This is a genomic window from Kribbella sp. NBC_01505, from assembly GCF_045040285.1.
Taxonomy (GTDB): Bacteria; Actinomycetota; Actinomycetes; order Propionibacteriales; family Kribbellaceae; genus Kribbella.
In genome coordinates this window covers 7,052,018-7,165,170 of the sequence record NZ_CP109425.1, presented here as the reverse complement: position 1 = coordinate 7,165,170, position 113,153 = coordinate 7,052,018, and the positions used below count along the sequence as shown (strand labels likewise).

The 113,153-nt window shown below is 67.9% G+C and carries 110 protein-coding genes and 1 other RNA gene (2 of these 111 running past the window's edge); 54 read left to right on the top strand and 57 right to left on the bottom strand.

Annotation, left to right across the window (positions count from 1 at the left end):
- From OG474_RS33800 to gcvT, 3 genes are all read right to left on the bottom strand, one after another.
- A protein-coding gene (locus tag OG474_RS33800; RefSeq protein WP_405057668.1) for an ABC transporter permease crosses the window boundary here: on the bottom strand, positions 1 to 151 show its 5' end (the start). 857 nt of this gene lie to the left of the window's left edge; only the first 151 of its 1,008 coding nucleotides appear in the window; the start codon lies at positions 149 to 151; its stop codon lies beyond the left edge, outside the window.
- A gap of 362 nt (positions 152 to 513) precedes the next feature.
- Positions 514 to 3,360, bottom strand: coding sequence for a BTAD domain-containing putative transcriptional regulator (locus tag OG474_RS33795; protein WP_405057667.1), 2,847 nt, complete (start codon positions 3,358 to 3,360; stop codon positions 514 to 516).
- A 97-nt stretch (positions 3,361 to 3,457) separates the two neighbouring features.
- On the bottom strand, positions 3,458 to 4,564 hold the full coding sequence (gene gcvT / locus OG474_RS33790; RefSeq protein ID WP_405057666.1) for a glycine cleavage system aminomethyltransferase GcvT: 1,107 nt from the start codon (positions 4,562 to 4,564) through the stop codon (positions 3,458 to 3,460).
- A gap of 97 nt (positions 4,565 to 4,661) precedes the next feature.
- On the opposite strand from gcvT, the gene OG474_RS33785 reads away from it, so the two are divergent.
- Positions 4,662 to 6,155, top strand: coding sequence for a leucyl aminopeptidase (locus OG474_RS33785; protein ID WP_405057665.1), 1,494 nt, complete (start codon positions 4,662 to 4,664; stop codon positions 6,153 to 6,155).
- Here the strand turns inward: OG474_RS33785 and OG474_RS33780 are convergent.
- Both OG474_RS33780 and OG474_RS33775 read right to left on the bottom strand, forming a co-directional pair.
- On the bottom strand, positions 6,144 to 6,470 hold the full coding sequence (locus OG474_RS33780; protein ID WP_405057664.1) for a cupin domain-containing protein: 327 nt from the start codon (positions 6,468 to 6,470) through the stop codon (positions 6,144 to 6,146). The two genes, OG474_RS33785 and OG474_RS33780, sit on opposite strands and share 12 nt — an antisense overlap.
- The gene (locus OG474_RS33775; protein ID WP_405057663.1) at positions 6,467 to 7,150 is read right to left on the bottom strand and encodes a DUF2848 domain-containing protein; all 684 of its coding nucleotides are present in this window, start codon (positions 7,148 to 7,150) and stop codon (positions 6,467 to 6,469) included. Before OG474_RS33775 ends, OG474_RS33780 begins: the two co-directional genes overlap by 4 nt.
- Positions 7,151 to 7,243: 93 nt before the next feature.
- On the opposite strand from OG474_RS33775, the gene OG474_RS33770 reads away from it, so the two are divergent.
- A complete protein-coding gene (locus OG474_RS33770; RefSeq protein WP_405057662.1) occupies positions 7,244 to 8,545 on the top strand; it encodes an MFS transporter in 1,302 nt (433 codons plus the stop codon).
- On the opposite strand, the gene OG474_RS33765 is transcribed toward OG474_RS33770, so the two are convergent.
- Positions 8,532 to 9,170 carry a GntR family transcriptional regulator gene (locus OG474_RS33765; protein ID WP_405057661.1) on the bottom strand — a complete coding sequence of 213 codons (639 nt, stop codon included), beginning with the start codon at positions 9,168 to 9,170 and terminating at the stop codon, positions 8,532 to 8,534. The two genes, OG474_RS33770 and OG474_RS33765, sit on opposite strands and share 14 nt — an antisense overlap.
- Positions 9,171 to 9,199: 29 nt before the next feature.
- Here OG474_RS33765 and OG474_RS33760 point away from each other — a divergent pair, with 29 nt between their 5' ends.
- Complete coding sequence (locus OG474_RS33760) at positions 9,200 to 9,970, top strand: carbon-nitrogen hydrolase family protein (RefSeq protein ID WP_405057660.1); 771 nt, start codon at positions 9,200 to 9,202, stop codon at positions 9,968 to 9,970.
- Here the strand turns inward: OG474_RS33760 and OG474_RS33755 are convergent.
- Entirely contained in the window at positions 9,967 to 10,284 is a 318-nt protein-coding gene (locus OG474_RS33755) for a hypothetical protein (protein WP_405057659.1), read from the bottom strand. The two genes, OG474_RS33760 and OG474_RS33755, sit on opposite strands and share 4 nt — an antisense overlap.
- A 151-nt stretch (positions 10,285 to 10,435) precedes the next feature.
- Here OG474_RS33755 and lpdA point away from each other — a divergent pair, with 151 nt between their 5' ends.
- The 5 genes from lpdA (at position 10,436) to OG474_RS33730 (ending at position 16,566) form a co-directional block, all read left to right on the top strand.
- The gene (gene lpdA / locus OG474_RS33750; RefSeq protein ID WP_405057658.1) at positions 10,436 to 11,824 is read left to right on the top strand and encodes a dihydrolipoyl dehydrogenase; all 1,389 of its coding nucleotides are present in this window, start codon (positions 10,436 to 10,438) and stop codon (positions 11,822 to 11,824) included.
- Positions 11,825 to 11,962: 138 nt separating this feature from the next.
- The gene (gene sucB, locus OG474_RS33745) at positions 11,963 to 13,804 is read left to right on the top strand and encodes a 2-oxoglutarate dehydrogenase, E2 component, dihydrolipoamide succinyltransferase (RefSeq protein WP_405057657.1); all 1,842 of its coding nucleotides are present in this window, start codon (positions 11,963 to 11,965) and stop codon (positions 13,802 to 13,804) included.
- A 102-nt stretch (positions 13,805 to 13,906) separates the two neighbouring features.
- A complete protein-coding gene (locus tag OG474_RS33740) occupies positions 13,907 to 14,797 on the top strand; it encodes a TIGR01777 family oxidoreductase (protein ID WP_405057656.1) in 891 nt (296 codons plus the stop codon).
- A 116-nt stretch (positions 14,798 to 14,913) separates the two neighbouring features.
- Entirely contained in the window at positions 14,914 to 16,077 is a 1,164-nt protein-coding gene (locus OG474_RS33735; protein WP_405057655.1) for a serine hydrolase domain-containing protein, read from the top strand.
- 78 nt (positions 16,078 to 16,155) lie between these two features.
- The gene (locus OG474_RS33730) at positions 16,156 to 16,566 is read left to right on the top strand and encodes a hypothetical protein (RefSeq protein WP_405057654.1); all 411 of its coding nucleotides are present in this window, start codon (positions 16,156 to 16,158) and stop codon (positions 16,564 to 16,566) included.
- A 722-nt stretch (positions 16,567 to 17,288) separates the two neighbouring features.
- Here the strand turns inward: OG474_RS33730 and OG474_RS33725 are convergent.
- Positions 17,289 to 18,944: a DUF222 domain-containing protein gene (locus OG474_RS33725; RefSeq protein WP_405057653.1), complete on the bottom strand. Its 1,656-nt coding sequence runs from the start codon at positions 18,942 to 18,944 to the stop codon at positions 17,289 to 17,291.
- Positions 18,945 to 20,062: 1,118 nt separating this feature from the next.
- On the bottom strand, positions 20,063 to 22,015 hold the full coding sequence (locus OG474_RS33720; RefSeq protein ID WP_405057652.1) for a protein kinase domain-containing protein: 1,953 nt from the start codon (positions 22,013 to 22,015) through the stop codon (positions 20,063 to 20,065).
- Between the two features lie 9 nt (positions 22,016 to 22,024).
- On the opposite strand from OG474_RS33720, the gene lipB reads away from it, so the two are divergent.
- Positions 22,025 to 22,804, top strand: coding sequence for a lipoyl(octanoyl) transferase LipB (gene lipB / locus OG474_RS33715; protein WP_405057651.1), 780 nt, complete (start codon positions 22,025 to 22,027; stop codon positions 22,802 to 22,804).
- Between the two features lie 24 nt (positions 22,805 to 22,828).
- Here lipB and OG474_RS33710 read toward each other — a convergent pair whose 3' ends face one another.
- Together OG474_RS33710 and OG474_RS33705 are read right to left on the bottom strand one after the other, a co-directional pair.
- Positions 22,829 to 23,044 carry a helix-turn-helix domain-containing protein gene (locus OG474_RS33710; RefSeq protein WP_405057650.1) on the bottom strand — a complete coding sequence of 72 codons (216 nt, stop codon included), beginning with the start codon at positions 23,042 to 23,044 and terminating at the stop codon, positions 22,829 to 22,831.
- Positions 23,044 to 23,523, bottom strand: coding sequence for a DUF2975 domain-containing protein (locus OG474_RS33705; RefSeq protein WP_405057649.1), 480 nt, complete (start codon positions 23,521 to 23,523; stop codon positions 23,044 to 23,046). The genes OG474_RS33710 and OG474_RS33705 overlap by 1 nt, the downstream gene beginning before the upstream one ends.
- A 142-nt stretch (positions 23,524 to 23,665) precedes the next feature.
- Between OG474_RS33705 and OG474_RS33700 the strand changes: the two genes are divergently transcribed.
- Entirely contained in the window at positions 23,666 to 25,042 is a 1,377-nt protein-coding gene (locus tag OG474_RS33700; protein WP_405057648.1) for a hypothetical protein, read from the top strand.
- A 30-nt stretch (positions 25,043 to 25,072) separates the two neighbouring features.
- On the opposite strand, the gene OG474_RS33695 is transcribed toward OG474_RS33700, so the two are convergent.
- The 3 genes from OG474_RS33695 to OG474_RS33685 all read right to left on the bottom strand — a co-directional run bounded on the left by OG474_RS33695 (position 25,073) and on the right by OG474_RS33685 (position 28,194).
- Positions 25,073 to 26,035 carry a LysR family transcriptional regulator gene (locus OG474_RS33695; RefSeq protein ID WP_405057647.1) on the bottom strand — a complete coding sequence of 321 codons (963 nt, stop codon included), beginning with the start codon at positions 26,033 to 26,035 and terminating at the stop codon, positions 25,073 to 25,075.
- A gap of 108 nt (positions 26,036 to 26,143) precedes the next feature.
- Positions 26,144 to 27,316 (bottom strand): ABC transporter permease, encoded by a 1,173-nt coding sequence (locus OG474_RS33690; RefSeq protein WP_405057646.1) that lies wholly within the window; start codon positions 27,314 to 27,316, stop codon positions 26,144 to 26,146.
- Positions 27,313 to 28,194: an ABC transporter ATP-binding protein gene (locus OG474_RS33685; protein WP_405057645.1), complete on the bottom strand. Its 882-nt coding sequence runs from the start codon at positions 28,192 to 28,194 to the stop codon at positions 27,313 to 27,315. Before OG474_RS33685 ends, OG474_RS33690 begins: the two co-directional genes overlap by 4 nt.
- A gap of 234 nt (positions 28,195 to 28,428) precedes the next feature.
- Between OG474_RS33685 and OG474_RS33680 the strand changes: the two genes are divergently transcribed.
- Positions 28,429 to 29,301, top strand: coding sequence for an RNA polymerase sigma-70 factor (locus OG474_RS33680; RefSeq protein WP_405057644.1), 873 nt, complete (start codon positions 28,429 to 28,431; stop codon positions 29,299 to 29,301).
- 47 nt (positions 29,302 to 29,348) lie between these two features.
- Here OG474_RS33680 and OG474_RS33675 read toward each other — a convergent pair whose 3' ends face one another.
- From OG474_RS33675 to OG474_RS33660, 4 genes are all read right to left on the bottom strand, one after another.
- Entirely contained in the window at positions 29,349 to 29,543 is a 195-nt protein-coding gene (locus OG474_RS33675; RefSeq protein ID WP_405057643.1) for a hypothetical protein, read from the bottom strand.
- Complete coding sequence (locus tag OG474_RS33670; RefSeq protein ID WP_405057642.1) at positions 29,540 to 30,280, bottom strand: SDR family oxidoreductase; 741 nt, start codon at positions 30,278 to 30,280, stop codon at positions 29,540 to 29,542. Before OG474_RS33670 ends, OG474_RS33675 begins: the two co-directional genes overlap by 4 nt.
- Before the next feature lie 96 nt (positions 30,281 to 30,376).
- A complete protein-coding gene (locus OG474_RS33665) occupies positions 30,377 to 31,039 on the bottom strand; it encodes a response regulator (RefSeq protein WP_405057641.1) in 663 nt (220 codons plus the stop codon).
- Entirely contained in the window at positions 31,036 to 32,367 is a 1,332-nt protein-coding gene (locus tag OG474_RS33660) for a sensor histidine kinase (RefSeq protein WP_405057640.1), read from the bottom strand. Before OG474_RS33660 ends, OG474_RS33665 begins: the two co-directional genes overlap by 4 nt.
- A gap of 56 nt (positions 32,368 to 32,423) precedes the next feature.
- Here OG474_RS33660 and lipA point away from each other — a divergent pair, with 56 nt between their 5' ends.
- Positions 32,424 to 33,362 (top strand): lipoyl synthase, encoded by a 939-nt coding sequence (gene lipA / locus OG474_RS33655; RefSeq protein WP_405057639.1) that lies wholly within the window; start codon positions 32,424 to 32,426, stop codon positions 33,360 to 33,362.
- Between the two features lie 17 nt (positions 33,363 to 33,379).
- The gene (locus OG474_RS33650; protein WP_405057638.1) at positions 33,380 to 34,075 is read left to right on the top strand and encodes a DUF4191 domain-containing protein; all 696 of its coding nucleotides are present in this window, start codon (positions 33,380 to 33,382) and stop codon (positions 34,073 to 34,075) included.
- Positions 34,076 to 34,128: 53 nt separating this feature from the next.
- Here OG474_RS33650 and OG474_RS33645 read toward each other — a convergent pair whose 3' ends face one another.
- Positions 34,129 to 34,347: a hypothetical protein gene (locus OG474_RS33645; RefSeq protein WP_405057637.1), complete on the bottom strand. Its 219-nt coding sequence runs from the start codon at positions 34,345 to 34,347 to the stop codon at positions 34,129 to 34,131.
- 208 nt (positions 34,348 to 34,555) lie between these two features.
- Between OG474_RS33645 and OG474_RS33640 the strand changes: the two genes are divergently transcribed.
- Complete coding sequence (locus OG474_RS33640) at positions 34,556 to 35,836, top strand: class I SAM-dependent methyltransferase (protein WP_405057636.1); 1,281 nt, start codon at positions 34,556 to 34,558, stop codon at positions 35,834 to 35,836.
- Between the two features lie 110 nt (positions 35,837 to 35,946).
- Positions 35,947 to 36,672: a hypothetical protein gene (locus tag OG474_RS33635; protein ID WP_405057635.1), complete on the top strand. Its 726-nt coding sequence runs from the start codon at positions 35,947 to 35,949 to the stop codon at positions 36,670 to 36,672.
- Between the two features lie 4 nt (positions 36,673 to 36,676).
- Here the strand turns inward: OG474_RS33635 and OG474_RS33630 are convergent, their stop codons facing one another.
- Entirely contained in the window at positions 36,677 to 37,144 is a 468-nt protein-coding gene (locus tag OG474_RS33630) for an RDD family protein (protein ID WP_405057634.1), read from the bottom strand.
- 191 nt (positions 37,145 to 37,335) lie between these two features.
- Between OG474_RS33630 and glnA the strand changes: the two genes are divergently transcribed.
- Together glnA and OG474_RS33620 are read left to right on the top strand one after the other, a co-directional pair.
- A complete protein-coding gene (gene glnA, locus OG474_RS33625) occupies positions 37,336 to 38,760 on the top strand; it encodes a type I glutamate--ammonia ligase (RefSeq protein ID WP_405057633.1) in 1,425 nt (474 codons plus the stop codon).
- A 171-nt stretch (positions 38,761 to 38,931) separates the two neighbouring features.
- Positions 38,932 to 39,714 (top strand): phosphotransferase, encoded by a 783-nt coding sequence (locus tag OG474_RS33620; protein ID WP_405057632.1) that lies wholly within the window; start codon positions 38,932 to 38,934, stop codon positions 39,712 to 39,714.
- A gap of 115 nt (positions 39,715 to 39,829) precedes the next feature.
- On the opposite strand, the gene OG474_RS33615 is transcribed toward OG474_RS33620, so the two are convergent.
- Complete coding sequence (locus tag OG474_RS33615) at positions 39,830 to 40,384, bottom strand: hypothetical protein (RefSeq protein WP_405057631.1); 555 nt, start codon at positions 40,382 to 40,384, stop codon at positions 39,830 to 39,832.
- Between the two features lie 219 nt (positions 40,385 to 40,603).
- On the opposite strand from OG474_RS33615, the gene OG474_RS33610 reads away from it, so the two are divergent.
- The 3 genes from OG474_RS33610 (at position 40,604) to OG474_RS33600 (ending at position 42,797) form a co-directional block, all read left to right on the top strand.
- On the top strand, positions 40,604 to 41,389 hold the full coding sequence (locus OG474_RS33610; RefSeq protein WP_405057630.1) for a maleylpyruvate isomerase family mycothiol-dependent enzyme: 786 nt from the start codon (positions 40,604 to 40,606) through the stop codon (positions 41,387 to 41,389).
- Between the two features lie 17 nt (positions 41,390 to 41,406).
- Positions 41,407 to 41,823 carry an NUDIX domain-containing protein gene (locus OG474_RS33605; protein ID WP_405057629.1) on the top strand — a complete coding sequence of 139 codons (417 nt, stop codon included), beginning with the start codon at positions 41,407 to 41,409 and terminating at the stop codon, positions 41,821 to 41,823.
- A 536-nt stretch (positions 41,824 to 42,359) separates the two neighbouring features.
- Entirely contained in the window at positions 42,360 to 42,797 is a 438-nt protein-coding gene (locus tag OG474_RS33600; protein WP_405057628.1) for a hypothetical protein, read from the top strand.
- On the opposite strand, the gene OG474_RS33595 is transcribed toward OG474_RS33600, so the two are convergent.
- Positions 42,781 to 43,644: an aldo/keto reductase gene (locus tag OG474_RS33595; protein WP_405057627.1), complete on the bottom strand. Its 864-nt coding sequence runs from the start codon at positions 43,642 to 43,644 to the stop codon at positions 42,781 to 42,783. The two genes, OG474_RS33600 and OG474_RS33595, sit on opposite strands and share 17 nt — an antisense overlap.
- 75 nt (positions 43,645 to 43,719) lie before the next feature.
- Here OG474_RS33595 and OG474_RS33590 point away from each other — a divergent pair, with 75 nt between their 5' ends.
- On the top strand, positions 43,720 to 44,283 hold the full coding sequence (locus tag OG474_RS33590; protein ID WP_405057626.1) for a TetR/AcrR family transcriptional regulator: 564 nt from the start codon (positions 43,720 to 43,722) through the stop codon (positions 44,281 to 44,283).
- 28 nt (positions 44,284 to 44,311) lie between these two features.
- A complete protein-coding gene (locus OG474_RS33585) occupies positions 44,312 to 45,358 on the top strand; it encodes an LLM class flavin-dependent oxidoreductase (protein ID WP_405057625.1) in 1,047 nt (348 codons plus the stop codon).
- Between the two features lie 80 nt (positions 45,359 to 45,438).
- Here the strand turns inward: OG474_RS33585 and OG474_RS33580 are convergent, their stop codons facing one another.
- From OG474_RS33580 to OG474_RS33565, 4 genes are read right to left on the bottom strand one after another with little or no spacing between them, the layout of a single operon-like run.
- Positions 45,439 to 45,789, bottom strand: a complete 351-nt coding sequence (locus tag OG474_RS33580) for a PadR family transcriptional regulator (RefSeq protein ID WP_405057624.1) — start codon at positions 45,787 to 45,789, stop codon at positions 45,439 to 45,441.
- Between the two features lie 52 nt (positions 45,790 to 45,841).
- The gene (locus OG474_RS33575; protein ID WP_405057623.1) at positions 45,842 to 47,428 is read right to left on the bottom strand and encodes a DUF6297 family protein; all 1,587 of its coding nucleotides are present in this window, start codon (positions 47,426 to 47,428) and stop codon (positions 45,842 to 45,844) included.
- A complete protein-coding gene (locus OG474_RS33570; protein ID WP_405057622.1) occupies positions 47,425 to 48,066 on the bottom strand; it encodes an ATP-binding cassette domain-containing protein in 642 nt (213 codons plus the stop codon). Before OG474_RS33570 ends, OG474_RS33575 begins: the two co-directional genes overlap by 4 nt.
- Complete coding sequence (locus tag OG474_RS33565; RefSeq protein WP_405057621.1) at positions 48,063 to 48,698, bottom strand: O-methyltransferase; 636 nt, start codon at positions 48,696 to 48,698, stop codon at positions 48,063 to 48,065. Before OG474_RS33565 ends, OG474_RS33570 begins: the two co-directional genes overlap by 4 nt.
- A gap of 96 nt (positions 48,699 to 48,794) precedes the next feature.
- Here OG474_RS33565 and OG474_RS33560 point away from each other — a divergent pair, with 96 nt between their 5' ends.
- Positions 48,795 to 49,775 carry a carbohydrate kinase family protein gene (locus OG474_RS33560; RefSeq protein ID WP_405057620.1) on the top strand — a complete coding sequence of 327 codons (981 nt, stop codon included), beginning with the start codon at positions 48,795 to 48,797 and terminating at the stop codon, positions 49,773 to 49,775.
- A 64-nt stretch (positions 49,776 to 49,839) separates the two neighbouring features.
- Here OG474_RS33560 and OG474_RS33555 read toward each other — a convergent pair whose 3' ends face one another.
- Entirely contained in the window at positions 49,840 to 50,292 is a 453-nt protein-coding gene (locus OG474_RS33555) for an ester cyclase (protein ID WP_405057619.1), read from the bottom strand.
- 82 nt (positions 50,293 to 50,374) lie between these two features.
- Here OG474_RS33555 and OG474_RS33550 point away from each other — a divergent pair, with 82 nt between their 5' ends.
- A complete protein-coding gene (locus tag OG474_RS33550; protein ID WP_405057618.1) occupies positions 50,375 to 50,968 on the top strand; it encodes a TetR/AcrR family transcriptional regulator in 594 nt (197 codons plus the stop codon).
- 1 nt (position 50,969) lies between these two features.
- Here the strand turns inward: OG474_RS33550 and OG474_RS33545 are convergent, their stop codons facing one another.
- Both OG474_RS33545 and OG474_RS33540 read right to left on the bottom strand, forming a co-directional pair.
- The gene (locus OG474_RS33545) at positions 50,970 to 53,492 is read right to left on the bottom strand and encodes a polynucleotide kinase-phosphatase (protein WP_405057617.1); all 2,523 of its coding nucleotides are present in this window, start codon (positions 53,490 to 53,492) and stop codon (positions 50,970 to 50,972) included.
- Entirely contained in the window at positions 53,489 to 54,895 is a 1,407-nt protein-coding gene (locus OG474_RS33540) for a 3' terminal RNA ribose 2'-O-methyltransferase Hen1 (RefSeq protein WP_405057616.1), read from the bottom strand. The genes OG474_RS33545 and OG474_RS33540 overlap by 4 nt, the downstream gene beginning before the upstream one ends.
- A gap of 247 nt (positions 54,896 to 55,142) precedes the next feature.
- On the opposite strand from OG474_RS33540, the gene OG474_RS33535 reads away from it, so the two are divergent.
- On the top strand, positions 55,143 to 55,457 hold the full coding sequence (locus OG474_RS33535; protein WP_405057615.1) for a hypothetical protein: 315 nt from the start codon (positions 55,143 to 55,145) through the stop codon (positions 55,455 to 55,457).
- Between the two features lie 26 nt (positions 55,458 to 55,483).
- Here OG474_RS33535 and folE read toward each other — a convergent pair whose 3' ends face one another.
- Complete coding sequence (folE, locus tag OG474_RS33530) at positions 55,484 to 56,095, bottom strand: GTP cyclohydrolase I FolE (protein ID WP_405057614.1); 612 nt, start codon at positions 56,093 to 56,095, stop codon at positions 55,484 to 55,486.
- A 75-nt stretch (positions 56,096 to 56,170) separates the two neighbouring features.
- Here folE and OG474_RS33525 point away from each other — a divergent pair, with 75 nt between their 5' ends.
- Positions 56,171 to 56,821, top strand: a complete 651-nt coding sequence (locus tag OG474_RS33525) for a helix-turn-helix transcriptional regulator (RefSeq protein ID WP_405057613.1) — start codon at positions 56,171 to 56,173, stop codon at positions 56,819 to 56,821.
- Between the two features lie 117 nt (positions 56,822 to 56,938).
- Entirely contained in the window at positions 56,939 to 57,427 is a 489-nt protein-coding gene (ybaK, locus tag OG474_RS33520; RefSeq protein WP_405057612.1) for a Cys-tRNA(Pro) deacylase, read from the top strand.
- Here ybaK and OG474_RS33515 read toward each other — a convergent pair.
- The 4 genes from OG474_RS33515 to OG474_RS33500 are packed head-to-tail and all read right to left on the bottom strand — an operon-like array spanning position 57,414 to position 62,034.
- Entirely contained in the window at positions 57,414 to 59,252 is a 1,839-nt protein-coding gene (locus OG474_RS33515; RefSeq protein WP_405057611.1) for a glycoside hydrolase family 32 protein, read from the bottom strand. The genes ybaK and OG474_RS33515 overlap by 14 nt on opposite strands.
- Positions 59,249 to 60,043 (bottom strand): ATP-binding cassette domain-containing protein, encoded by a 795-nt coding sequence (locus OG474_RS33510; protein WP_405057610.1) that lies wholly within the window; start codon positions 60,041 to 60,043, stop codon positions 59,249 to 59,251. The genes OG474_RS33515 and OG474_RS33510 overlap by 4 nt, the downstream gene beginning before the upstream one ends.
- The gene (locus OG474_RS33505; protein ID WP_405057609.1) at positions 60,040 to 61,032 is read right to left on the bottom strand and encodes an ABC transporter permease; all 993 of its coding nucleotides are present in this window, start codon (positions 61,030 to 61,032) and stop codon (positions 60,040 to 60,042) included. Before OG474_RS33505 ends, OG474_RS33510 begins: the two co-directional genes overlap by 4 nt.
- A 3-nt stretch (positions 61,033 to 61,035) precedes the next feature.
- Entirely contained in the window at positions 61,036 to 62,034 is a 999-nt protein-coding gene (locus tag OG474_RS33500) for a substrate-binding domain-containing protein (RefSeq protein WP_405057608.1), read from the bottom strand.
- 147 nt (positions 62,035 to 62,181) lie between these two features.
- On the opposite strand from OG474_RS33500, the gene OG474_RS33495 reads away from it, so the two are divergent.
- Positions 62,182 to 63,189, top strand: coding sequence for a LacI family DNA-binding transcriptional regulator (locus OG474_RS33495; RefSeq protein WP_405057607.1), 1,008 nt, complete (start codon positions 62,182 to 62,184; stop codon positions 63,187 to 63,189).
- On the opposite strand, the gene OG474_RS33490 is transcribed toward OG474_RS33495, so the two are convergent.
- Both OG474_RS33490 and OG474_RS33485 read right to left on the bottom strand, forming a co-directional pair.
- On the bottom strand, positions 63,179 to 65,254 hold the full coding sequence (locus OG474_RS33490; protein ID WP_405057606.1) for a phosphocholine-specific phospholipase C: 2,076 nt from the start codon (positions 65,252 to 65,254) through the stop codon (positions 63,179 to 63,181). The genes OG474_RS33495 and OG474_RS33490 overlap by 11 nt on opposite strands.
- Positions 65,255 to 65,327: 73 nt before the next feature.
- A complete protein-coding gene (locus OG474_RS33485; RefSeq protein ID WP_405057605.1) occupies positions 65,328 to 66,407 on the bottom strand; it encodes a 3-deoxy-7-phosphoheptulonate synthase in 1,080 nt (359 codons plus the stop codon).
- Between the two features lie 431 nt (positions 66,408 to 66,838).
- On the opposite strand from OG474_RS33485, the gene OG474_RS33480 reads away from it, so the two are divergent.
- The 6 genes from OG474_RS33480 (at position 66,839) to OG474_RS33455 (ending at position 69,471) form a co-directional block, all read left to right on the top strand.
- Positions 66,839 to 67,267 (top strand): GNAT family N-acetyltransferase, encoded by a 429-nt coding sequence (locus OG474_RS33480; RefSeq protein WP_405057604.1) that lies wholly within the window; start codon positions 66,839 to 66,841, stop codon positions 67,265 to 67,267.
- A 64-nt stretch (positions 67,268 to 67,331) separates the two neighbouring features.
- Positions 67,332 to 67,664, top strand: a complete 333-nt coding sequence (locus OG474_RS33475) for a hypothetical protein (protein WP_405057603.1) — start codon at positions 67,332 to 67,334, stop codon at positions 67,662 to 67,664.
- Between the two features lie 4 nt (positions 67,665 to 67,668).
- Complete coding sequence (locus tag OG474_RS33470; protein ID WP_405057602.1) at positions 67,669 to 68,232, top strand: histidine phosphatase family protein; 564 nt, start codon at positions 67,669 to 67,671, stop codon at positions 68,230 to 68,232.
- Positions 68,229 to 68,630 carry a fluoride efflux transporter FluC gene (locus tag OG474_RS33465; RefSeq protein ID WP_405057601.1) on the top strand — a complete coding sequence of 134 codons (402 nt, stop codon included), beginning with the start codon at positions 68,229 to 68,231 and terminating at the stop codon, positions 68,628 to 68,630. Before OG474_RS33470 ends, OG474_RS33465 begins: the two co-directional genes overlap by 4 nt.
- Entirely contained in the window at positions 68,627 to 68,992 is a 366-nt protein-coding gene (gene crcB / locus OG474_RS33460) for a fluoride efflux transporter CrcB (RefSeq protein WP_405057600.1), read from the top strand. The genes OG474_RS33465 and crcB overlap by 4 nt, the downstream gene beginning before the upstream one ends.
- Before the next feature lie 224 nt (positions 68,993 to 69,216).
- Entirely contained in the window at positions 69,217 to 69,471 is a 255-nt protein-coding gene (locus tag OG474_RS33455) for a WhiB family transcriptional regulator (protein ID WP_272949701.1), read from the top strand.
- A gap of 51 nt (positions 69,472 to 69,522) precedes the next feature.
- Here OG474_RS33455 and OG474_RS33450 read toward each other — a convergent pair whose 3' ends face one another.
- From OG474_RS33450 to OG474_RS33430, 5 genes are all read right to left on the bottom strand, one after another.
- Positions 69,523 to 69,954, bottom strand: a complete 432-nt coding sequence (locus tag OG474_RS33450; RefSeq protein WP_405057599.1) for a PLD nuclease N-terminal domain-containing protein — start codon at positions 69,952 to 69,954, stop codon at positions 69,523 to 69,525.
- A 78-nt stretch (positions 69,955 to 70,032) separates the two neighbouring features.
- The gene (locus OG474_RS33445) at positions 70,033 to 70,908 is read right to left on the bottom strand and encodes an ABC transporter permease (protein ID WP_405057598.1); all 876 of its coding nucleotides are present in this window, start codon (positions 70,906 to 70,908) and stop codon (positions 70,033 to 70,035) included.
- Entirely contained in the window at positions 70,895 to 71,701 is an 807-nt protein-coding gene (locus OG474_RS33440) for an ABC transporter ATP-binding protein (RefSeq protein ID WP_405057597.1), read from the bottom strand. Before OG474_RS33440 ends, OG474_RS33445 begins: the two co-directional genes overlap by 14 nt.
- A gap of 24 nt (positions 71,702 to 71,725) precedes the next feature.
- Positions 71,726 to 72,808, bottom strand: a complete 1,083-nt coding sequence (locus tag OG474_RS33435; RefSeq protein WP_405057596.1) for an ABC transporter substrate-binding protein — start codon at positions 72,806 to 72,808, stop codon at positions 71,726 to 71,728.
- A 92-nt stretch (positions 72,809 to 72,900) separates the two neighbouring features.
- Positions 72,901 to 72,987 carry a putative leader peptide gene (locus OG474_RS33430; protein ID WP_363818422.1) on the bottom strand — a complete coding sequence of 29 codons (87 nt, stop codon included), beginning with the start codon at positions 72,985 to 72,987 and terminating at the stop codon, positions 72,901 to 72,903.
- A 205-nt stretch (positions 72,988 to 73,192) separates the two neighbouring features.
- On the opposite strand from OG474_RS33430, the gene OG474_RS33425 reads away from it, so the two are divergent.
- Positions 73,193 to 75,766 (top strand): family 78 glycoside hydrolase catalytic domain, encoded by a 2,574-nt coding sequence (locus OG474_RS33425; protein WP_405057595.1) that lies wholly within the window; start codon positions 73,193 to 73,195, stop codon positions 75,764 to 75,766.
- Here OG474_RS33425 and trmB read toward each other — a convergent pair.
- The 4 genes from trmB to OG474_RS33405 all read right to left on the bottom strand — a co-directional run bounded on the left by trmB (position 75,747) and on the right by OG474_RS33405 (position 80,456).
- Entirely contained in the window at positions 75,747 to 76,451 is a 705-nt protein-coding gene (trmB, locus tag OG474_RS33420; protein ID WP_405057594.1) for a tRNA (guanosine(46)-N7)-methyltransferase TrmB, read from the bottom strand. The genes OG474_RS33425 and trmB overlap by 20 nt on opposite strands.
- A gap of 10 nt (positions 76,452 to 76,461) precedes the next feature.
- Positions 76,462 to 76,908 carry an SRPBCC family protein gene (locus OG474_RS33415; RefSeq protein WP_405057593.1) on the bottom strand — a complete coding sequence of 149 codons (447 nt, stop codon included), beginning with the start codon at positions 76,906 to 76,908 and terminating at the stop codon, positions 76,462 to 76,464.
- 23 nt (positions 76,909 to 76,931) lie between these two features.
- Positions 76,932 to 77,255 (bottom strand): ArsR/SmtB family transcription factor, encoded by a 324-nt coding sequence (locus tag OG474_RS33410; RefSeq protein ID WP_405057592.1) that lies wholly within the window; start codon positions 77,253 to 77,255, stop codon positions 76,932 to 76,934.
- Positions 77,256 to 77,474: 219 nt separating this feature from the next.
- Positions 77,475 to 80,456: a bifunctional [glutamine synthetase] adenylyltransferase/[glutamine synthetase]-adenylyl-L-tyrosine phosphorylase gene (locus OG474_RS33405; protein ID WP_405057591.1), complete on the bottom strand. Its 2,982-nt coding sequence runs from the start codon at positions 80,454 to 80,456 to the stop codon at positions 77,475 to 77,477.
- 158 nt (positions 80,457 to 80,614) lie between these two features.
- Between OG474_RS33405 and OG474_RS33400 the strand changes: the two genes are divergently transcribed.
- Positions 80,615 to 81,169 carry a hypothetical protein gene (locus OG474_RS33400; RefSeq protein ID WP_405057590.1) on the top strand — a complete coding sequence of 185 codons (555 nt, stop codon included), beginning with the start codon at positions 80,615 to 80,617 and terminating at the stop codon, positions 81,167 to 81,169.
- Between the two features lie 45 nt (positions 81,170 to 81,214).
- Entirely contained in the window at positions 81,215 to 81,799 is a 585-nt protein-coding gene (locus OG474_RS33395) for a peptidylprolyl isomerase (protein WP_405057589.1), read from the top strand.
- A 78-nt stretch (positions 81,800 to 81,877) separates the two neighbouring features.
- Here the strand turns inward: OG474_RS33395 and OG474_RS33390 are convergent, their stop codons facing one another.
- Positions 81,878 to 83,218 carry a glutamine synthetase family protein gene (locus OG474_RS33390; RefSeq protein ID WP_132415057.1) on the bottom strand — a complete coding sequence of 447 codons (1,341 nt, stop codon included), beginning with the start codon at positions 83,216 to 83,218 and terminating at the stop codon, positions 81,878 to 81,880.
- 199 nt (positions 83,219 to 83,417) lie between these two features.
- Between OG474_RS33390 and OG474_RS33385 the strand changes: the two genes are divergently transcribed.
- Complete coding sequence (locus OG474_RS33385; protein ID WP_405064642.1) at positions 83,418 to 83,819, top strand: hypothetical protein; 402 nt, start codon at positions 83,418 to 83,420, stop codon at positions 83,817 to 83,819.
- Here OG474_RS33385 and OG474_RS33380 read toward each other — a convergent pair.
- From OG474_RS33380 to OG474_RS33370, 3 genes are read right to left on the bottom strand one after another with little or no spacing between them, the layout of a single operon-like run.
- Entirely contained in the window at positions 83,745 to 84,683 is a 939-nt protein-coding gene (locus OG474_RS33380; protein WP_405057588.1) for a hypothetical protein, read from the bottom strand. The genes OG474_RS33385 and OG474_RS33380 overlap by 75 nt on opposite strands.
- Entirely contained in the window at positions 84,680 to 85,138 is a 459-nt protein-coding gene (locus OG474_RS33375) for a hypothetical protein (protein ID WP_405057587.1), read from the bottom strand. Before OG474_RS33375 ends, OG474_RS33380 begins: the two co-directional genes overlap by 4 nt.
- A gap of 22 nt (positions 85,139 to 85,160) precedes the next feature.
- Positions 85,161 to 86,321: a DUF418 domain-containing protein gene (locus OG474_RS33370; protein WP_405057586.1), complete on the bottom strand. Its 1,161-nt coding sequence runs from the start codon at positions 86,319 to 86,321 to the stop codon at positions 85,161 to 85,163.
- An 86-nt stretch (positions 86,322 to 86,407) separates the two neighbouring features.
- Here OG474_RS33370 and OG474_RS33365 point away from each other — a divergent pair, with 86 nt between their 5' ends.
- The 5 genes from OG474_RS33365 to OG474_RS33345 all read left to right on the top strand — a co-directional run bounded on the left by OG474_RS33365 (position 86,408) and on the right by OG474_RS33345 (position 92,176).
- The gene (locus OG474_RS33365) at positions 86,408 to 87,031 is read left to right on the top strand and encodes a GNAT family N-acetyltransferase (protein ID WP_405057585.1); all 624 of its coding nucleotides are present in this window, start codon (positions 86,408 to 86,410) and stop codon (positions 87,029 to 87,031) included.
- Between the two features lie 13 nt (positions 87,032 to 87,044).
- Positions 87,045 to 87,584, top strand: a complete 540-nt coding sequence (locus OG474_RS33360; RefSeq protein WP_405057584.1) for an AAA family ATPase — start codon at positions 87,045 to 87,047, stop codon at positions 87,582 to 87,584.
- Between the two features lie 9 nt (positions 87,585 to 87,593).
- A complete protein-coding gene (locus OG474_RS33355) occupies positions 87,594 to 89,366 on the top strand; it encodes an NAD+ synthase (protein ID WP_405057583.1) in 1,773 nt (590 codons plus the stop codon).
- A gap of 152 nt (positions 89,367 to 89,518) precedes the next feature.
- Positions 89,519 to 91,591, top strand: coding sequence for a 3-methyl-2-oxobutanoate hydroxymethyltransferase (gene panB, locus OG474_RS33350; RefSeq protein ID WP_405057582.1), 2,073 nt, complete (start codon positions 89,519 to 89,521; stop codon positions 91,589 to 91,591).
- A 72-nt stretch (positions 91,592 to 91,663) separates the two neighbouring features.
- Positions 91,664 to 92,176 carry a hypothetical protein gene (locus OG474_RS33345; protein ID WP_405057581.1) on the top strand — a complete coding sequence of 171 codons (513 nt, stop codon included), beginning with the start codon at positions 91,664 to 91,666 and terminating at the stop codon, positions 92,174 to 92,176.
- A gap of 21 nt (positions 92,177 to 92,197) precedes the next feature.
- Here the strand turns inward: OG474_RS33345 and rnpB are convergent.
- Positions 92,198 to 92,596, bottom strand: an RNA gene (gene rnpB / locus OG474_RS33340) — RNase P RNA component class A.
- An 8-nt stretch (positions 92,597 to 92,604) separates the two neighbouring features.
- Complete coding sequence (locus OG474_RS33335; RefSeq protein WP_405057580.1) at positions 92,605 to 92,973, bottom strand: DUF952 domain-containing protein; 369 nt, start codon at positions 92,971 to 92,973, stop codon at positions 92,605 to 92,607.
- 914 nt (positions 92,974 to 93,887) lie between these two features.
- Here OG474_RS33335 and OG474_RS33330 point away from each other — a divergent pair.
- From OG474_RS33330 to OG474_RS33305, 6 genes are all read left to right on the top strand, one after another.
- Complete coding sequence (locus OG474_RS33330; RefSeq protein WP_405057579.1) at positions 93,888 to 95,222, top strand: IS4 family transposase; 1,335 nt, start codon at positions 93,888 to 93,890, stop codon at positions 95,220 to 95,222.
- A gap of 310 nt (positions 95,223 to 95,532) precedes the next feature.
- Positions 95,533 to 98,319 carry a fascin domain-containing protein gene (locus tag OG474_RS33325; RefSeq protein ID WP_405057578.1) on the top strand — a complete coding sequence of 929 codons (2,787 nt, stop codon included), beginning with the start codon at positions 95,533 to 95,535 and terminating at the stop codon, positions 98,317 to 98,319.
- An 11-nt stretch (positions 98,320 to 98,330) separates the two neighbouring features.
- Positions 98,331 to 101,147 (top strand): carbohydrate-binding protein, encoded by a 2,817-nt coding sequence (locus tag OG474_RS33320; RefSeq protein WP_405057577.1) that lies wholly within the window; start codon positions 98,331 to 98,333, stop codon positions 101,145 to 101,147.
- Positions 101,148 to 101,170: 23 nt separating this feature from the next.
- Positions 101,171 to 102,292 carry a ThuA domain-containing protein gene (locus OG474_RS33315; RefSeq protein WP_405057576.1) on the top strand — a complete coding sequence of 374 codons (1,122 nt, stop codon included), beginning with the start codon at positions 101,171 to 101,173 and terminating at the stop codon, positions 102,290 to 102,292.
- 1,042 nt (positions 102,293 to 103,334) lie between these two features.
- Positions 103,335 to 104,831, top strand: a complete 1,497-nt coding sequence (locus OG474_RS33310; RefSeq protein WP_405057575.1) for a S10 family peptidase — start codon at positions 103,335 to 103,337, stop codon at positions 104,829 to 104,831.
- On the top strand, positions 104,828 to 105,001 hold the full coding sequence (locus tag OG474_RS33305; protein ID WP_405057574.1) for a hypothetical protein: 174 nt from the start codon (positions 104,828 to 104,830) through the stop codon (positions 104,999 to 105,001). The genes OG474_RS33310 and OG474_RS33305 overlap by 4 nt, the downstream gene beginning before the upstream one ends.
- A 564-nt stretch (positions 105,002 to 105,565) precedes the next feature.
- Here the strand turns inward: OG474_RS33305 and OG474_RS33300 are convergent.
- From OG474_RS33300 to map, 3 genes are all read right to left on the bottom strand, one after another.
- Positions 105,566 to 107,014: a DUF222 domain-containing protein gene (locus OG474_RS33300; RefSeq protein ID WP_405057572.1), complete on the bottom strand. Its 1,449-nt coding sequence runs from the start codon at positions 107,012 to 107,014 to the stop codon at positions 105,566 to 105,568.
- Positions 107,015 to 107,523: 509 nt separating this feature from the next.
- On the bottom strand, positions 107,524 to 107,907 hold the full coding sequence (locus OG474_RS33295; RefSeq protein ID WP_405057571.1) for a GNAT family N-acetyltransferase: 384 nt from the start codon (positions 107,905 to 107,907) through the stop codon (positions 107,524 to 107,526).
- A complete protein-coding gene (gene map, locus OG474_RS33290) occupies positions 107,904 to 108,752 on the bottom strand; it encodes a type I methionyl aminopeptidase (RefSeq protein ID WP_405057570.1) in 849 nt (282 codons plus the stop codon). The genes OG474_RS33295 and map overlap by 4 nt, the downstream gene beginning before the upstream one ends.
- 49 nt (positions 108,753 to 108,801) lie before the next feature.
- On the opposite strand from map, the gene OG474_RS33285 reads away from it, so the two are divergent.
- Complete coding sequence (locus OG474_RS33285) at positions 108,802 to 108,999, top strand: hypothetical protein (RefSeq protein ID WP_405057569.1); 198 nt, start codon at positions 108,802 to 108,804, stop codon at positions 108,997 to 108,999.
- A gap of 81 nt (positions 109,000 to 109,080) precedes the next feature.
- Here the strand turns inward: OG474_RS33285 and OG474_RS33280 are convergent, their stop codons facing one another.
- Positions 109,081 to 109,707 carry a histone H1-like repetitive region-containing protein gene (locus tag OG474_RS33280; protein WP_405057568.1) on the bottom strand — a complete coding sequence of 209 codons (627 nt, stop codon included), beginning with the start codon at positions 109,705 to 109,707 and terminating at the stop codon, positions 109,081 to 109,083.
- A gap of 304 nt (positions 109,708 to 110,011) precedes the next feature.
- Here OG474_RS33280 and OG474_RS33275 point away from each other — a divergent pair, with 304 nt between their 5' ends.
- Together OG474_RS33275 and OG474_RS33270 are read left to right on the top strand one after the other, a co-directional pair.
- The gene (locus OG474_RS33275; protein WP_405064641.1) at positions 110,012 to 110,704 is read left to right on the top strand and encodes a helical backbone metal receptor; all 693 of its coding nucleotides are present in this window, start codon (positions 110,012 to 110,014) and stop codon (positions 110,702 to 110,704) included.
- A 63-nt stretch (positions 110,705 to 110,767) separates the two neighbouring features.
- Positions 110,768 to 110,944 carry a hypothetical protein gene (locus tag OG474_RS33270; RefSeq protein WP_165952739.1) on the top strand — a complete coding sequence of 59 codons (177 nt, stop codon included), beginning with the start codon at positions 110,768 to 110,770 and terminating at the stop codon, positions 110,942 to 110,944.
- Positions 110,945 to 110,971: 27 nt separating this feature from the next.
- Here OG474_RS33270 and OG474_RS33265 read toward each other — a convergent pair whose 3' ends face one another.
- Positions 110,972 to 111,469 (bottom strand): NUDIX hydrolase, encoded by a 498-nt coding sequence (locus tag OG474_RS33265; protein ID WP_405057567.1) that lies wholly within the window; start codon positions 111,467 to 111,469, stop codon positions 110,972 to 110,974.
- 90 nt (positions 111,470 to 111,559) lie between these two features.
- Here OG474_RS33265 and OG474_RS33260 point away from each other — a divergent pair, with 90 nt between their 5' ends.
- On the top strand, positions 111,560 to 112,462 hold the full coding sequence (locus OG474_RS33260) for an aldo/keto reductase (RefSeq protein WP_405057566.1): 903 nt from the start codon (positions 111,560 to 111,562) through the stop codon (positions 112,460 to 112,462).
- Here OG474_RS33260 and OG474_RS33255 read toward each other — a convergent pair.
- Positions 112,459 to 112,947, bottom strand: coding sequence for a VOC family protein (locus OG474_RS33255; RefSeq protein ID WP_405057565.1), 489 nt, complete (start codon positions 112,945 to 112,947; stop codon positions 112,459 to 112,461). The genes OG474_RS33260 and OG474_RS33255 overlap by 4 nt on opposite strands.
- Before the next feature lie 59 nt (positions 112,948 to 113,006).
- Here OG474_RS33255 and OG474_RS33250 point away from each other — a divergent pair, with 59 nt between their 5' ends.
- Positions 113,007 to 113,153, top strand: the start of a protein-coding gene (locus OG474_RS33250; protein ID WP_405057564.1) for an alpha/beta hydrolase family protein. It continues 1,011 nt past the right edge of the window; only the first 147 of its 1,158 coding nucleotides appear in the window; the start codon lies at positions 113,007 to 113,009; its stop codon lies off the right edge, out of view.

Below are 113,153 nucleotides of genomic sequence, written 5' to 3'. Positions count from 1 at the left end.
CGCAGATGATCGCGACCTTGTCCTTGCGGAGCCGGTCCATCGCGATCCGGGTCGGCGACTTGCCGTGCGCGACACCTTTGGCCCGCTCCGGCTCCGCAGACGCCGGGTGGTCCTCGATCCCAACGGTCGAGTCGGGTGACCCAATGCTCATTCGCGCTCCGTCAGCTCTGTCAGCCGGATGATTGGTGGTCCGTAGGTCCGGCGCGGTCTGTAGATCGTGCCGAACATTTGCTCGCTGGAAGGGCCTGCGTCAAATCCCCTTGACACCGGTGAACCCCCCAGCCGCGCGCTAGCCTGCCTGACACTGTGACACCAAACCAGCGGTGCCCGGCAGCAGTGCACAAATCGTTACCGGAACGGGTACTGGACCGGAACATTTGCCCCCAACGGTCACTATCCGCAATCAATCCTTCGCGAAACGCGTCGGCACAGCACCGACAGTGGCCAATTTGTGCCACAAAATAACAGAATGTAACAATCCGGCCCGTTCCGGCGAAACGTCCCCAGCCGGTCTCAAGGGGCCAGACCGAGCAGCTTCCGCTGGCGCTCGACCTCATGGACGGCGAGGTCGGTCGACGCGATCTTCAGCGCCCGGCCGAGCTCCCGCCGGGCCCGGTCCGGCTGGCCGTCGGCCATCGCCAGTCGCGCCCATCCGACCGCGTTGGCGATCTCCCCCGATTCGTCACGATGCCGGGTGAAGAGCTCCGCGGCGGCGCCGAGCACCCGCTCGGCGTCCGCCGGCCGACCGGCCGCGACCATGACCGTCCCCGCGCAGCTCTCCACGTAGGCGAGACCGAGGTTGTCGCCCAGCCGCTCGACGATCTGGCGAGCCTGGTCCACGACGTCGGCCAACTCATCGAGGTGCTCGGCACCCAGCCCCGGGCTGTCGAGCAGGCACCTCGCGAGATGCACCAGCCGGATGGCATGCAACCGGTTGCCGGGGGTGTCCAGAGCCAGCACCTCCCGAAGGTCCGCCTGCGCCTCGAGGTTCCGGCCGAGGCACTGCAGGGTGACGCCGCGCGTACTGAGTGCGCGGGCCCTCGAGGACACGGCCTCCGGCATGGCATCCGCCAGCTCCAGCATCTCGTCGACCACCTCCAGCGTGCGACCGAAGTCCGTCCGTAGCTGTGCGCCCCACGCGACCTGTTCCAGCGCCCGGTTCCGTAGCTCGACGCTGCCGGAGCGGACCGCCGAGTCGAGCGACCGCTCGGACAACCGCGCGAGCTCGTCCGACGACGCGCCGCTCTGGGCGTGGACCACCCACAGGCTGCGGTCCAGATCGGCCTCGAGGTCGACGTCACCGGAATGGGCCGTCGCGTCGCGGGCGACCTCCAGGACCGAGATCCAGATCTCGCGGAGGTCGCGGACCGCGAGGAAGCCCTTGAACCGCAGAGCGAGCAGACCGGCGGTCCGGGGCACGGTCCGCGCGGCCAGCAGGACGGCGGCATGCACCACGGGTGCCTCGACGTCGAGCCACCCCGAACCCGCGGCGGCGGCAGCCATGGTCCCGCGCAGCAGGCGTTCCTCCCCCGCCTCGTCGGCGACGCTGGTCGCCATCGCGTGATCGATACTCGCGTCGGCCGTCGCGACCAGGCGAAGGACCGTCTCCACGTACCGCAGCTCGACCTCGGACCGGGCCTCCACGTCGAGGGCCTGGAGCAGCTCGACGGCGAAGGCACGGACCAGCCCGTGCAGTCCGTAGCGGACCGGCGTCAAGCGGCGCGGCTGGACGAGCCCCAGGGCGACGAGGTTCTCGAGTACGGCGGCGGCTGCGTCCTCCTCGAGGTCGAGGAGCGGCGCTGCGACCCAGGGCGCGAACTCGTCGGCGCCGACGAGGGCCAGACGGGCGAACAAGTGGCGGGCTTCGGCGGTGGCGACGCTGAGGGTCAGGTCGAGGCTGGCTCGGACGGCTCGGTCGCCGGCGACCAGGTAGTCGAGGCGTTGGGACTCGTCGGCGAGGGTCTGGACCACTTCGGCCACGTCCTCACGGATGAGCGCGAGGCGGGCGCCGACGATGCGGAGGGCCAGTGGCAGGCCGGCGCAATGCTGGACAACCTCGGCGACGCGAGCCGCGCCAAGACCGGACACGGCGCCCAGGAGCTCGGCACTGGTCTCATCGGACAAGGGCAGGAGCTCTCGGTGCGTGGCATCCTCCAGGCCGAGCAAGGGACGCCGGGACGTGACGATCACCGCCCCGCCGGCTGGGAGCAGCGGACGGAGCTGGCCTGCATCGATGGCGTCGTCGAAGACGAGTAGAACGGACTTCTCGGCCAAGCGGCTGCGGAGGAGGGCAGAGCGCTCTTCCAATGACTCCGGAAGCTCCGAGCCGTCCACACCGAGCGATCGGAGCAGCCGTCCGAGGACCATCCGGGCCGGCAGACTCTGCCCGTCCACGTCCTGGAGCCGCGCGAACAGCTGCCCGTCCGGGAACGAATCCGCCAGCCGGTGCGCCAGCCGAACCGCAGCCGCGGACTTCCCAGTTCCCGCTGCCCCATACAGACAGACAACAGCCGGTACGCCGGGACGCGGCGAACCGAGCAGCACGGCCGACAGATCGTCCAGTACGTCGTCGCGGCCGATCAGCAGGCCTACGTCTGCCGGGAGCTCCCGCGGTACTGCCGGCGGGACGGTGAGATCCAGCGCCGGGTCCTGGCGCAGGATCGCGACGTGGAGGTCGCGCACGTCGGCTCCCGGCTCCAGACCGAGCTCTTCGTCGAGGCGCCGTACAAGAGAGGTATAGAGAGTGAGGGCGTCGGTCTGGCGACCGGACCGGTAGAGCGCCAGCATCGACGCGGCCGCGAAGGCTTCTCTGGTCGGCTGGGTGGCGCTCAGGTCGGCTAGTCGTGGGAGCAGCTCCTGGTGGTGGCCGAGAGCGAGCTCGGTGGACAGGAGGAGCTCCTCTACTGCCCAGCGCTCCTCCTCCAGCCCTCTGCAGAGCCGCTGGCGGACATCCTCTGTCGTGACGTCCGCCAGCGCAGGTCCACGCCAGAGCCCCAGCGCATCAGTGAGCAGCTTGCTGCGCTGCTCCAGGTCGTCCTGATGCCGGGCCTGCGCCACGAGCGCTCTGTACTGCTCTATGTCGGTGCTTCCGAGACGCGCCTGGATGGCGTACCCCTCCCGCCCGCTCGTGAGCTCGACGTCGAGCACAGTGCGCAGCCGGGAGACGTAGACCTGCAGCGCCCGCCGTGGATTGGTGGGCAGCTCCTCCGGCCAGAGCAGTCCGATCAGCCGCTCCGCGGACACTGCCTTGCCGGGCTCCAGTAAGAGGACAGCGAGCAGCAACCGCTCCTGGCGGCGCTTCAGGCGGACCTGATCGCCGCCCGACCAGATCTGGACCGGACCGAGCAGGCGGTATTCCACGGCTCATGGTAAGCGCGTGGTAACAGGCCTGCCCAAAGATCTGCCCTACCGCCCCTTCCGGAAAGGCATGGTCATGACAGAAGCGTGGGACTAGAGCTCAGCTCTCCCGGACGTTCACGGTGACGAACGGTGGCTTGACGACAGCGAAGGCCTCCTGACGGCCGCGGATGTCGACAGTCACCTCGTCGCCCTCCTTCACCCCTGCGTCCAGCAGCGCCAGCGCGATGCCCTTCTTCAGCGACGGCGAGAAGGTGCCCGACGTCACCTCGCCCAGTGCGCTGCCGGACGCGTCCAGAACCGACATGTGCGGCCGCGGGATCCCCCGGCCGACGGCCAGCAGGCCGCGAAGGATGCGTGCGGGGCCTGCCTCCTTCTCGGCCCGCAGTGCGGCGTCGCCCCAGAAGTGCTCCTTCTTCCAGCCCACGGCCCACCCGGACCGGGCCTGCACCGGGCTGATGTCCGGCGAGATGTCCTGGCCGTGCAGCGGGTACCCCATCTCGGTCCGCAGCGTGTCCCGTGCACCCAGACCGGCCGGGACGATGCCGTACGGCGCACCGGCCGCCAGCAGTGCGTCGAACACCGCGACCGCGGCGGCATTCGGTACGACGAGCTCGTAGCCACGCTCGCCCGTATAGCCCGTGCGGCACACCACTACCGGCGTACCGGCGAAGTCGGCGACCGCGAAGGACATGTAGTCGTGGCCGGTCGGTAGACCGATCGCTGCGACCACGTCGTCGCTGTTGGTGCCCTGCACGGCGAGGATGGCGTAGTCGTCGTGCGTGTTCTTCACCACAACCCCCTCCGGTGCGTCGGCCTGCAACAGGCGGACCACCTCGGCGGTGTTGGCGGCATTCGGGATCAGGAAGACGTCGTCGTCGGCGTGCAGGTAGGCGATCAGGTCGTCGACCACTCCCCCGCGCTCGTTGCAGCACAGCGTGTACTGCGCCTGGCCCGGCGTGATCTTGCCGAGGTCGTTGCTCAGGCACGCGTTCACGTATTCCGCGGCGCCCGGGCCGGTGACGGTCGCCTTGCCCAGGTGACTCACGTCGAAGACACCCACCGATGTCCGGACCGCGGTGTGCTCCGCGACCACGCCGGAGTACTCCAGTGGCATCTCCCAGCCGCCGAACTCGGCGAACTTGGCGCCGAGCGCGACATGGCGCTCGTGCAGCGGCGACTTCTTCAATTCAGGCGATCCGGTCATGGAGGGCAAGCTACCTGACGCGTAGCATGCGGAGGCAGTATTCACGTACCGTCACGACCGGCAATCCGCTCGCTGGTCAAGGAGGACTGAGAATTTCGTGAGCACCATCACCCTGAGCAAGTCCGATGCGGCCGGTGTCAGAACCGACGCGGTCGTCATCGGCGTCGTCAAACTCGGCGGCGCGGTGACCCTGCCGGCCGGCACCGAGTCGCTCAACGCCGCGTACGGCGGGCAACTGGTGGAGGTGCTGTCCGGACTGGGCGCCACCGGCAAGACCGGTGAGGTGACCAAGGTGCCGGGCCCGAAGCCGGGCAAGTCGGCGACGCTGATCGCCGTCGGTCTGGGCGAGGCCCCGGACGGCGCGCTGAAGACCGAGGACCTGCGGATCGCCGCGGGCACCGGTGTCCGCGCCGCCAAGCTGAGCCAGTCGGTGGCGTTCGCGCTGCCGACGCCGGATGCCGAGTGCGTCCGTGCGGTGGCTGAGGGCGCGCTACTCGGTCGCTACGCCTTCACGACGTACAAGTCGGAGAGCTCGTCCGACCAGGCCGGCGCACTGACCGTGCTGACCGACCTGGCCCGGACCAAGGAGGCCAAGGCCGCGCTGGAGCGCGCCGAGGTCACCGCCGAGGCGATCCGCCTGACCCGGGACTGGGTGAACACCCCGCCGTCGGACCTGCACCCGGTCGAGTTCGCCGCGCACGCGGTGAAGCTGGGCAAGGACTACGGCGTCAAGGTCGAGGTGCTCGACGAGAAGGCCCTGATCAAGGGCGGGTACGGCGGCATCCTCGGCGTCGGCCAGGGCTCCACCAACCCGCCGCGGCTGGTCCGGATCACCTACACGCCGAAGAAGCCGGTGACGCACCTGTCGTTCGTCGGCAAGGGCATCACCTTCGACTCGGGCGGCCTGTCGCTGAAGACCGCGAGCGGCATGATCAGCATGAAGTCCGACATGGCCGGCGCCGCCGCCGTGATCGGTGCCACGCTGGCGATCGCCAAGCTCGGGCTGCCGGTCCAGATCACGACATACGCCGCGATGGCCGAGAACATGCCGTCCGGATCGGCCGCGCGCCCCTCCGACGTCCTGACCATGTACGGCGGTAAGACCGTCGAGGTGCTGAACACCGACGCCGAGGGCAGGCTCGTGCTCGGGGACGCCCTGGTGCGCGCGTCCGAGGACCAGCCCGACCTGATCGTCGACGTGGCCACCCTGACCGGCGCCTGTGTCGTTGCCCTGGGCACCAAGGTGGCCGGCGCGTTCGCGAACACCGACACCGCCCGGGACCGGGTGGTCGACGCCGCGGTGGCGGCCGGCGAGCCGATGTGGCCGCTGCCGATCCCGAGCGAGATGCTGGACAAGCTGAAGTCGCACTCGAAGGTCGCCGACCTGGCCAACATCACCGGTGAGCCCTGGGGCGGCGCGCTCGCGGCCGCCGCGTTCCTCGGCGACTTCGTTGCCGAGGGCATCGACTGGGTGCACCTCGACGTGGCCGGCCCGGCCTTCAACGACGGCTCGGCCTCCGGCTACACGCCGAACGGCGGCACCGGCTACGCCGTACGGACACTGATCGAGCTGGCTGCTTCAGCGAGCTGAGTACCTGATCTCGAGCATCACGCAGCCGTCAACCGTCGTGTACGGGCCGTGCGGCATCCCCGGCGGCCGGCAGGCGTAGTCGCCGGGGTGGAAGGTCTGCTCGAGGGTGAGATCGGTCAGCGATCCCTCGAGCAGATAGACCTCTTCGACGTACTCGTGCCTGATCACGTCGGCGCCCGACGTCGTACCGGCCGGCCAGCGCGCCAGCCTGGTCAGCGCGCCGTCGGATGCTTCGCTCAGCACCCGTTGCTCGATCGCGTCGACCGGCGTCCAGGCGAGGTCGCCGGTCGGGAAGAACTCGCGCTCGGTCTTCATTCCCAGGCCTCGGCGAGCTGCTCGACGCTGTAGACGATCCGGCTGGTCACGCCGCGCGGATCGGTCAGCTCGACCCGCCACGCGTCGGCGAACTGGTCGACGCCGGCGATCATCGGAATCGTCCCGCTGAGCAGAACCGTGCCCGGCACCAGCCGGTCGCCGAGCTCCTTGACCCAGTACGACGGGGGCAGCAACTGGGCGAGCGTTCCGTCCTGGATGAGCTGCTCGGTGTCACCGTGGCGGACCCACGCCTTGAGCGTGAACTGGTCGAGCTCGCTCTCGATGTCCTTGAGCGGCCAGGCGACATCACCGAGCACGTCCGGCGCCGACTGCTTGCTCCAGGCAACACCGTGCACCTCGAGCGCGCGATCGGTGTGGTCACAGGCGACGGTCAGCAGCAGGTCGTCCGGCGTCTCGCCGACGACCAGCGCCCACTCGGCCTCCCCCGACGTCTTGCCGTGCGCGACCTGAACGACCTCCGGCCGGCCCACCAGGGACGCCGACAGCGGGTAGAGGGTCGGGATCCGGGTCGGCGCGGGGACGCCGAGCTCGGCCAGCTCGTCCACATGGTGCTGAACCTGCTCGGTGTCACGACCGGCATATCCGGCGTTCAGTGCGTAGCGGACGGTAATCTCCCGCTCACCGCCGGTGGATAGGACGAACCGCAGCGTCTGACTCATGGCCGGAAATCCTCCGATTTTCTGCTTCTAGAGCTTGCGTGAACACGTCGTATACAACGAGTATGGAGCAATTCCCCAAGGAGGTCCACCTCGATGTCCAGCCCCAGTACTGACACCACGGAGCGCCGCGGCCTCTACAAGGCGTTCGCCGCGAGCCTGTCCGGCACCTCACTGGAGTGGTACGACTTCGCCGTCTACAGCTCCGCCGCCGCACTCGTCTTCGGCGACCTCTTCTTCCCCGGCAGCGACCCGCTGACCGGCACGCTGCAGGCCTTCGGGACGTATGCCGTCGGCTACATCGCACGGCCGCTCGGTGGCATCTTCTTCGGCCGACTGGGTGACGTGATCGGCCGCAAGCGGGTGCTGGTCGCCACGCTGCTGCTGATCGGCGTAGCCACCTTCTGTATCGGTCTACTGCCGACCCACGCCCAGGCCGGCGCACTGGCCCCGACCCTGCTGGTGGTGCTGCGTTTTGCGCAGGGCGTCGGTGTGGGTGGTGAGTGGGGCGGTGCGGTGCTTCTGAGCAGTGAGTTCAGTCAGGCCGGGCAGCGTGGCTTCTGGGCATCTGCTGCGCAAGTCGGACCGCCATTGGGCACCCTGCTGGCGAACGGCGTACTGGCTGTGCTTGCTGGAGCCCTGACGGAGGCTCAGTTCCTCAGCTGGGGTTGGCGGGTCGCGTTCTTGCTGTCTGCTGTGCTGGTCGCGTTCGGTCTGCTCATCCGGTCCAAGCTGGAAGAGACGCCGGTGTTCAAGGAGCTGGAGGCCCGTGGGGACCGGCCGACCGCTCCGGTGACCGAGGTGCTGCGGACACAGCGTCGGCCGCTGATTGCGGCCATCCTGGCGCGGGTCGGGCCGGATGTGCTCTATGCGATGTTCGCCGTCTTCGTGCTCACCTATGCGACCAAAGAGCTGGACATGAGCCGCGGCCAGGCAGTGACCGCCGTACTGATCGGCTCCGCCTGTCAGGTCGGACTCATCCCGTTCTCCGGTTACCTGTCCGACCGCTACGGGCGTCGGCTGATCTATGGCATCGGTGCGATCGGTGGAGCGGTGTGGAGTGTGGTGTTCTTCGCTATCGCGTCGTCACTGGGGACTCTGATTCTCGGAGTGGTCGTTGGGCTGGTGTTCCACTCGCTGATGTACGGACCGCAGGCAGCGTTCGTGTCTGAGCAGTTCACTGCTCGGCTGCGCTACACCGGTAGCTCGCTGGCCTACACGTTCGCTGGAGTGATCGGTGGCGCCCTGGCTCCACTGGCCTTCACGTACTTCTTGGCCAAGGCCGGGACCGGCTATGTGATCGCGCTGTACATCGTGATCGCGTGCGTGGTCACTCTGGTCGGGCTGCGGCTCGGGCGGGCCGTGGTGGATGACGACCTAGCCGTCAGCCATGCATAAGGATCGAACCCGTGGTGTCCAGGTGGCCGAGGATCGCCTTCTCGGCCGCTTCGGCCACACCGGTTGCGAGACCGTCGACAATGGCCTGGTGCTCCACCAGGACGTCCTGCCGCCGCGTCTCACTGCGCTGCAACGCGACGATGCCGAGCAGCACGTGCTTCGCGCGCAGGTTGTCGTAGAGCCGGCCGAGCACGGAGTTGCCGGCCGCTGCGACCAGCAACGCATGGAACTGGCTGTCCAGCTCGATGAACTCCTTCGCGTCGCCCTGCTCGACGATGGCCCGCTGCTGCTCCAGTACGGCGGCCATCGCCGCCACCGGGGCCCGGCCGGCCGCGAGCGAGGTGGTCGCGGCCCAGGTCTCGATCACGCCGCGGGCCTGCATCATCTCGGCGATCTCCCGGCCCGGGACCGGCGCGACGAACGCCCCGCGATGCGGGACGAGCTGCACCAGGTCCTCGGCGGCGAGCATCAGCAACGCCTCGCGCACCGGGGTCCGCGAGATACCGACCTCGGTCGCGACGCCCTGCTCGTTGATGAACGTCCCCGACACGGCCGGATCGCTGAGCACAGTGCCCCGCAGGTACTGGTAGGCGCGGTCACGGCCGGAATCCCCACTCAATTGCATACTCAATGTATACAGGCACGGAGGTCCTGATGACAGATCTGCGCGTGGCTGCGGCCCAGCTCACCACCGGCCCCGACCCGGTGTCCAACCTGGCGGCCGCGACGGACGCCGTACGGCGGGCTGCCGACGGCGGAGCCGAACTCGTCGTACTGCCGGAGGCGACCCTCGCCTGCTTCGGCACCGACCTGCGGAGCGTCGCCGAGCCGCTGGACGGGCCGTTCGCGACCGGCCTGCGCAAGGTGGCCGCCGACCTCGGGATCGTCGTGGTGGCCGGGTTGTTCGAGCCGTCGGACGACGGCCGCGTCCACAACACGCTGCTCGCCACCGGTCCGGGCGTGGAGGCGTCGTACCGGAAGATCCACCTGTACGACGCGTTCGGGTCCCGGGAGTCGGACACGGTTGCTCCAGGCAACGAGCTGGTGGCCTTCGAGTACCGGGACGTGACGGTCGGGCTGGCCACTTGCTACGACCTGCGGTTCGCCGACCAGTTCACCGCGCTCGGGCGACTGGGTGCGGAGCTGATCGCCGTACCGGCGTCCTGGGGTGCCGGACCGGGCAAGGAAGAGCAGTGGGACCTGCTGACCCGGGCTCGGGCCGCTGATGCGCAGGCGTGGGTGCTGGCGTGCGACCAGGCGTACACGACACCGCAGGGCACCGACCCGCTCGGCATCGGCCGTAGCAGTCTGACCACTCCGCTGGGTCACACCGCGGCGCGGCTCGACCACACCGTGGGGATCCTGCAGGCGACGATCGACACCGAGGACGTCGCAGGGGTGCGTGCGCGGGTGCCCCTGCTTTAGCGGAGGCCTTGCTTCTTCATGCGGGCGTTGTACTCGCGCATCCGCGGTGGGACGCCGACCACGGCCGCGTCGTACGACGGGATGCCCAGCTTGTTCGCGAAGGTGTGGGCCCATTGCACCGACGGGACGCGGCGCCGGGTCCACTCGCCGTCGATCGCGACCAGGAGCAGTGTGTAGTCCGTCACCGCGGTGCGTGGCTCGACGAAACCCTCGACCCCCTGACGGCTGAGGGCGAACTCACGCAGGTGCGCCTGGTCGGGGTTGTCCGACTTGCGCATCGTGCCGGCCTTCTGCCGGCGACCGAACCACTTCATAGGGAAAGTGTCCCCCATGACCGCAACTCAGCGGCAGAAAGCCGCGATAACGGTTTCTGCCAAAAGCGGCAACTGGCGCATGGCAAGATGACGGCGGGCCGGAGCCGCGATCCGGAGCCGTCCCGCCGACCACACGCCCACGGAGGAACCTGTGACGAACCCGGCAGACAGCCCTACGACGTACGACCTGGTGATCCTCGGCGGCGGCAGCGGTGGGTACGCCGCCGGCCTGCGCGCCGCGACCCTCGGGATGTCCGTCGTCCTGGTCGAGAAGGACAAGGTCGGCGGCACCTGCCTGCACCGCGGTTGTATCCCCACCAAGGCGCTGCTGCACGCCGCCGAGGTGGCCGACTCCGCCCGTGACGGTGAGCAGTTCGGCGTCCGGACGACGCTCGAGGGCGTCGACATGGGCGGCGTGAACAAGTACAAGGACGGCGTCGTCGACCGGCTGTTCAAGGGTCTGCAGGGCCAGCTGAAGGCCCGCGGGATCACCGTGGTCGAGGGCGAGGGACGACTCACCTCCCCGACCACGGTCGCGGTCAACGGCACGACGTACACCGGCAAGAACGTCATCATCGCGTCCGGCTCCTACTCGCGATCGCTGCCCGGGCTGACGATCGACGGCAACCGCGTGATCGCGAGCGAGCACGCGCTGACCATGGACCGGGTGCCCGAGTCCGCGGTGATCCTCGGCGGCGGCGTGATCGGTGTCGAGTTCGCCAGCGCCTGGACGTCGTTCGGCACCAAGGTGACGATCCTCGAGGCACTCCCCCGGCTCGTCCCGTCCGAGGACGCCGACTGCAGCAAGACGCTGGAGCGAGCCTTCCGCAAGCGCAAGATCACCTTCAGGACCGGGACGCCGTTCGAGTCGGTCGACACGCACGACAACGGCGTCCGCGTCACCGTCGCCGGTGGCGAGGTGATCGAGGCCGAGATCCTGCTGGTCGCCGTCGGGCGCGGGCCGAACACCTCCGGCATCGGCTACGAGGAGGTCGGGATCGCGCTCGACCGCGGCTTCGTCACCGTGGACGAGCACCTGCAGACCAGCGTCCCGGGCGTGTATGCCGTCGGTGACATCGTGCCGGGGCTCCAGCTCGCGCACCGCGGGTTCCAGCAGGGCGTCTTCGTCGCCGAGCACCTGGCGGGCCTCGCGCCGACGCCGATCGACGAGGCCGGCATCCCGCGGGTCACCTACTCCGAGCCCGAGGTCGCCTCGGTCGGTCTGACCGAGGAGCAGGCCCGGGAGAAGTACGGCGAGGTCGAGATCCTCAACTACAACCTCGGCGGCAACGGCAAGAGCCAGATCCTCAAGACCGCCGGCTTCGTGAAGCTGGTCCGGGCCAAGGACGGCGCCGTGGTCGGCCTGCACATGGTCGGCTCCCGGGTCGGCGAGCTCATCGGCGAGGCCCAGCTGATCTACAACTGGGAGGCGTTCCCGGCCGACGTCGCGCCGCTCGTGCACGCGCACCCCACCCAGAACGAAGCCCTCGGCGAGGCCCACATGGCGCTCGCCGGTAAACCGCTGCATTTCCACGACTGAGGTTCAGCCGGGCCGCTGGCGTTGCCTAGTAAGTTTGTGACTGGTGGGTAGCCCGGGTTGTCGTGACCCGCGTCCCGCCCGCGCCAGCGGCACCGTAGGCTGACACTCGACCGATCAGACGAAGGAGCAACGACCGTCATGCCGACCTCTGTATCCCTGCCGGCCCTCGGGGAGAGCGTCACCGAAGGAACCGTCACCCGCTGGCTCAAGCAGGTCGGTGACACGGTTGCCGTCGACGAGCCCCTGCTGGAGGTCTCGACCGACAAGGTCGACACCGAGATCCCGTCGCCCGTCGCGGGCACCCTCCTCGAGATCAAGGCCGCCGAGGACGAGACCGTCGAGGTCGGCGCCGAACTGGCCGTCATCGGCGACGCCGGCGAATCCACCGGTGGCGACGCCGCTCCGGCGGAGCAGCCTGCCGCAGCTCCGGCCGAGGAGCCTGCCGAGCAGGCTCGCGCTGCCGAGGCGCCCGCCGAACCGGCTCCCGCGCAGGAGGCCCCGGCCGCCGCCGCGCCCGCCGAAACCCCAGCCCCGGCTGCTCAGGCTGAGCCTTCCTCCAACTCGGGCACGTCCGTCACCCTCCCCGCACTGGGCGAGAGCGTGACCGAAGGCACCGTCACCCGCTGGCTGAAGCAGGTCGGCGACGACGTAGCCGTCGACGAGCCGCTGCTCGAGGTCTCGACCGACAAGGTCGACACCGAGATCCCGTCGCCCGTCGCCGGCAAGCTCCTCGAGATCAAGGTCGCCGAGGACGAGACCGTAGAGGTCGGCGCCGAGCTCGCCATCGTCGGCTCCGGCGACGCAGCCCCCGCTCCGGCACCGAAGGCTGAGGCTCCGGCCCCCGCCGCGGCACCGGCTCCCGCGGCTGCTCCGGCACCCGCCGCTGCTCCGGCACCGGCTCCGGCTGCTGCTCCCCCGGCTCAGGCATCGGCCCCGCAGGCTCAGGCGCCCGCCCCGCAGGCGGCTCCGCCCGCGCAGGCACCGGCCCCGCAGGCTCCCGCCGTACAGGCTCCGGCTCCGGCCGCTGCCCCGGCCGCCTCGTCGAACGGGACCTCCACCGAGGGCCCGAACTACGTCACCCCGCTCGTCCGCAAGCTCGCGGCCGAGCACCAGGTCGACCTCAACGCCGTCCAGGGCACCGGCGTCGGTGGCCGGATCCGCAAGCAGGACGTGATCTCCGCCGCTGAGGCCCAGAAGGCCGCCGCCGCGGCACCGGCCGCCGCGCCGGCAGCAGCCGCCCCGGCCGTCAAGGCCGCGTCGATCAGCCCGCTGCGCGGCACGACCGAGAAGATGAGCCGGATCCGCAAGGCGATCGCGGCCCACATGGTCAACAGCCTGAAGGTCTCGGCCCAGCTGACCACGGTCGTCGAGGTCGACGTCACCGAGATCGCCAAGCTCCGGAACGCGAAGAAGGCCGAGTTCGAGGCCCGCGAGGGTACGAAGCTCTCCTTCCTGCCGTTCTTCGCCCTCGCCGCCGTCGACGCGCTCAAGCAGTACCCGAAGCTGAACGCGTCGATCGACGAGGAGAAGGGCGAGATCACCTACCACGCCGCCGAGCACCTGGGCATCGCGGTAGACGTCGAGCGCGGCCTGATGGTCCCGGTCGTCCACAACGCCGGCGACCTGAACATCGCCGGCCTGGCGAAGAAGATCGCCGACCTCGCCGACCGCACCCGCAACAACAAGGTGACGCCGGACGAGATGGCGGGCGGCACCTTCACCATCACCAACACCGGCAGCCGCGGCGCCCTGTTCGACACCCCGATCCTGAACCAGCCGCAGGTCGGCATGCTCGGGACCGGCGCCGTCGTCAAGCGCCCGGTCGTCATCACCCACCCCGAGCTCGGCGAGACCATCGCCATCCGTCAGATGGTCTTCCTCGCGCTCACCTACGACCACCGCCTGGTCGACGGCGCCGACGCGGCCCGCTACCTGACGGCAGTCAAGCAGCGGCTCGAAGAGGCCCAGTTCGACGTCTGATCGACCCGCAGTACTGCGCGACCCGGCGCCGGTTCCGTTCCGACGGACCGGCGCCGGTCCGTTTTTCGACACCGAGCGAACTGTCTGCAAGGAGCGAACTGGATGAAGTACGTGCTGGCCGGTGCCTCCGGCTTCCTCGGCCAGGCCCTGGCCCGTGACCTCAGTGCCGACGACCACGACGTCATCCGCCTGGTACGCCGGACGCCATCCGGCCCCGGCGAACTGCGCTGGGACCCGGCCCGCGGCGAACTGGACCTCGCGGCGATCGCCGACGCCGACGTCCTGATCAACCTGGCCGGTGCGAACATCGGCCGGCCGTGGACCCCGACGTACCGCAAGACCCTCCGCGAAAGCCGCGTCACCACGACCGCCACCCTCGCGAACGCCGCCGCCCAGCTCGAGCGCCGCCCCACCCTGATCACCCAGAGCGGCGTCGGCGGCTACGGCCTCGACTGCGGCAACGAGATCCTCACCGAGGACTCACCCCTCGGCGACGGCTTCCTCGCCGACGTCGTCCGCGTCTGGGAAGGCGCCCTCGAACCAGCCCGCGCCGCCGGCTGCCGCGTCGCCTCCCTCCGCACCGGCGTCGTCCTCGCCCGCAAGGCGCCCGCCTTCCAGCTCCTCACCCTCCCGTTCCGCTTCGGCCTCGGCGGCCGCTTCGGCTCCGGTCAGCAGTACTTCCCGGTCATCGCCCTGGCCGACTGGCTCCGCGCCGCCCGCTTCGTCGCCGACCACGAATCCCTCAGCGGCCCGGTCAACGTCACCATCCCGACCCCGGCCACCAACGCCGAGGTAGCCCAGGCCATCGGCTCCGCACTCCACCGGCCCGCGGTCGTCCCCGTCCCCGGCATCCTCATGCGCCTGGCCCTCGGCGAGTTCGCCTGGGAACTCCTCGGCAGCAACCGCACCCTTCCCACCCGCCTCGAATCCCAGGGCTTCACCTTCAAGTACCCCACCGCCCCCGACGCCGTCACCGCAGCCTTCGCGACCTGATCTTCGCGACCTGGCACTTGCACCGCTCCTCTATTGTACTAGTACTCTAGTTATATAGAGTCGAGGAGCGGGGACCACCCGCGCCCGCCCGGGTTGTCCGACCGAGGGAAGGTCACATGATCAGCCGTCGAAACACGCTCAAAACCAGCGCCGCCGGAATTCTCGCTTTCAGCGCCGGCGGGTTGCTCCCCGCGACCGCCCAGCCGGCCGATGCCAGTCAGCTGACATCCGGTCCGGGGCCCGATGCGGCCGGCTTGCAGAGGATCCTCGACGAGTTCGCCGGCTCGGCCGCATCCGCCGTACTGGCCGAGGTCCACGACGCCGGCCACGTCTGGCGCGGTACCAGTGGTGTCTCCGAGCTGGGATCAGCGAAGCCCGTCGCCCCCAGTGGGCGGTTCCGGGCCGGCAGCATCACCAAGTCGTTCATAGCCACCGTCGTCCTCCAGCTGGCCGGCGAGCGGCGACTGCACCTCGACGACACCATCGAGCGCTGGCTGCCAGGCACCGTTGCCGAAGGCAACCGCATCACTCTGCGCCACCTGCTGCAGCACACCAGCGGCATCGTCAACTACACGAACACCCGCCCGTTCCGCATGCTCTACGGCACCGCCGACCAGGTGGTCGAGCTCCGCGACCGGACCTGGACCCCGTTCGAACTCCTGAACTTCACCGCAGCCGAGCCCCTGCTCTTCGAGCCCGGAACCTCCTGGATGTACTCCAACACCAACTACATCCTCCTCGGCCTGGTGATCCAACGCGCGACCGGCAACCACTACGCCCAAGAGGCCGGGCGCCGCATCCTGCGTCGACTACACCTGCCCGGAACCGAATTCCCCGGCCGCCGCTCGACCATCGCGGGCCCTCACGCTCACGGCTACCTGCCACGCGAGGTAGGCGACCAGATCGAGCCAGTCGACATCACCAGCTTCAACCCGTCAGTCACCGGCGCGTCAGGCGAACTCATCTCCACCACAGCCGACCTCAACCACTTCTACCGCGCCCTACTCACCGGCCGTCTCCTCCGCCCCGCCCAGCAAACCGAACTCCAGCAAATCCGCACCACCGGCCGCCTCTACGACTACGCCCTCGGCCTACAAACCCGACTCGTCAACGGCACCCGCCTCTGGGGCCACGACGGCGACATCTTCGGCTACCAAGCCGCCACCTGGACAACCCAAACCGGCCAAACCCAACTAACCGTCGCCTACACCCCCTGGGGCCAAGCCGACCCCAAGCCCTTCACCGAAGCACTACTAACCACAACCTTCCGCACCCCCTAGAGCACCACCAGGCGCCATCGCCCCCGAGCCCTGCCTCGACAGCTTGGAGCAATCCGGCGAGATGGGACGATTGCCGCGATGAGCTTCGACGAGGCCGAGGTCGGCGAACTTCTGCACCAACGCGGCTGGCGAAAAGTGTTCTCGGTCACCGAGATGGCCGGCGCATGGGACCAGCTTGTGACGACGGTCGAGCATGGCTACGAAGACACGGTCGAGGAGTACTCCAACGACCTCTACTGCCGCAACTGGCTGCACCTGGCCTGGCCGCTGCTCAACGAGCACACAGTCCTGATCTGGACGGCCAGGATCAAGGAGCTGGACGGCCGATTCGTGGCCGCCCCAGTCGATGACGACGGCCACGCCCTAGGACAGTTCCACCGCATTCCGGATCCAGCCATGTGGTGGTGGAGGCGTCATCCCCGCGTACTGGCCGGAGACCTCGGACGCTCCCTCCGAGGAGCCGGCGCAACCGGAATCAATCACCCCTAGGAAGCCGTACCGAGCCCAACCACTACCCCGCTCGGGCCACTGGCACACCCAGAGCCCCAGTAGAACAACGTAAGAGCACACGCCAGAACCGAACCAAACCGTCACGCCCGGGCCACCCGCACCGGCATCGCGCACCTCGCCACCCAGGAACAAGAAGTTCTTCAACCCGACCCCGGATGCCGCATCCCGCAGGCGCAGGTTCCCGTTCACACCGTGCACCGCCAACCAACCCCGCCGGGCGGACGTTCCCGATCACCCTATGAGCGACCACCCGACGCCACCACAGGCCGACCTTCCCCACCACACCACGCGCGACCAACCAACGCCACCACAGGCGGACCTTCCCCACCACACCATGCCCGACCAACCAACGCCGCGGTGGTTGCGGGGCCCGGTCATTGCGCGCGACGAACCGGGCAATGCGGTTACCTGCCGACAATCATCCGGCGCACGGCCAGCCCCGAGACTGTGGCCGCTACCCCAGGATCGGGTGGGCGCAGCTGATCCGGCACAAGGCCAGCCCGCGACCATCACCGCCGTCCCCAGATCATGCAGGCGCGCAACTGATCCAGCACAACACCAGCCCGCGACCATCACCGCTCTCCCCGGAGCATGTGGGCGCATGGCTGATCCGGCGCTGTGGTTGGTGATCCACGAGCGCCGGCTGCCGTTTCGACCCGGGTGGCGGCGGTCGGTGCCGCGAGCCACCAGCAGTCGTCGGCCTACGGTCCGGCTGCTGGGGCGTCGTCGGTGCCCCAGGGGTCGGTGTAGCCGGGTGTCGAGATGAGATAGGCGCGGAAGGCTTCGCGCTCCGCGACGAGCGCGGCGTTGGGCTGCTTACTGGCTGCGGGGAGCCGGGTCGGCTGTCCGTACATCGGGCTGCTCTCGGCCTCGGCCCAACTGAAACGAGTCCCGCTAACCTCGCCCGCGTCGGCACGAGCCCAGCTGACCTCGCCCGCACGAGCCGTAGTGGCATCGCCCTCATCGGCGCGAGCCGTGCTGGCGCGGGCCGTGCTGGCGCTCGCCCAGTCGGCATCAACCCCGCTGTCACAGCCCATGCCCGGACCTGCTCTGCTAGCCCCGGACCCACCGGAACCAGCCCGGTTGGCACTGGCCATTTCGGTGTCGCGGGCAGGGGTGACCCACGCAGCCATGGCAGCAAGGTCCGCAGGGGTGGGTGGTGGTGGGTCTGCCCAGCTCGGCCGACCGACGTGGACGACACCGCCGGTGATGGTGATGGTCCATTGGTTCTTATGGACCGCCCGGTGATGGGCAGAACACACCAAGGCGAGGTTGTGCAGACTGGTGGGTCCTCCGTCGACCCAGTGGATGACGTGGTGGGCATGACACATCCACGGCGGCGCCTTACACACCACGCAACCCTTGTCTCGCTTGTTCAACGCCCGCCGGATGTACCGGTTCACGAACCGTTGTTCGGTGCCGACATCCAGCGGCTGCGAATCCCCACCCAGCACGATCGGAAGGATCGCAGCATCACAGGCGAGCAGCCGGACGGCACCGGCGGACAGGTTCCCGCCGAACACCAACTCACCCGATCCACCGGCCGCACCGTTGAAGGCTTCCGGGACGTTCGCGAGGGCGTTCTTGAGGTCGTCGAAGTCGATCGTGACGGTCAGATGCGGAACGCCGGGGTAGTCGGGGTTGCCTGCCGCAGCATCCGAGATCCCGATCAACGCATCAGCTTGGCGCTGTTCCAGGGTCCGCGGGTCACGTTCACCGTCGACCGTCTTGTGGGGCTTGGCAAGGCTGTGGATCTGGGTCTTGACTTGTTCGCCCATGGCGCCGGGCAGGAACCCGGTGATCTTCACCCCGCCGTCGACGTCTCGTAGCCGTAGTGAGCGTTGCTTGTGGGCTTCGTCTTCGGCGGGTTCGGGGCCGTCGGTGTCGAGGCGGGCGAGGACGTCGCGGCCGAACTTGATGAGTTCGCGGGTGTTGGTGTGCTCGGCTGCCCGGATCATTTGGCGTTCGGCGACGTCCAGGACCTCGACCGGGACCGTGGCGGGTGCTTTCTCCAGCGTGGACACGATGACCTTCGCCTGGTCCGGGTTCAGGGTCGCTGGTTCTGTGGGGTCCTGAGGGTCGGGTAGTGCGTCGGCTACGGCGGAGTATTTGGGGAGGTTCTTGGCGAAGGTGAGGTCTTTGCGGACGTCGGCGGGGACGAGCCGGTAGCGCTGCGAGACGAGTTCGGTGGTGTCGCGGGCGCCGAGTTCTTGGGCGGTGCCCATGTCGTCGAGGCGGCCCATGGTTTGCAGTTTCAGGGTTTCGACCAGGGCGGCGGTGGCCATCAGGGTGTCGAGAGTCGACAGCAGTTCGCTGCCGCTCTGCGTGTACACCGGTGGCATCGCCAAGATCTCCATACCCATAAGCATAGACATGGCCACCGACAGTTTTCGAGCCCAGAACCCCTTATATACAAAGGAAGTGTGGGCTGTTGGTGTGGGCTGGTTGCCTGCTCAACTTGCCCACACCTGGCCGCGGCTAAATCAGGCGGCGCTGGTCGTGTTGGTCGGAAACTTTCGTCAGATGGCGCCGAAGAGTTTCCGACCAGCCGACCACGTCACGTACCTAAGCCGTAGCCCGTCAGCCTCAGGCAACGGGGAGCGCGGTCGCCGGGCTCCCCGTTCGGCTCAGCCATGCGCTCTGCTCGCTGTGCGTTTCCATTGGCTGGTCTTGGTGGTCGGGCGGGGTGCAGACCGAAAGGACTCGGCCGGTGTCGTGGGTTTGTGGTTGCTCGCCGCGTCCGGCCGATCTGAAAGACAGCATCGCTGGTCGCCGCGGTGGCTGGGCCGGATGGCGAGGCCGCGACGGAGGTTCCGGTTGCTTGCGGCTGATGGGCTTTGGTCGCGGTCCGGCAAGGCAGGCCGGTGACCAACTTCCCGTCGCCTGGGCTTCGGGCTGTGGTTACGGTCCTGGAGGGAGGGCCGGTGACCGTGTCCTCCGTTGCCTGGGGTCGACGGGCTTTGGGTGCTGTTCGGGAAAAGAGGCTCGGCAGCTGGACTCACGTTCACCCGCTAGGCATGGGCCGGCGTGGTGCGTTGGTCGGTGATTTTTTCTTCTATAGCGACCAAAAGTTACCGGCTACCGCACATCACACACCTCAGCCGTAGCCCGTCAGCCCCAGGCAACGGGAGCGCGGTCACCGAGCTCGCCATCCCCCTCAGCCATCCGCTCAGCTCGCCGTGCGCTTCAGTCGACCGCCTCCGGCGGCCGGGACGGGGTACAGACCGAAATGGCCTCGGCCGGGGACGTGCGCTGTGGTTGCTCGCCGCGACCGGCCGACCTGAAAGACAACACGGCTGGGCACCGCGGCGGTTGAGCCAGATGGCGAGGCCGGCGGCCAGAGGTGAACGTTGCCTGGGACTGGCTGGCTTTGGTGGCGGTCCGGCAGGAAGGCCAGTGAGCGCGTTTCCGTTGCCGGGATCGACGGGCTTTGGTTGCGGTCCGGCGGGGAGGGCCGGTGACCGGGCTGCGGGTCTCAGGCGGGGGTGATCGTGGCTATGCGCCAGGTGGGGTTGGCGGTCGAGGGGGCCGGGGAGTTGGTGAGGGTGATGAGGCGGGTGGCGGGGGTGCCGGGTGGGAGGGGTGTTCGGGTGCCGGATTTGTCGATTGCTTGGCCGGCGGTGAGGTGGTCTGTGGTGCGGAGGGTGACGGTGGTTGGGGTTTGGCGAAAGATGGTGGTTTTGTCGATCTGGATCTGTAGGCCGTGGATGCGGACGCCTTGGCGGCGGTAGTTGGCGATGAGGGCGCGATCGGACTGCCAGGGTTTGGTGCCGGGGACGTAGATCTTGTCGAGCAAGGTGCCATCGAGAGTCCGGAATGCTTGTGCACGTTGGATATCTAGCCCGTGCAAGGTGCGGACCCATTCGGCCACGCTCCGCTGGGAGCCAGTACCACGAGGCGTCGGCGGACTCACGGGGTCAGTAGGCAGATCCTCGGGACCGGTACGTCTAGGTGTCGGCGGAGCTGTGGCGTCCGCCTGATGCGGGGTTGCTGGGTTAACGGGGCTTGTCCGGCCTGCGGGCGTATCTGCAGGGGTTGGGCCGGACGGGCTTGCTGCACTTGTGGAATGCGGAGTGGTTGGTGGGGCGGGCGTCTGATCGGATGCGGTGACAGCGGGGTCGGAAGGAGCAAGCACAAGGCGAGCTGCGAGCGTCAGTCCTACTAGGACTAAGAGCCCAAGGCCCACTGCTCCCGCCACCCCGTAGCCAGGCCGGCCGACGACCTCGCGCATCCTGCCTGCCAGCGATCCAGCACCTCCGAGGTCTGCCATCCGCAAGCTCGTCAGGAAACGTCCGCGCAAGGTGTGATGTCGGCGCCACGGCCGAGCCGCGCGAAGGCGAACCGGCGCCGACTCCGTCGGCAGCCAGGGATTGGCCGATGCCTCGGGCGGCGTCGTACCTGACCAAGAGGCGTCGACCAGCTCATCCTCAGGCGTAGCAGCCTGATCTCCGGCAGCTGCGGTGGACCAGCTGATGGCGGGCTCTATGTGGGTGGTGCCGATTACGTGGGTGCTGGCGGGGAGGACCACGTGGGTTTTGGTGAGGGGTGTGGGGGCTAGGCGGGATAGGGGGTTGGGGGTGGGAGCGGCGTCGGGGGTTTGGCGGGTGAGTTTGGAGAGCAGGGGGCGTCGGGCGGACTTGGGGCCGTTTGGGAGCGCCTTGGGGGTCACTGGGTCGGACGGTGAGTCGGGGGCGGGTTGGGACAGCGGCGTACGGGTGTCGTCGGGGGGCGGGGCAGTGGTGGAGTGGAGGTCTGGGGGCGGGTCGTCGGGGTCGCCGACGAGGATCGGTTCTGGGGTGGTGAGGGTCAGGAGGCGGGCGGCCAGGTGGTGGAACGGGGTTTCGGTGAAGAGGGCGGGCGTGAAGAGGGTGGCGGGGCCGCCGGCGTGGAGGGCTAGGGCGGCTAGGGCTCGGCGGTCATTGGTGGTTGACGGGGGCTCGGGCGGGGCGCTGTCGACGGGGGTGATGTTCAGGGAGTGCATGGCAGTGTCGGTCAGGATCGGGCGGCCCTCGACGTCGATCAGGACGTTGCCGGCCGTCAGGTGACCGTGGATCAGGCCGCAGCGGTGCAGGTAGTTGATGGCTTCGGCGAGTGGGCTGAGGAGGGTGACGATCTCACCCGGCGGCATACTCCCCCTGCGGCTCAACACCTTGGTCAGGCTGAGAGCGACGACGTACTGACTGAAGACGAGCCATTCGGACGGTGTCTCCCGGACCTCCAGGACGCGGGCGACGTGCGGGTGGTGAATACGTTGCAGAACCATCAGCTCGTCATGGAACTGCTCTTTTCGCTGGATCGCGGTGACAGGGATGCGTTTGAGCACGGCGTTGCGGCCGGTGGCGAGGTCGCGGACCTGCCAGAGCGTGCCGGCCGATCCGGACCCGAGCCTCCGGCGCAGGCTGTAGCCGGCGAGGTCTTCGAGTGCCATGCCAAGAGGATGCACCGATCGCCGCCAGCCCCGCAGAAGTTATCCACAGGCACCCGGCCTACACTCGATGATGTGAGGGCTATCAAGTACGTGGAGGCCGGATTCGGCGCCGAGGCAGTCGACTACCAGACTGCGTGGGCCGAGCAGCGCCGCCTGCACGCGGAGGTTGCCGAGGGCACCGGTTCGGACACCGTCATCCTGCTCGAACACACGCCTGTCTACACCGCCGGCAAGCGGACCGAGCCGCACGAGCGCCCGCTGGACGGGACGCCGGTGGTGGACGTCGACCGCGGCGGCAAGATCACCTGGCACGGCCCGGGGCAGCTCGTCGGCTACCCGATCGTCAAGCTGGCCTCACATGTGTACGTCGTCGACTATGTCCGGCGGCTCGAGGAGGCCCTGATCGCGGTCTGCGCCGAGTTCGGCGTCACGACCGGCCGGGTCAAGGGCCGTAGCGGGGTCTGGGTCGCGGCCGATGAACGCGGTCGCGAGCGGAAGATCGCCGCGATCGGCATCCGCGTCTCGCAGAGCGTCGCGATGCACGGGTTCGCGCTGAACTGTGACAACGACCTCGCCTGGTTCGACCGGATCGTCCCGTGCGGGATCTCCGACGCCGACGTGACCACGCTGTCGAAGGAGCTGGGCCGCGACGTCCCGGTCACCGAGGTGCTCGAGGCGGTCCGACGCCACCTCGATCACTTCCTCGCGTGGGAGCCCTACGAGCGCACCCCGGACATCGCCCACCCCGAGGCACCCACCACCGGCATCACCTACGGCCTCACCGTCTGACCACTCCCCCGGTTCGGGTTGGAGTTAGGCGGGGTCTTCTTCGATCCATTCGAGGAGGTCGCCCGGTTGGCATTCCAGGACGCGGCACATGGCTTCCAGGGTGCTGAAGCGCACTGCTTTGGCGCGGCCGTTCTTCAGTACGGCGATGTTGGCGGGAGTCAGGCCGACTCGTTCGGCGAACTCGCCGACGCTGAGTTTGCGGCGGGCCAGTTCGACGTCGATGCGGACGACGATCGGCATCAGATCACCGCTTCCATGTCGGTGCGCAGAGTGGTGGCGCGCTGCAGGAGCGCGCGCATCACCACCATCAGCAGGCCGAGCACGGTGATCACGACCTCCAGCAGGAGCAGCACCATCGGCAGGCCCGGGTCGTCGGCGTTGATGACGACGTACAGGGCGATGGCGCCGACGACGAGCCAGACGCCGGCGATCGCGCCGATGATGAGGTTGACCCAGAAGGTGGCGGCGGGCGTGAAGATGCGGTCCTTCTTGACCATCGTCAGGAGTTGCCAGGTCGCGACCACGACGACCTGAATGCACAGCACGACGAAGCCGGCCACGAAGGTGGCGGGCCAGCGCAGCGCGGCGTCCGGCGGATTGACCTCGGCCTGGTGCCGGAACTGGCCGGGCAGCGACAGCGTCTGGAACACGACCAGGATCGCGAACAGCACCACCAGGAAGACCCGGAGCGCGGCGACCGCTCGATTCTCACTCAGCATGTATCGAGAATCGCTGGCAATCTATCGATTGTCAATCGGAGCGGGCGAGTGTGCCGTGAAGTGTGCACTGAAAGTAGCCGCCCTCGCGGTGGTTGCGAAGTGTCTGCCGGGCGTGACGCTCAAACGTCGCTACGGTGGAGGTGTGTCCAAATTTCTTGGCTTCTTGCTTGGGGTTGCGGTCGCACTGGCCGGGCCGGCGGTGTTCGGAGTGCTCGGTGCGCCGGGCGGTATTCAGCTGAACACCAAGGAGATGGCGCTCGCCTACGGTGTGGGCGCGCTCGTCTTCTGGGCTGTCGTGTCGTACTTCTCCGGCGCGGGCGCGATCGGCGCGTTCCTTGCCTTCGGCACCCTGGTCTACTGCTGGCTGTGGATCCCGAACCGCACCACGAACTTCCTGAACGACGTGCCCGGGGTGACCACCGGCATGGTCGAGGGGACGAAGCAGTACACGCTGAACGGCGTCGTACCGATCCTGACGGTGATCTCGCTGGTCTACTCGATCCAGCTGATCGTCCGTGGCGTGCAGCGCCGTCGGCGGGCGCGGGTCGACGCGGAGCGTCTGCAGCACGAGCAGGAAGCCGCGCAGGCACAGCAGGAGGCGGCCGCCGCGGCGGTCTACCCGGTTGCCGCAAGCACCTATCCGGCGGAGTCCTACGGCGGTACGGCGTATGCCGCGCCTGCGTACGAGCCGTCGAGCCGGTACGACGACCTGTTCGACGAGGAGCCGGAGCGCCCGCGCAACCAGGCGGATGAGCAGACCGCGCAGTTCCCGGTCGCCGAGCCGGCCCCTGAGCAAACTGCCGCCTTCTCGCCGTTCGCCGACGATGTTGCCCAGGGCAACGACGAGACCGTCCTCGTACCGTCCGACCGCGACGAGACCACGGTCGTAGCCGCAGAGCACGAAGAGCCAACCCCCGATCACTACGCAGCCGAGGAGACCGCCGTAGCTGACGAGGAGACTCGCATGAGCGCGGAGGACGCACCGACAGTAAGCACTCCGGTGGCTACAACTCCGGAGGCAGGCACACCCGTGGTTGCTGCACCAGAGGCTGCCGCGCCGGCGGCTCCAGTACCTGCGGCTGCCACTCCGGTGGCGAGCACGCCTTCACCGGTGGCTGCTGCGCCTGTGGCTCCGGAGCCTGCGGGTGGGGCGACCGAGTCGGCGGATGTCGCGGGTGCTGACGATTCTGATGATGACTGGCCGGAGGCTCCTGCGGGTGGCGGGCCGGTTGGCGGCGGGCAGGCTGCTGCGCCTGCCGCCCAGCCTGCACCTACTGCGCCTGCGCCGCCTGCGCCGCCTGCGCCTTCTAAGGATGAGCCTGGGGCGGGGGCTCAGCGGGGGACGGATGTTGGGTGGCAGGCGGCTGAGGGTTTTGGACAGGGGCCGGTGGGTGGGCCTGAGCGGGTCGGTCAGCAGTATCGGGAGCGGATGGAAGACCCCGAGGACACGGGTGAGTTCCACGTGAGCGCGTTCGAGGGGCCGTTCAACACTCCGGGGATTCGGCCCGCGGGAGCCTGAAGGATCGCGGTGGCGTGAGGCCGGTTCGGCTCACGCCACGTGCATGTGGTGATGCGGCTGGTCGCGGCGCGCGTGTTCGGCCAGGGCCTCGTCGTACGCGGAGGTTGCCATCTGCAGAACGTCCGAGGCCATCTGCGCGCGCGGCGAGTCACTGCTCCACGCCAGCAACAACCGCCGGTGAATCGGGTCCCCGATCAACGGCCGCGTGATCACGTCGCTGGACAGCATCCGGTACGACGTGGGCGAGACCAGCGCGACACCCTGGCCGCTCGTCACGAAGCCCATCAGCACTGAGGTGTCGACCGAGTGGTGCTCGACCTTCGGCTGGAAGCCGGCCTGCTCACAAGCGGCACGGAACAACACGTGGAAGCCGCTGTCGTCCGGCGGCTCACCGATCCACTCTTCCCCGGCCAGCGCCCCCAGGTCGACCTCGTCGCAACCGACCCGAGCCAACGGATGCTCAGCCGACAGTACGACGTACGCCGACTCCGACTCGACCACCGTGCACGCCTCGACCCCGGTCGGGAGCCGCAGCTCGAAGCCCGGGAACTCGCGCAGCAAGGCGAAATCGAGCCGCCCACTCTCCAACTGCTGTAGCAGCACACTCGTCGACCACTCGACCTCGATGCTGACCTGCTCGATCTGACCGTGGTCCCGCAGCCGATGAGCGATCCCCGACATCGGTGCGGTCGGAAAGCCACCGAGCCGTACGGCGCTGGACTCGACCGCCGTCATCGCGGACACCGTGGCCGCGAGGTGGTCGACGTCGACGAGGATCGCGCGCGCCCGGTCCACGGCGTACCGGCCTAGTGAGGTTGGCGTGACGCCGGTGCGGGAGCGCTCGAAGAGCTCACCGCCGAAGGCGGCCTCGATCCGTTTGAGCTGCGCGGTGAGGCTGGGCTGGCTGACCTTGAGCCAACGAGCCGCCCGGCCGACAGACCCTGCCTCGGCAACCAGGACGACCACACGGAGATGGCGCAGCTCCACGTTCATGCGTTGAGACCGTAGTCCAAGTCGATACACAGGACACAGGTACCCAAGATTGCGGTTTCATCACAGCCCGGGCGAAAGTTGTAACGCCCGCCCGGGCCGTGACGATAGTCATCCCGCTTTGAGTGCCAGTGCCTCTCGGTAACCGAGCCGATGGCCGGTCTTGAGCAGCGTCCGTTCGTACAGCCGGGCCCCGAGCCGGATGATCAGCACGGTCGCCACCAGCAGGATCGCGATCGCCACCAGCGGCTCCCAGAGCGGGACGTCCTCGGTCAGCATCCGTCCCGGCATCGACATCGAGGACGCGATCGGTACGAACGACGCGATCGCCCGCGCGTCCGGTCCGGCGAAGACCGCGAAGAAGAACGGGATCATCAGGATCATCTGCCCGGGCAGCGTGGTCGACCCGAGATCCTCCTGGCGGGTGGCCAGCGACCCGGCGACCGCCCACAGCCCGGCGAGCGCCACGAAGCCGAGGACGAAGAACACCACGAACCACCCGGCCACCGGCGCCACGACCGACAGGATGTCCAGCTGATCCGTCGCCGTCAGCCCGATCAGCGAGGCGACCGCGATCACCAGGATCTGACTGAGCGCGAGCACCGTGTTGCCCAGCACCTTGCCCCACAGCAGCGACCGGATCGGCACCGTGGCGGCGAGAATCTCGACGACCCGGCTCTCCTTCTCCTGGACGACGCTCTGCGCGATCATCATGCCGAAGCCGAGCGCGGTCATGTAGAACACCAGCGCCAGCCCGAGGTTCACGAAGTCGGACACGTACCCCGGCAGCGGCCCGGGCTCCAGGACCTTCTCGGTCACCTGGGTACCGGCCCGCAGCTCCTCCGGCGTCAGCTTCACCGTGGCCGCGTTCTTCTCCATCCCGACCTCGGCCACGGCCGCCCGCAGCGCGCCACCGACCCCGGAATCAACCTTCTCCTTGCCGATGACGACGTACCCGCCAGGCCCCGGCAGCAATGCGGCGGTGGCGTCAGTCTTGGTCACCGCCGCCTCCGCGGCGGCCTGATCGGCAACTCGCAGAGGCTCGTACTTGTCGCCGCCCTGCGTCTGCGAAGCCCGCTGTACGACGGCCGCGCCGCCGTCGTCGATCACCGCGATCTTGTCCGAGTCGCCACCGCCCGCGAAGACGGCCGGCAGGATCACGGCAGCCAGCACGATCAGCAGCATCACGGCGGTCGAGCCGAGGAAGGTCTTGTCCCGCAGCTTGGTGCGGACCTCGCGTTCGGCGATCAGCATCCACGGCCGATCAAGGGTCCGGTCGTTCATCGGGTCGCCTCCCGGAAGACGTCGCTCAGGGCCACCCGCTCCGGTCCGAACTCCAGGACCGGTCCGCGGCTGATCGCCTGCTGAAGAATCTGTTGTGCGACGCCGTCGTCCTCGACGTCGAAGAGCGCCGTACCGCCGGCGACATCACGCACCCGGAGACCGGGCAGGTCGCGCAGCCAGCCGGCGTCGCCGTCCATCACCAGCCGGTACGTCGGGGCCTGGCCGGCCGCGAGTTCGGAAACGGGGCCCGCGGCAACGACTTTGCCTCGCGACAGCACCACCAGGTCGTCGCAGAGTCGCTCGACCAGATCGAGTTGGTGGCTGGAGAACAGCACCGGCACCTCCGGCGTGACCTCCTCGCGGAGCAGGTCCACCATCGCGTCCACGGCCAGCGGGTCGAGCCCGCTGAACGGCTCGTCCAGCACGAGCGCGATCGGCTCGTGGATCAGCGCCACCGCGATCTGCACCCGCTGCTGGTTGCCCAGCGAGAGCGTCTCGAGGACGTCGGTCGCCCGCTCGGACAGCCCGAGCCGGCCGAGCAGCTTGTCGGTCCGCTCCGCCGCCCGGTCCGGCGACATCCCGTGCAGCCGGCCGAAGAAGATCAGCTGGTCGCGGATCTTCATCTTCGGGTACAGCCCACGCTCCTCCGGCATGTAGCCGAAGTCCTGGCGTACCTTCTGCGTCAGCAGTTCGCCCTGCCAGCGCACCTCGCCGGCGCTCGCGGCCAGGACGCCGAGGATGATCCGCATCGCCGTCGTCTTCCCGGCTCCGTTGGCCCCGACGAACCCGGTCATCCGCCCTGGGACGACGTCGAACGTCACGTCGTCCAGCGCGAGCTGTTCACCGAACCGCCGAGTGAGTCCAGCCACCCTCAGCATCCGTCACCGTTCCTGTCACCTTGGCCCCCTCAGCCGGACACGCGTCCGGCCGCTCCCGTTCGGGAGTAACCCAAAGTTAGCCACTCCGGACCCCGCCGAACGTCGGCCGCCAGGGTGATCACCGGTGTCATCCGCGCGGTGGAGAGGCGGACGTGGGCTACACCACGGCGCCGCGATGTCACATCCGGCGTGTCCAGATGGTCGGTCCTGGTGACGGCACCACGAAGGAGGATGATGACGACTGTGAGTGACGACCTCGATCAGGCAGCAGCGGTCTTCGGCGAGGTGCGGCCGCGGTTGTTCGGCATCGCCTACCGGATGCTCGGCAGCGCGGCCGAGGCGGAAGACATCGTGCAGGACGTGTGGCTGCGCTGGCAGACCGCCGACCGCAGTGTCGTGCTCAACCCAGCGGCGTACCTGTCGACGGCGACCACGCGACTGGCGATCAACGCGACGCAGTCAGCCCGGGTACGTCGGGAGTCGTACATCGGACCGTGGCTGCCGGAGCCGGTCGACACCAGCGCGGACCCGTACCTCGGTGCGGAACGCGGTGAGGCGCTGGCGTTCGCCGTACTGCTGCTGATGGAGCGCCTGTCCCCCAACGAGCGAGCTGCCTACGTGCTGCGGGAGGCCTTCGACTACCCGTACAGCCAGATCGCCGACATCCTGCAGCTGAACGAACCTGCGGTCCGGCAGCTGGTCAGCCGCGCCCGCAAGCACGTGGACGGCGAGCGGCGGGTCGAGGTGGACGCGGCCGAGCAGCAGCGGCTCCTCACTGCCTTCGTGCATGCCGCCAAGTCCGGAGACCTGGTGGAGCTCGAGGGACTGTTCGCCGCCGACGTGACGAGCGTGTCCGACGGCGACGGCAAGGCCCGGGCGTCGAAGTTCCCGGTGGTCGGCTCGGAGCGGGTGGCGAAGTTCTTCCGCGCGTTCCACGACCGCTTCTGGACCGGTGTGGAGATCGTGTGGACGCAGATGAACGGCGAGCCGGCCGCAGTCCTGACCGTCGACGGTCAGGTCAGCACCATCCTGACGGTCAGCTCCTCCCCCGAGGGCATCTACCAGGTCAACGTCCAGATGAACCCCGACAAGCTGCCCCGCAACTAGAGCGAGGCTCCGGGTGCGCGGCCACGCACCCGGAGCCAGTCCTCGGATCAGTGCCCTGGTTCTTCCAGTGCCTCCACGGCACTCAGAAGACTCCGGAGGCTGGCCTGCTCCATGGCCTCCTCAGCGGGGTCCATCGTCCACTGCTCTACCGGCAACGCCACATCCGGTACGGCGGCCTCCAGCGCACCGAGTTCCGCCGCTGTCTCGGCCTGCAGCTCATGCAGGAAGTCGTCGCCGCTCACTGCTTCTCCCAGTCCGCGTAGTGGATGCGGCCGAGCACTGCCTCGCCGACCGGGACCAGCGCGTCCTCACTGACGATTGAGCCGTAGTACCGCGCCTCCGGGTCGGTCACGACCTCGCGGGGGTCGTTCAGCGCGGCCAGCGCCTTGCGGAAGAACTCGTCCATCCGCTCCTTGTCCGGACCGGCGATCTCGACCCGGGCGTTCAGCGGCTCGCCCACCGCGACCTTGGCGACCTCGTCGGCCACGTCGTCACCGGCGATCGGCTGGAAGTTCACCGGCTGGATCCGGACCACACCGTCGACCACGGAGGTGTCGGCGATCGCCTTCACGAACTCGAAGAACTGGGTCGCGTGGATCAGCGAGAACGGAATGCCGGAAGCCTCGATCAGCTCCTCCTGAGCGATCTTGGCGCGGAAGTAGCCGATCTGCGGCGAGCGCTCGGTACCGACGATCGACAGCGCGACGTGGTGGCCGACACCGGCGGCCTTCTCCGCGGCGAGCACGTTCCCGGTGGCGGTGCGGAAGAAGTCCAGGACGGCCTGGTCCTCGAACGACGGCGAGTTCGACAGGTCGATGACCACCGACGCGCCCTGCATCACCTCGTCCAGGCCCTCGCCGGTGAGCGAGTTGACCCCGGTGTTGGGCGACGCCGCGACCGCTTCGTGCCCGTGCGCCTCCAGGCGCCGTACGACCTTGGATCCGATCAGCCCGGTGCCACCGATCACGACGATCTTCACAACCAGCCTCCTGTCCGCCAGGCGCCCGACCGGCGCCACTCACCAGTCATGACAGACCACCACGCCGCGTTGTGACACCGCTGGTTGCTGCGGTGCTCAGCCGGCCAGGTCGTCGCCGGGCGTGACCAGCCCGCACTCGTAGGCGAAGACGACGGCCTGGACGCGGTCCCGCAGGCCGAGCTTCAGCAGCACTCGGGACACGTGGGTCTTGACCGTGGCTTCACCGACGTACAGCTGATTCGCGATCTCGGTGTTGGTGAGGCCGCGGGCGATCAGTCCGAGGACCTCGCGCTCGCGGTCGGTGAGGTCGGCGATCAGGTCCGGACGGTAGACGCGCTCACCACCACCGGCGAACCGCTTGATCACCCGCCGGGTCACCTCAGGCGCGAGCAGCGCGTGGCCCAAGTGCACGACCTCGATCGCCTCGACCAGGTCCTCCGGCGCGGTGTTCTTCAGCAGGAACCCGCTGGCTCCCGCGCCGAGCGACTCGAACAGGTAGTCGTCGCGGTCGAACGTGGTCAGGATGATCACCTTGCCGGCGTCGGCCGCGACGATCTTCTGGGTCGCGGTGATCCCGTCCATGCCAGGCATCTGGACATCCATCAGTACGACGTCGGGCCGCAACTGCAGCGCGAGCTCGACCGCCTTCTCGCCGTCGGCCGCCTCGCCGACCACCTCGATCTCGGACTCGACCGAGAGGATCATCCGGAACCCGGCCCGGACCAGGTCCTGGTCGTCGACCAGCAGCACGCGCATCATTCGTCCACTCCTCGCTGCACCGGGATCCGCACCCGGACCCGGAACCCACCGACCGGCCGAGGACCGATCTCGCTTTCACCACCGAGCAGGCCGACCCTCTCACGAATCCCGACGTGACCCAGCCGGCTGCCGACCGAGGCGTGCTTGGGACGGCCGTCGTCGATCACCTCGAGCTCGACCGCATCGGCCAGATACCGCAGGGTGATGTGCGCGCTCCGCGCGGTCGAGTGTTTCCGGACGTTCGTCAAGGCCTCCTGGGCGATCCGGTAGACCGAGACCGACACCGTTTGCGGGAGCTCCTGCAGCGGACCGATCTGGTGGAACCCGACCTCCAGTCCCTGTCCGTTGACCTCGGCGATCAGCGCGGGCAGCCGGTCCGCGCCCGCCTGCGGCGCCTTCTCGTCCGGTGTGTCGACATCCAGATCGGGGTCGGCCGCGCGGAGCATGCCGAGCAGTTGGCGCATCTCGTTCACGGCGGTCCGGCTGGACTCCTCGATCACGCCCAAGGCGTTCTTGGCAGCCTCGGGATCCTTGTCCATCACCCGGCGCGCTCCCCCGGCCTGGACGCCGATACTGCTGATGTGATGCGCGACCACGTCATGCAGCTCACGCGAGATCCGTAGCCGCTCGTCGATCACCGCCCGCCGCGCGTTCGCCTGCTGCTGCGCGGCCAGCTCGACGGCCTGCCGCTCCAGCTCCTGCCGCTGGCGTGCGATCCCCCACGCCGTTCGGCCCCAGAAGTAGGCACCGAAGAAGTAGACCCCGTTGAGCGCCAGCGCCAGGATGACATTGGACACGTACGGCGACAGCAAGGCCTTGTTCGGACCCTCGATCGAGTTCGCCCGCAGCGCCTCGATGAAGTTCAGCGCCAGCCAGCCGAACATCGCGATGTACACCAGCACGACCGACGCCTTCATCAGCCGGCGGTCCCGCGACCACGCGGTCGCCGCGTAGATCGCCATGAACATCGACGACTGGGTGACCAGGTTCGCCCCGAAGGCGAAACCCGCCCGTTCGCCGTTGACGACGAACAGCACCGCGACAGCGAGCATGACGGGGATCGGGTAGCGGCGGCGCAGACACAGCGGCAGCGCGACCGCGGAGCTCAGCACGTAGGCCTCGATCCCGCCGAGGCCGAGGTCGACCGGCTCGGGATACGCACCGCGCGCCAACTCGGTACCGAGCACTCCCAGCACTGCCAGCGCCAGACCGACCAGGATGTCGGCGCGTTGCTGCTGCCGCGTCGGCTGAGGCCGCCGCCAGGCCTCGACAGTGGCGCCGGTCACAGGCGGGGCTGCCGGTGTACTCCCCAGTTCAAGCGTGGCCATAGCTCATCAGCGTACTGATGGATGGGCCCTGACGGCGGGCGCGTACCCTGGGAGCTGTGACGATCGCCCCTGAAGGACGGAAACTGCTCAGGCTCGAGGTGCGCAACGCGGAGACCCCGATCGAGCGCAAACCCGAGTGGATCAAGACCCGCGCCAAGATGGGCCCGGAGTATCAGGCCCTGTCGAAGCTGGTGAAATCCGAACAGCTGCACACGGTCTGTCAAGAAGCCGGCTGCCCGAACATCTTCGAGTGCTGGGAGGACCGGGAGGCGACGTTCCTCATCGGTGGCGACCAGTGCACGCGGCGCTGCGACTTCTGCCAGATCGACACCGGCAAACCGGAGGATCTGGACCGCGACGAACCGCGCCGGGTCGCCGAATCGGTCCGGACCATGGGTCTGCGCTACGCGACCGTGACCGGTGTCGCCCGTGACGACCTCCCCGACGGTGGCGCCTGGCTGTACGCCGAGACCATCCGCCAGATCCACGAGCTGAACCCGGGCACCGGCGTGGAGATGCTCGCGCCCGACTTCAACGCCGTACCGGAGCAGCTGGCCGAGGTGTTCTCCTCGCGGCCCGAGGTGTTCGCCCACAACGTCGAGACGGTGCCGCGGATCTTCCGCCGGATCCGCCCCGGCTTCCGCTACGAGCGCTCGCTGGACGTCATCACCCAGGCCCGCGACTACGGCCTGGTCACCAAGTCGAACCTGATCCTCGGCATGGGCGAGACCCGCGACGAGATCAGCCAGGCGCTCAAGGACCTGCACGCGGCCGGCTGCGAGATCATCACGATCACCCAGTACCTGCGCCCGTCGGTGCGGCACCACCCGGTCGAGCGCTGGGTCCGCCCGGAGGAGTTCGTCGAGATGCAGGCCGAGGCCGAAGAGATCGGTTTCGCCGGTGCGTTGTCCGGTCCGCTGGTACGGTCGTCGTACCGCGCCGGACGGCTGTACCGTCAGGCCGTCGAGTCACGTATGAACGCCACCACGGCATAGATCAGGACAAGGTAGAGATGGCCAAGAACGACGCGCCCGAAGAGAAGACCAGTCGGCTCAAGCAGATCCGGTCGGCGTACCAGCTGACCAAGAAGTCCGACCCCAAGGTCGGCCTGGTGCTCGCCGGGATCTTCCTCGGCATCGTCGCGATCTTCGTCGCGGCCGGTTTCCTGGTCGGGCCGCTGCTGGTCTGGATCCCGCTCGGTGTCGCGCTCGGCTTCCTGGCCGCCACCATCGTGTTCGGCCGCAAGGTCGAGAAGGCGGCGTACAGCCAGATCGAGGGTCAGACCGGCGCCGCCGCGTCGGCGCTGCAGACGCTGCGCCGCGGGTGGAACGTGACGCCCGCGGTCGCGGTCACCAAGAACGCCGACATCGTGCACCGCGTCGTCGGCCGGCCGGGCATCGTCCTGGTCGGCGAGGGTGCGCAGAGCCGGGTCAAGAACCTGCTCGCCGCCGAGGGCAAGAAGCACAGCCGGGTCGCCGGTGGCGCACCGGTGATCCAGCTGATCGCCGGTCAGGGCAAGGACGAGATCGACATCCGCAAGCTGACCAAGCACGTGATGAAGCTCCCGGCCGCGCTGCAGCCGTCGGAGATCACCGACCTGCTGCAGCGGCTGAAGGCGCTCGACGCCGTCCGCCCGCAGGTCCCGATGCCGAAGGGCCCGATGCCGACCAGCATGAAGGGCGCCCGGCAGGCCATGAAGGGCCGCTGACCCAAGACCGGATCGGCCCCTGCTCACCCCAGGTGAGCAGGGGCCGACGTCTGTCACCCGTAGGTGTAGAGGTGCCAGGTGAAGTCGCCCCGGTCGAAGAGGCAGTCGGCACCGGTCTGGCTGTCGCGGATCGTGTCCGCCACATCCATGCAGGTGTCGTAGTTCGGGTATCGCATACCCGTGTCACCAGCACTGGCCGGCAGCGCCGTGAGCACGGCCAGTCCGGCCACCGTGCCGGCGCCGATCAGAAGCTTCCGGAGAGGATGTCTCACGAGAATCCTTTCAATCGCTTGTTTGGTCACCGTACGACGCTACTGGTACCCAGGGTCACTGGTCTGAACCGGAATGACGCGGGTAACCGATGGGCTTCAGCGGCGTTTGACTAACGTGGGGTTTTTTGTGTGCCTCGTGTCGCAGCAGCCGGACGGCAATCGGCCATAGAGTGCGGCCAGGACGGTTCAAGGGGTGAGGTAGAAAGTCATGACGGATCTGATGCCGGCCGTGCACCAGCCGGTGGCCGAGACATGGCCGACGCTGGCCAGACCGCGGTCGAACCCGCTTCGCCGGGTCGGCGCGCTGGCCGCGATCCGTCTGATCGCGAAGGACCTGCCCGCGACCATCAACCTCGACAACAAGTCGTACGGGCTGGGCGGCCCGGCGATGCGGGTGCACCGCAGCGCCGACTTCCTGGACCGGCTCGGCCAGGACGCGGGCTCCGGTTTCGGCGAGGCCTACCTGGCCGGTGACTGGGACCCGGAGCCGGGCACCGACCTGGCCGACCTGCTGGTGCCGTTCGCCGAGCGGTTCAGCAACGAGGAGACCCGGCACCTGCTGCCGAAGTGGGCGCAGTCGCTGCGCTGGCTGGTGACGCGCACCCAGCCCGGCGAGCAGGAGAACGACCGAGCCGGCGCCCGGGAGAACATCAGCCGGCACTACGACCTCAGCAACGGGATGTTCTCGGAGTTCCTCGACTCAACCCTGACCTACTCCGCGGCGTACTTCGGCACCCCCGATCCGACCGTCGGGCTCGGCGAGGCGTCGTACGACGAACTCTCGCAGGCGCAGCTGAACAAGCTCGACGCGATCCTCGACGCCGCCGGTGTGCAGTCCGGCTCCCGCGTGCTCGACATCGGCTGCGGCTGGGCGAGCCTGGCCATCCGCGCCGCCCAGCGCGGTGCGTGGGTCACCGCGATCACGATCGCCTCCCAGCAGGCGCTGCTCGCGCAACGCCGGATCGCCGACGCGGGCGTGAGTGACCGGGTGCAGGTCGCGCTGCGCGACTACCGCGATCAGATCGGCGAGTTCGACGCCGTACTGAGTGTGGAGATGATCGAGGCGGTCGGCGAGAAGTATTGGCCCGTCTACTTCGACGCCATCGAGCGGCGGCTCGCGCCGGGCGGCGTCGCCGTCGTCCAGGCGATCGTGATGCCGCACGAGCGGATGCTGGCCACCCGCAACACCTTCACCTGGGTGCAGAAGTACATCTTCCCCGGCGGCCTGATCCCCTCGGTCAAGGTGATCGAGGACGTCACGGCCGAGCACACCGGCCTGCGGACCGAGGTCCTGCGGCACCTCGGCGGCGACTACGCCCGCACCCTGCGGATCTGGCGCAACCGCTTCATCGACCAGTGGCCGGCCATCGCCGGCCTCGGCTTCGACGACACCTTCCGCCGGATGTGGGAGTTCTACCTCGCCTACTCCGAGGCCGGCTTCCGCACCAACTACCTGGACGACGTCCAGCTCCGCTTCACGCGCCGCTAGTCCCGCTGCACGTTCCTGCAAGCTGCAGGAACGTGCAGAACGCTGGTCGCCCGCGGACCTCGCCAGCAAGACTGACCGCCGGTTGTTCCGTCGACGGTGAGGGCATACGCATGACTGAGCAAGGCAAGACGACACGGCGACGGTTGCTCGTGGCCGGGGCGGTGGTGGCGGGGTCGTCGCTCCTGACGGCAGAGCAGGCCTTCGCGGACGGTTACGGGTCCGGGCCGATCGGCGACTGGGCGGGCAGCCCGCGGGCGATCTCGACAGCGACCGAGATCGGGCCGGTGCTGGATCGCGACGGGCTGTACATGTTCGGCGACAGCATCGCGTACCAGGACGGGCGTTCGCTGGCCGAACGACTTGCCAGTCGGACGGGCGATGTGATCGCGGTGCACAACTGGACAGGGCGGCCGACAACGCCGGCTGTCGATGCCCTGGCCTCGTGGGCACAGCAGTACGGGATGCCGAAGCGGATCTTGATGGCGACCGGGACGAACGACATCTTCACCCCACCGGCCTTCGCGGCGCAGGTCGAACGGACGATGAGCATCGTCGGGGCCGGACGGACCGTGTACTGGGTCAATGTTCAGGCATGCCGCAAGAGCAAGCCCGCCGACGTCCAGCTGGCCGACCAGCGGAACAGCGGATGGATCAACCTGCAGCTCGCCGACGCACAGAAGCGGCATCCGAATCTGCGGATCGTGCACTGGGCGGAGTTCCTCGCGGCGAAGATCGACCGGCTGACCAGCTACCTCCGCGACGGCGTGCACACCATGGTTCCACTCGGCCAGGACGCCCGCAACGAGCTCATCGTCCAGGCGATCGAGGCCGGCTAGCGGATCAGCGGCGTACGACGATGGTGTTGGCGGCGCGGTCGTGCAGGCCGCGGCGGTCGCGGTCGTAGACGACGGCCGGGAGCACCAGACACAGCAGTACGGCGCGGATCACGCCACCCAGGAGCCCGACCTGGGCGGCGTACTGGGAGTTGGCGCCCGGCCGCAGGCTCAGGACCCGGAGGCCGAGGAGGCGGTGGCCGATCGTGCCGCCGGCCAGACCGGCCAGGATCGCGGTCATCGCGAAGAACGTGACGAGCTGCGCCGTACCGAAGTCGTTGCCGCCGGCCCAGATGGGTTTGCCGGTGACCGCGGAGGCGATCAGGCCTGCGATCACCCAGTCCAGGACCAGGGCCGCGAGGCGCCGGCCCCAGCCCGCGACCGAGCCCGGACCTTCCTCGGGAAGACCGAGCCGATTGCCCGGAAAACGGAACTCGCCGGAGGGTCCTGTGCCCGGCTGGGCCGATGATGCCATGATGGCTAGCCTACGGAAGCGCCCTGAACCGCCGAACGGCGGACTGCGACATCTCAGGGTGTGACCGCCGTACACCAGTGGGTCAGCGCGGACACGCTGGGCGTAACATCCGCGAAACATCGGGGTCACCGCCGAGTAATCGGCAGGCCCTACGTTCAGCTGTAATCTCTGAGCCACCCCGAGGAGTACGTATGTTTTCCAGCGCTGAGGAGCTGCTCGCCTACGTCAAGGACGAGGGCGTCGAGATCGTCGACGTCCGGTTCTGCGACCTGCCGGGCATCATGCAGCACTTCACCGTCCCGGTGTCGTCGTTCGGTCCGGAGGTCTTCGAAGACGGCCTGGCGTTCGACGGTTCGTCGGTCCGCGGTTTCCAGCAGATCCACGAGTCCGACATGAAGCTGCTGCCGGACCCGACCAGCGCCTTCATCGACGAGTTCCGCAGCGCCAAGACGCTGGTGGTCAACTTCTTCGTGCACGACCCGCTGACCGGCGAGGCGTACTCGCGCGACCCGCGCAACATCGCCCGCAAGGCGCAGGAGTACCTGAAGTCGACCGGTATCGCCGACACCGCGTTCTTCGCTCCGGAGGCCGAGTTCTACGTCTTCGACGACGTCCGCTTCGAGACCAAGGCGAACTCCTCGCACTACTCGATCGACTCGGTCGCCGGCGCCTGGAACACGGGCCGCGTCGAGGACGGCGGCAACCGCGGCTACAAGGTCCGCTACAAGGGTGGCTACTTCCCGGTCGCGCCGACCGACCACTTCGGCGAGCTGCGTGACGACATCACGCTGGCCCTGGAGCGGTCCGGCCTGATCGTCGAGCGCGCCCACCACGAGGTCGGCACCGCCGGCCAGGCGGAGATCAACTACCGCTTCGCCGAGCTGCTCCAGGCCGCCGACGACGTGATGAAGTTCAAGTACATCGTCAAGAACACCGCCTGGCAGGCCGGCAAGACCGCGACCTTCATGCCGAAGCCGATCTTCGGTGACAACGGCTCGGGCATGCACTGCCACCAGTCGCTGTGGAGCAACGGCGACCCGCTGTTCTACGACGAGTCCGGGTACGGCGGCCTGTCCGACACCGCCCGCTGGTACATCGGCGGCCTGCTCAAGCACGCCCCGTCGCTGCTGGCCTTCACCAACCCGACGGTGAACTCCTACCACCGCCTGGTCCCGGGCTTCGAGGCGCCGGTCAACCTGGTCTACTCGTCGCGCAACCGCTCGGCCTGCATCCGGATCCCGATCACCGGCTCCAACCCCAAGGCCAAGCGCATCGAGTTCCGCTGCCCCGACCCGTCGGCCAACCCGTACCTGGCCTTCGCCGCCCAGCTGCTCGCCGGCCTCGACGGCATCCGCAACAAGATCGAGCCCGCCGACCCGGTCGACAAGGACCTCTACGAGCTCCCCCCGGAGGAGCACGAGGGCATCGCCGTCGTACCGACCTCCCTCCCGGCAGTCATCGACGCCCTCGAGGCCGACCACGCCTTCCTCCTCGAAGGCGACGTCTTCACCGAGGACCTGATCGAGACCTGGATCGACCTCAAGCGCACCCAGGAGATCGCCCCGATCGCCCTCCGCCCCCACCCCCACGAGTTCGAGCTCTACTACGACGTCTGATCGGCACAACCCGCACCTAAGCGGGTAGGTCCCCGAAACGGCGGCAGACCTGGGAGACGTCCTCGGACGTCTCTCAAGGTCTGCCGCCGTTTCGTATCGGTCCCATCAGGCCACCCAGCGTGTTGGCAAGTCCGTTAGCAGTTCCAGAATCTGACGCGGGAGGCTCGGTTCATGCTGATCAGTGGTCGCCCTCCCGCCGATGTAGCCGTGCCCGTGCAGATTCGTCGATTCAGCGGTGACCAGTCAGTAATCCCGGTCTGGCGCAATGGCCTTGGCGGCTTGACCTTTCAGATAGGTACAGGACCTTCACGCAGGTTCGGAAAGTGGGCACCCGCCGGATCTGGCGTCGACCTGCCGGCAGAAGTCGAACGGCTGCGATGGGCGGGCGAGTTCGCGTCCGTTCCAGCCGTGCTCGACCATGGGGCGGACGCTGAAGGAACTTGGATGCTTACGGCCGGGTTGCCCGGGGACAGCGCGGTGAGCGGTCACTGGAAAGAACATCCCGAAACGGCCGTACGGGCGGCTGGAGCAGGGCTGCGAGCGCTTCACGACGCGCTGCCGGTTGGCAGATGTCCGTTCACCTGGTCGGTCGAGGACCGGATCGAGCAAGCCACTGTTGCGGGCAAAGATGCGACAGACGGCCTTCCAGCCGCTCCCTCGATAGACAAACTGGTGGTGTGCCACGGCGACGCCTGTGTGCCGAACACACTCGTCACCGAGGACGGTCAGTGTTCGGGCCAGGTCGATCTGGCCCAGCTCGGTACAGCTGATCGATGGGCCGACCTAGCGGTCGCGACGTGGAGTACCGAGTGGAATTACGGCCCGGGCTGGGAGGAGACCTTCCTGTCCGCGTACGGCGTGGACCCTGATCCGATCCGCACGGCGTACTACCGCGCGCTCTGGGCTCTCGACACCACGCCCGCGGAAGACATCGAGAGCGAGCGCTGGCGGTGAACGGCCGGAGGCCGCATGCGCACGCCCCGCGCCGAAGGCGCGTGATCCATAAGAGGTCAATCCGGCAGCGAGCCCGAATACGTGATCGGCTGATGCACGACATTCGCCGCGCGCCTCAGAGCAAGATCACTCGGTCGGGATCCCCAAGACCTTCGGTTTGAATCCAGCCACGGCCGCGCACAAACCCCTTGGCCCTGAGCTCGGCTTCTTGCCTCCTCGGCGCCCAGTCACCTCGGTACATGTCGGACAGCCGTTCACCCGTATCTTCGAACAGATAGCAGCTCGCGTACACCCTCCGCCGATGCAGCCACTCGTGCTTGACGATCGGCCGACGGTTGTAGGTGTCCAGCAACTCCCATCCTCGGGCGGCGAGATCGCTAGGGGCGCCTTCCAGGACGAATCCATCAGGGGTTGGCGTCGGCGGGAACGTCCGATCATGGATGCTGATCCGATCTCCGCGCAGCCGATTCCCAGTGAGCTCCAAACCGACAGTGATCAGAGCAACGTCGGGCGCGTCGATGTCCAAGCCAACCAGGAGTCCGTCGTCGTCAAGCTCAACGCAATACGGGCGAAGTTGTCCGTCGACCAGGACCCGTAGTGCCGTCAGGAACTCAAGTTCGAACGACGTCAGCCGTGCATCCTCTAACTCGAAGTATTCGCGGTCGTCCACGTTGCACACGCTAGATCGTTCCGGATCTGGGCGGAGGTCTCGGACTCAGGTAAAGGCGAAATCTTCGCAGTGTCGCCAGAAGACATCGACTTCGTCACTTGCGAGATCAACGTGTCCCAGCAGATAAAGCTGGGTCAAGATCATTAGATCTGGTGACGACTGGGGCGGGGGCGGTCGGGCAGAGTGGGGGGACGTTGTCCCTGTGGGAGAGGAAGACTGATGAGTGAGCTGAGCGCGGAGCGCGTCCGTCGAGCGATTGTCGAGCACACTCGGCACCTTGCGGACTCTGCCGCTGCGGCGGGCCGGGAGGCCGTCGTACCGACTGCTCCGGAGTGGACTGTCAGCGAGCTGGTTGAGCATGTTGGGCAGACTCAACACTGGGTTGCGGAGATCATCGAGCGGCGCATTACCGACCCTACGCAGCTGCCGACGGAGCTGGCTGTGCTTCCTGCTGAGGCGGGTGAGTGGCCGGCGTGGTTGGCGGAGTCGGCGGAGCGGATCACCAGTGCGTGTTCTGACGACGCAATGGACGCACCGGTCTTCAATGCCGCTGAGGATGGGCGGACCGGGACGCAGTTCTGGCTGACCAGCATGCTGAACGAGGCAGTGGTCCACGGGTTCGATGCAGCCAAGGCTGCGGGCCGTTCGGTCGACGTCGAGCCTGATGTGGCGGCGGCACTCATCGGCAACCACCTGGCGATGCTCACGTCCGCGACCTGGGAGATGCGGCGTACCGAATCCGCCCACGCTATCCGCGGGACGGGTGAGACCCTGCAGTTGGTGGCCACCGACTCCGGCGCCTGGGTCGTAGAACGCCTCCCCGAGGGCGCCACCTGGCACGTCGGCACTCAGCAGGCCGACGTAACCGTCTCCGGCCCAGCCCAATCGCTACTGCTCGCCCTAACCCGCCGCCTCCCCCTAGCCGAAGCGCCCGGCCTCACCGTCACCGGCGACACCGCCCTAGCCGAGCACTGGATCACCAACACCCCCCACCTCGCCGGCTGACCCACACCCGCCCGAAGATGGACGCGTACAGGCACTTCGGTGTCTATGCGATTTGGCGGCAGGACGGCTGCATCGTCTTGGTGCGCAAGGCGCGTGGCCCGTACGACGGCCTGCTGGACCTGCCCGGCGGATCACCTGAACGGGGTGAATCCGAGGTCACCGCACTCCGCCGAGAACTGCAGGAGGAGTGCGGCGTAGAGCTCACGCAGGTACTCCACACCGTCGCCTTCGAGTTCCACGTTGGCCGCGACTCAGCAGGTCGCCCCATCGCCTTCACCCACACCGGTCTCATCTCGTACGTGGAAGTGGCCGGCCCCATCGTCGAGAACATCGAGGCCGAAGACGTCCAAGGAGCCATCCTCGCAACCCCAGCGGACGCCGTCACCTTCTCACCGCTAGTCCGCGAGGCCCTCCGCCACTTCCCCGACCTCTAGACCTAGCAGGACTCCTGCAATACGTCGCTCAGGACAGGGACCGTAGACCGTTCGGTGTAACCCGCAAACCACGGTTCCCGCGCGCTGCGGCGCGGAGGCAGCGGGACTGGGGAGTCCTACCTGCCGCTTCAGGGGGTACGACTCCCCAGTCCCCCACCGGCCACCCCGCGCGCGGCACCTCGAACGGCTCGGACTGTGCCGGTAGCCACCGCGACGGGTCAGCTACTAGGCCTCGTCACCACCGGCCGGGACCGCAGACATCCACTCGGGACCGCGGACACCTGACCAGATGTCCCAGCTCCCACGTCGTGTGCGCGGTCGGCCAGTCAGGACAGGCCCGAAGGACATGTAGTAGTTGTGTACGTAGACGGTGGCACACGCCTGGGCCGGGCGAGTCGGGCTGCGATCGGTCGGCTACTACCTGTCGTTACCGACCAGGTTGCTAGGTTCCTGTGTCGATTAGCGGCGTTCTACTGCCGCTGAGAGGCAGTAACTCCACGCAAAGATGCGCCGACCGGCGAAGGAAGGGGTGGAGGGTGACGATTGAGGTTCCGTTGGTGAGGGGCTGCACGTTGCCGGTGGTGGATGGTGATTGTGCTCGGGCGTGGATGACGGCGGTGCATGGGGCTGCGCGGGAGGCGCGGCTGCAGGTGGAGGGGACTTCGCGCCCGCCGACTGTGGGGCGGAATTACTACGCCGTGGAATTGAGCGGGTTGCTGGAGCTTCGGCTGAACGTGACGTTGCGGTTGGTGGCGGCGGTGTACGACGCCGGGAGCCGGCTGGATGCGGAGTTTCGGAAGGTGCCGGGAGCCGGCGTCTTTGCTGCGGCTGGGTTCGCCGTCGCCGGCGTGGCGGAGCTTGAGGGTGGGTTCGAGCAGGCGGACTTGGCCAAGCTGACCGCGCTTGAGCGCAGCGACATCGCCTATCACGGCGTCTGGCGGCTGGGGGATGTTGTTTTCAACTGGTTCGACTGAGCGCGTCCAGAGCCGTGAGGTCTTCGGGCGTGAGGGCGACTGCGGTCGCGGAAAGGTTTTCTTCCAGGTGGCTGATGGAGCGGGTGCCTGGGATGGGGGCGATATGGTTGCTATGGGCAAGGAGCCAGGCAAGGGCGATGGCAGCCGGAGTCACCTCATGCGAGGCGGCGATGCGGCGTACGACGGGGTGTTCGGTCGGCGACGGGATCTGCGCGAAGGCTGAGCCCAACGGGAAGTACGGGACCCACGCGATGTCATGCGCGGCGCATAGGTCCAGCTCGTCTTCGTGCGTGCGATCCAGCAGGCCGTAAGCATTCTGGACGCAGACGAGGCCGACGGGAAGAGCGTGTTCGATCTGCGAAACGCTGACGTTGCTCAGGCCGATCGCGCCGATGAGGCCCTCGTCCCGAAGCGCAATGAGCTCGGCCAACTGGTCGTCGATGGGGACGATTTCATTGCCGGAAGCAATCAGCCCAGGTCCTTGGTCGGCCCGACGGAGGTTGACGACGGCGACCTGCTCCAGGCCGAGGGTGGTGAGGTCGCGGTGGACCTGCGCCCGGAGTTCATGCGGCTGCTGAGCCAGCGCGAGCGGCACCGGTGCGTCAACCCGGCGAGCCCCCACCTTGCTGACGATGACGAGATCATCCCGGTACGGCGCGAGCGCGGCGCGGAGGTGTTCGTTCACGACCGCATCACCGTAGAAGGATGCCGTGTCGATGTGGTTCACGCCGAGCTCGATCGCGCGGTGCAGCAGGCTGGTGGCCGCGGCCCGATCGACCTTCTCGAGCTGCATCGCGCCGTACCCGATCCGGTTGACTGCCCGGCCGGCGAGTTCGATCGTCTCCATCAGCTCTCCTCACAGAGTAAAGTGGAGGTTTCTCCACTTGAACGACGATAACACTAACTGGAGGTTTCTCCACTTATGCGGGCGGATGCGGCGCGGAAGCGCGAGCAGGTGGTCGCGGCGGCGGTCGACGAGTTGGCCGATCTCGCCAAGGCGGCCCGCAAGGGCGAGCCCACGCGACTGTCGCTCGACCAGGTCGCCGCGCGCGCCGGCGTCGGCATCGCGACGCTCTACCGGCACTTCCCGACCCGCGAGGCCCTGCTGGCGGCGGTCTACCAACAGGAGCTCACCCGCCTGTGCGACGCGGCCCCCAAGCTGGCGACATCCGGCCCCGCGGACGCCGCCTTGCTGGGCTGGATGACGAGCTACCTCGACTTCATCGAATCCAAGCGCGCGATGGGCGACAGCCTGCGCGCGATGGTCGCGTCCGGAGCGGTCACCCAGGCGGAGACCCGTGCCCGGGTCGGCACCGCGATGAGCCACTTCCTCGACGCCGGTGCGGCCGCGGGAATCTTCCGTCCCGACATCCCCCCGGACGACGTGGTCGCCGTGATGGTGGGCTCGGCCGTCGCCGCCCAGGATCACGAGCAGGCCCAGCGACTCCTCGTCCTGCTCATCCACGGCCTGAGACAGCCCATCTAGAGTAAGTCAGTCGACATACTCTCGAACCATGACCGCCGAATTCCTCTGGTACATCCCCAATCAGGTCGAGCCCGGACACCGGGGCGACGACGCGACCAGCGGCCACAACAGCCCCGACCGGCTGACCGAGCTGGCCTTGCTCACCGAGCAGCACGGCTGGGGTGGCGCCCTGCTCGGGACCGGCTGGGGCCGGCCGGACACGTTCACGGTGGCAACCGCCTTGGCAGCCCGTACGACGACCTTCCGCCCCCTGGTGGCGATCCGCCCGGGCTACTGGCAGCCGGCGCACTTCGCATCCTCGGCCGGCACGCTCGATCAGCTCAGCGGCGGCCGCCTGCTGGTCAACATCGTCTCCGGTCAGGACAACCTGCAGGCGTACGGCGACTCCGAGGGCGATCAGGCCCAGCGCTACGCCCGCACCAAGGAGTTTCTCCAGCTGGTACGGCGATTGTGGACCGAGGAGCACGTCACGTTCACCGGCGAATACTTCCAGGTGACCGGCTCGACGATCGCCACGCGCCCCGTCGTACCGGAGGCTCCAAGGCTGTACTTCGGCGGCGCGTCAGACGCAGCGCAGCGAGTCGCAGCAACCGATGCGGATGTGCAGCTCTTCTGGGGCGAACCGCTGGACGGGATCGAGGCCCGGATCAGCCGGCTCCGCGAGCTCGAGGACGAACTCGGCCGCGAGCACAAGCCGCTCGAGTTCGGCCTGCGGATCACCACGCTCATCCGCGACACCACCGAGCAGGCGTGGGCCGATGCCGAGGCCAAGGTCGCGACGATGGCGGAGAACGTCGGCGACCGCGACCACCGCTGGTTCAAGGCGGTCGGCCAGCAGCGGCTGGTCGACCTGGCGGCCCGCGGCGACGTACTCGACGACAACCTCTACACGGCTCCTGGCAAGTACGGCGGAGGTGGCGCCGGTACGACGTGGCTGGTCGGATCCGCCGAGGATGTCGCGAAGTCGCTGAAGAAGTACCAGGACCTCGGGATCACCCACTTCATCCTGTCCGATACGCCGTACCGGGAGGAGACGATCCGGATCGGCGACCAGCTCCTACCGCTACTTCGTTGACCGACCCGGCCGCCCTTTGGTGGCCAGCGTAACGACCATCACCAGGTCGCTCAGGTACGCCGCCACCAGTCGATCCGCACTCATTTCCGTCTCCCCTCGTTGCCGCGCCGCAGGATCGCGTCGACCGATGTCCGAAACCGTTCCCAGTCCGCCGTGAAGTCGGCCAGCGCCTGACCGCCCTCGGCCGTGGATCGGTAGTACCGCCGCGGTGGCCCGGACTCGGACTCACGCCAGCTCGTCTCCACCAGCCCCTCCCGCCGCAACCGCGCCAGCAGCGGGTAGATCGTGCCCTCCGTGGTGACCATGCCGTCGATCTCGCCGAGCTCCTTCACCAGGTCGAACCCGTACCGCTCCTCGCCCTGCAGCAGCGCCAGCACGCAGTACTCCAGCGCCCCGCGCCGCAACTGCGTGAAGACCTTCTCGGCTACCATGCAACACAAGGTACCTTTCCACACCAGGCGAAGACAAGCCGGATTGGTGGCTTCAGTCGGTCTTCGGCCGGACGGCGAACATCACGGCCAGCACGAGCCCCGGAATCGCCAGCACCCAGGTCGACCCGAGCCCGAGCAGCACCGGCGCGAGGCAGATCAGCAGTACGTCGAAACCGCGCATCGGCTGCGAGAACAACCCCGGCGGGATCGCGCCCATCGGCGAGGCGACCAGCGGCCCGCTGTACGACGGGGGTCGGGCCGACGCCTGCCGGACCGCGCCCGTGATCACTCCGGCCCCGACGGCGAACGCGTGCGCAGCATTACCGAGGACCGGGTACGCCGCGATCGCCCAGACGACCGTGATGAGCCCCGGCGCGACCGCCATCAGCAGGCGGAGTTCGCGCAGGTCGTACCCGAGCGCACGGACCAATCCCTTGGACCGGCACACCGACCGCAACCCGTCCATCAACGGGCGGATCGCAGCGAACCCGGCAAACCCGGCCGCGATCGGAACCAGCGGATCGAACCCAGCCCCCGCCACCGCATACGGCACGACGAGCAACGCGAACGCCATCACCAACCGCCGCGGCCACCGCAGGATCCGCACGAACTCCCGATGGATCAGCGCCCCACCCTGCGAGCCCCTCCCCCGCCGGCTGTGCGCACGCCCCTTCAACCGCCAGTGCCGCCCGGAGACCACATCGGCGAGCATGCTCGGATCCAAACTGCTCGCCGCACCAGCCAGCCCGGCCAACAGCTCCCCGCCCGCAATCACACTCGTCCGACCGAGCCGACCGAGCGTCCGCGCAGTCACCAAGACCAACGCGAGGACGACGACCAGCGCCGCCAACCCGACCAACGGCACCCGGAAGTCCGCGAGGCTCCACGTGGGCACCTCAGCCGTGTACTCCGCGCTCAGGTACCAATGCTTCGTGCTCGGTCCCGAGACCGGAAAGCCTTCCAACGGGCTGTATCCGACGACACCCTGCTCATCGGTGAACTGCTGGATCGCGAGCCATCCCGTCGGAATCAGCGCGGCAACCAGCAGCACGTCCGCGACCCGCAACGTCCACCAGGTCCGCCGCTCGGCCTGCTGCGCCCAGACCGTCGCGCACGCGGCACAGATCATCAACGCCGTCGTCACGATCGATGCCTCGATCAACGAGGTGTACGGCGAACCGAGCACAGCCCACGCCACCGTCGACACGACCGCACCGAGCAACGTCGTACTGACAATCGCCTTCCAGTACGTCGGTCGCAGCATCGCGCTGCGGTTGACCGGCGTACCGAGCAACCAGAAACCGGTTGCCTGGGAAGCCGAGACCGGACCGATACTGACCAGCATCCGCAAGGTCGTTGCCATCAGCAACGGCACGAGGATGTACGGCAGTACGTCCCACAGCCGTGCGCAGTGCAACGAGTCGCAGCTCGTCACGTCGGCATTCAGGTGCTTGACGACATTGCCGCCGGTGGCGCCGAGCATGGCGAGTGTGAAGACGACCAGGTACACGTCCTCGAACAGCTGCCCGAACGAGCGGTCCGCGTGCTTGCGCCGCGTCTCCCGCATCCACTTCCGCAACGCCCGCGGCGACGGAATCGCCCCGAAGTCGGAGGGATCGAAGGTGACCGGTTCGCTCATGGGAGCGGAGTCAGCGTCACGATGGAGTCGGCGACCGTCTCCACCAAACCAGGATCATGGCTGGCGAACAGGATCGACGTACCGGACTTCTTCTCGGCGAGCAGGCGCTCGGACAGCCAGCGAACGCCGTCGACGTCCAAGCGGGCCTCGGGCTCGTCGAGGACCAGCAGCTTGCGCGGGCGCACCAGCGTGGTGGCCAGGGCGAGCCTGCGCCGCTGGCCGGACGAGAGCGAGCCAGGCAACTGATCAGCGGCCGACAGCAGCCCGATGTCGTCGAGGATCGTGTCGACAAGGTCCTCCGGCGTCGCGTTGCCGTGCGCGCGGGCGAGCAGGTCGAGATGCTCGGCCGCGGTCAGGTCGGGGAAGAAGTCGAGATCGTCGAGCAACGTGGCGACGTCGCGGCGGACGACTTCGGCCCGTTCGTCGATCGGGGTCCCGTCGAGCAGGATCTGGCCCGCAGCCGGTTCGGCCCCGCCGACGATGCACTTGAGCACGGTGGTCTTGCCGGCGCCGTTCGGGCCGACGAGCGCGATCGCCTGACCGGCGCGCAGGGTGAAGGTGAGCCCCTCGATCACCGGCCGGTTGCCGTACTTGTGCTGCAGGTCCTTGATCGCCAGCCGCGGCGTCGCCTTGCTCACTTCTTGCGGACCAGGGTCAGCCCGTCGCCGATCCCGAGGATCGTCACATCGACGCGCTTGTCGGCCGCGATGTGGGCGTTGAACTCCTTGCGGTCGGCCGGGCCGTCCGCGTTCACCACGCGCCCACCGGCGAGCGTGTTGTCGAACAGCAGGATCCCGTTCGGCCGGACCAGCGGGACCAGCTTCTCGAAGTAGTCGATGTACCCGGGCTTGTCGGCGTCCACGAAGGCCAGGTCGAACGAGCCGTCCAGCTCGGACGCGAGCGCGTGCCCGTCGCCGATCCGCAGCTCGACCTTGCCGCTCACCCCGGCCCGCTCCCAGTACCGGCGGCCGATCGCGGTCCACTCCTCGCTGGCGTCCAGGCAGATCAGCTCCCCGTCGTCCGGCAGCCCGCGCGCGATCGCCAGCGCGGAGAAGCCGGTGAAGGTCCCGATCTCGACCGCTCGCCGGGCCGAGGTCAGCCGGGTCAGCGTGGTCAGCAACCCGGCCTGGTCGGCCGTGGTCAGCATCTCCGCGACGTCGCCCAGCGCCTGGGTCTCAGCCACCAGTTCGGTCGCGATCTCGTCCAGCGGCGTGCCGTGCGCCACCATGTAGTCGTGCAGCTCGTCGGTCACCTGTACCTGTGAACCCATGTGATTCGTACCCCTCCATGTATTAGAACGGTCGGCTGTAGTCTCTATGGGTTGTCCAAGCGCCGTACAAGCACCCCACCCGAGGAGTACCCCCGCATGCAGATCGCCGTCGCCGGATCGATCGCGACCGACATCCTGATGACCTTCCCGGGCCGGTTCAAGGACCAGTTCCTCGAGGAGCAGATGCACAAGGTCTCCTTGTCGTTCCTGGTCGACGAGCTGGTCGTGCACCGCGGCGGGGTCGCGGCGAACATCTGCTACGGGATGGCCCAGCTCGGCCGTCCGTCGCTGCTCCTCGGCTCGGTCGGCGCGGACTTCGCCGAGTACGGCGCGGCGCTCACCGAGGCCGGGGTCGACGTCTCCCACGTGCGTGTCTGTGCGAACGTACACACCGCCCGGTTCACCTGTACGACGGACCTCGACGCGAACCAGATCGCCTCGTTCTACACCGGCGCGATGGCCGAGTCCCGCGAGCTCGACCTGGGTGCGATCCACGCGGCCGCGGGCGGCATCGACCTGGTGCTGGTCGGCGCCGACGACCCCGAGGGCATGCTCAAGCACACCGAGCTGGCCCGGCAGCACGGGATCGCGATCGCCGCGGACCCGTCGCAGCAGCTGGCCCGGATGGACGGCACGGACATCCAGCGCCTGATCGACGGAGCGACGTACCTGTTCAGCAACGAGTACGAAGCCGGCCTGATGGTGCAGAAGACCGGCTGGAGCCACGAGGAGATCCTCGCCAAGGTGGGCGTCCGCGTCACCACGCACGGCGGCGACGGCGTCGTGATCGAGAACGCCGACGGCATCATCACCAAGGTTCCCGCGGTCCCGGCGCCGGGTCTGGTCGACCCGACCGGCGGCGGCGACGCGTTCCGCGCGGGCTACCTGACCGGCCGCGCGGCCGGCCTCGAGCACGAGGTCTCGGCGCAGATCGGCTGCACCCTGGCCACCACCGTCCTGGAGACGGTCGGCACCCAGGAGTACACCCTGGACCGCGCCAAGTTCCTCGAGCGGATGTCGAACGCCTACGGTACCGACGCCGCCGACACCGCCGCGAACGCACTCCACCTGGTCTGACACCCCGCCCGTCGGGGCCTCCCCCTCGGAGGTCCCGGCGCGCAGCGAGTTACTTCAGGGCCAGCTACTTCAGGCGGTCCAGTACGCCGGTCTGCGCGAGCAGGGCGAACCGGTCCGGGCAGCCCCAGTGCTCGACCATCCGCCCGTCGACGACCCGCGCCATCTCGAAGAGCGCCATGTCCACCGGCGCGTTGCTCGGCGGGCCGAAGAAGCCGCCGGTCGCGGTCCCCCGGGCCCGGCCGCGCGCCCACACGATGTCCCCCACGACGACGGCGTCCTCGACCGTGTACACGAGGTCCGGCATGATCGAGTGCACCTGCCGGATCGCCGCCTTCACGTTCTCCCGCGCGGCCGCGCCTTCCCCGGCCAGCCCGAACTGGTGCTCGACCAGATCCGGCGAACAGACCTCGTCGACGATCGCGTCGTTCCCGGTCGCGAACCCCTCGTGCAGGATCCGCTCCAGCACCGCCAGCGGCCCGTTCGTCGTCGTACCCGGCATCGTCTTGTACGCAGCCATGTCTCCCCCTCGAGAGTTTCGATGCACTCCTTGTGCACTCGATGCAGTGTCACTGCACTGAACACAGTGATAGTGTGCCGACATGGCCGAAGCTGTCAAGTCCTATCGCCAGGTCCAGGCGGAAGAGACCCGGATCCGGATCGCCCAGTCCGCCCGCCGACTGTTCGCCGGGCAGGGTTACGGGGCGACCAGCATCGACGCGATCGCGAAGGACGCCGGAGTCGCCACCCGGACGATCTACTCGGCGTTCGGCACCAAGCGGGAGATCCTGTCGCTGATCTGCGACCAGTGGCTGGCCGAGGCCGGCGCGATGGAACGCGCCCAGCAGGTCTTCGCGATCGAAGACCCCGCCGACCGCCTCCGCGGCGCCGCCGGCTGGCTCACCAACCTCTACGCCGCCGGCTTCGACGTCGTCCTGATCTTCGAAGCCGCCACCGACGAGAGCCCCGAGACCAAGGCCCTCCTCCGCTCGAAGCTAGCCGGCCGCAACCAGGTCATGGACGCCATGATCGAGTCCCTGCAGCCGGCCCTCCGCGTCCCCCTCAGGCAGGCCCAAGCCGTCTACCGCGCCCTGGCCGCCCCCGGCGTCTACCAAGAGCTGGTCGACGAATCCGGCTGGACCCCCACCGAATTCGAGCACTTCGTAGCCGACTCCCTAGCCCGCCAACTTCTCTAGGTCACAGCCGGGGGTCGACTGGCTCTGACTCGAGGGCCAGTACGGCGAAGACGCATTCGTGGATGCGCCAGAGGGGTTCGCCTCGGGCGGCGCGTTCCAGGGATTCGAGGCCGAGGGCGTACTCGCGGAGGGCGAGCGAGCGCTTGTGGCCGAGATTGCGGTCGCGGAGCCGGGCGAAGTTGGCGGGCTCGGTGTAGTCCGGGCCGTAGATCAGCCGCAGGTACTCCGGTCCCCGCACCTTCAGACCCGGCTGGGCCAGGCCCTTCGCTGTGCGAACGAGGTTCGCGGCCGGCTTCACGACCATGCCCTCACCGCCCGCACCGGTTAACTCCTCCCACCACGCCACACCCTCGGCCCAGTCGTCCGCACCGACGAACAGCCGTCGGGTCGCCGTGACCACCTCGGGGCCTGCGGCAACCATTCGGTCCGCGATCCCCAGGTGCCAAGCATGCGGTCGATCCTGGTACGTCGCCCCCTCCGAAGCCAGCACCTGGAACGGGGCCAGCCGAACGCCGTCCAGCCCATCCGTCGGCCAGCAATACCGTCGGTACGCCTCGGTGAACAGCCCAGCGTTGACCGCACGCTGCGACATCGTGGCCAGCAGCTCACCAACATCCAGCCCGGCAGCCACAGCCGCCGACAGGGCAGCAGTTGCGGCAGGCAACGACGTACGGGCAGCGGCGCCAACTGCGGCGTACTGGTTGCGCAGCAGGTCTTCGGCCTTCGCGCTCCACGGCAGCAGCTCGGCATCCAGCAGCAGCCAGGACGTGTCGAGCTCCTCGAACAGACCGGCCTCGACTGCAACCGCACGCAGCCGCGAGAGCAGCTCATCGGTCAACGTGGACTCGAAGAACGACCGCCCGGTCCGCGTGTGGATAGCGCCACGACCAGCCAGACCGAACCGCTTCAGAGCAACGTCATCGTCCCGCGTCAGCAGCACGACCGCCCGCGAGCCCATGTGCTTCTCCTCGCACACCAGCTCAGTCACGCCCTGCCCGCGATACGTCTCGAAAGCCTGCAGCGGGTGCTCAAGCAGACCCGGCAGCGGAGACGTCGCGACCGGACTCATCGTCGGCGGCAGATACAGCAGGAACCGCGGATCGATCGCGAACCGGCTCATCACCTCCAGCGCCGCCCCGGCCTGCTCAGCCCGGACGCTCAGCCGGCCGTGCGACGACGTCTCGATGACGCGCCGCCCGGTGACATCGGTCAGCTCCAGTACGTCGGGCTCCCGCGTCGGGGCCGATGCCACGTGCAACGGTTTCGCCGGCGCGTAGTACTCCTGGGCAGCCTGAACAGCGACCAACTCCCGCTCGGGATAACGCAGCGCCGTCAGCGATCCACCGAACACGCAGCCCGTATCGAGGCAGATCGTGTTGTTGATCCACTCCGGCTCCGGAGTCGGAGTGTGGCCGTAGACAACCGTCGCGCGACCGCGGTACTCGTTCGCCCACGGATACCGCACCGGCAGGCCGAATTCATCGGTCTCCCCGGTCGTCTCGCCGTATAGGCAGAAGGAACGGACGCGGCCCGAAGCCCGGCCGTGCATCCGCTCGACCAGACCGGCGTGCGACACGACCAGCTTGCCGCCGTCGAAGACGTAGTGCGAGATCAGCCCGTCGATGAACGTCGCCACCTCAGCGCGGAACTCAGGCGTCTCGTCCTCCAGCTGCGCCAGCGTGGTCTCAAGACCGTGACTGACCTTGACGTTGCGCCCCTGAAGCGCCCGTAGCAGCTTGTCCTCGTGGTTACCCGGCACGCAGTAAGCGTTGCCCGCAGCAACCATCCCCATCACGAGCCGCAGCACCCCCGGGCTGTCCGGCCCGCGGTCGACCAGGTCTCCGACGAAGACCGCGCGCCGCGACGGGTGGATCGCGTCGACCGGACGCCCGACAGCATCCCGGGTCAGCGTGTACCCGAGATCGGTCAGCAGCCGCTCAAGCTCAGGCCGACAGCCGTGGATGTCGCCGATGATGTCGAACGGACCGGAAACATCGGTCAGGTCGTTGAAGAGCCGAGTACGTTCGATGCTCACGGCATCGATCTCCTCGACGCTGTTGAGCACGTGCACCTTGCGGAAGCCCTCACGTTTCAGACTCCGCAGCCCACGTTTCAGCTGACCGAGCTGCCGCGTGACCACCTTCGCGCCGAACTGCCGATCCGGGCGCTGCTCGTTGCGCTCAACAGCAACCCGCTCCGGCGGGTCGAGCACGATCGCCACCGGCAGTACGTCGTACTCGCGAGCGAGCGCGACCAGTTCCCGGCGCGCCTCCGGCTGCACGTTGGTCGCATCGATCACGGTCAGCCGTCCGGCCGCGAGCCGCTTGCCCGCGATGAAGTGCAGGACCTCGAACGCGTCCTTCGTGGCGGCCTGATCGTTCTCGTCGTCCGACACCAGGCCCCGGCAGAAGTCGCTCGAGATCACCTCGGTCGCCTTGAAGTGCTTCCGCGCAAAGGTCGATTTCCCCGACCCGCTGACACCGACCAGGATCACCAGCGACAGCGCCGGTACGTCGATCTTCATGCCGCCACCTCCGTACGGCGGAAGAGGGCGAGCTGCGTCGGCGGACCAACCTCAGGGTCCTCCGGGCCGACCGGCCGGAACTCGACCGCATACCCGTACCGACCAGCGACACCGGAAGCCCAGTCCTGGAACTCCGCACGCGTCCACTCGAACCGGTGATCCGGGTGCCGGAAGTTGCCCGCGGGCAGGGACTCGAAACGCACGTTGTACTCACTGTTCGGGGTAGTCACGACGACAGCAGCCGGTCGGGCCGCCTGGAAGACGGAGTGCGACAGCGCGGGCAGCCGCGGCGGGTCGACGTGCTCGATGACCTCCATCAGTACGGCGGCATCCAGCCCAGCCAGCCGCTCGTCTGCGTAGGTCACCGACGACTGCATGAATGTCAGCCGGTCCCGCTGCCGATCCGGTAGGTCGTCGTAGTGCAGCCGTCGCTTCGCCGAGATCAGCGCACGCGCCGACACATCGGTCCCGATCAGCTCACCGATCATCGGGTCCTTCAGCAGCTCCCCGACCAGCGCGCCCTCACCGCACCCGACGTCCACGATCCGCCGCGCCCCGAGCTCCCGCAGTACGGCGGCAACCGTCGTACGGCGCTCGACCGCAAGCGACACTGGTCCCTCGGATTCCGGCGCCTCGTCGGCGACCTCAACGCCGTCTGCCTCGGCGAGTCGCTCCAGTGCGTCGTCGGACAGATAGCGGCGGTGCGCGAGGTAGCGGTGCGAGATCAGGTCCTTCTCCGGGTGCGTGCCGAGCCAGCCGGCACCGGCCCGGACCAGCTTGTCGACCTCGTCGGAGCCGACCCAGTAGTGCTTCGCGTCATCCAGCACCGGGAGCATCACGTACAGGTGGTTGAGCGCATCGGCCAGCCGGACCACGCCGGTGAGCCGGAGGTCGACGTACCGGGAGTCGCCCCAGCTCGGGACCTCCGGGTCGAGCGGCACCGGGCGTGCGTCAACCGTCCAGCCGAGTGGCGCGAACATCCGCTCAGCCAGCTCGGTCCCGCCACGGCACGGCAGCGCCGGGACGTGGATCTCCAGCGGGATCGCGGCGGCCGCGAGCTCGGGGCGCGCATCGCAGCGGCCGATCATCGCGGTCCGGAAGAACTTGCTGAGCGCGACCGCGAGCAGGCTGGACGCGGCGTACGGGCGGTCGTTCACGTACTGCCCGAGCGTGAACCCCTCCGAGGATTTACCGCGTCCGGCGCGCACGAGCGCGATCGGGTCGATCTCGAGCAGCAGCGCCGCCGTACAGCGTTCGGCGGTCGCCTCGGGGTAGAAGACGTGCGCTGTCCCACCGGTGATGTCGGTCCGCTGCGGTCGTCCGGGGTTCTTGTGCAACAGGAACCCGAAATCGCTCGCGGGAAGGTCGAATCCGGTCAGGTCGGTGGTCAGCGTCAGGAACACTGCGCCATTCGATCATGTCCGGCGCTCAAACCCTTTGTGCCCCTAGAAGATGACTCAGAACGATCGGAGCTTGAGACACGCGTGGCGATGCCTGGCGTGTCGGGGCTTTTGGTTCTAGCTTGTTGTGGAGAACAGAGTCGCTACAGATCGTTCTTCCCCGCTGACACTCGGTACTTGTCCCCGGTTTGTGGCGAGCGCCCAACCGCGCCCGGCCCTTCGCGCCGGGCTCACCACGGGGAAAGGACCAATGAAACCCCAGACCTTCGAACTCCTGCGCTACACCGACATCAGCGGGGTCTCCGGGACCGGCATCGTCGCCGAAGGCTGTGTCTTCACCGACGGTTCGGTGGCACTGCGCTGGCACGGCGCCAACCCGTCCACGGCCGTCTGGCCGGACCTCGACTCCATCCTCGCCGTCCACGGCCACTGCGGCGCGACCGTCGTGCGCTGGCTGGACGTCTCCGAGATGGAGACCGTCCCCGGCACCGACCTGCTGCCCGGCGAGGTCGCGCACATCCTCGCCACCGGACGGCACACCCACAAGGCGGCCGCCTCTGCCTGATCGCAACCCTTCGGCTGGCCGCCGGACTACGGGGTGAGGCCGGTCAGCGCGAAGAACTCCTGCCGCGAGCTCGGCTTGTCCCGCAGGACACCGTGCAGGGCCGATGTCACGGTCCTCGAACCGACCGCCCGCACTCCGCGCAGCGACATGCACTGGTGCTCGGCCTCGATCACGACTCCGACGCCCTTCGGCGCGAGGTGGTCCTGGAGCCAGTCGGCGACCTGCTTGGTCAGCCGCTCCTGCACCTGAAGATCGCGCGCGAACAGCTCGACCACCCGGGCCAGTTTCGACAGCCCGAGGATCCGGTCCCCCGGCAGATAGCCGACGTGCGCCACGCCCTGGAACGGCAGCAGGTGGTGCTCGCACAGCGACTGCACCGGGATGTCCTTGGCGAGCACGAGCTCGTCGTACCCTTCGTCGTTCGGGAACGTCGTCAGCGCGAACTCCCGCGGCGTCAGCATCTCGGCGTACGCGTTCGCGACCCGGCGCGGGGTGTCGGCCAGGTGCGAGCTCTGCGGGTCGCGCCCGAGCGCCTTCAGCAGGTCGGCGACCGCACGCTCGGCGGCCGGCAGATCGATCTGCGCCCGACCGGCGACGACATGCAGTGGAACAGCTTCGAGATCGGCCGAAATCGCCATCCGCACACTCCCTGAGAGTTCAACGAGCCGCCATCATACTGTTAAACCAATGGATGTTGTCGATACAATCATCCCGTGGACAACCGCTGGAAGGCCGTCGCCCTACTCGAGGAGCCCACCCGCCGGCGCCTCTACGAGTACGTCGTCGCCCAGCCCCGCCCGGTCAGCCGCGACGACGCGGCCGCCGCCCTAGGTCTCCCCCGCACCACCGCGGCCTTTCACCTGGACCGCCTCACCGACGAGGGCCTACTCGCCTTCTGCTTCGAACGCCGTACCGGCCGCACCGGCCCAGGCGCCGGCCGCCCCGCCAAGCTCTACCACCGCTCCGACACCGAGATCGAAATCAGCCTCCCCGAACGCCAGTACGCCGTCGCCGGCCAACTGCTAGCCGCCGCCATCGAGCACGCCGAATCCACCGGCACCTCCCCCCGAGCCGCCCTGGACCGCCTGGCCCACGAATACGGCGAATCCCTAGCCCAGTCCGGCCGACCGCTCCTCGAAGTCCTGGAACGCCACGGCTTCGAACCCCACCCCGACGGCCCCGACATAGCCCTGGCCAACTGCCCCTTCCGCCGCCTGGCCACCGACCACACCGAACTCGTCTGCCACATGAACCTAAACCTCCTGGCCGGCCTAACCGCCAGCACCAACACCCCCCTGAAACCCCGCCTAACCCCCACCCCAGGTCACTGCTGCGTCCGCCTGGTCCATCCAGACCCCATCTGATGGGTTCCCCCATCAGCTTGTGGGTTTTGCACTCGCATGCGGCTCCATAAGCCACAACCTCATGGGTGGACCCATCAGATGCGCCCCCCGAGATGTGGCGGGAGTTAGGCTCAGACCGTGGCGAAGAGCAAGCAGTCGACGGGCACGCCGGCGACGGTGGCGCTGACCAAGGCGAAGGTCGAGTTCAGCACGCACACATACGAGCACGACCCAGCAGCTAAGTCCTTCGGACTCGAAGCGGCCGAGGCCTTAGGCCTCCAGCCCGCACAGGTCTTCAAAACCCTGCTGGTCGAGGTGGACGGCAAGCTGACCGTCGGCGTCGTACCGGTCGACCGCCAACTCGACCTCAAGGCGATCGCCGCAGCCGCAGGCGGCAAGAAGGCCGTCATGGCCGACCCCGCCGCCGCCGAACGCACCACCGGGTACGTCGTCGGCGGCATCAGCCCGATCGGCCAGAAGCGCCCGCTCCCGACCGTCGTCGACAGTACGGCGACCGACCACCCGACCGTCTACGTATCGGGTGGTCGACGAGGGCTCGACATCGGCCTATCCCCCGCCGACCTGATCAAGATCACAAACGCCCGTACGGCGGCTATCGCACGCTGACGTTCTGCACGAGCGCGGTCCCGTTGTAGACGTTCATCCCAAACTGACCGGCCGCGTGCGCGGTGTCGATCGCATCGATGACCTGCTTACCATCCAACGCCACCTTGATGTTCGGCCCAGCAGTCTGCACCGTGAAGTGGCAAGTCCGGCCGCGCTCCACCTGCAACGGCACGCTCGCGATATCCCGCCCAGGCCGCCAAAGCTTCACCACATTCGCCGCCGCATCCACGTTCACCGTGTAATGCTGCGAAGCGTCCCTAGTCGCCCGGAACGTAAGCGCCGCCGCAACACCATCGACCAGCCGCACATCCCCATCCAGGGTGAAATCCGACCCCTTCGCCGTACTCAGATAGAAGGCGTCCCCCGGCGACTTACCCTGCTTGCCGTCAGCAACATCTGCCCACTGACCACGAGCGGCATACCAGGGACCGCCCAGATTGGTGTGCAGCGTCGCCTCACCCAGCGGCCGCCAGATCGAGGCGAGCTCGTGAATCGTCAGCGAGTCCAGCCGAAGCCGACCTTCGGCAAAGAGCTCGAGACCGTCTCCACCAGGCAGCCCATCGAAGTTCACATTGAAGCTCTGGTAAACGTCACCGTCGTTGCCGAAGACATCGAGCTGCCCGCGGTCGACCAGCAGCCGAAGCTTGACCTTCCCGTTCTGCGGCCGCAATCCAACCCCGTTCAGCTCCTGCGCACGAGCGTCGTACACGACCTCGCGATCGAACCACCCGTCCGGCCCGGTATGCAGCCGGATCCCGAGCCGCTGGAGATCGCGCACATCGACGACCGCCTCAAGCTCATACGTGTTGACCCGGACCCCAGCCAGCAACTGCCGCGCGGCCTTGCTGTCCAGGCTCAGGTTCTTCCACGTGCGGGTGTTCTCCCGCAGCGTGTCGAGCTCTGATACCGGCGTACTCACGACCCGAATCCCGTCCGCGGTCCGCCGCAGCTTCAGATCGACCGGGAACGACGCATTTCCGGTCCAGATCGAGCCGTAGTTCTCCCCCTGCCAGGCCATCGAGACAACTCGATCCCCCTTCAGGTTGGAGAAGTTCAGAGCCGCGTAATACCCAGCTCCGGCATGGGTCGCGGTCTGGTTGATCTTCTGCGGCGTCGTCCAGTCGCTGCGGAACGCCGTACCGTCCCAATCACCGACGTAGTACTCGCCACTCCCCGCATGAAGGACCCACTGGTAGCCACCATCGAACGGCATCCGAATCATGTTCGGACACTCGAACAACCAGCCTGCCTTGAACCGGGACGCGAACGCCCAGTGCAGCAGATCGTCCGAGCTGAAGAAGTCCACACCGTTGCCGCCGGCATCGGACCAGACGACCATTCCCCAGCGCTGCGAGACCGGATCCCAGAACACCTTCGGATCCCGGCTGTCCCCCTCCGGTACGACGACCTTCCGGCCACCGTCGTACGTCTGGAAGGTGTACCCGCCGTCCAGACTGTAGAAGACGGTCACCCCGCGCGTCCCGGAGTACACGATGATCGGATCGTGGTCGCCGTTCTTCAGCCCACTGTCGTTGCCGCAGTCAACGACTCCGCCACCCGACCACAGATCGCCCGGATGGATCGAAGGGTCGAGCGCGATCGGGCGCTGCTGCCAGTGCACGAGATCGGTGCTGGTCGCGTGCCCCCAATGCATCGTGTCCCACTGCAAGGCGTTCGGCGCGTGCTGGAAGTAGAGGTGATACACGCCGCGGTAGTACAGCGGCGCGTTCGGATCGTTCATCCAACCGCTGCGGGGGCTGAAGTGAAACTGCCCGCGATTGTCCTCTTGGTAGTTGGTCGCTGCGTACGGAAAGGGGTTCGTCATGTGTCCACCAGGTTGGGCGGGGCGTCTGGGTCGCCGGGGCGCAGGGCTCCGGTCATGAGAGAGACCACCTGGCTCATCGACGCATCCGCCGGACGTACGACGGCGGCGCGGCGACCGAGCCGGTGGACGTGGATACGGTCGGCGATCTCGAACACCTGCGGCATGTCGTGACTGATCAGCACCACCGGCAGTCCACGGTCGCGGATCCGCCGGATCAGGTCGAGCACCTGCCCCGACTCCTTCACCCCGAGAGCGGCCGTCGGCTCGTCCATGATCACCATCTTGCTGCCGAACATCGCCGCCCGGGCAACCGCGACGGCCTGCCGCTGACCACCGGACAACGTCTCGACCAACTGACCGATGTGCTGAACGGTTTCGATACCCAAGGCATCGAGCTGCTGCTGCGCCTGCTCCCGCATCGCGTTCCGGTCGAGCAGCCGGAACACACTGCCCAACGGCCCGGTACGGCGTACCTCGCGGCCGAGGAACAGGTTCGTGGCGATGTCCATCGCGGGCGCCAGGGCCAGCGTTTGATGGACCGTTTCGATTCCGGCGTGCCTGGCGTCGAGTGGCGAGTGGAAGTGCGTCTCGACCCCGTCCAGGAGAACCGTTCCCTCGTCCGGGATCAGCGCGCCGGACAGGGCTTTGATCAGGCTGGACTTCCCCGCGCCGTTGTCGCCGACGACGGCCAGCACCTCACCGGCGTACAGGTCGAAGTCGGCACCGTCGATCGCGGTCACCCGGCCGTAGCGTTTCACCAGACCGCGGGCCTGCAGCGCGGGCGTGGTCATCGCGACCTCCTACGAACGACCTGGTCGAAGGCAACGGCTGCGATCACCAGGACACCGGTCGCGACATCCTGGTACAGGCTGTCGATCCCGGCCTGGGTCAGGCCGCTGCGCAGTACGGCGACGATCAGCGCGCCGACCACCGTGCCCAGCACACTGCCGCGACCACCGAACAGGCTGGTGCCGCCGATGACGACAGCGGTAATGCTGTCCAGGTTGCCGGTCTGGAAGGCGTTCGGGTCCGCGTTCGGGATCCGGCCGAGGGCCTGCCAGGCGGCGAAGGCGTAGATCACGCCGGCCACCAGGTAGACGCTGAACCGGGTCCGGCCGACGTGGATACCGGTCAGCCGGGCGGCCTCCGGATCGTTGCCCAGGGCATACACATGGCGGCCCCAGGCGGTCCGCGTGAGCGCGTACCAGGTGATCGCGAACATCACCACGGCCAGCGTCATCCCGTGCGTCACCTTGATCTGCCCGAACAGATAGCCACCCTCGCCGAGGACGCCGAGCAGGCTGTCGGTGACCGGGTACGAGTTGCCTTCGGAGTACAGGCGTCCGGCCGCGAGCACGACGGTCAGCATGCCGAGCGTGACGATGAACGGCGGCAGGTTGAGCATCGTGACGAGCCCACCGGAGATCGCCCCGAGGGCCGCGCAGACGATGAAGCCGGCGATCAGCGCCACCACCGAGTTGCTGCCCTCGGTCACCAGGCGCGCGAGCACCATTGTGCCGAGCACCATGATCGCCGCGTTCGCCAGGTCGATCCCGCCGGTCAGCACGATCAGCGTCTGCCCCAGCGCCAGCGTCGCCACCACCAACGACTGCTGAACCACCAGACTCAGGTTGTCGACCGTGAGGAACGTCGAGGTCGTCACCGAGAACACAACCATCGCCAGGATCAACGCGGCGAGTGGCCCGAGGGCCGGGTTGTGCAAAAGCGCTTCTGTGGAACGATTCCGCAGCGACGGTGCCGCCGCCTGATCAGAACTCATCCGTCAGCCCCAGCAGTTCTGAGCGCCCCAGGTGGTGTCCTTGCTGTCCAAGCCCGGGAGGGGCTTGTCGGTGATCAGCTGGGCGCCGGTGTCCTGGAATCCGGTCGGCTTCTTGCCGTCCTTGGCGAAGGCGACGACCGCGTCGACACCTTGCTCGGCCATCTTCTTCGGGAACTGCATGACGGTGGCCAGATACTTGCCGGCCTTCACGTCGGCGACACCTTGGCACCCGCCGTCGATCGATCCGACCGCCACCTTGCCGGCCAGACCCTTCGCGGTCAGCGCGGCCACGGCACCTCGGGCGGCGGGCTCGTTCAGCGTGTAGACCGAGTTCACCGTGGCGTCGCGCTGAAGCAGGTTCTCCATCGCGGCCTGGGCCTTGTTCTGGTCGCCGTTGGTCGGTGCCGCGCCGATGATCGCCGGGTCACCGTCCTTCAGCCCCATCCCCTGCAGGAACCCGCGGTGCCGTTGCTCGTCGACCGTGCCGCCCGGCGTACCGTCCATCATCAGCAGCCGCGGCGGGGTCGACCCGAGCGTCGCCTTGATGTATTTGCCCTCCAGCTCACCCGCGGTCGTGTTGTTGGTCGCGTACGTCGCGTCCACGGCGTCCTTGGGATCGGTCTCGGTGTCGAGGGCGATCACCAGAACGCCCTTCTCCTTGGCCTGCTTGAGCGCACCGAGGATGCCGGTGGAGTTGCTCGGCGTGATCAGGATGCCCTTCACGCCCTGCTGGACCAGGTTCTCGATCGCGGCGACCTGACCCTCGTTGTCGCCGTCGAACTTGCCGGCCACCGCGATCAGCTCGGCGTTCGACTGCTGGGCGTGCGCCTTGGCCGACTCGCGCAGCTTCACGAAGTACGGGTTGGTGTCGGTCTTGGTGACGAGCCCGATCTTGACCGGGCCGCTGCTGTCACCACCGCCGCCACTGCCGGACTTGGTCTGCGTACACGCCGCCGTGGCCAGCACGGCCACGGTCAGCAGGACGGGGACGGTTCTTCTCACGGGTCAGCCCTCCGGAGCAATGTGTCAGCCCGCGTCTCAGGAACCCGGGCGCCGGTCTGACACGCGAAGGTAGACCGGTAAGAACACTGGTTTCCTGCTTTGCGCAAAGACTTGCGCAAAGCACCCTGGGCAACGACCATACGACGGATGGTCACGATGACCGAGGTCGCCCACGCCGCCGGAGTGTCGGTCAGTACGGTGTCGCATGTCGTCAACGGGACCCGGCTGGTCGCCCCGGCGACGCGCGAGCGTGTCCAGCACGCGATGGATCTGCTCGGCTACCAGCACCAGCCGACCGCCCGCTCGCTGTCCGCGGGCACCAACCGGACGATCGGTCTGGCCATCACGGTGGCGACCAATCCGTACTGGGTCGAGCTCATCCAGGGGATCGACCGCGAGGCCACCCGGGCCGGGCTGAACCTGATCATCGTGGATACCCGCGACGACGCCCGGCACGAGTCGGTCGCGGTCGCGAATCTGCTGGCGCACCGCATCGAAGGCCTGATCATCGCGCCGGCCGACGGCTGGCGCGATCTGACCCTGCCGATGCTGCGCGACCACGCGCTGCCCTATGTCCTGGTGGACCGGATCACGCCCGAGCTGCGGGTCGATCAGGTCGGCGTCGAGAACGAGGCGGCGACGATCGCGATCATCGACCACCTGATCTCGCTCGGCCACACCCGGATCGGGATGCTCAGCGGCATCCCCGGTCTGTCGACCAGCACCGAGCGTCTGCACGGATACCACGTCGCCCATCACCGGGCCGACCTACCAGTCGATCCGGATCTGATCCGGGTTGGCTCGTCGACCAGCGACGGCGGCCGCAAAGCGACCTGGGAGCTGCTCCAGCTCAACGACCGCCCGACCGCATTGTTTGCCGCGAACAACAGTATGACGATCGGCGCGCTGGCCGCCCTCAACACCGCGGGCGTGCCGGTGCCGAAGGAGATGGCGCTCTCGGCCTTCGACGACTTCAGCTGGGCCGATCTGTTCAGCCCGGGCCTGACCACCGTGGCCCAACCGTCCGCGGCAATCGGTGCCCGAGCTGTCCAGTTACTGCTGCGCCGGATGAACGATCCCGATGCGCCTCCGCAGACCATCCGGTTGCCTGCGGAGATCATGCATCGTCAATCCTGCGGCTGCGTCAGCCGGTGACTCCGGCGCGGCCGGTCTCCAAGTGCCCGCTCAACCGACGCCGGTACGACGTGTCCTCGACCACCGTGACCTCGACGTCGTACCAGCCGTGGTCGGTCGGCCAGTCCACATCCCTGGTCTGCTTACCGCGCAGCGTGACGGTCACCGTCTTGCTGCCGTAGCCGCGCGCCTTCAGCTTGAGCGTGAGCGGCTTGCGCGACGTGTTGACCAACGCCAACTCGAGCCCACTCCCCCGCTGACAGACCCGTACGTCCAGTCCGGCCGCGATTCCGTCGGTGGACCCGGCCAGCTCGACCCAGAACCGGTTCGGACCTTGTACGGCGAGCTCGTACGGGCCGGTGACCGCGATCAGTTCCACGCGATCCCGCCGTACGTCGAGATGCGCGGGCAAGGGCAGCTCGCCGCCGTACGGGTAGATCGCGAAATGCGCCGGGGCATCGCCTTCGTTGCTGAGGGCCACCTTCAGCTTGCCGTCAGCAACGAAGCCGGAGACCGCAGGCCGGTAAGGCAATGGGCGAGCCGGACGGCGACCGTTCTCCTGCTGCGGGACTGCCTGGTCGGCCGGCGGCGTCGGCTTCCAGCGCGCGATCGGCGCCGGGATCGGGCCGGGCGCGTCGACGCTCGGCTGCCGGTACGAGCGGTCGAAGTCGAAGGCCGACGTGAGATCGCCACAGGCGGTCCGCCGCCACTTGCTGATGTTCGGCTCCTGAACGCCGGTCCAACGTTCGAGGAAGCGGATCACCGAGGTGTGGTCGAACACCTGCGAGTTCACGTGACCGCCGACCGTCCACGGCGAGATCACCGTCATCGGGACGCGCGGGCCGAGCCCGATCGGCTGACCGTTGTACCAGTCGTCGTCGTTCCCGGAGGCGGGGCGCGGCGCGACCGGCGGTGGCACGTGGTCGAAGTACCCGTCGTTCTCGTCGAAGTTGATGAACAGCGCGGTCTTCGACCAGGTCTCCGGGTCGGAGGCGATCGCGTCGAGGAGCTCGTAGACGAGGTTCGCGCTGGCCACCGGCGTGGACGAGCCGGGGTGCTCGGAGTCGACCGCGGACGGCACCAGCCAGGTGACCTGCGGCAGCTTGCCGGCCTTGATGTCGGCCTTGACCCGCGGGATCAGCGACTCGGGCTCGGAGCGGTACATGGCCTTGTGGAACAGGTCCTGATCAGCCTTGGGCTGCTTGGCCACGGCTGCTGCCAGTTGCTTCAATGCTTCGGTCTGCGCGGCCGGCGTCTTCTCGAAGAGCTTGTCGTAGAACTCCTCGGTGGTGCGGTAGCCACCCGGCACCGACGCGAGGATCCGGGTGCCGATGTCCTTGAAGGTGCGGAAGTACTCGACCGCGTTGTCGGTGAAGTTGTCCCACTCCTGGTAGATCTGCCAGGAGACGCCGGCCTTCTCGAGGCGCTCCGGGTACGCCGTCCAGTCGTAGCCCTTGTGGTTGTAGTCGTACGCCGCGTTGCTCACCGCCCGCTGGGTCGTCCCGGGCTCGTAGCCGACGGTGCCGGACCACAGGTAGGTGCGGTTCGGGTTGGTGGAGCCGTTGACCGAGCAGTGGTAGGCATCGCAGATCGTGAAGGTCTCGGCCAGCTCGTACTGCAGGGGGATGTCGCGCCGGTCGTAGTAGGTCATCGTCGCGGCGGTCTTGGCCTGCACCCAGTTGTCGTCCCAGCCGTTGCTCCAGGCCCGGGTGGCGTCGGTGAAGCCATGGGCGAGTGCACCGAGGTACTGGATGTCGTCGGGCTTGCGGCCGGCCGCGGCCGCCGCGGCGCGGAGCGAGAACGGCAGCACCTCACCGCCCGCGGTCTTCGGCTGATGGAAGACGCTCTGGCCGTTGCGCAGCCGCAGTGGCTGGCGATCGCCGTACCCGCGAACTCCGCGCAGCGTCCCGTAGTAGTGGTCGAACGAACGGTTCTCCTGCATCAGCACGATCACGTGCTCGATGGCCCGTAGCCCACCACGTCGTGCCGGTTGCGCCATGGCGGTGTGCAGCGACGGCGGGAGCAGCGACAACGCTGCCCCGCCGGCCGCCGAACCGAGAACAAGGCGCCGGGTGATCTCAGTCATGGTCCGGACCTTATGAGCGGCTCATGACCACCGCAAGACCCCCGAGTGAACTCCCGAGACTGCTCAGAAGTGTTCAGCCGCGCCGCTTGAGGACATTGTCGCGCAGATCACTCAGGACGGCCTCGGTGGTCTCCCATCCCATGCAGGCGTCGGTGACCGACTGGCCGTAGGTCAGCTCGCGGGTCGGGTCGAGGTCCTGGCGGCCTTCGGAGAGGAACGACTCCAGCATCACGCCGACGATCGCCTGGTTCCCGGCCGCGACCTGCTCGCCGATCTCCGCCGCCACGATCGGCTGGCGCCGGTGGTCCTTGCGGCTGTTGCCGTGGCTCGCGTCGACGACCACGCGCTCCGGGAGGCCCGCCGTACGGAGCAGGTCGGTGGCGGCGGCAACGGATTCGGCGTCGTAGTTCGGACCGGAGTCGGAGCCGCGCAGGACCAGGTGGCAGTCCGGGTTGCCGCGGGTGTGCAGGATCGCCGGCGCGCCGTCGTGGTCGATGCCAGTGAACACATGCGGTACGGCGGCCGCCTTGATCGCGTCGACCGCGGTCGCGATGGATCCGTCGGGGCGGTTCTTCATCCCGATCGGCATCGACAGGCCGGACGACAACTGCCGGTGCACCTGGGACTCGACGGTGCGTGCACCGATGGCGCCCCAGCCGACGGTGTCGGCGATGTACTGCGGGGTGATCGGGTCGAGGAACTCACACCCGACCGGCAGACCGAGCTCGGTCACCTGGAGCAGGAGCTTGCGGGCCAGCCGCAGGCCGCGGTTCACGTCACCCGAGCCATCGAGGCCGGGGTCGTTGATCAGGCCCTTCCAGCCCAGCGTGGAACGCGGCTTCTCGAAGTAGACCCGCATCACCACCAGCAGACCGTCCGACAGGCGCTCGGCGACCGGGCGGAGCCGCTCGGCGTACTCGAGCGCCGCGTCGGCGTCGTGCACGGAGCAGGGACCGACCACGACCAGCAGCCGGTCGTCGACGCCGTTCAGTACGTCGACGACGGCCTGCCGACCGTCGACCACGGTCTGCGCGAGGGCGTCGTTCAGCGGCAGCTCGTCGTGCAGCGCGAGCGGCGTGATCAACGGGACGGTCTTCTCGATCCGCCGGTCGACAACGGCGGCCTGCTCGGATCGCCTCGGGAGGGTGTTCATGGTGATGGGACCTTTCCGCCGGAGCACCGCGGAAGGTCGCAGTCAGCCGGCTGGGAACAAGAAAAGGCAAGGACGGTTTGTCCTTGCCTTCGGGCCGGCTGAGATGAAGTAGGCGAGCGTCAGCGATCAACTGAGCTGCCCGGCACCAAAGCCGGCCACTCAAAAAATCGCCAATAGCAACGCTTCACACCCAAAACACTACCACCACCCCCCACCCCGCCCACGCCGGCGGTCGCAGCCTTGAGCACGGTTCAACCACTTCCGCGGCCAAAAAGTGGTCGATGGGTGCTCAAGGCGGAGGAAATGGTGTGGCGGCGGAGGGGGTGGCGTGGTTGTGTCGGGGGGTGATGATCCGTGCTGCGTTCGGGAGTGAGCTTGCGGGGCTGCGGGAGCTTGAAGTTGCTGCGGGGGTGTTGTTTCGCGAGATCGGGATGACTGAGATCGCGGGGCATCCGGCGCCGCCGCTCGCGGTGTTTGAGGAGGCGTTGCGGGCGGGGCGGCTGTGGGTGATCGCCGGCGTGGACGAGCGGCCGGCTGGGTTCGTGCTGGTCGAGGTTGTGGACGGGGCCGCGCACATCGAGCAGGTGAGCGTGCATCCCGACCAGCAGGGGCGCGGACTGGGGCGCGCACTGATCGACCACGTCGAGGCCTGGGCGGCGGAGCAGGGGCTGGCCGGGTTGACGCTCAGCACGTTCCGGAGCGTGCCGTGGAACGCGCCGTACTACGCACGGCTCGGCTTCGTGGAGCTGCCGGCGGCGGAGCTGACCGACGGGTTGCGCGCGGTTCTGGCCGCGGAGACCGCCTTCGGACTGGACCCGGCCACGCGGGTCTTCATGCAGCGGCAGGTCGCGGGCCAGTAACCCAGAGGCGTCCGGGCTCGTTGAGGGCTGCAACAACGGGTCGACATCTGAGGGGTGCTGGACAGTGAGGCCGCGGGTCTTCGAGCTGGTGCGGTACCGGGATCCGAGTGGGGTCTCCGGGACCGGTGTGGTTGCGGAGGGCTGCGAGTTCAGCGACGGGTCAGTGGCGTTGCGGTGGCGGGGCGAGAACCCGGCGACCGCGGTCTGGCCCGGGATCGAGGCCGTGCTCGCCGTGCACGGTCACCAGGGCGCCACCGAGGTGCACTGGATCGAGCCCGAACCCCCGACGACGAGCCCCCAACCGCCCGGAGGCATCGATCAACTCTTCGACGAGCTTCATCAGATCCGGCCACCGTCCGCTCCTCAGGGGTGGGCCGGGGCCCGACATCTTCGCTAGGCCCATGCCGGTCACGCAGATCTACCTGGTTCGACACGGAGAGCCCGACTACGCACGCGTTGACGGTCAGGGGCTGCGCGGAGCCGCGGCCGACTCGGCCCCGCTGACACCGGACGGGGTGCGGCAGGCCGAGGAGCTGGCCGACCTGCTCAGCGGGATCGGGGCGACGTACCTGGTCAGCTCGCCGTACACGCGGGCGCTGCAGTTCGCCGCGATCGTCGGGCACCGGCTCGCGCTCGGCGTCCGGGTCGACCACGACCTGCGCGACTGGCTCCCGGACCAGTCCGGTGCGTGGCGCGGCCTGGCCGATGTGAAGGCCGCCCAGGCCGAGTTCGAGTCGTACGGCGGTGAGTGGCCGGACGCCGACAAAGAAGTGCACCGCGAGAGGTCGTGGGAGCCGTTGTCCAAGGTGCGGGGGCGAGCGGAGACGGCGCTCGCCCGGCATGCCTCCGGGACGGACGGACCGGTACTCGCGGTCACCCACGCAACGGTGATCCGTGCCCTGACCGGCGAGACCGGGACGCCGCATGGGGCGCACGAGTACTACCGCTACGCTCCGGCGGTGTGAGCGACGTTCTCAGTCCGGGGCTACCGCGCGTGCTCGGCGCGGTAGCCCTCGGCGGGATCATCGGCTCGCTGGCCCGCTACGGGCTCGCGACGGCGATTCCGCACCCCGAGGGTGGGTTTCCCTGGGCGACCTTCATCACGAACGTGGTGGGCTGCCTGGCCATCGGAGTCCTCTTCGCGCGACTCACCCCGCAATCGCATCCACTGCTCCGGCCCTTTCTCGGCACCGGAATTCTCGGTGGCTTCACGACCTTCTCGACGTACGCCGTAGACACCGAGAAGTTGTTGCACAGTCAGATGCACGTGCATCCGCTCGTTGCCTTTGCCTACTTCTTCGGCACGGTCGCTACAGCGTTGCTGGCAGCAACGCTCGGCGAGTGGCTCGGACGGCGACGATGAACGTTCTGCTCGTCGCTCTCGGTGCCGCGATCGGCGCACCACTGCGGTTCATTGTGGACAAAGTCCTTGTGACACGGCTTTTTCGGACCAGTGGCCAACAGGTCTCGTTGCCGTGGGGCACCTTCACCGTCAACGTCGTCGGCAGCTTCGTCCTCGGCCTGATGACCGGTGTGACCGATCAGAACTGGACGCTGCTGATCGGCGTCGGCTTCTGCGGAGCGTTCACGACGTACAGCACGTTCGCGGCCGAGACGACGGCGCTCGCGACTTCGGGGCATCGGGCAAAGGCTTTGCTGACAGTGCTGCTCAACCTCGGAATCGGCCTGCTGGCGGCCGTTTTGGGTGCATCACTCGCGAAGTGATCCATGTCACAGTCGGTGAGCCCATGATCACGCTCTCCGCGTGAAATGCCGTGATCACAGGCTGCAACGCCACGTGCCGATAACGAATGGATCGAAGTTCGAGATAACAAGGGTTGAACTCGGCTGGAGTTGAGCATAGTTTTCACCGAGCGCCCGTCCGCGCTCACGGTGAGTCATAGGAGGTTGCCATGTCGAGAGGGATGCCTCGCCTACCCCGCCCGCTCATGGATTTGTGGGACTGGCAGTCGCAGTCTGCGTGCCGCGACGTCAACCCGGAGCTGTTCTTCTCGCCCGAATCGGAGCGTGGCGTTCGTAAACGCGCCCGCGAGATGGTGGCGAAGTCACTCTGCGGCACCTGCCCGGTTCAGCCGGAGTGCCGCCAGCACGCCCTCGCGGTCGGAGAACCGTACGGCGTCTGGGGTGGGACCACAGAGTCCGAGCGCGACAACGCCCCCCTGGAGCACCGAAAGTCGGCCTGAGAAACCGCGCTCTGCCGTCCTAGGAGATCTCCCTAGGACCAGGGCGCGGTCTCACGACTTACCGTCGTCGGTCTCGGCCGGCGGCGCGTCACCGGTCGGCGCCTCGTCGTCGGCCGGAGTTTCCGGATCCTCGGGGCCCTGATTTTTGGGACGTGGTGTGTCCTGAGCCTCGCCGGCCGGCGGCTTGATCGTCGTCCGCGGGTCCCGGTAGCGGTCCAGCGACTTCAGGAAGTCGGGATCGTCGTCGGGCGCCATCGACCGCGGCGCCGGCCGCGACGGCCGGACCGGACGTTCACGCCCCGCACGGGATGTGCGCTGCGCGAGCAGCCAGACGATCGGCCCGACGAACGGGACGAACACGATGATGACGATCCACACCAGCTTGGGCAGATGTGGGACCTCGTCGTCGGGCGTCTGGATGCACGAGAACAGCGCATACACGCTGAGCACCAGGCTGATCAGGAACGGCAGGAATCGGACCACGTCCCCACAGTACGGCGCAGCGCCGAACCGGGGCCGCGACGCGGGCCCCAGTTGCCGAGCCGTAACCCCGGACCGACCTCAGCGAACGGCGCTGGTCAGCCCTCGTGCCTTCAGGACCGAGTTCTCCAGTGGGCGGAAGACCGCGAGCTCGATCCCGACGCCGACCACGAAGATCAGCAGGATGCCGGCGAACACCATCGAGATGTCCGACAGCGACATGCCGTTGTGCAGGTACTGACCAAGTCCCTCACCGAGATCCGGCGACGAAGCGATCAGCTCGGCGGCCATCAGCGACCGCCAGGAGAACGCCCAGCCCTGCTTGAGTCCGCCGAGGAATCCGGGCAGCGCGGCCGGCAGCAGGATGTACCTGATCCCGCCCAACCGGCCGGCGCCGAGCGCCTTGCCGACTCGCGGCAGGATCGGCGGCACCTGGTCCAGACCGGAGACCAGTCCGTTCGCGATCGACGGCACCGCACCGAGCAACACAACCCAGTAGATAGCGCCGTCGGTCAGACCGAACCACAGCAGCGCCGCCGGTACCCAGGCCACGGACGGCAGGCTCTGCAGACCGGACACCAGCGGTCCGATCCCCCGCCGTACCAGGCGGATGTTCGCGATCGCGAGCCCGAGCGGTACGGCGATCACCAGCGAGATCGCGAACCCGATCACCGCCCGGTGCACCGACACCCAGAACAGCTCGAGGATCTTCCCCGAGGTCACCAGCTGCCAGATCTGCGCCCAGACATCAGCCGGAGCCGGCAGTTTGAACTCGGGCCAGAACGCGGCCGCCCACAGCACCTGCCAGATGATCACCAGCAGCGCGACCGCACCGATCGGCGGCAGCGCGCGAGCCGCGATCCGCCGGGCCAATGACCCTTCGCTCGCGGCTACCGGAGTATCAAGCGCATCCAGCCCGGCCTCGACCGAACCGTCACGGACATCAAGCTGCGGCATGACTGCTGATCACCTTGCGCAGTTCGGTGTTGATCTCGTCGACCGCACCGGCCTCGTCGGATCCGGCCAGCCCCTGCACATCCCATTCGCGCACAACCCGACCGGGCCGCGACGACAGCAGTACGACGCGCTGCCCGAGCCGGACCGCCTCACGAACGTCATGCGTGACGAACAGGATCGCCGTACCGGTGGCTCGCCAGATCCGCAGCAGCTCACCCTGCAGGACATCGCGGGTGATCGCGTCCAGCGCGGAGAACGGCTCATCCATCAGCAGCAGCGACGGCTTGCCCGCGCCGGAGCCGGTGTTGTCGGTGGTCGAGGCGAGCGCCCGCGCGAGCGCGACGCGCTGCCGCATCCCACCGGACAGCTCATGCGGACGCTTGTCACCAAGCCCAGCCAGGCGAACCAGCTCGAGCAGCTCGGCAGCCTTCGCCCGGCGCTGCGCCTTCGGTAAGCCGGCCATCCGCAACGGCAGCTCGACATTCCCGGCCGCGGTCAGCCACGGCATCAGCGCGGCCTCCTGGAACACGACCGCCGGCCGGGACGAGCTCAGCTCGATCCGGCCGCTGGTCGGCTCGTCCAGGCCCGCGACCAGGTTCAGCAAGGTGCTCTTGCCGCAACCGGACGCACCGAGCAGGCAGACGAACTCACCCGCGCGCACCTCCAGGTCAACGCCGTCCAGCGCCACGACCGCCTTGCGGCCGGTCCCGAACGCCTTCCCTACCTGGTGAAAACGCACCGGACGCACCACGTTCTCGCTCACCCTGCGGGCTACCTCGACTGTCGCGGTCATCGTCTGCTCCTCGATCTGTCGGGACTACTTGGTGTCGAGACCGGCGGCGTCGACCGTCGGCTTTCCAGCCTTGCTCAGTACGTCGTTCAGCGGGCCGAGGTCGGCGAAACCGGCGACCTTCGGAGCCTCCTTGGCGATCTTCGCGGTGACCTGGTCCTTGGCCAGCTGCGGGAACGTCGCGGCGAGCGGATCGGCGGTGATCTCGATGTTGCTGAACGCGCGGTCGATCACGGCCGGCTTGAGGTCCTTGCCGGTCGCTTCCTTGAGCTGCTTGTTCACCGCGGTCTTCGCGGCGGCCTGGTCCTTGTTCGCGAAGTCGATCGAGGAAACCAGTCCGCTGAGCAGGGCCTTCACCGTCTCCGGGTGCTCCTGCAGGAACTGGGTGCGCACGATCAGCACCGTGGTCGGGAACTTGCCGTCCGGCCAGAGGGTCTTCTCGTCGAGCAGCACCTTCGCGCCGGCGTCGAGGACGAGCCGCGACGACCAGGGCTCCGGCAGCCAGGCCGCGTCGACCTGGCCCTGCTTGAACGCGTCCAGCGTCTGCGCGTTCTCCAGGCTGGTGACCTTGACCTTGCCGGTCAGGCCCTTCTCCTCGAGCCACTTCTTCAGCGCGACGTCCTGGGTGTTGCCGAGCTGCGGGGTGACCACGGTCTTGCCGGCCAGGTCCTCCGGCTTGGTGATTCCCGGCTTCACAACCAGCTGCGCCCCGCCGGACGTCGTACCGGCGATCAGGCGGACGGCCTCGCCGTTGGACTTCGCGTAGGCGTTGATGGCCGGGCCGGAACCGATGAAGGTCGCGTCCAGTGAGCCGCCGAGCAGCGCGCCGACCGCCTCCGGGCCGGCGTTGAACTTGGTCGGCACCAGCTTGGTGCTGCCGAGGTCCTTGGCGAACAGGCCCTGGTCCAGGCCGACCAGCGCGGCGGCGTGGGTGACGTTCGGGAAGTAGCCGAGCCGGAGCTCGGTGGCCGGCCCCTTGCCGGCGGCGGGGGCCGGCGCGTCGTTCCCCTCGGCCCGGCTGCAGCCGGCGGCCACGACCGCAAGGGTGAGAGCGGCCGCGGACGCGGCGAGCAGACGGCGACGGGCAGGACGGAAGCTGGAGATGCGCACAGGAGACCTTCGGTGGATGCGGGTGGCCGCAACGGCCACGGGCGAGCGTGGATCAGCGAGATTTCACAACGGGCTGAGAGCGACGCCGAAGGTCAACAGGTTGCGGAGGCAACGCGGAGCAGGTCGACATGCCGACGGCGCGTGAGCGCGTCGGCTGGCCGGTTGGCGGTGACCTGCATGCCTCCATGAAAGCGGACAAAGTCCATCAACCGCCTCGTATTTCACGATCCGAGACAACAAATCGCGATGTGAGACAGGTCAGCCCGGGAACGGCGGCGAGCTTCTTCATTGGCGCACCTTTCAGACTTGCTGATGGGTCATGCAGCAGGTAATCAGGGAGGGCATATCGTCCCCATAGACTTTTTTGCTGAGGAGCCGCCGCCGATGCATGCCGGATCGCTGAAGGTCGAGTACGCCGTTCGCCCGTTGGGCACCGACATCGATCGGCCCCGGTTCAGCTGGATCGCCACCGCTCCCGGGTACGGCGCGGTCCAGACGGCGTACCAGGTTCGGGTCCGATCGGAGCGAGCGGAGGTCTGGGACTCCGGCAAGGTCGAGTCGGCTGCGTGCTTCGGCATCGAGTACGACGGTCCCGCGCTCACCCCGCGGACCCGGTACCACTGGACCGTCCGAGTGTGGGATGGCTCAGACCGCGAGACCGAGTGGGCCGCCGAAGAGTGGTTCGAGACCGGGCTGCTCGATGAGGGCTTCGCATCCGCGGAGTGGATCGGCGGCGAGACCTCCAGCGCTCCCCTGCTTCGGCGTGCGTTCAGTGTCGACGGGACAGTGCGGAGCGCGCGGCTGTATGCGAGCGGCCTCGGGTACGCCGACCTGCGGATCAACGGTCAGCCGGTCACCGACGCCGTACTGGATCCAGGTTTCACCGACTACGGCCGCACTGTTCTCTACGTCACGCACGACGTCACCGAGATGCTGCAGACCGGGGACAACGCGGTCGGCGCCGAGCTCGGCCGCGGGTTCTTCGGGATGAACACCCCGAATGTCTGGCGCTGGCACCAAGCGCCGTGGACCGCCGAACCCCGACTGATCGCGCGCCTCGTCATCACGTACGACGACGGTCGGACAGCCGAGGTGGTGAGCGATTCGTCGTGGCGGATCACCGGCGGACCGACGGTCTCGGACTCGCTCTATACCGGTGAGACGTATGACGCCCGCCTCGCCCTGCCAGGCTGGGACACTGCCGGCTTTGACGACTCCGCGTGGGCAGCCGTCTCGGTCGTCGAGGCACCGAGCGGACAGTTGCGGGCGCAGGAGCATGAGCCGATCCGCGTCATCGAGACAGTTGCGCCGGTCGCTGTCGACGAGGTGCGGCCCGGCGTCTGGATCGCCGACTTCGGCCGGACGACGGCCGGCTGGGCGCGGCTGCGCGTCACTGCGCCGGCCGGGACCACGATCAGCTTGACGTACGGCGAGACGGTTGCTGATGGCAACGTCATCGCGGTGAACGGGCATGTCGAGGGCGACCGGATCCAGCGGGACGACTACATTGCGGCCGGCAACGAGGTCGAGGAGTGGGAACCGCGCTTCTCCTACAAGGGCTTCCGGTACGTCGAGATCTCCGGGGGGCTGGATCGCCCGGATGTTCAGTTGCGGGTCGTGCATTCCGACGTCCGATCGGTGACCGGGTTCGAATCGACCGAGCCGGCGTACGAGCAGCTCGAGCAGGCGATGCGCCGTACGGTGCTGAGTAATCTGCACGGGATCCCCACGGACACGCCGTTCTACGAGAAGAACGGCTGGACGGGCGACGCCCAGGTCGGCGCTCCGACCATGCTGGCCACGCTGGATCTGGCGCGTTTCTTCACCAAGTGGCTGGGCGACATCCGCGACAGCCAGGCGGGATCCGGGCAGCTGCCGGTGATCATCCCGACCAACGGCTGGGGTTTCACCGAGCTCTCCCCCGCGACCGAGTGGCCGACCGTCTACCCGATCCTGCTGCACGAACTACATCGCGCGTACGGTGACGAGCGGCTACTGCGCGATCACTGGGACTCACTGACCCGCTATCTCGCGTGGGAACTGGACCGCGTTTCGGACGGACTCTCGGTCAGCGTGCTCGGCGACTGGCTCCCACCCGGCTACAGCGACGGTCCGGCTCCCGAAGACCGGCGGCTGACCGGTACGGCGTACCTGTATCGCGCCGTGCTCGTGGCTGCGGAGATCGGCGATCTGCTGGGGAAAGCGCATGACTACCGGAAGGCAGCTGCCGAGCTGGCGGATGGGCTGAACCAGGCCTTCCTGGATCGGGAAGCGGCGGTCTACCGCAGTGCGGACGATCCGGACTATCGGCAGACGTCGAATGCCGTTCCGCTGGCCTTCGGCATCGTGCCCGAGGAGCCGGCCGTACGGGTCGCGGCGAACCTGGCCGCGGATGTCGAGGCACGCGGATTCCATCTGAACACGGGCTGCCTCGGAGTGGGCGTGCTGCTGCCGGTGCTCACGGCGTACGGATATGGCGACACGGCAACCAAAGTCGCGCTGCAGCGGAGTTATCCCAGCTGGGGTTACTGGTTCGACCTCGGCGCGGACACCATGTGGGAGATGTGGGAGGCGGACTCACGGTCGCGCAACCACTACTTCCAGGGGACGGTCGTGCAGTGGATCCTGGAGAACGTCGCTGGGCTGCGGAACCTCGGCGCAGGCTGGGAGCGGATCGTCGTCCGGCCGGATGCGCGCGGCGAGACCGGGTCGGCGAGTGTCCGGACCTCCACGATTCGCGGAGAGGTGGCCGTGATGTGGCGGCGGAAGAGCCGGGTGTTCGCGCTGGAGGTGCACGTGCCGGTCGGGATGACCGCGTCCGTGCACGTGCCATCGGAGGCCGCCTCCGATGTTTCCGCCGTACCGCAGTCGTTGGCGGGCGAGGCGACGTACGAGGACGGCTACACGATCTACACGGTGGGCGCGGGGATCTGGAACTTCACGAGCCGGACCGCTTGACGTAGATCAGGTCGCGGACCTCGCGCCCCTCGGCCTGCGCCCGCGACTCGAACTTGGTGACCGGTCGCCATTCGGGTCGCGGGGCCCAGCCGTCGTACTGGTTCCGCAGCGTCGGCTCGGCGTCGCAGACCGCCAGCATCTGGTCGGCGTAGTGTTCCCAGTCCGTTGCCAAGTGCAACGTTCCGCCGGGGCGCAGCCGCGACGCGACGAGCGCGATGAACCCCGGCGCGACCAGCCGCCGCTTGTGGTGCTTCTTCTTCGGCCACGGGTCCGGGAAATAGATCCGGACGCCGTCCAGCCCGGCGGGCTCGACGTGATCGGTGAGGAACGCGATGGCGTCGCCCTGCAGGAGCCGCAGGTTCTCGAGGTCGTACTTCTCGGCCAGCATCATCAGCTGGCCGAGACCGGCCGTGTACACCTCGGCCGCGAGGTGGTTCACCTCCGGTGCCGCGACCGCCAGCTGCGCGGTCCCCTCGCCCATGCCCGAGCCGATCTCCAGCACTGTCGGGGCCTCGCGCCCGAACCACTTCGCCAGATCCGTCGGCCCGGCGGGCAGATCCTCCAGCTTCGACCCCAGCTCGGACCAGTGCTCGTCCCAGGCACGCCGCTGCCCGGCCGTCATGCGCACCCCACGCTGCGTGGTGCTCAGCACACCCCGCCGCTGCTTCCGATCCGTCGTCTCCACCAGGTTGATTCTAAGAGAGCTCGATCTCCAGAGTGCGCCCGGTCTCCAGGAAGGTCTTGAGGTTGGCCAGGATCGGGCCCCAGCCGTTGCGCCAGGCCTCGACCTCGTCGGCCGTGATCTCGTCGTGCACGACCTGCAGTTTCACGACCTTGGGACCGGCCGGCTCGATGGTGAACGTGACGCGGCTCACCGGCCGATCGGCGTGCTCCTCGAGGTACTCGTTCTTGAAGGTATAGGCCAGCGTCTTCGGCTCGTCGTACACGAGCACCTCACCGGAATCGGTCAGGCTGTCGTCCGCACTGTCGAAGAAGCTGACCTTCGCGCCGACCGTCCAGCCGGACTCGATCCGCCGGCCGAACCAGTACAGCTTGGTGAACTCCCCTTGGGTGAGCGCCGCCCAGAGCTTCTCGGGCGTCGTCTCGATGTACGTGACATGGATCATCGCGGGCTTGGTCATCACTTCTCCATCTCTGCAAAGGCCTATTCTTCAAGGGCTTGGTCTTCGAGCGCGGCCTTCAGCGCACTGAGCGCGGTCAGCTTGTCGCGCTCGTAGTTGCTCAGCCAGCGCTCGGCGATCTCGTTGATCGGCACCGGATTCAGATAGTGGAACTTGTTCCGGCCCTGCCTGACGGTCACCACCAGATTCGCGTCCTCAAGAATCCGCAGATGCTTCGTCACCCCCTGCCTGCTCAGCTCCGGCAGCAGCTCACACAACTCGAGCAACGTCTGCCCGTTCCGCAGCCGCAACCCGTCGAGCAACCGCCGCCGCCCCTCATCGGCCAACGCCTTGAACACCAGCTCCACCCCCACACCATAGGCAACCAAAAGGTTGCCCGTCAACCGCGCCAACGCCTTGAGCACCCCTCAACCATTTCCGAGCCCGATTCGTGGTTGATGCGTGCTCAAAGCACGTTGCCCCCTCGGCCTTGAGCACGGCTCAGCCACTTTCCGAGGCGAAATGTGGTTGATGGGGGCTCAAAGCAGTTCGCCCCAGAGCGCCGTACGGCGAGTGCTGGGGTGGGGTCAGTCGTCCCAGAAGAGGTGGGCGACGGTGTTGTGGGCCCGGCGGGTGATGCGGAGGTAGTCGTCGGAGAAGCGGCTGGATTCGCCGGGTGGGTAGCCGCAGATCTGGGCTACGGCGGCCAGGTCCCTCGGGTCGGTCGGGATGGAGTCGCCGGGGCGGGCGCGGACGAGCATGATCGCGTTGCGGATGCGGGAGGCGAACTCCCACGCGATGCCGAGGGTTTCGGCCTCGGTCGCGTCGACCAGGCCGGCTTCGACGCCGGCGCGAAGGGCGGCGAGGGTGCGGGTGGTGCGCAGGCCGGGGATGCGGTGGGCCTCGCGGAGCTGAAGGAGCTGGACGGTCCACTCGATATCGGCCAGGCCGCCGCGGCCGAGCTTGGTGTGGGTACTGCGGTTCGCTCCGCGCGGCAGTCGCTCGGCGTCCACTCGCGCCTTGATCCGGCGGATCTCCATCACGTCGCGCTCGTTGATGCCTTCCGCCGGGTAGCGCAGCGGATCGATCAGCGCGCGGAACGCCGTACAGAGGTCGCCGTCACCGCAGAGCGGGTCGGCGCGCAGCAGCGCCTGCGCCTCCCAGACCGCGGACCAACGTGCGTAATAGGACGCGTACGACGCGAGCGTCCGAACCAGAGGTCCTTGCCGACCCTCCGGCCGCAGGTCCGCGTCGATCGCAACCGCGGGATCGGCACCGGGCAAGGCGAGCAGGCGACGCAGCTCGGTCGCCGCTTGGGTGGCGAAATCGGTCGCGGCCTTCTCGTCGGCGCCGGGCAGCGGGTCGTGGACGAACATCACGTCGGCATCGCTGCCGTAGCCGAGCTCGTGACCGCCGAAGCGGCCCATCGCCACGATCGCCATCCGGGTCGGCTCCGGCGCGCCCTTGGCGACGGCCTTCCGCGCGACCTCCAGAGCCGTGGTCAGCGTGCCGATCGAGATCCCGGTCAGCGCATTGCCGACCGCCTCGACGTCGAGCAGCCCGGACAGATCCGCGGCAGCGACCCGGAACAGCTCGCGCCGGCGTACGGCGCGGATCGCGGCCACCCCCGCTTCGGGCTGATCCTGCCGACGGGCGGCCGACGACATCTCGGTCCGCAGACCTTCCGGCGTCCGCGGGACGAGCTCGCGCTCATCGGCGAGCATCGCAGTCGCTTCCGGCGCGCGTTGCAACAGATCAACGGCGTACCGGCCGCTGGCGAGCAGGTGCGCGAGACGCTCGGCCGAGGCGCCTTCGTCGCGGAGCTGGCGCAGGTACCACGGGGTTGAGCCGAGGCTGTCCGAGATGGTCCGGAACGCGAGCAGACCGGCATCCGGGTCAGGCGATTCCGCGAACCAGCCGAGCATCGCGGGCAGCAGCGCCTTCTGGATCGACGACCGCCGCGACACTCCCTCGGACAACGCCTCGATATGCCGCAACGCCGACGCGGGATCGGCGTACCCGAGCGCGGTCAGCCGCTGCCGCGCTGCCTCCGGCGTCAGCCGGACCTCGCCGCCGGGGATGCGCGCGACAGCCGCGAGCAGCGGCCGGTAGAAGAGCTTCTCGTGCAACCGGCGAACCTCGAGCGCATGCTTCTTCCACGCGCTGATCAGGTCCGCGACCGGGTTCTTGGTGAAACCGAGTGAACGCCCGAGCCGCCGCAGGTCGGCCTCGTCCTCAGGAACCTGATGGGTACGCCGTAACCGGTAGAGCTGGATGCGGTGCTCCATCGAGCGCAGGAAGCGGTAGGCATCAGCCAGTACGGCGCCATCCGTGCGACCGACGTACCCGCTCGTCGTCAACGACTCCAGCGCGATCAACGTCGTACCGCTCCGAACAGCCTCGTCGCTACGCCCGTGCACGAGCTGCAGCAGCTGAACGGCGAACTCGACATCGCGCAGCCCACCCGGCCCGAGCTTGAGTTGGCGATCGACATCGGCGGCCGGGATGTGGTCGATCACCCGGCGCCGCATCGCCTGCACATCGCCGACGAACCCTTCCCGATCGGCCGCCGACCAGACCAGCTTGCCGATCCGCTCGAGGTACTCGCCACCGAGCTCGGCATCACCGGCGACCGGCCGCGCCTTGAGCAGCGCCTGGAACTCCCAGGTCTTCGCCCAGCGCTGGTAGTAGGCCAGGTGACTCTCGAGCGTGCGGACAAGCGGGCCGGACTTGCCCTCCGGACGCAGCGCCGCGTCGACCGGCCAGAGCGTGCCCTCGCCGGTGTGGTCGGAGCAGATCCGCATCGTTGCCGCGGCCAACTGGGAGGCGGTCTTCAGGGCCGGCGCTTCGGCTTCACCCTCGACCGGTTCAGCGACGAACAGGACGTCGACATCGCTGACATAGTTGAGCTCCCGGCCACCACACTTGCCCATGGCAATGATCGCGAGCCGGCAGTCGGCCGCCTCCGGATGCGCGGCGAAGTAGTTGTTCCGCGCGATCCGCAGCGCAGTCTCCAACGCTCCGCCGGCAAGATCAGCCAGTACGGCGGCGGTCTCGTCGACCAGCAATCCCTCGGCCAGATCCCGCGCCGCGAGCCGAAGCAGCAGCCGGCGGTATTCGACCCGGAGCGCGTCGACCGGCTTCTCGGCATCCACCGCGGAGGCGAGCTTCGCCGCGACATCCTCGATCGACGGGCGCGAGCCGGTCAGCGTCGGATCGGCCAGGTCGTACCAGTGCCGCGGATGGACGCTGAGGTGCCGCCCGAACGCCTCGCTCGCCCCGAGCACGAAGATCAGCCGGCGCCGGAAGTTGTCATCCAGCTCGAGCGTGCGCACGAACGAACCGACGTCGTACTGATTGCGGTCGAGCGCCTCCACCATGCCGAGCAGGCTGTACAGCGCGAGATCGGGATCGGCCGACTCCGACAACGTCGTGATCAGCGGTTCGGTCGCGATCGGCCCGTGCGGGTGGAGTGCGTCCAGCTGCTGCAGCAACTGCGCCGCCCGCTGCGGGTCCCCGAATCCCAGCCGAACCAGTCGCCCTTCCCCGGACCCTCTCGCCTCCGCCACGACCGTCAGGCTACCCACTTCCCGCGCGCCGCAGCACGGCCGCGGGGCACGTCGCGTGACAGAATCTCGACAGTAGCGCGACCAGGTTGCGAGGGGATTGCGGTAAACACACGGAGTTGCCTGGCATATTCAGGCTGTAGTCGGCATGATGAGTCCTCATGGTCATGATGACGGGGTCGCTCGCCGTCCGGGGCATGGTCGTCTGGCTGACGCCCCAGCAGGGTGGGCGAGTGTCCGGACCACCCGAGCCGGACTACGACTACGACTACACAGGTACGGCGTTCCTGCCGCCACGAACCCCCGCGGACGGGCAGGCGGGCGTCTCGCTGCGCCGCTTCGCCCCGGGCGCCTGGCGCACTCCGGTCGAGGGAATTATCGTTCCCGGACAGGAGAATCGCAGTCAGCAAGTGGTTCCGGGCTGTCTGGTGGTGATCACCGAAGGCGTCCGGCCGGTCGCGTTCCTCACGGTCGAGGAAGTGCACGCGATGGCCGACGACGGTACGCCGGTGATCCCACCCGACCCGCTGCCGTTGCCGGTGATCGAGCCGGCCGAGCCGGTGCCAGTGCCGGCAGATCCGGTTGAGGCGCCGTACCGGCATTCGACAGCGGCGGCCCGCTTCACCTCGACGCATTCGTCCGACAGCATCCCGGCCGAACCTCTCACGGCCGAGCCCAACCCGGACGAACTGATCAAGGCCGCCAACTCACTCTGAACACACTCTGTTGCAATCCGGCTACTCGGTGTTAGTTTCAGAGGTATGCGTCACTGGCTAGCTTCTCAATTTGCAGGGGTTGTCGCCGTCCTGCTAGTCGCCGCTGCCGTGCTCGTGCTCGAGAGCTGGACCGTGCACGCCACTCCGACGATGTTCAAGAACTGCACCTACACCCGGACGACCACCGACGGCTCCGTGCGGCCGCCGTACTCGCTGGCGCCGCTGCTCGGCTCCGTGAAGGTCACACTCAAGACCGACCGCGGCACCCTCGAGCTACGGCTCGACCGCGAGAACGCGCCCTGCGCGGTGCACAGCTTCACCCACCTGGCACTCCAGCGGTACTACAACGGGACCCCGTGCCCGCGCCGTACTCGGGCGATCCTCGAGTGCGGCGCGGGGCGGCCCGGCTACCAGTTCCCCGCCGAACTCACCGGCAAGGAGAACTACCACCGCGGCGTAGTTGCCCTACGCAACGAAGGAGCCGGCAACGGCAGCACCTTCTTCCTGGTGCATGGTGTACAAGGCGCCCCTACCGGCTCCACCATCATCGGCGTAGTCACCAACAACCTGACCACCCTCGACCACATAGCCGCCCACCCCGTCCAAATCCAGCAAATCCTCATCGGCTAACCGCTAACGTCCGAAAGACCCGCACACCCAGCCTCCGGATCGTCGGACGTTAGCGCCGCGGCCACCGGATAAGGGCGGCTAGAGGACTGGGAGGAGTTTGTTCAGTTCGAAGGGGGTTACCTGGCGGCGGTAGTCCTGCCATTCGGCGCGCTTGTTGCGGAGGAAGAAGTCGAAGACGTGCTCGCCGAGGGTCTCGGCGACCAGCTCGCTCTCCTCCATCGCGTGGATCGCTTCGGCGAGGCTGCCCGGCAGGGGCTTGATGCCGAGGGCCTTGCGCTCGCGCGGGGTGAGCGACCAGACGTCTTCCTCGACCTCACGCGGCAGCTCGTACCCCTCCTCGATGCCCTTCAGCCCGGCCGCGAGCATCAGCGCGAAGGCGAGATACGGGTTCGCGGCCGAATCCAGCGAGCGGAACTCGACCCGCGAGGACTGGCCCTTGTGCGGCTTGTACATCGGGACGCGGACCAGCGCGGAGCGGTTGTTGTGACCCCAGGAGACGAACGACGGGGCCTCGTCACCGACAGCGAGCCGCTTGTACGAGTTCACCCACTGGTTCGTGACCGCGGTGATCTCGGCCGCGTGGTGGAGCAGGCCGGCGATGAACGCGCGGCCGGTCTTGGAGAGCTGGTACTGCGCGCCGCCCTCGAAGAAGGCGTTCCGGTCACCCTCGAACAGCGACATGTGGGTGTGCATGCCGGAGCCGGGCTGGTCGCTCAGCGGCTTCGGCATGAAGGACGCGTAGATGCCCTGCGACAGCGCGACCTCCTTCACCACGACGCGGAACGTCATGATGTTGTCCGCGGTCGACAGCGCGTCGGCGTACCGCAGGTCGATCTCCTGCTGGCCCGGGCCGCCCTCGTGGTGACTGAACTCGACCGAGATGCCCATCGACTCCAGCATCGTGATCGCTTCCCGGCGGAAGTCGTTGCCGATCCCCTGCGGGGTGTGGTCGAAGTACCCGGACGAGTCGACCGGCTCCGGCGTCGTACCGACCGCGCCGACCAGCGACTTGAACAGGTAGAACTCGATCTCGGGGTGCGTGTAGAAGGTGAAGCCGAGGTCGGCGGCCTTCGACAGGGTCCGCTTCAGCACGTGCCGCGGGTCCGCGAACGACGCGGAGCCGTCCGGCATGTTGATGTCGCAGAACATCCGGGCGGTGCCCATGGTCTCGCCGCGCCACGGCAGGATCTGGAACGTCGACGGGTCCGGCTTGGCCAGCATGTCCGCCTCGGTCACCCGGGCGAACCCCTCGATCGCGGAGCCGTCGAACCCGATCCCCTCGGAGAACGCGCCCTCCAGCTCGGCCGGCGCGACCGCCACCGACTTCAGGAACCCCAGCACATCGGTGAACCAGAGCCGCACGAAGCGTACGTCGCGCTCCTCGAGTGCGCGCAGTACGAACTCCTGCTGCTTGTCCATTACGGTCCACCTCGCTCGTCAGTTGTGCGGCCTCACACAGTGTGCCCCGCCTCTGTTAAGCAGACGTTACGTGCTGCAGGCGACATCATGCTGATCAGGTCGGGTCTGGTGGCTCCGCGCCGTAGCGAGCATGTGCTCGGCACCGCAGTAGGTGCGGAGTCATCAGACCCGACCTTGCCCTACCGTGTCCCTCGTGCAAATGACGTTCCGGGTCGCGTTGGTGGTTGCCGCGATCCTGTGTCTGAGCGATCTGCTGCTCTCGACGGCCCGCTTCGTGCAGTCGGTCCGGCACCGCCGGCCGGCCGAGCGCGACGTCCTCGGGCGGCGCTGGCTGCCGCTGCCGGAGATCGGCTTCGGGATGGTCGCGTTCTGTTTCCCCGGCCTGATCACGCTCGGACTGACCCACCACGACGCCGACAACCTGCCGACCCGGCAGATCCTGCTGGTCGCCTTCGTCTTCGGGTACGCCGGTGCGGTGCTCTCGCGGATCGTCCGGACCCCGGGGCCGGGTGGCCGGCGGTTCCGGCTACGCGCCGGCCTGCTGCTCGGCCTGCCCGCTGCGTTCGGGCTGGTCTTCGGTCTCTCCGGTATCGCGATCTGACCGTCGCTTCGCGAACCACGGCACGATCCGCTCGAGAGGCGCGAAGGCGAGCCAGCAGACCACGGTCGGCAGGAAGTGGATCAGCAGGATCGCCGTGTTCGCCACGTGGAACCCGAGGAAGAACAGCGCGCCGAGCAGTTGCCACCGGCCCTTGAGCCAGAGGATCACCGGTGAGAAGAACTCACCGATGAACCCGACCCACTGCATCACGTGCAGCATCCACGGATGGTGCAGCAGCCACTCCCCGACCGGGTGCGGCCGCCGGACGATCGCCCAGGTCAGGATCGCGCTCCCCGGCCAGGTGAACTTCCACCCCGGGCTGCGCACCTTCGCGACCCAGGACAGGAAGTAGGTCGCGATCACGCTGATCTGGATGCACCGCACCGCCCACCCGGCCGCCTCGGAACGGGTCTGATCGCCGTACGCCGCTCGCCCGCGGACCGTGGACTTCACCGTCGGAAGGACCCAGAGGGCGACGACCAGGGCCAGGTGATCGTGGTCGACCTTGCCGTCGCTCATCCCGATCAGCACCCACCAGGTGAACGCCGGGGCGACGATCCAGCCGGCGACCCGCGGGAACCAGTTCGTCGCGCCGATCAGGCAGGCCACGATCAGGACGACGTACAGGGTGGTGGTGTTGGCGACCGACGGCTTGGGGAGGTCGAAGATGCGGGCCAGGAGCAGCGGTTGGTAGAGGCCGGGGTGCTCGCCTTTGAGGCGGGTGTCGCGGACGAACGCGTGCATGTCGAGGATGACGAAGAGGTAGAGGACCGTCCGCAGCCAGGCGACCCGGGCCAGCGCGATCTTCGGCGTGAACCAGTCGGCGATCCGCGTGCTCACCGGGGGCTTGACGGTGGTGCTCATCGGCGGACCTGCCAGGTCGCGAGCACCTCAGGGGCCGGCGGGCCGACGACCCGGCCCTTGACCAGTTGGGTGGTGTCGCGGATCAGTTCGAGCTTCACGTACTGCGGCTGGTCGGGGTGCTTCTTCTTCCAGCCGTCCGCGACCTGCTGCAGGAGCGCCGGGTCCTTCTCGATCTCGCCGGTCCGGGCCTCGATCTCGGCCCGGGCGACGCCGGCGCCCTCGATGTTCAGCGGTACGTCGACCGTCGTACCGGCGTCGGTCTGCGCGCTGATCCGGGTGAAGGTGACCGAGGCGTCGTCGGCGACACTTCCCGCGTACTGCGACATCGGGCCGAACGGCCACGCGTCGTCCGATGCCCGCGCCGAGCCGTTGACCAGCAGCACGATCCCGACCACCGCTACCGCTACCCGGACCGTCTTCCCGACCCGTCCGAGCTTGAGCTCACCTTCTGTCACTCGTCGTATTAGACCAGACCGTTCAGGTCAGCTGATCGACCCTGGATTTGGAGTGATAGGTGAACCATCGGATCAGCTTCTCGAACGGCCCGCGGTAGTTGAGCCGGCGCATTCTCTCGGCGAGCAGGACGGTCGCGAGCCAGGTCGCGATCGCCAGCAGGGCTGTCGTCGTGACGGTGAGGGTGCGGGAAAGATCCAGTAGGTAGGGCGTGAAGACGATCGCCCAGACGACCGACTGGCTGAGGTAGCAGGTCAGCGAGCGTTGGCCGACGGCGGCGATCGCGCGGGTGATTGGTCCATTGCCCAGCCTGCGCGCGACCAGCACGATCAGCGCGGCGTACCCGAATCCGCCGAAGACTCCGCTCGCGTCGTGCAGTGGACCAAGGATGTTGAGGGCGTGATCACTCGGCCGGTCAATGATGCCGCCGACAACCAACGACACCGGCAACGCGCCGAGGATCGCGATCGTCAGCCCCGCGACGGCCGTCGTACGGAGCAGGGTGAGGTGTTCGGCCGGGCGTTCGAGAATGCGCCGGCGACCTGCCCACAATCCGATCAGGAACGGCGTCACGAAACCGATCCAGCCCAGCAACGCGATGTACGGCTGCACGGTGATCCGGTCGGCGAACTGATCGAGCAGATTGTGCGGCAGCATCGCCGGATCCGCCCCCTCCGACATCGTCGACAACGAGTCGTCGGTCGGCAACGCGGTCAGCACCAGCACGAACGCGGCCACTCCGAACAGCCACCCGGTCCGCCACCGGATCGCCCACACACCGAGGAAGAGCAGGACGCCGTACGCCGCCAGGATGTCCCCGACGTACAGCAGCATCGCGTGCGCGAACCCCAGCACCACGAGCACCAGACTCCGCCGCCACAACAGCTTCCGAACCGGCCACCACCCCCTGCCCGCCTCCCGCTGCCGCCGCACGATCTGCGCCACGCCGTACCCGAACAACACCCCGAACATCGGAAACGCCCGCCCGTCCACGAACGTCGAGATCACCATCCCGACCCCGTGGTCCACCCCCGACCCACCCACCGGAAACCCACCGAACGCCGCACCCCGATCCACAAAATAATGCGAGTTCGCCAGCGCGATGAACAACAACATGAACCCCCGAGCCAGATCCGGCCCCAGCGCCCGCTCCCCCACCCCAGTAGGCCCACCCGTCATCGTCATACCCCCAGCCAACCGCCTCCCGCCGTACCGAACATCCATCCAAAGTCCGCCGCAGATGAACCTTCGTCGCTGATTCCATAGCGGGCATGGACGAACTGCTCACCCGGTGGCAACGCGGCTGGTCCTTGTCCCGCGGCTGGACGAACTACACCGAGACGGACCACGTCATCGCCGTCCACGCCGGCGAGCCGGATCGTCAGGTGGAGTTCTTCACCACCGACCAGTACGTCGACCGCGCGGTCCGCACGGCCTTGGCCGCTCCGCATCCACCGGGCACCGTTCGGCTCGCAGTCATCAGCGACAACCCGGGCGTCGTCGTACCGGCTCTGCATCCGTTGACGGTGCGGTACACCCTGTGGGTGATGAGCACTCCGTTGGCTGATCATCCGCGCCATCCGATCCCACCGGAGTATGAGCTCCACCTGACCTCCAACGCCGGTGCCATCCACGCGGAGTTGCGTCACGACGGCGAGTCAGCCGCCACCGGCCGGATCGCCGTTTGTGAAACGGACGCCGTCGTCGACATGGTTCAGACCGATGGCGCCCATCGCCGCCGGGGTCTGGCCCGGGCGCTCATGTCCGCCCTCGTCACCGAAGCCCACCGGCAAGGCGCAACCACCGGCATCCTCCTCGCCTCTACCGAGGGCCAGCTCCTCTACAGCTCCCTCGGTTGGATCCCTCGACACCAACTGGTCCTCGCCGGCACGTGACTACCTTTGAGACATGCAGCAGGTTGTGGTCTTCACCGGATTGCCGGGGACGGGCAAGTCGACGTTGGCTGAGGAGGTGGGGCGGCGGCGCGGGGTGCCGGTGTTTGCCGGTGACTGGTTGTTGGGGGCGTTGAAGCCCCACGGGGTGTTGCGCGGACTGGGGCGGCCGGAGTTTCTGGCGATGTACTACGGGTTGCTGGAGACGTTGGTACGGCGGCAGGTGATGCTCGGGCAGTCGGCGGTGGTGGATTGCCTGGTGGATGACGCGACGGCTGAGGTCTGGGAGCGGACGGCGGCTGAGTACGGCGCGCGGTTGCGGGTGGTCGAGTGCGTGTGCAGCGACGAGGGCCTGCACCGGCAGCGGCTGGAAGGGCGGCGGCGCGGGATTCCGGGGTGGCACGAAGTGGGGTGGGACCACGTCGAGCGGATGCGGATCGACTACCCGGGGATCGCGCGGGAACACCTGCGGGTGGACGCGATTGAACCGGTTGAGTCGAACCTCGCGCGTGTCCTGGAGTGGATCGGGGGTTGGAAAGACCAGCGGAGACAGTAGTGTGCTCTCGTGTCTCAGCTTCGGGTGGCTCTTGCTCAGCTCAATGTGACTGTCGGTGATGTGGACGGGAACGCCGAGAAGATCGTTGCCTGGACGCGAAACGCCGTCGAGCGTGGTGCGCACGTGGTCGCGTTTCCCGAGCTGGCGCTGACCGGTTACCCCGTCGAGGACCTCGCGTTGCGCGGGTCGTTCGTGGATGCTTCGCAGGCGAAGATCCAGCGGCTGGCGGAGCGACTGGCCGAAGAGGGACTCGGCGACATCGTGGTGGTGTGTGGATATCTGGACCGCGCCACCGGTACGGCGATGGGCGTCGACCGGCTCGGTCGCCCCAAGGGTTCACCGACGAACGCGGCCGCGGTCATCCACCAAGGACGCGTCGTCACCAGTGCGGTCAAGCACCACCTGCCGAACTACGGGGTGTTCGACGAGTTCCGGCACTTCGTTCCGGGCAACACGCTGCAGGTGGTCCGGATCCACGGGGTCGATGTCGCCCTCGCGATCTGTGAGGACCTGTGGCAGGACGGCGGTCCGGTCGCCGTCGCGAAGGCCGCCGGCGCGGGACTCCTGCTGGTGGTGAACAGCTCGCCGTACGAGGCGAACAAGGACGACGTCCGCGGCGAGCTCGTCACGCGGCGTGCCCGCGAGGCCGGTTGCGCGCTCGCCTACGTGAACCTGATCGGCGGCCAGGACGAGCTCGTCTTCGACGGCGACTCGCTGATCTCCGACGCCGAGGGCAACATCTTCGCCCGGGCGCCGCAGTTCGAGCAGGGCAGCATGGTGGTCGACCTCGAGCTGCCCGCCGCGACCGGTACGCCGGCCGGCACCCACGAAGGCATCGAGATCGTGCACACGGTCATCCACGAGGACACCGTCGGGGCGTACGAGCCGATCGCGGCGGCTGTCGCGCCGCGGCTGGCAGACGAGGCCGAGATGTACGGCGCGGTCGTCACCGGGCTGCGCGACTACGTGCAGAAGAACGGGTTCAAGTCGGTCCTGCTCGGTCTGTCCGGCGGCATCGACTCCTCGCTGGTCGCGGCGATCGCCTGTGACGCGATCGGTTCCGAGCACGTCTTCGGAGTCTCCAACCCGAGTGTGTACTCCAGTGACCACTCCAAGGACGACGCCGCCGAGCTCGCGGCCCGGACGGGCCTCAACTACCGGGTGATCCCGATCCAGCCGATGGTGCAGCCGTTCATCGACACACTCGGCCTGACCGGGCTCGCCGAGGAGAACCTGCAGGCCCGCGTGCGCGCGGTGATCTGGATGGGCCTGTCGAACGCGGACGGCCACCTGGTACTTGCCTGCGGCAACAAATCGGAGCTTTCGGTCGGCTACTCCACGATCTACGGCGACGCGGTCGGTGGTTACGCACCGCTGAAGGACGTGCCGAAGACCGTCGTCTGGCGGCTCGCCAAGTGGCGCAACGAGGACGCCAAGGCGCGCGGCAAGCAGCCGCCGATCCCGGAGAACTCGATCGCCAAACCCCCGTCCGCCGAGCTCCGCCCGGGACAGCAGGACACCGACTCGCTGCCGCCGTACGATCTGCTCGACGACATGCTGGACGACTACGTCGAACTGGACCGCGGCAGCGCCGAGCTGGTCGCGGCCGGATTCGAGACCGAGCTGGTGAGCAAGGTGATCCAGCTGGTCGACCGCGCGGAGTACAAGCGCCGGCAGTACCCACCGGGCCCGAAGATCACCCACAAGGCCTTCGGCCGGGACCGCCGGTTGCCGATCACCAATGCATGGCGTGAGGACGCACGGAAGGCAGCCGAGCACTGAGCGACTCCTGGCGGTACCGCCCATCCGAGGACACACCGTGGGGATCTCCTGAGGAGGTCGACGGTGCCTCCGGCCTGCCCCGAGACGATGTGACTGACCACTCAGGGACAGCCGGTAGCGCTTACCGTGCGCATCGGTGGGACGATGAGGGCATGGTTGACAACTTCATGTCGGCCGGTACCCAGGACGACGAGGAGATGCCCTCGCCGTACGGGACCGGACCGTCGAACCGGACAACCGAAGAGCACCGCCGTTCGGACTACGACAACGAGCCATGGCGGGACCGGGCCGGAGGCCTCGACCCGGCGCCGTCGCTGCCGAACGCGCCCCGGCAGTTCGAGCGCGGCCCGGTGCCGCAGCAGCCGTATGTGCCGAAGTCGCCGTACCTGCCCGGGCCCCCGCCTGCCCAGGCGCCGGTGCAGCCGCCCGCCCAACCGCCTGCGCAGCAGCGGTACGCCGAGCAGCCGCCGCAGCCGTCCGCTCCCCCGAACCAGCCGCCCGCCCCGGGTCCAGGTCAGGGACAGCAGCAGCCACGTTCGCCGTACGGCGAACCGCCGCAGCGGCCCGAGTACTACGGCGAGCGCGAGCCGCAGGCCCGGAGCGACGAGCAGTCGTACGGGCAACCGGCGTACCCGCAGGAGAACCCGTTCCGGCCGCAGCAGCCGCCTGCTCAGCCGCCCAGCCAGGGCCGGCCGACTCCGTTCCCCCCGACGAACGGGAGCAACGGCGTACCGCCGAACCGGCAAGCTCCGAGTGCACCGTCGTCCCAGCAGCCGCCTCTGCAGCCGCCGCGGCCCCCGGCCGCACCTCAGGGCAGCAACGGGCTGACCCAGCACACACCGCCGCCTGCCTCCAACGGGTCGACCAACTGGAGCAGCCAGGCACCTGTGCAGAACGGCACGCCGCCGACCACCGGTGCGCTGCCTCCGGTGCCGACCAACGGCCTGAGCCCGACGCAGTCGGTGCCCAACCAGCCCGGTGGTCAGCAGCCCGGTAGTCAGCAGCCCGGTAGTCAGCAGCAAGGTGGTCAGCAGCAGCCGTTGCAGCCGCCGATCCCCCCGCGGCCGCAGGCACCGGCTCCGCAGCCGTCCCAGCCCGCGGCCCAGGCCCCGGCGCCGCAGCCGACGTCTGAGCCGACCGCTCCGTCGGCGCCGAGCTACCTGTCGGATCCGAGCGCGGAGTACGAGAGCAACTCCCCCGTGAGCGAGCCGCGGTCGCGGATCGGCGCCCGCCGGCGAGCGGGTGTCCAGCAGGACGCCCCCAGCCAGGTGGCGCCCGACCACGTCGCCTCGCATCGCGCTGCACGTCGTGCCCAACCGACGGACGCTGCCGGTATGCCGGAAGCCAGCGACTCCTCGGTGCCGCCTTCGGCTTCAGAGAAGCGTCCGCCTGAGGGTGGCGGTCCGGGTTCGGGACAGCCGCCGGCGCGGCCGCGGCGGTACCGCATCCACCACCTGCGCGACATGAAGAACCGCGGCGAGAAGTGGGCGATGCTCACGGCGTACGACCAGTACACCGCCGAGATCTTCGACCAGGCCGGGATCCCGGTCCTCCTGGTCGGCGACTCCGCCGCGAACAACGTCTTCGGCTACGACACGACTCTGCGGGTGACCGTGGACGAACTGATCCCGCTGGCGCGCGCGGTGGCGAACGCGGTCGACCGTGCGTTGGTCGTCGCCGATCTGCCGTTCGGTTCGTACCAGGCGTCGCCGGAGCAGGCCTTCCACACCGCGGTGCGGTTCATGAAGGAGGCCGGCGTTCATGCGGTCAAGCTCGAGGGCGGCCGCACCGTCGTACCGATGGTCGAGAAGCTGACCCAGTCCGGCATCCCCGTGATGGCGCACATCGGCTTCACCCCGCAGAGCGAGCACAGCATCGGCGGCTACCGCGTCCAAGGCCGTGGCGACCAAGCCGCCGGCCTCATCGACGACGCTGTCGCCCTCGCCGAGGCCGGCGCGTTCTCACTGGTTCTCGAGATGGTCCCCGGCGACGTGGCCGCCGAGATCACCAAACGAATCCCCATCCCCACCGTAGGCATCGGCGCCGGTCGCGACACCGACGCCCAGGTCCTCGTCTGGCAGGACATGGCAGGGCTGCGCTCCGGCGCGATGCCCCGCTTCGTCAAGCAGTACGCCGACCTGCGTGGCGTCCTCACCGGCGCCGCCACCGCCTACGCCGCCGACGTAGCCACCGGAGCCTTCCCCACCGACGACCACACCTTCTGATCCCGCAAGCAGCAATTGGCAGGATGCTGGCATCGCCGTCCGTGAGGCACAGCTGGATGTGAACCTGTCGGTATGTGGGAGCGATTGACGGGTGTGGCGGTGGTGCTGGTGCTGGGTGGCGCCTGGCTGATGATCGCCGGTGGGTTTCAGCGGGTTGGGTATTACATGGAGTACACGATCGGCTTCGGCGAAGCCGGGGACTCGTGCGGTATCCACGTGGTGCAGCTCGACACAAGATCTGGAAGTCCGATGTACTGCGGGTCGCGATCAACCTCGAGTGGATCGCAAAGCATTCCGTCGAGCCTTGCGTCATTTGCCGGGTTCACCGACGAGCAGAACTCGCAGGTGCTGAACCTCGCCACCAGTAAGGCCGGAAGCGTCGGGCTGACGAAGCCCGAGCAGCGCGAGATCCAGGACCTGGTGGACAGCTTTGCGGCGCCCCTGGCGGACAAGCACGGATTCTGGTGGGGCACCAGGAACCTGCTCGTCGGCGCGGGCGCAGCGGGCCTCGGAATACGCCTGTACTTCGTCTTCAAGCGCCGCATCGTCGACGACGGGCCCGGCATCCCACTGAGCAAGTGGTGAGTGCCGGACGGCTCTGATGGGGGAACGGGCCGGTCCGTAAGCCGGATCCTGTTACGGCGATCATCTATCTACGACGACTGTTGCCAGCCGCCTCTAGCAGCCTACCCGCGAGCTCGGGCGGGCAGCCCTCGAACGCTCACGCGGACGGCGGTTGCCCGTCGCCCTTCTTGGCCTTGCTCCACGTGGGGTTTACCGAGCCTCCCCAGTCACCTGGGGAGCTGGTGGTCTCTTACACCACCGTTTCACCCTCACCCGCACCTCGATGAACCACGGGGTTCACCGAAGCCGCTGGCGGTCTGTTCTCTGTGGCACTGTCCCGCGGGTTGCCCCGGGTGGGCGTTACCCACCACGTTGCCCTGTGGAGTCCGGACTTTCCTCGGCACCCACTCACGTGGGTGACGCGATCGCCCGACCGACCCGTTCCACGATCAGGATACGGCTTCGGCGGCCACCTCAGGCCATCGCCCGTCCGCGGCACGCTCGTACGGGCGCACCTCGACGACCGCGTCGAGGTTCAGCGGGCCGTAGATGTGCGGGAACGTGATCCCGATCCCGTCCAGGTCCTCGTCGCACAACGCCGACACCAGCCGCCCGGTGTCGATCACCAGCAGGCTCAGCGGCCCGGCCACGTCGTCGTACACGAAGTTGGCCACCATCGCGACCTGGTCGTGCCGCGACGCATGAATGAACGTCGCCCCGTCGTCAAGAGACTTGCCACGCGTGGACCACCGGTAGCACCCGGCCTCCTCAGCCGCCGCCCACTGATCCGGAAACGCGAGATGAAAGATCGTCGCCATCCCCCCACCCTAATTCGCCCACCACCCCACCCCGCGCACCCAGAGGCCCGGCCCGTCGCCCCTCCCGCTATCCGGTGGATTCTGGTCGCCGAGCACCCAAAATCCACCGGCTAACGCAGCTGGTTCCCAGGCGGCGGGATCGCGGTCGCCGGGCTCGGCATGCGGCTCAGCCATGCGCTCTGCTCGCTGTGCTGTGTTGTCGGCTGGCCTTGGCGGACAGGCGGGGCACAGACCGAAATGGCCTCGGCCGGGGACGTCGGTTTGTGGTTGATCGCCGCGACCGGCCGATCTGAAAGACAGCACGGCTGGCCGCCGCAGTGGCTGAGGTGGATGGCGAGGCCGGTGCCCGCGCTTCCGTTGCCTAGGGCTGACGGGCTCCGGTTGCGATCCGGCAAGGGAGGCCGGTGACCGCGCTTCCCGTTGCCTTCGGTTGCTGACCGGTGCGGGTGACTTCGAGGGTTATCCGTTCAAATTTCGCGCGGCGGGTGGCGACGGGGCGGGGGTGTGAACAGGAACCGGTGGGCGTGAACAAGGTATTACCTGTCCACGGCCCCCACCGGGTAGGCGCACCCCCGGGTTGTGGCCGGCGCGACTGAAGCCACCGTGCAGAACCGCGCCGTACAGCCGGTCTCGACTCTATACCGCGCACACATGCGGCGGACCGGGTTTTCGGGGTGCGTTTGGTGGGTTCCCCCACGAGCTTGTCCGTTCCGGACCCGCATGCGAGTGCAGAACCCACCATCTGCTGGGTTAACCCCAAAGGCCGGTTAGTTAAGAGGGTCGGGGTGGTGTCAAGGGCGTGTTGGACATGGAGCAGCGGAGCTCCCCGGGTAGACAGATTTGTCCTCGCGAGACAATCAGCTACCTGAGGGGCTCCGCTGTCTGTTCAGTCTGTCATTACTCGCACGATCAAGGTGGCTGAGGGTGCTTTCGCGCCTGGTCATCTGGGCGAGTTGACCCAGCATGTTCCGTTCGAGATGGTCGATGCGGTTCTCACCGAGACCGGTAAGACCCAGGTCAGGGTGCGGGATCTGCCGTCCCGGGTCGTGGTCTACCTGTTGCTGGCCGGGTGCTTGTTCAACGATCGTGGCTATGGCCAGGTGTGGCACCGGATGGTCGCCGGGCTGCACGGCCTGGCCGTGGCTGCACCGACCGCGGCCGCGTTGACCCAGGCCCGGGTGCGGCTCGGGGCGGCGCCGTTGAAGGCGTTGTTCGACCTGGTCCGCGGCCCGGCGGCAACCAGCACCAGGGGCTGGGTGTGCTGGCGGGGGCTACTGGTCACCGCGATCGATGGCACCACCTTGTCGGTGCCCGACACGGCCACAAACCTGGCCGTGTTCACCAAAAAGGCCAGCGGCAACACCGGGTCGTATCCACATCTACGGCTCCTGGCTGTGGTCTGCTGCGGCACCCGCACCGTCATCGACGCCGTCTTCGGCCCGTCCGGCATCGGTGAAACCAGCTACGCCCCCGCGCTACTGACCCGTGCCCTGCGCGCCGGCATGATCGTGCTGGCCGACCGGGGCTTCGCCACCAACGACATCATCACCGCGATCACCAGCACCGGCGCCGACCTGCTGATCCGCTGCAAAACCAACCGGAAACTCCCCACCCTGCACCGCCTGGCCGACGGCTCCTACCTGTCGCACTGGATGGGAACCCCGGTCCGCGTCATCGAAGCCGAGATCACCATCGCGACCCGCGACGGCAGACGCACCGGCAGCTACCGGCTCGTCACCACCCTGCTCGACCCCCACACCTACCCCGCGTTCGATCTGGTCACGCTCTACCACCAGCGCTGGGAAATCGAGACCGCCTACCTCGAACTCAAATCCACCATCCTCGGCGGACACATCCTCCGAGCCCGCACTCCCGAAGGCATCACCCAAGAGGTCTACGCCCTCCTGACCACCTACCAGATCCTGCGCCAAGCCATCACCGACGCCACCGACACCCGGCCCGGCACCGATCCCGACCGAGCCAGCTTCACCATCACCCTCAACGCCGCCCGCGACCAACTCGTCCAAGCCGCAGGCATCATCGCCGACACCGTCACCGACCTCGTCGGCCACATCGGCCGACTCGTCCTGGCCAACCTCCTCCCCAAACGCCGAACCCGCCTCAGCCCCCGCGCCGTCAAACGAGCCACATCCAGATACCCCGCCAAAGGACTCAACATCAACCGCACCACCTACAAAGCCACCATCACCATCAACATCACCGCCTTGACACCACCCCCACCCCCCTAACTAACCGGCCTTGGGGGGAACCCACCAGATGGCCGGCGAGTTGGCCGCGTGCGGCTGACGCACCCGCCATGGGGTGGGTCGGGGTGCAAGAAAGTGAGGGGAAGTGTGCAAGAAGTTGGCGGGGAATTTGGCTGGGCTCCCAACGAAGTCTTGACGGGAGGGGCTGGGAGAGGAAATATCCGATAGCACCCAGGGTTCGTCCTGCGCCCGGCCGATGGGTCCGCCCCCTAGGGCCGCTTTGGCGGCTCTCGCCCTTCAGTGAGGTCCGATGCACGCCCCCGTGCGCTCACCCTTGCCCAAAATCAGGCACTTGCCCAAGATCCGGCCGAAGCTCAGCGTGGTGCTGGCGTTGGCGATGACTGCTGTGCTGCTGGTGGCAGGTCCGCCTGCTGAGGCCGCGCCTGGTACGACGGCGTGGCGGAACGGCTCGTTCGTGGTCGATACCCCGAACGTCGTCCGGCGGTCCGACATCGTCGTTCAGCGGGCCAACACCGCTCCTACCGAATCCCTTCCGCTCGGCAACGGCGCCCTCGGCGCGGCTGTCTGGGCGGCGGATGGATTCACCGCGCAGCTCAACCGCACCGACACCTTCCCCGATCGGAAATCCCTTGGTCAGCTGGTGATTCCGGGCTTGTCCCGGCTAACCAGCGCGGCCGATTTCACCGGAAAACTAGACCTGTACGACGGAATGCTCCGGCAGTCGGGCGGTGGCATGACCCTGACGGCCTTCGTCCGGGCCGATACCCAGCAGCTCGTCGTCGACGTCACCGGCGCCGATCCGAACAGCACGCAGACCGCCCAGGTGAAGTTGTGGAGCGGACGCTCCCCACAGGCCAGGGCATCCGGCGGTACGGCGGCCCTCGCCGAAACCTGGGTGGACAACAACGGGGCCGGTGCTTCCGGTCGCACGTTCGGATCGCTCGCCGGGCTGACCGCAGGTGGCCGCAATGTCACGGCGTCCACCCCGAACAACCTGACCGGCCAGGTCAGCTTCCAGCCCAACACCGACGGCTCGTTCCGGGTTGTCGTCGCGGCACCGACCTGGACCGGCGGCGACTCGATCGCGACGACCAACGCGGTCTTGAACGGTGCCGCGCAGGGCGAAGTACGGAATGCGCATCTGCAGTGGTGGCACAACTACTGGAGCTCGGCCGGCCTGATCAAGATCAGTTCCGCGGACGGGACCGGCGACTACGTCGAGAACCTGCGGACGATCTTCCTCTATGCGAGTGCGGCACAGAGTCGCGGCGTACTGCCTGGGTCGCAGGCTGGTGTCGCCGACCTGTTCACGTTCTCGCAGGACAAGCGGGACTGGTACCCGTCCGGCTACTGGTTCTGGAACCTCCGCATGCAAGTCGCCGCCAACCTCGCCGCCGGCCTGCCGGGTCTGAACGATCCGATGTTCCGGCTGTACAAGGACAACGTCGACGCGATCGCGGCCTGGACCAGCGGGCACATGCCCGGCAAGCAGGGGCTCTGCGTGCCGGAGACGATGCGGTTCAACGGCAACGGTACCTACAACGGCGGCAACGACAACGCGTCCTGCGACTCGACCATCCCGCCGATGTGGAACTCCCTGAATGTGACAACCGGCGCCGAGGTCGGCCTGTGGGTCTGGGAGCACTACCGGATGACCGACGACCGAGCCTTCCTGGAGGCGCACTACCCGTTGATCAAGGGTGCGGCGCAGTTCTTGCTCTCGCACGCGACAACCGGTGCCGACGGCAAGCTTCACACCAGGTCGAACGCCCACGAGACCCAGTGGGATGTGACCGACCCGACCACGGATGTCGCGGCGATGCAGGCCTTCTTCCCGATCGCGGTGAAGGCTGCGCAGCTCCTCAATGTCGACGCGGCCCTGGTCAATCAGCTCAACGCGGCGATCCCGAAGATCCAGACGCTGCCGCGCACCGACACCGCTACCCAGCAACAACTCCTCACCCCCGCGGACGATGCCAACGGCAACACCATGATCGGCCCGTCCACTCAACCCGCAGCGCAGCGGCGCAACTCCGAGAACATCGGCTTGGAAGCGGTCTGGCCGTTCAACCTGATCGGTGACAACTCGGCGCTCGGCCGCCGGACGTTCACCTCCCGGAGCTACGTCAACAGCCACACCTGGAGCTACGACTCGCTCCACGCCGCCCGGCTCGGGATGGCGCCCGAGGTGCGGACGGCGCTGCTGGCGGCGATCCGGCAGTTCCAGATCTACCCATCCGGCATGGCGAGCTTCACCGCTCAACCAGGCTCGGAGCCGTACATCGAGCAGTCCGGCGTCCTCGCGATCGCCGTACCCGAGGCGCTGGCTCAGGACTACGACGGCCTGCTCCGGATCGCCCCCGCCTGGCCGAGTGACTGGACCGGTGAAGGAACAGTTGCCATCGGCCACAAATCCAAGGTCCACGTCCAGATCACCGCCGGTACGCCGACCACGGTCGCAATCGCGTCCGGCGCCAACCAGCAACTCGCCGTACGGAATCCTTGGCCTGGTCAAAGTGTGACGGTGCTGGACGGTCAGACCCGGGCCACGGTCGTCGCGCCGCAGACCAGCGCGACCGTCACGATCCCGGCACAGGCCGGCCGGTCCTACCTGGTGGAGAAGACCGGCTCAGCCATCCAACCGTTCCAACCACTGTCCGGTACGCCGGCCACCGTCGCGAGGCGGTACGACCGGGCAACGATCGGGTTGCCGAAGGCAACTCCCGGTACCGGCACGATCAGCCTGCGAGCGCGTGCCAACGGCAAGTACGTCACGGCTGGAACCGGTACGCCGCTGATCGCGGACAGCGCCACGATCGGTACGGCGCAGCAGTTCGAAATGGCCGACCTCGGCAGCGGCAATGTCTCGCTGAAGGCCAAGGCGAACGGTCTGTTCGTTGCCGCCGACAACGCCGGTGCGGCGCCACTGCTCGCCAAGAACGCGGCGGTCGGCTCGTGGGAGACCTTCCAGCTGATCCGCAACGGCGACGGCACGGTCAGCTTCCGCGCACAAGTCAACAACAACCTGGTCTGTGCCGAGAACGCCGGTGCGGCCGCCCTGATCGCCAACCGAGCGGCGATCGGCCCCTGGGAATCCTTCGACCTGATCACCAACTGACGGAGCCAGCCATGACCTCCAGAACTGTCCGGCGGATCTCCCTCGGGATCGCCGCCCTCCTGACCGCCGCGCTGGGTCTCAGCGCACCAGCTCAAGCCGGATCGACGATCCCGCCCGGCGACTACCAGCAGATCTCGCTCGCCAGCGGCGGGAACGAACTCGGCGAGGCGATGTCGCTCGCCGTCCTGCCGAACCGTTCCGTCGTCCACACCGCCCGCGACGGCTCGGTCCGGATCACCGATGTGAACGGTACGACGTCCCTGGCCGGCAAGCTCAACGTCTACACGCATGACGAGGAAGGCCTGCAGGGTGTCGCGGTCGATCCGAACTTCGCGACGAACCGCTTTGTCTACTTGTACTTTTCTCCTCGTCTGAGCACCCCGGACGGCGACGCGCCGACCGACGGAACGCCGGCCGACTGGGACGCCTGGAAGGGCGAGCTGCACCTCTCGCGATTCACCCTCGCGGCCAACAACACCCTCGATCTCGCCAGCGAGAAGATCGTCCTCCGGGTTCCGAACGATCGGGGTCAGTGCTGCCACGTCGGCGGCGATCTGGACTTCGATGCCGCCGGCAACCTTTATCTGACCACCGGTGACGACAGCAACCCGTTCCAGTCCGACAGCTACACGCCGATCGACGAGCGGACCAGCCGCAACCCGCAGTTCGACGCGCAGCGCACCTCCGGCAACACGAACGACCTGCGCGGCAAGGTCCTCCGGATCAAGCCGCAGGCCGACGGGACCTACACGATCCCGTCCGGCAACATGTTCGCGCCGGGGACCGCGCAGACCCGCCCGGAGATCTACGCGATGGGCTTCCGGAACCCGTTCCGGATGAGCGTCGACAAGGCGACCGGCATCGTCTACCTCGGCGACTACGGCCCCGACGCCGGCGTCACGAACCCGAACCGCGGGCCGAACGGTCAGGTCGAGTTCGACCGGATCACCGCGCCGGGCAACTTCGGCTGGCCCTACTGCACCGGCACGAACACGACCGACGAGACCTACAACGACTACCAGTTCCCGAGCGGCCCCTCGGGCGCCAAGTTCAACTGCGCGGCCGGTGCCACCAACAACTCGCCGCGCAACACCGGCCGGACCACGCTGCCGCCGGCCCAGCCGGCCTGGATCCGGTACGCCGGTGACGCCGGTACGCCGCCTGAGTTCGGCAACGGCGGTTCCGAGTCGCCGATGGGCGGCCCGGTCTACCGGTACGACGCCAACCTCAACTCGCCGGTGAAGTTCCCGGCCTCGCTCAACGGCCGCTACTTCGCCGGTGAGCTGGGTCGCCAGTGGATCAAGGCGATCGAGGTGACAGGCAGCGGTGGAGTCGGCGACATCGGTGCCTTCCCGTGGAACGGCACCCAGGTGATGGACATGGCGTTCGGCCCGGACGGCGCGCTCTACGTCCTCGACTACGGCACCGGCGGCAACAACCAGGCACTCTGGCGGATCGAGTACATCGGCGCCCAGAACCGCAACCCGGTCGCCAAAGCAGCCGGTACGCCGACCTCCGGCGGCCGTCCGCTCACAGTCGCGTTCTCTTCCGCGGGAAGCTCAGATCCCGAGGGCGGCGCGCTGACCTACCGCTGGACGTTCGGTGACGGCGGCACCTCCACGCAGGCGAACCCGTCGTACACCTACAACACCGCGGGCAACTTCACCGCGACCTTGACCGTGACCGACCCGACCGGATTGACCGGTACCGCGAACGTCCAGATCAGCGTGGGCAACACCGCACCGACCGTCAACCTGACCTCACCAGCCGACGGCCAGCTGTTCTCGTTCGGGGACACGGTTCCCTTCCAGGTGAGTGTCAGTGATCCAGAGGACGGGACGATCGACTGCACCAAGGTGAAGGTGACGTACTTGCTCGGGCACGACGTCCACCAGCACCAGATCACCTCGAAGAACGGTTGCAGCGGGTCGATCGCCGTACCGGTGGATGGTGAGCACGATCCGGCGGCGAACGTGTACGGCGTGTTCGACGCGGAGTACACCGACAACGGCGGGCTGACCACGCACAGCGTCCGCAAGCTGCAGCCGCGCCACCGTCAGGCGGAGCATTTCTCGGCGCAGTCCGGAATCACGCTGGCCGACCACGCGGCCGCCGAGGGCGGGAAGACGGCCGGGTACGTGGACAACGGCGACTGGATCTCGTTCACGCCGTACGCGGTCAGCAACGCGACGTCATTCACCGCACGCGTCTCGTCCGCCGGTCCTGGCGGCACGCTGGAGGTGCGCGCCGGTTCAGCTACCGGAACGCTGCTGGGTACGGCGAACGTCGCGCCCACCGGAAGCTGGGACACATTCGCGAACGTGTCCGCCAACCTGAACAACCGACCGGCCGGAACCACCACGCTGTTCCTCGTGTTCAAGGGCGCCACCGGTCAAGGAAACCTCTACGACCTGGATGCCTTCACGCTCAACACAAGCAGTTCGGGCGGGACCACGACCGAGGGTGAGGCGTTCACATCCCAGTCCGGCGTTCAGGTCGCTGCCCATGGTGCAGCCAGCGGTGGCGCGACGGTCGGCTTCATCGAGAACGGCGACTGGGCCGGGTACTCCGGAGTGAGCACGGCCGGCATGCACGGCTTCACCGCGCGCGTCTCGTCGGGCGGCGTCGGCGGCACCCTCCAGATCCGCGCGAACTCTGCGACCGGCACGCTGCTCGGATCGGTCGCCGTACCGGTCACTGGCGGCTGGGAGAACTTCCAGACCGTCTCGACCACGCTCAACGCCGCCGCGAGCGGGCCGCTGTTCCTGTCCTTCGTCGGCGGCGCCGGAAACCTGTACGACGTCGACACCTTCACCGTGACTCCCTGAACCGTGACTCCGAGGAGCTGGCCATGACTACTTTCACGCGTCGTACCGCACTGATCGCCGGTGGACTGCTGATCGCCGGCATGAACAACCTTCCCGCGTTCGGGGCGCCGTACCAGGTGCTGGTGTTCAGCAAGACGGCCGGATTCCGGCATGACTCGATCCCGGCCGGCATCCAGGCGATCCGGGACCTCGGTGCCGCCAACGGCTTCACCGTGACCGCCAGTGAGGACAGCAACGTGTTCACCGCGGCCTCGCTGGCGGCGTACAAGGCAGTGATCTTTCTGAGCACGACCGGGGACATCCTCAACGACACGCAGCAGGCGGCGTTCGAGGCGTACATCAACAGCGGCGGCGGGTACGTCGGCGTGCATGCGGCCGCGGACACGGAGTACGACTGGCCGTACTACGGTCAGCTGTGCGGCGCGTGGTTCCACAGCCATCCCGCGATCCAGCAGGTGACCGCACGGGTCGAGGACCGCACGCATCCGTCGACCGCGCATCTGGGGACGACGTGGGTGCGGACGGACGAGCTGTACAACTACCGCACCAACCCGCGGCCGAATGTGCACGTGCTGATCAACCTGGACGAGTCGACGTACACCGGCGGGAACATGGGCGATCACCCGATCGCTTGGTACCACGCGCAGGGATCCGGTCGCTCGTTCTACACCGGCTTCGGACACACCATCGAGTCGTACGCCGATCCGGCGTTCCGGCAGCACCTGCTCGGCGGCATCCAGTACGCCGCTGGTGCGGGCTCGGCGCCGCCGGTGATCCCGATCGAGGGTGAGGCGTTCACCTCGCAGTCCGGCGTGCAGGTGGCGCCGCACACCGGCGCCAGTGGTGGTCGGACCCTCGGCTACATCGACAACGGTGACTGGGCCGGGTACGCGCAGGTCAACGTCTCCGGCAAGACCAACTTCAGCGCGCGGATCTCGTCAGGCGGCGCGGGTGGGACCATCCGCGTCCGCTCGGGTTCGGCGACCGGGCCGGTGCTCGGGACAGTCGCCGTACCGGTCACTGGTGGTTGGGAGAACTTCCAGACCGTCTCGACCACGCTCACTCCGGGCACGGGTGCACTGTTCCTGACGTTCAGCGGCGGAGGCGGTTCGTTGTTCGACGTGGACAGCTTCACGCTCAGCTAACCCACCCAACGTCCGAAGGAACGGAGGGCGTGGTCTCCAGTAGTACGTGGTCGGCGTGTTTCCGGACGTTGTGCAGCTCAGTCAAAGCCTGTCAGCCGGAGGCGGGCGAATCGCGTCTTTGTGGAACCAAATGTCCGCCTGGCGGCCGCAACGTTCCACAAAGGCGAGCGGCACCGAGCTGCCTCCCAGATGCAGGTTTGCGGGGATCTGCTGTCACCCGGAGCCTGTTGCGATGGGTCGCGGTGGCTGGGCACTTTGGCTGGCCAGTTACCCCGCCTTCCCGAATGTGCTCGTCCCATCCCGCCGCTCGGATTCGGCCGGTGGGGCAGGCGGTGGCTGGTCGCCGCTGCGGCCGGTTTGACTGAGACGGGTGGCTGAGCAGGTCTATGGCTGAGGGGGATGGTTCGGTTGGTGACCGCGGTTCCCTGTTGCCTTGGGCTGTCGGGTTGTGGTTCCGCCGACGATCAGGAGGCTTTGTAGGTGACCCGTCGCGGTGGTTGCTGCCGGCAGAACCAGTTGGCCGAGGTGGTCCCGTCGGCGAGTGGACCCGGTGCCAGCCGCCAGCGGACCCCTCCGTGCTGCCCGAGTGAAGCCACCGTGCCGGCCGCGAGTGAAACCACCGTGCGAGTGCGAGGAGTGGGGCGTCGAGTGTGAGGAGTGTGTCGCCGGAAATCGATATCCGGCAGCACGGTCCTCACACTCGGGTGCTGATCGCAACGGTGGCCCCACTCGCCGGGGGCGGTCATGGCAGACTGGGGAACCTGACCTCCCGAAAACGACCAGTAAGACTCCCCAGCCCCGCTGGCCCGCGCCACCACTGGCGGCCGGAGACAACAAGTCGTGGCCGGAGACCTATGGCAACAGGTCTCCAGCCATCACAAGGTGTCTCACGCCACCACCGCCGACGCGAGACCGACCACCCGCCCGCTTCGCTGGCCGGTACTTCTTTCTGGGGATGGCGACCGGAACTTGCCGACTGCCGTCACCACCAGTGTCACCACGACTTCGGACGTTAGCGGTGGGGTGATCTAGGGTGCTGGGCATGGCGACGGACGAGAGCACCAAGGCGACCACCGAAGAGAAGCTTGTCCCTCAAGCGAAGAAGGCGGCCCCGCCGGTCGACGATCTGGTGGCGACCCGGCACACCCTGACGATCGGTGGGCGGGAGCTGAAGTACACGGCGACCACCGGGCGGATCGTGCTGCGGGAGGAGGTGCTGACCGACGGCAAGTTCGACGGGCACCAGCCGAAGGCGGAGGTGTTCCTCACCGCGTACACGCTGGACGACGCCGATGCGGCCGACCGGCCGGTCACCTTCGCGTTCAACGGTGGGCCGGGCTCGTCGAGCATCTGGCTGCACCTTGGGCTGCTCGGCCCGCGCCGCGTCGTCTCGGGTGACGCCGGTGCGCTGGCAGCGCCGCCGTACGAGCTGGTGGACAACGACGAGAGCCTGCTGCTGCACAGCGACCTGGTGTTCATCGACCCGGTCTCGACCGGGTTCTCGCGCGCTGTCGAGGGGCAGAAGCCCGGCGAGTACCACGGCTTCACGCGCGACCTGGAGTCCGTCGGTGAGGTCATCCGGCTGTGGACCTCACGCAACGGACGTTGGATCTCGCCCAAGTTCCTCGCCGGTGAGTCGTACGGGACGACGCGCGCGGCCGGACTGGCCGAGCATCTGCAGACCCGCTACGGGATGTACCTGAACGGCGTGATGCTGATCTCGGCGGTGCTGGAGTTCGGCACGCTCGACTTCTCCCCCGGCAACGACCTGCCGTACACCCTGTTCTTGCCCACGTACGCCGCGATCGCGCACTACCACGGGCTGATCCCGGACCGGACGCTCGAGGAGCTGCTCGCCGACGCCGAGCGGTTCGCGGCCGGCCGCTACCCGAATGCGCTTGCCCAGGGCAACCGCATCCCGGACGACTACCGAGCGGAGGTGGTGACCCGGCTCGCTGCGCTGACCGGGCTCAGCGAGGACTACATCGACCGGGTGGACCTGCGGATCGAGCACTTCCGCTTCTACACCGAACTCCTGCGGTCCCAGCGCCGTACGGTCGGTCGCCTCGACGGCCGCTTCACCGGCTGGGAGGCGGACTATGCCATCGATGCGAGCGGCAACGACCCGTCGTTCGCCGCGATCATCGGCCCGTACAGCGCCGCACTCAACCACTACGTCCGCGCTGAGCTCGGCTACGAGAACGATCTGCCCTACGAGGTGCTCAGCTCGGCAGCCGCGACGAACTGGTCCTACAAGGAGTTCGAGGGGCAGCAGATCACCGTCGCCGACAAACTCGCCGACGCCCTGCGCACCAACCCGCACCTCAAGGTCCACGTCGCCTCCGGCCACTACGACGGCGCCACCCCGTACTTCGCCACCGAACACACCCTCGCCCGCCTCAAGATCCCCCGCGAGCTGACGGACAACATCGAGGTCAAGTACTACCCCGCCGGCCACATGATGTACGTCCACGACGACTCCCGCATCCAGCAGGCAGCAGACCTCGCCGCCTTCATCGGAGCCTCCTCCAACCGGTGACCCGCACCCTGATCCGCCAGCCCACAGAGCTCGCCGTCCCGGCGTTGGATGATGACGTCGTGCTGCGTTCGCCGCTGGCGGCGGACACAGCAGCGCTGGGGCGGTTGTACTTCGCGAACCTGGGGTTGCGGCTGCGTCCGAGGCTGAGGCAGTTGACGAGATCCAACTGACGTTCGACGGCGGGTACGGCGTACTGGATGTGGCGGCAAAGTCAGCTCGCCTGGTTCGAGGATGAGCTGGCCGGCGCGGTTTGGTCGTGGAGCGAGCGCCTTGGCCGGATATACCGGATTGCCGGTTCATCATCGAACTGTTCACCGCACCGAGTTGGCGACGGGCGCGGACTGGCGCGAGCGCTGGTCGCCGCCAGCGCTCAAGCTTTCGACGGTCCGACCGCGCTCCGCGTCGCCGCCTATGCGGTGACTCGCCGCGGTGGTAACAGCCGGAGCTTGTTTGGGGTGGCGTCCGCGTCCGGGCGGATCCGCTCAGCTGCCCCGGAGGTGAGCTTGGATGCTGCGTCGGCGACCCGCCAGGAAGGTTGGGGAGTGCTAACCGCCCTCTGCGGGCGGAATCACTCCCCAACCCAGTGGGCAACCCGTTACCCCCAAGCCCAGTGGGCACCCCCCCCAAGCCACCCGCTTCAGCAGAACCGGCCGCAGCGGCGACCAGCCACCGCCCACACCACCGGCCGGATCCGAGCGACCGGATGGGAAGAGCGCCTTCGGGGCGGCAACGGTTTACGGGCCGGCGGTGGGGGCGGCGTTGGTTCCCCAGGGATCGAAATCAGCGGGCACCGACGACCTCAACCGGGCACTGAAAGCCTCACCGCGCGCGACCAGATCCGGACCAGGCCAGCCGGCCGGGAGCCTGCCAGGCTGTTCATGAACCGGGTCGACCATCACAGTGGCGCGACCACTCGAGGCCTGGGCAGGGGTCGCCCAGGCGATCGCAGCAGCCAGCACAGCGGGATCGGTCACCCGTGGCGGGTCGGCCCAGACCGGGCGGGTCACTTCCACGACCCCGCCGGTGATCGCGACCGACCACTGACCCGCATGCACAGCCCGATGATGAGCAGCACACAACAACACCAAATTCTGCAGACTCGTCGGACCACCATCAGCCCAATGGACCACATGATGGGCATGACACATCCACGGCGGCGCCTCACACACCACACACCCCTTATCCCGCTTGTTCAACACCCGCCGGATATACCGGTTCACGAACCGCTGCTCGCTACCGACATCCAGCGGCTGCGAATCCCCACCCAGCACAATCGGCAACACCGCGGCATCACACGCCAGCAGACGCACCGCCGAAGCAGACAAGTTGCCGCCGAAGACCAGTTCGCCGACCGCGCCCGCCGTACCGGTTCCAGCGTTGAAGGCTTCTGGGGCCTCGCTGAGAGCGGATATGAGGTCGCCGTAGTCGATCGTGACCGTCAGATGCGGAATTCCCGGGTAGTCGGGGTTTCCTGCGGCCGCGTCCAGGATCACTGCCAACGCGTCCGCCCGGCGCTCGTCCAGACACCGCGGATCACGCTCACCATCAACAGTCGTGTGCGGCTTCGACAAACCATGCAGCTGCGTCATGAGCTGTTCACCGACCGCACCCGGCAAGAACCCCGAAAACTTCACACCGCCGTCGACCTGCCGCACCCGCACAGACCGCTTCGCGTGGGCCACGTCCTCGGCCGGCTCGGCACCGTCGGTATCGAGCCTGGCGAGGACATCACGGCCGACAGCGGCGAGTTCGCGTGGATCGCGGTCGCGGGCCAGGCCGACCATCTGCTCCTCGGCCACCTCCAACGCCTCCACCGGAACCGCCGAAGGAGCCTTCTCCAACGTCTCGACGATCACCCGCCCCTGCGCGGGACGCAACGTCGCCGGACGGGCCGGGTCCGTGGGATCAGGCAACGCGCCAGCCACGACCGGATACCTGCCCAGAGCAGCAGCGAACGCGAGGTCTTTGCGGACCTCGGTCGGGACCAGCCGATACCGCGTCGACAAGAAATCGACCGTGTCACGGGCACCGAGCTCCGCTGCGGCACCCATCTCGTCCAGCCGCCCGCTCGCCTGCAAGATGAAAGTCTCCAGCATCGCCTTGGCGGCATGCGCGGCATCCAAACCGGACACCAACCCGCTGACATTCAGCGAGTACACCGCGGGCAACGCCAAGATCTCCATACCCCAAAGCATAACCACGACCACCGACACTTTTCGCCCAGAAAGCCCTTATATACAAGGGAAAGGTGTGGGCTACTCGGGGGCTGATTGCACACTCGACTTGCCCACACCCGGCGCGCCCGAAGGTTTCAGCCGAGCGGCCGAACGAGGTCTCGGTGCGGCTGAGCAGGGCCGCGGCCGACGGATGGCCGTCGCCAGGCGCGACGAGCTTCGGTTGCCGCTCGAGAAAGGGGCCACATGCAACGAACCTGTCTACCTCACACCTCGCTGGCGCCCGAAGCGTCGGAGGGTCCGACCGCCCGCGGTCTCACCGGTACTGAGTCCCCAGAACACGCCACCGAGCGTCCTGCCAAGCCCCACAGCGCGATCCGGGCGACCCATCACACCCACCAGCGCCTACCTCCGCCGTCGAACATCGTGTAGAGGTCGAACAGCCCCCGCGCGACACTCAAAGGCCGCGCTTGATCCCGCCCTCGTCTATCCGGGCAGTGTGACAGCTGACAGATCCGCTAGGGGTAGATGCGGAAGCCGGAGAAGGTCCGGTGGTGCTCGTAGGAGGCGTAGAAATCCTCGGCGGTGTCGGTGACCAGGTCGATGCGCTGCGCGCCGGTGAGGGGGTGCGCGAAGTCGATCAGGGCGCGGCCGACACCCTTGCGACGGTAGTTCACGTGCGTTGCCATCATCGACAGGTACGACGCGATGTGGCCGTCACTCAGCAGGTACGCGAAACCGATGACCAGCTCACCGTCGAGGGCGACCACGCTCGTCACACCCGGCGCGGTCAGCGTCGCGTGGGCGCGCTCGAGGTCGGCGCCGAAACTCGGCCAGCCCTCGGCCTCGCACAGCGAGACGATGCCGGCCAGATGCGCCTGCTCGTACCGCTGGATGTTCACGGCAGGGTGAGGATCTCGGCACCGGTGTCGGTGACGACCAGCGTGTGCTCAAACTGCGCGGTCCGGGACTTGTCCTTGGTGGTGGCGGTCCAGCCGTCGTCCCACAGGTCGTAGTCGTAGGTCCCGAGCGTCAGCATCGGCTCGATGGTGAACGTCATCCCCGGCTCGATGACGTCGTCGAACCGCTCGTCGTCGTAGTGCGGGATGATCAGGCCGGAGTGGAACGACGTCGCGATCCCGTGACCGGTGAAGTCGCGGACGACGCCGTACCCGAAGCGCTTGGCGTAGGACTCGATCACGCGGCCGATGATGCTGACCTGCCGGCCTGGCTTCACCGCCTTGATGCCACGCATCAGCGCCTCGTGCGTGCGCTCGACCAGCAGCCGGCTCTCCTCGTCGACGTCGCCGACCAGGAACGTCGCGTTGGTGTCGCCGTGCACACCGTCGAGGAACGCGGTGATGTCGACGTTGAGGATCTCGCCGTCCTCGAGCGGACGGTCGTCCGGGATGCCGTGGCAGATCACCTCGTTGACCGACGTGCACAACGACTTCGGGTAGCCGCGGTAGCCGAGCGTGGACGGATACGCGCCGCGCTCCACCAGGTAGTCGTGGCCGACGGCATCGAGCTCGTCGGTCGTCACCCCCGGCTTGGCGGCGGCGCCCACGGCCTGCAGCGCCTGCGCGGCGAGTTTGCTCGCCACCCGCATCTTCTCGATCAGCTCCGGGGCCGTGACGTACGACCCGTCGTACGGCGTCGGGGCCGGCTTGCCGACGTATTCGGGGCGCGGAATGGCGGCAGGAACTTCGCGGCGCGGCGAGATGGTGCCGGGAGTAAGGATCGACATGGTGGGAACATTCTAGTGAGCGCTACCAAGATCCCCGGGAGGTGGTCCCATGCCGAACAGCGACGATCACGAGAACGAGTGGTACTACAACACCAAGACCGGCGAGGTCGAGCCGTACCAGGGCGCCAAGTCCGGCGACCGGCTCGGACCCTACAGTTCGCGCGAAGAAGCCGCGCGGGCGCTGGAGATCGTCCAGGCACGCAACGAGGCCTGGAAGAACCAGGACCGCGACGACGAAGACGACTGATTCACCACACAGAAGCAGAACACACCGAAGGGCACCGCCGGATCAGATCTGGCGGTGCCCTTCGGGTTTCGGGTACTGAACTCAGCGCGCAGCGGCCTTGCGGGCCGGAGCCTTCCGCGCCGGTGCCTTACGGGCCGCGACCTTACGAGCCGGGGCCTTCTTGGCTGCGACCTTGCGAGCCGGAGCCTTCTTCGCCGCGACCTTCCGCGCCGGTGCCTTCTTGGCCACGGCCTTCTTCGCGGGGGCCTTCTTGGCGGCGACCTTCTTGGCGGGAGCCTTCTTGGCCACCGTCTTCTTGGCTACCGTCTTCTTGGCCGCGACCTTCTTGGCCGGAGCCTTCTTCGCAACCGTCTTCTTCGCAACCGTCTTCTTGGCGACGGTCTTCTTGGCGACGGTCTTCTTCGCGGCGACCTTCTTGGCCGGAGCCTTCTTCGCCACGGTCTTCTTGGCTACGACCTTCTTCGCCGGAGCCTTCTTCGCAACAGTCTTCTTGGCGGTGGTGGCCTTCTTCGCCGGGGCCTTCTTCGCCACCGTCTTCTTGGCGGCGGTCTTCTTTGCCGCACTCACCTTCTTGGCGACTGTCTTCTTCGCTGCAACCTTCCGCGCGGTCGTCGTCTTCGCGGCGGTGGTCTTCTTCGCGACAGTCTTCTTGGCGGGAGAAGCCTTTTTGGCTGTCGCCTTCCCTGCGGCTGCCTTCTTGGCTGGCACTTCTGCCTCCTTGTGCGGCTGAGGAAAACCACGGTGGATTCCTCGTCGTCACGATGATGGCAACACTTCGTGGCTTCGTAAAGCACCCGAAACACCTTGAGGTCAAGGCGACCGGCGGGGAAAGACCCGGCGAAATTACGAAAAGCGTTGTGCAGAAGGGTTTCCAACGCACCCCGCGGAGGCCGAAGGGCGGAAATAAATTCTTCACGACACGCGCACAAAACTCGTGTCGAACGGCCGTTTGGCACAGTGTTGTCGTTGGCAACAGCCTGGAACCGACCACTGCCGAAGGAGTGTTGAAGTGATGCGCGTGGTGAGTCTTGTGCCGTCGTTGACGGAGTCGATCGCGGTCACGCACGCACCTCTTCTGGTCGGTGCGACGGACTGGTGCACGCATCCCGCGGAGCTCGATGTGGTGCGCGTTCGCGGCACGAAGAATCCCGATCTCGAACGCATCGAAGAGCTCGCTCCGGATGTCGTGATCGCCAACGCCGAAGAGAATCGCGCGGTCGATCTTGACGCGTTGCGCGCCCGTGGTTTCCGCGTCTGGATGACGTCACCGAGCACGGTCGACGAAGCACTCGATCAACTCGACGAACTGCTCACCGCGATCACCGGCGACATCCCGCCGTGGTTGCACGACGCGCGAGCAGTGTGGAGTACGCCGTACTCGGGTCCGCGCCGTCGCGCCGTCGTACCGATCTGGCGGCGGCCGTGGATGGCATTGGGACGGGACACGTTCGCGGGTGATCTGCTGCGCCGAATCGGGATCGACAACGTGTTCGCGGATTCACCCGAACGCTATCCGCGCTTCGACCCGGAAACATTGCCCGAGTACGACGTCGCGGTGTTGCCGGACGAGCCTTATGCGTTTGCACCGGACGACGGCCCGGAGGCATTTCAGCAGCCCGCGAAGTGCGTCTCCGGGCGCCATCTGACCTGGTACGGGCCTTCTCTGGTCGAGGCGCGGGCGGTGCTCAGCGGACAGCTCGCGTGACGTACGACACGGTTCCTGCCGATTCAACTAGACAGTTAGGTTTGCCTCACCTACGCTCGCCTCGTGCCTGAAATGACCGCGAAGAAGAAGTGCTGCAAGGACAAACCGAGGTGTAAGAAGTGCCCGGTGGTCCTGAAGCGGCTGGCTGATGCCGGCTGCGCGGAGCGGCTCGACCGGGTGCACTACAAGGTCGACAAGAAGGTCCCGAAGAAGGTCCTCAAAGAGGCCCGCTCCCGGTAACCCCCTGTTCAGACGGTATCCCTCTGTTCAGGAGGCGCGTCGCAGCGTGATCGCGTCGGCCGCCTGACGGAGCATTCCGGGAATGGTGACGTGCGCGGCCTGGCCGGTCGCCTCGAGGTCGTCTCCCCACCACCAGCCGTGCGCGCTGATCGTCTGCAGCTCCAGCTCCTCCTGGTTCGCGAACGTGACGTCGACCGTGTCGACCGCGACCGCGAAGAACGTCTGCGCCTGAATCATCCGGGCGCCGCCCCACTCGAACTCGATCGTGTTCGTCGCCACCGGCGTCCCGAGCGCGTCGGCGGGCAACACGATGCCGACCTCCTCGCGCAGTTCGCGGCACGCGGCCTCGACGATCGACTCGCCGGTCTCGACGCCACCGCCGATCGTGAACCAGTACGGAACGTCGGGCTTGAGCGGGTCCCAGCCGTGCAGCAACAGCACCTTGCCGTCCGGACGCACCGGCAGCACACGAGCCGTCGTCCGGCGGACGACGGTACCTGGAGGTGGCAACCGAGATTCACTCACACCACAAAACGCTAGACGACTTCCCGCCACTCATGCCGCGCGATTCGGCGCGTCTCCCGAGTAGTTGCCCCAGACATCTACGATCGAGGTATGGGAGCTCGTATCGGTCTAGGCCTGGCGGCGCTCGGTCGGCCGGGGTACATCAATCTCGGTCATGACGACGATCTGCCGGCCGGACGGGCCGTCGCGGATCTGCGGCAACGCACGCACGAACTGCTCGAGCTGGCATGGAAAGCGGGTGTTCGCTACTTCGACGCCGCGCGTTCCTACGGGCTTGCCGAAGAGTTCCTCGGCGAGTGGCTGACTCCGGAACGTCGCGCCCAGCTGACCGTCGGTTCCAAGTGGGGCTACACCTACGTGGCGGACTGGCAGCACGACGCCGAGATCCACGAGGTGAAGGATCACGCGCTCGCCACGCTCGAACGGCAGTGGCCGGAGAGCGTGCAGGCGTTGGGCGGTCCGCCGGACTTCTATCTCGTGCACAGTCTGACGTCGGACAGTCCCGCGCTCGGCGACGAGAAGCTGCTGAACCGGTTACGCGAGCTCGCGGAGACCGGCGTACGGGTTGGTCTGTCGACGAGCGGGCCGCACCAGGCCGCGACGTTGCGGAAGGCGCTCGCGCTCGGCGGTCCGTTCACAGCGGTCCAGTCCACCTGGAACGTATTGGAGACCTCGGCCGGCGCAGCGCTTGCCGAAGCCCACGACGCCGGCTGGTTCGTGGTCGTGAAGGAAGCGGTTGCCAACGGCCGCTTGACCGCGAAGGCGGGCGAGACCCCGTTCAACGTCTTCGCCCGCAAACACGGCCTGGCTCCGGACTCACTCGCCATCGGTACGGCGGCCGCGCAGCCCTGGGCGGACATCGTGCTCAGCGGCGCGACCACCGCCGAGCAGCTCGAGAGCAACCTCGCCTCCCGCACCGACGGCCCGCTGGCCGAGTTCGTCCAGCAACCCGAGGAGTACTGGACCGAACGCTCCGCGCTGCCTTGGATCTAGCTCCGGCCACGCATCTCTACGGCGAACGACTCCTGCGCGATCTGCATCTTCCGACCCTCCTCCGGGTCGGCGAAGAGCTGGCCGATCGTCGCGGGATCGACGTCGGACAGGTGGGTCTGCAACCACCAGATGTTGCCGACCGGATCCTTCACGCGGCAGCCCCGATCGCCGGTGATCCGTGACTCCATCAGCTCGGTGATCACGGTGCCGCCGGCCTCCACCGCGCGGCTGCACGTGCTGTCGACGTCATCGACGTACACGCTCAGGAAGCTCGGCGTGATCGGCCAGTCCGGCTGCGCGTCGAAGGTCATCAGCACCGACTCCCCCACCGTGATCTCGGCATGCCCGATCGTTCCGTCCGGGTTCGGCCAGCGCCCCGACGCCTTCACGTCGAAGGTCTGCTCGACGAAGGCGAGGAACTGCTCGGCGCCGCGGACGACGACGTACGGAGTGACGGACGACTTACCACCCGGGTTCTTGGTCATGTCCACGATCCTCGCGGAGGTAGCGGCCAGGTGCTGTCCGCTTATGAAAGGGTGACCTCATGGCTCGGAGGGGTTTGCGGAAGATGCGGACCGGCATCGTGATTCTGGTGCTGCTGGTGGTCGTCGGTGGCGGTGGCTATGTCGGTTGGGTGCTGGTGCAGCGCTCGGAGCCGGTCTCGCTGCCGACGCCGACCGGGCAGCTGCAG

Coding starts and splice junctions, on each gene's coding strand:
- OG474_RS33400 (WP_405057590.1), top strand. CDS start 80,615: ATGGTCATGATGACGGGGTCGCTCGCCGTCCGGGGCATGGTCGTCTGG.
- OG474_RS33555 (WP_405057619.1), bottom strand. CDS start 50,292: ATGGCTGCGTACAAGACGATGCCGGGTACGACGACGAACGGGCCGCTG.
- folE (WP_405057614.1), bottom strand. CDS start 56,095: ATGGCGATTTCGGCCGATCTCGAAGCTGTTCCACTGCATGTCGTCGCC.
- OG474_RS33300 (WP_405057572.1), bottom strand. CDS start 107,014: ATGGAGATCTTGGCGTTGCCCGCGGTGTACTCGCTGAATGTCAGCGGG.
- lipB (WP_405057651.1), top strand. CDS start 22,025: ATGCACCGATCGCCGCCAGCCCCGCAGAAGTTATCCACAGGCACCCGG.
- OG474_RS33560 (WP_405057620.1), top strand. CDS start 48,795: ATGCAGATCGCCGTCGCCGGATCGATCGCGACCGACATCCTGATGACC.
- OG474_RS33740 (WP_405057656.1), top strand. CDS start 13,907: ATGAAGTACGTGCTGGCCGGTGCCTCCGGCTTCCTCGGCCAGGCCCTG.
- OG474_RS33260 (WP_405057566.1), top strand. CDS start 111,560: ATGGGAGCTCGTATCGGTCTAGGCCTGGCGGCGCTCGGTCGGCCGGGG.
- OG474_RS33285 (WP_405057569.1), top strand. CDS start 108,802: ATGCCGAACAGCGACGATCACGAGAACGAGTGGTACTACAACACCAAG.
- OG474_RS33365 (WP_405057585.1), top strand. CDS start 86,408: ATGGACGAACTGCTCACCCGGTGGCAACGCGGCTGGTCCTTGTCCCGC.
- OG474_RS33495 (WP_405057607.1), top strand. CDS start 62,182: ATGGTCACGATGACCGAGGTCGCCCACGCCGCCGGAGTGTCGGTCAGT.
- OG474_RS33545 (WP_405057617.1), bottom strand. CDS start 53,492: ATGAAGATCGACGTACCGGCGCTGTCGCTGGTGATCCTGGTCGGTGTC.
- OG474_RS33565 (WP_405057621.1), bottom strand. CDS start 48,698: ATGGGTTCACAGGTACAGGTGACCGACGAGCTGCACGACTACATGGTG.
- OG474_RS33515 (WP_405057611.1), bottom strand. CDS start 59,252: ATGACGAACCCCTTTCCGTACGCAGCGACCAACTACCAAGAGGACAAT.
- OG474_RS33255 (WP_405057565.1), bottom strand. CDS start 112,947: ATGACCAAGAACCCGGGTGGTAAGTCGTCCGTCACTCCGTACGTCGTC.
- OG474_RS33765 (WP_405057661.1), bottom strand. CDS start 9,170: ATGCAATTGAGTGGGGATTCCGGCCGTGACCGCGCCTACCAGTACCTG.
- crcB (WP_405057600.1), top strand. CDS start 68,627: ATGAACGTTCTGCTCGTCGCTCTCGGTGCCGCGATCGGCGCACCACTG.
- OG474_RS33690 (WP_405057646.1), bottom strand. CDS start 27,316: ATGAACGACCGGACCCTTGATCGGCCGTGGATGCTGATCGCCGAACGC.
- glnA (WP_405057633.1), top strand. CDS start 37,336: ATGTTTTCCAGCGCTGAGGAGCTGCTCGCCTACGTCAAGGACGAGGGC.
- OG474_RS33640 (WP_405057636.1), top strand. CDS start 34,556: ATGACGGATCTGATGCCGGCCGTGCACCAGCCGGTGGCCGAGACATGG.
- OG474_RS33735 (WP_405057655.1), top strand. CDS start 14,914: ATGATCAGCCGTCGAAACACGCTCAAAACCAGCGCCGCCGGAATTCTC.
- OG474_RS33620 (WP_405057632.1), top strand. CDS start 38,932: ATGCTGATCAGTGGTCGCCCTCCCGCCGATGTAGCCGTGCCCGTGCAG.
- OG474_RS33310 (WP_405057575.1), top strand. CDS start 103,335: ATGGCGACGGACGAGAGCACCAAGGCGACCACCGAAGAGAAGCTTGTC.
- OG474_RS33575 (WP_405057623.1), bottom strand. CDS start 47,428: ATGAGCGAACCGGTCACCTTCGATCCCTCCGACTTCGGGGCGATTCCG.
- OG474_RS33610 (WP_405057630.1), top strand. CDS start 40,604: ATGAGTGAGCTGAGCGCGGAGCGCGTCCGTCGAGCGATTGTCGAGCAC.
- OG474_RS33390 (WP_132415057.1), bottom strand. CDS start 83,218: ATGGACAAGCAGCAGGAGTTCGTACTGCGCGCACTCGAGGAGCGCGAC.
- OG474_RS33360 (WP_405057584.1), top strand. CDS start 87,045: ATGCAGCAGGTTGTGGTCTTCACCGGATTGCCGGGGACGGGCAAGTCG.
- OG474_RS33705 (WP_405057649.1), bottom strand. CDS start 23,523: ATGCTGAGTGAGAATCGAGCGGTCGCCGCGCTCCGGGTCTTCCTGGTG.
- OG474_RS33710 (WP_405057650.1), bottom strand. CDS start 23,044: ATGCCGATCGTCGTCCGCATCGACGTCGAACTGGCCCGCCGCAAACTC.
- OG474_RS33275 (WP_405064641.1), top strand. CDS start 110,012: ATGCGCGTGGTGAGTCTTGTGCCGTCGTTGACGGAGTCGATCGCGGTC.
- OG474_RS33395 (WP_405057589.1), top strand. CDS start 81,215: ATGCGTCACTGGCTAGCTTCTCAATTTGCAGGGGTTGTCGCCGTCCTG.
- OG474_RS33470 (WP_405057602.1), top strand. CDS start 67,669: ATGCCGGTCACGCAGATCTACCTGGTTCGACACGGAGAGCCCGACTAC.
- OG474_RS33490 (WP_405057606.1), bottom strand. CDS start 65,254: ATGACTGAGATCACCCGGCGCCTTGTTCTCGGTTCGGCGGCCGGCGGG.
- OG474_RS33345 (WP_405057581.1), top strand. CDS start 91,664: ATGTGGGAGCGATTGACGGGTGTGGCGGTGGTGCTGGTGCTGGGTGGC.
- OG474_RS33430 (WP_363818422.1), bottom strand. CDS start 72,987: ATGCAGGTCACCGCCAACCGGCCAGCCGACGCGCTCACGCGCCGTCGG.
- OG474_RS33595 (WP_405057627.1), bottom strand. CDS start 43,644: ATGGAGACGATCGAACTCGCCGGCCGGGCAGTCAACCGGATCGGGTAC.
- OG474_RS33730 (WP_405057654.1), top strand. CDS start 16,156: ATGAGCTTCGACGAGGCCGAGGTCGGCGAACTTCTGCACCAACGCGGC.
- OG474_RS33685 (WP_405057645.1), bottom strand. CDS start 28,194: ATGCTGAGGGTGGCTGGACTCACTCGGCGGTTCGGTGAACAGCTCGCG.
- OG474_RS33650 (WP_405057638.1), top strand. CDS start 33,380: ATGGCCAAGAACGACGCGCCCGAAGAGAAGACCAGTCGGCTCAAGCAG.
- sucB (WP_405057657.1), top strand. CDS start 11,963: ATGCCGACCTCTGTATCCCTGCCGGCCCTCGGGGAGAGCGTCACCGAA.
- OG474_RS33535 (WP_405057615.1), top strand. CDS start 55,143: ATGAAACCCCAGACCTTCGAACTCCTGCGCTACACCGACATCAGCGGG.
- OG474_RS33720 (WP_405057652.1), bottom strand. CDS start 22,015: ATGGCACTCGAAGACCTCGCCGGCTACAGCCTGCGCCGGAGGCTCGGG.
- OG474_RS33605 (WP_405057629.1), top strand. CDS start 41,407: ATGGACGCGTACAGGCACTTCGGTGTCTATGCGATTTGGCGGCAGGAC.
- OG474_RS33550 (WP_405057618.1), top strand. CDS start 50,375: ATGGCCGAAGCTGTCAAGTCCTATCGCCAGGTCCAGGCGGAAGAGACC.
- OG474_RS33370 (WP_405057586.1), bottom strand. CDS start 86,321: ATGACGATGACGGGTGGGCCTACTGGGGTGGGGGAGCGGGCGCTGGGG.
- OG474_RS33580 (WP_405057624.1), bottom strand. CDS start 45,789: ATGGTAGCCGAGAAGGTCTTCACGCAGTTGCGGCGCGGGGCGCTGGAG.
- OG474_RS33485 (WP_405057605.1), bottom strand. CDS start 66,407: ATGAACACCCTCCCGAGGCGATCCGAGCAGGCCGCCGTTGTCGACCGG.
- OG474_RS33440 (WP_405057597.1), bottom strand. CDS start 71,701: ATGACCGCGACAGTCGAGGTAGCCCGCAGGGTGAGCGAGAACGTGGTG.
- OG474_RS33780 (WP_405057664.1), bottom strand. CDS start 6,470: ATGAAGACCGAGCGCGAGTTCTTCCCGACCGGCGACCTCGCCTGGACG.
- OG474_RS33635 (WP_405057635.1), top strand. CDS start 35,947: ATGACTGAGCAAGGCAAGACGACACGGCGACGGTTGCTCGTGGCCGGG.
- OG474_RS33770 (WP_405057662.1), top strand. CDS start 7,244: ATGTCCAGCCCCAGTACTGACACCACGGAGCGCCGCGGCCTCTACAAG.
- OG474_RS33630 (WP_405057634.1), bottom strand. CDS start 37,144: ATGGCATCATCGGCCCAGCCGGGCACAGGACCCTCCGGCGAGTTCCGT.
- OG474_RS33585 (WP_405057625.1), top strand. CDS start 44,312: ATGACCGCCGAATTCCTCTGGTACATCCCCAATCAGGTCGAGCCCGGA.
- OG474_RS33335 (WP_405057580.1), bottom strand. CDS start 92,973: ATGGCGACGATCTTTCATCTCGCGTTTCCGGATCAGTGGGCGGCGGCT.
- panB (WP_405057582.1), top strand. CDS start 89,519: ATGGTTGACAACTTCATGTCGGCCGGTACCCAGGACGACGAGGAGATG.
- OG474_RS33775 (WP_405057663.1), bottom strand. CDS start 7,150: ATGAGTCAGACGCTGCGGTTCGTCCTATCCACCGGCGGTGAGCGGGAG.
- OG474_RS33320 (WP_405057577.1), top strand. CDS start 98,331: ATGACCTCCAGAACTGTCCGGCGGATCTCCCTCGGGATCGCCGCCCTC.
- OG474_RS33695 (WP_405057647.1), bottom strand. CDS start 26,035: ATGAACGTGGAGCTGCGCCATCTCCGTGTGGTCGTCCTGGTTGCCGAG.
- OG474_RS33665 (WP_405057641.1), bottom strand. CDS start 31,039: ATGATGCGCGTGCTGCTGGTCGACGACCAGGACCTGGTCCGGGCCGGG.
- map (WP_405057570.1), bottom strand. CDS start 108,752: ATGTCGATCCTTACTCCCGGCACCATCTCGCCGCGCCGCGAAGTTCCT.
- OG474_RS33660 (WP_405057640.1), bottom strand. CDS start 32,367: ATGGCCACGCTTGAACTGGGGAGTACACCGGCAGCCCCGCCTGTGACC.
- OG474_RS33590 (WP_405057626.1), top strand. CDS start 43,720: ATGCGGGCGGATGCGGCGCGGAAGCGCGAGCAGGTGGTCGCGGCGGCG.
- OG474_RS33680 (WP_405057644.1), top strand. CDS start 28,429: ATGACGACTGTGAGTGACGACCTCGATCAGGCAGCAGCGGTCTTCGGC.
- OG474_RS33425 (WP_405057595.1), top strand. CDS start 73,193: ATGCATGCCGGATCGCTGAAGGTCGAGTACGCCGTTCGCCCGTTGGGC.
- OG474_RS33480 (WP_405057604.1), top strand. CDS start 66,839: ATGACTGAGATCGCGGGGCATCCGGCGCCGCCGCTCGCGGTGTTTGAG.
- OG474_RS33315 (WP_405057576.1), top strand. CDS start 101,171: ATGACTACTTTCACGCGTCGTACCGCACTGATCGCCGGTGGACTGCTG.
- OG474_RS33760 (WP_405057660.1), top strand. CDS start 9,200: ATGACAGATCTGCGCGTGGCTGCGGCCCAGCTCACCACCGGCCCCGAC.
- OG474_RS33755 (WP_405057659.1), bottom strand. CDS start 10,284: ATGAAGTGGTTCGGTCGCCGGCAGAAGGCCGGCACGATGCGCAAGTCG.
- OG474_RS33415 (WP_405057593.1), bottom strand. CDS start 76,908: ATGACCAAGCCCGCGATGATCCATGTCACGTACATCGAGACGACGCCC.
- OG474_RS33505 (WP_405057609.1), bottom strand. CDS start 61,032: ATGAGTTCTGATCAGGCGGCGGCACCGTCGCTGCGGAATCGTTCCACA.
- OG474_RS33510 (WP_405057610.1), bottom strand. CDS start 60,043: ATGACCACGCCCGCGCTGCAGGCCCGCGGTCTGGTGAAACGCTACGGC.
- OG474_RS33385 (WP_405064642.1), top strand. CDS start 83,418: ATGACGTTCCGGGTCGCGTTGGTGGTTGCCGCGATCCTGTGTCTGAGC.
- gcvT (WP_405057666.1), bottom strand. CDS start 4,564: ATGACCGGATCGCCTGAATTGAAGAAGTCGCCGCTGCACGAGCGCCAT.
- OG474_RS33725 (WP_405057653.1), bottom strand. CDS start 18,944: ATGGAGATCTTGGCGATGCCACCGGTGTACACGCAGAGCGGCAGCGAA.
- OG474_RS33445 (WP_405057598.1), bottom strand. CDS start 70,908: ATGCCGCAGCTTGATGTCCGTGACGGTTCGGTCGAGGCCGGGCTGGAT.
- OG474_RS33455 (WP_272949701.1), top strand. CDS start 69,217: ATGGATTTGTGGGACTGGCAGTCGCAGTCTGCGTGCCGCGACGTCAAC.
- OG474_RS33380 (WP_405057588.1), bottom strand. CDS start 84,683: ATGAGCACCACCGTCAAGCCCCCGGTGAGCACGCGGATCGCCGACTGG.